Source organism: Aquimarina amphilecti, assembly GCF_900109375.1.
GTDB classification, from domain to species: domain Bacteria; phylum Bacteroidota; class Bacteroidia; order Flavobacteriales; family Flavobacteriaceae; genus Aquimarina; species Aquimarina amphilecti.
On record NZ_FOAB01000008.1, the window covers coordinates 34,520 to 149,862 of the forward strand.

The window sequence follows — 115,343 nt, forward strand, 5'->3', positions numbered from 1 at the left end:
CGACTTCACTTTGTTTACCATCATTATCAGTAGCTACAGCTTTAACCGTATACGTTCCTGTAGATCTTCCATTTACTTCTTGTGGATTAGGAGAACTATTATGACCCCACTCATATGGTGCTACATTCTCTTGACGAACTAAACTGTTATTAATATATAATTTTACATTAGAAACACTTCCATCAGAATCAGAAGCATTTGCAACTACGGTAAGATCATATCCCTCTTGTACCGTAATATTACCGGATGGTGATGCAAATGAAACATTTGGAGCTTGATTACTAGTTGGTGACTTAACAATTACCGTTCTTGAAACTTCTGTAGAAAGCCCTTCTTGTCCTTCTTCAAAAGCTCGTGCTCCTATAGTGTATGTACCTGCTGAAGTCGGTGTCCAAGTTACAGTATAAGGAGACGTTTGATCTTGATCATAATATCCACCATTAACTTTAAAGTTAACTCGATCAACATCCCCATCGGGATCAGAGGCATTAGCTCTTAAGGTAATCGTCTCACCAAGTGTAAACTCTTGATTATTCGATGATGGATTGGTTAATGCAACTTGTGGTGGTTTGTTATCCTCGCCACCGTCTGGTGGGTTACCACATCCTGTCCAAACTTTAAAATCATCAAAAAACGTATATTCTGTTCTTGGAGAATGCCAAACAGGATCTGTTCTACTTCCTCCACGATAGGTATTCATAATTAAAGCATTGATTTTTAAGCTGCTTTTTCCTGAGTTTCGAATTTTCGCATTGTTATCACGATACGTTTCTACTCCATCAATCCACATGATTACTTTACCATTTTTTTGGCCTGGTGTATTCATTTTGATGTACTGACGGATTGTATACCATTTATCATCTTTCAGATTAGAAAAAATTCTTTTTCCGTCTCCACAATCTCCATCTTTTCTAGCACTCCCATCTTGTTTTTCGGCAAAGTAACTGTAAAGAATAAGATAAGGTGCATTGGTTTGCGCCCTATTTCTTCTCCACATCAAACGTGCAGACCATCCATTTGTATTGTATTTACATCCAGATGGAATAGTTCCACGACCAGTACTTTCACTATTAATCCCGCTGGTAGAACCTCCCAACCCTGGCAATTTTCCACCAGTAGCCCAGAAAAAATTATCATCAAATTTTACCTTATATTCTAAATACGCTTCATCTACGGCATCAAAATAAGGATCAAAGAGAAAACCACCTGATCTACCTGAGGCATCATTTTTTAAATACTGCGCTCGTAAAGTTCCATTAACAATCCTTGTTTCTTGCGGAGTGTTTTCTATCAAATTACTTGCAGCGCCGGGACCTTCTACTCCTCTATATGTAGATGCAGTCCAAGGCTTGACTTTATTATTAAAATCACTTTTGATATCTGCAATAGAGTATCGTCTGTTGTTCCAATTATTAAAATCCACATCAATAATAGTATTACATTGAGCGAAAGTGTCTTGATTATTAAAAAGAAGTGCGATCACTATCAAAAATGATAGCATAAAAACATTCTTATTTATATACCGTTTATAAACAATCTTTTCTTTCATGATTATAAAATTTCTAATTAGTTAATAAGTTGAGTTTGTATAATTAATTTTTGATCAGTTTATATCTTTTGATCTCTTTTTTCCAAGATCTCAATTCTATAAAATAAAGTCCCTTCATTAATGATGTTATGTCAATAGAGAATGTACTTTCTTTACCCGGAATTATAGATTTAACTTTCTGACTACTCATATTATAAATTACTATTTCACTAACCGACGTATCAACATTGTTTAGTAAAATTGAATTATTGGCAGGGTTTGGATAATAAGAAAAGGAATCTATCTCTTCTAAATCAGGTTGGGATTTATTACCGCAAGAAGGGGATTGACTTGTATTACTGAAATAAAGTGTGAATCCTCCTGTTTTGGAAACCATCACAAAATTATCTTCATCTATAGTAACCCAATATGATCCATCTAAACCAGGAATTCCAGAATCATTAATTGTTATCCCAGGACTTGATTGTCCTAACGTATGAGTTATTTTGTTTTTTAGATCTACATAGTAACTAGGAACTCCATTATCCGTATTGATTGCAAATTGATATAATCCATTATTAGCAGCATTCCAGTTAATCGTAATCTTTCTAAAATTTTCTAAAACAGGCACATTATCCCCTAAAACGTATACCTCCGAAAAAGATGTTTTATTAATACTAGATATCCCATTACTAACGGGAGTATTAAAAGAACAATTATCACTCTCATCCGTATCCTCCCTTTTTACAATAAGCGTAAAAGTGGTTTCTGAGGTTGCCCCTTCATTATCTGTAGCAACCGCCTTAAAAACATGTGTACCAACAGACAAGTTATTTACTTCATTTGGATTTGGTGATGAAGGATGACCCCATTCATAGGGAGCAACACTTTCTTGTCTTACAAGAGTATCATCTATATAAAGTTTTACATTACTAATACTCCCATCGGTATCAGAGGCATTAACTCTAACATCAAGACTATAACCTTCATCAACGGTAATATTATTAGAAGGTGTTGCGAATGTAACGACTGGTGGTTGATTTGTATCACCTCCATTATCTCCGTCTCCATCATTATCGCTATCATCTCCTATTCTGGTTGTCGAAACAATGAAATCATCAAAGTAAGCTTCTAGGTCTTTGGTAGGTTGAAAAGTTTCATCACTACCTCCAAAAAAGGTTGATAAATAAATAATATTAAGATGAATATCTTCTTCTCCAACTTGCCTGTAATCACCATTATCTGTAATATTTATCGCAAGCTCTCCATTTAACCAACCTCTCATGATTCCATCATTCTGCCCAGGAGTATTTAGCTTATTATACATTTCTACATGATTCCACTGCCCTTTTTTAAACTTCACCTGATCCGCCTGAGGTTCTCCATTAGGTTCTTCATAAGGATCTGTTAGACTCCAATTAATAGATGCATGCCATCCATCCCAAGTAGGTTCTGTATTATAATGCACATAGAACTCAACCAGTCCATCATATCTCCACATTAGACGTAAAGACATATTCCTTTCTGAAGTTTGATATGCTAAACCAGGTAATTTACCCCCTGCTCGAAATTCAAAATCTTCTGGAAAGTATATCCAATAACTAATATATAATTCATCATACTCTCCTTCTACATCAAATGGTACTTTAGTATGCATACCACTTTCTCCGGTTTTAACCTGTCCTTTTGGATACTTAACATCTAGTACTTTTCCTCGATTTTCAAAATCAGAAATATGTACTCTACCTTCATCTGCTCCTTTACAAAAGGAAACATTTAGTGCTTCTTTTATCTGATCTCTATTATATTGCCCAGAAGACAAATGATCAAAATCATATTGATATACATAGTTTTCTTGAGCAAATAAGAACGAAGAAAGGCTCAATAAAATAAATGTAAAACTATTTTTTACGTATTTATAATTCATGATGTATGCGTTTTGAATCATTAGAATCATCATCAGATAACTTAGTAGCTACCTGATGATGATGATTGGCTAATACTATTACTGTTTAGTAAATAGAATGGATTTTCTAAATTTTAATCCTTTAACAATAAGAACATACATACCCGATTTAAGTTTAGAAACATCTAAACCTACTTCTGTATTCTCAATATTCTCTTGAAGTACAATCTTACCTTGCATATCAGCTACTTCTAAAGTAGATTTTTCCTGAGCTATCCCTGTAACGTTAAGTATGTTATCACTAACAGGGTTTGGAAACAATTTAATATTGGTTAATTTATCATCATCTACCGGTGATTTATCATCATCACAGTTAGGAGCTGTATCAGAGTTACTGAAATAAATTGAGAAGTTTCCACTTTTAGAGACCATAACAAAATTAGTTCCGTCTTTTGCTACCCAATAAGAACCATCTAATCCACTAAAACCGGAGTTGCTTATCGTTACTTCAGGATTACTAGTATTAAAGTTAGTGCTACTAAAAGGTCTAAGATCAACATAGTAATTAGGAACACCATTGTTTGTGTTTATTGCAAACTGATATAATCCATTATACTGTGGGTTCCAGTTGATACTAAATTTTCTAAAGTTATCCAACGCAGGACCACCGCTTCCCAACACATGTACTTCTGTAAAAGATACTCCATCAAACGCTGGTAAAGCACCACTAGACGGAGTTCCAAATGAACAATCATTGCCTCCACCAGTATCTTCACCTGTTACTGTTAATGTAAAGGTGGTCTCGGAAGTAGCCCCTTCATTATCTGTTGCAACTGCTTTAAAAACATGACTACCGACTGACAAGTTGTTTACTTCATTAGGGTTTGGTGATGTTGCATGTCCCCACTCGTAAGGATCAAAACTTTCTTGTCTTACAAAATTATTATCGATATATAGTTTGACATTGGCAATACTTCCATCACTATCAGAAGCATTGACTTTTACGTATAAGCTGTATCCTTCATCAACAGTCAAGTTACCATTTGGTGTTTCGAAAGAAACTGCAGGAGGTACATTATCTCCACCAGTATCGCTGGATACTGTAACATTTACATTACCAGAAGTTGTGTTAGCACCATCATTATCAGTTGCTTTTGCAGTTAAATTATAATTACCAACTTGAGCATTATTAATATTATACTGGTATGGAGATGAAGAATCTTCTCCTAATTTTACAGAACCATTATAAAATTCAACTTTTGTTATACTTCCATCCGAATCTGATGCATTAGCTATTATTGTTATATTATCTCCTTCTTGATATGATTGTCCATTACTCGGAGATGTAATACTTACACTTGGAGCTTGATTTTCTCCACCTCCGCCACAAGGAATAATATTCCAACTTGGGCAAGATTGTGTTACAAAATTCGTAGTTCCATCACTTATAGGGAAATCTGGAGAGTTTGGATTACGTGTATTGTTCCACACATGGATTTCTGAAGGATCTCCTTGTTTTTTTCTCGCTGTTTGAATTTCGTTAGCTCTACTACCTAAATTAAAAGTATTATCAAAAATTGCATTTCTAAAACCAGTATTGAATCCAGTTCCTCTATCTAAAAAATCAACTCCAGCATTAATAATCGTAGATCCATCCAAATTAAAGGTGTTGTTATATACAAAACCATAAGCACCTTTAAGGTCAATAAAAGCATCTGCACTATTTTCTCCAGATATCCCTTGCGCAGAGAAAGTACAATTACGGATAATTGTATTTTTAGTTCCTTCTTTTACATCAACACCTTCTGCCGTTACATTAGGTCCTACAATACAACCATCAATAATATTATTATTACATTCTCTTTCGTAATCATCATGCTGTCCTTTATCAGATCCCACATATAAACCTTCTCCAATTCCTGGTTTTTTGATACCCACATTATATACTCGACAATCTTTTACAAGGTTAGAACTCGACCCATCTCTTAAATGAATTCCTTCTTCTCCTAATTCTCTAACTGTTAGATTTTCTAGGATTCCATTATTGGCATTATCCAATACAATTCCTTTAGAACCTTCTTCAAAAATTATATTTTTTATTTCCCAATAATCTCCTAGCATGTGCAATACATATCCATCATACTTTCCATTTTCACCTTTTAATATCGGTGGATTGGAAGGGTTTTGTGCTCTCATAATGATAGGTTGCGAAGCTGTACCATTTTTATCTGAAGCAAATCTAGCTGCTCTTCCTCCTATATTAATTTTATCTGGAGCCTCATAGGTTCCTGAAGCAATTATAATTTCATCTCCTGGTTGTGCATTTTGCATTGCATTTCTAATACAGTCTACTGTATTACAATTGATGGTACCACTAGGCCCATCAGGATCTCCTCCATCATCTTCTGACCAGTTTTTTATAAGGTCTTTTATGTAATTTCCTGTTGGTGTTAGTTGATTATTTTTTAATCCCTCAACCCCTTTTCCTAATTCTACTACAGAAGATCTTTCAGCTCTTGTAGGATCATTGTTACTAGGTTTATCACTAACTGACCAATTTACGTGGCTAATATTATTGTCTTTGAAAAATTGCATCCATCTTTCTGTTTCTGGAATTTCTAAAGCTCCATCACCACTAGCATCAACCGCTCCCCATTCTGTAACAAATAATGCTATACCATTGTTCATAGCTGTTGTAGCTTTTTGTCTTAAACTATTTGTATGTGTCCCTGAATAAAAATGTAAAGTGTATGCCGTATTAGCATCACTTATTGGATTATTTGATGCTACATCCACATCTTGAGACCAAGTAGGAGACCCTACTATAATAAGATTATCTGGATCTTCAGATCTAATAGCTGCAATTACCGTTTCGGAATAACTTTTTACTGTTAACCAAGATTGGTTAATCGGCTCATTATATACTTCATAAATAACATTAGGTTTATCTCCGTATAATTCTGCCATTTCCTTAAAAAAGTCAGCAGCTTCCGAAGTGTATTGTTCAGCTTCATGAGTATGCCAATCTATTATCACATAGATTCCTTCTGTTATCGCTGCATCAATTACTTTTCTAATTTTATTTTTTTGTAAATTAGGACTATCAATGTAACCTGTACCTCCATCCCAGTTTTCTTTTACTCCCATAGCTACGCGGATGATTGAACTATTCCAATCACTGGTAAGATGTGATACGGTTTCGGCATCATAAAAATCCGAAGTATCTCCCGCATTACTCCAGAATAAACTATTTCCAGCCAGACTGACCGGATCATTATTTTTATCAACAATTTGATTTCCTTGGACTCTTAATCTTCCATGTTTCTGTACAACTGTTTGAGCTACTCCTCCTGCCCAAATAAATAATAGTAGTGCTAACCATAAAAAACGGTTTGCTGAAAAATGTTTCTTGTGTGTGTAATACATTTTCATAATTACGCTTGTTTGTGTGTTATATTATTATAAAATGATCTGAAAATATAGGCCTACAGCGTTATTTATATAGGTTCCTATACATCATTATTACTTACCTAAAGAAATCGACAGCTCTATTTAAATGAAAATACAATCGAGATATTCATCGTAGACGTCTAATCTAAATCAGTATTACAACTACTGAAATAGCATATCCGAATGCACTGAAAAATGATTACAGTCATTAGTAACGAGCCAGAAATTCTTCTGGTACGATCCATTATTTAAAATGATATGTCCAAATTCCGGAAGGGTGGGAGATAGAATTTAGATATCGAACTTACTTGCAATTTTATTTAATTCTAATTAATTGGAATTTTTAGTAATTGTTTGTGGGTTCATTAAACTTTACTTAAAATTAATTTGCCAATCTCAAAATCAAACATTTTTATTAATACTCCTTTTCTAAAGGAAAAATTACATGATTTTTATTTACAAGACATCTAAGAAATCAATTTAGACGATCTTTAGTTAACTCTTTTTACTTCTTTTTAGTATTCCATTTTTCTAAAATTTCTACTAGCAAAATGAATACTAATTGCTATAACCTTTTAATTATTCTATTTATACTAAAAAACAATGCTTTTTACTCTTTCTAGCTCTTCTGGGGAAACTATACTATTCGTATTAGCATTATCTCATTTAATAAATTAATTACTTATCAAGATGTGTGTGTATCATAATAAGTCTTAAAATTAATGCATCGTAATATTAGTGTTAAATGCTATTTTAATAATACACTTTTAGGGGTAAATAAATACAAGTATCTGATTATTAGATTTTTAATTTTATAAAATTCAATATAAAAAATGGCATTAACATACCACCTTTACTTAATAAACACATCTATTAATCAATACTAATTCAATAGAATTTCACACCAAAAACCATTCTCTATAATTTACTACAGACAAAAGCTTATCTTAGAAATATAATTTATTACCGTTCAGAAGAATCTAGTATAATATTGAGGTGGTCCAGATTATAAAAGATATAATTTTAATTTATCTCTACCCCAGATCAAAATCCTTCTCCGGATTTGTATGTAAGAATAAATCCATTTGTATTATTAAATGGAGTATTTCTATCAAATGCAGTATAACTATAGGCAAAACGCCAGTTCTCCAGAAAATAAAGTCCAATAAGTCCATTAAATGATGAACTGCTTCGATAACCGCCTCCGACTTCTATTCTATTCTTATAATTAACAGATACATTAAAATCAAACTGAGCAGGCGCGTCAGCCTCAAACTTAACTAACATGCTTGGCTGTAGCCGTATTTCTTGGAATCTACTGAGATACAATCTATAACCACCATATAAATAATATGGCGTTTGAATATTTACATTTTGGTCAGAAGCAATACTATCAGAGAACAAATTTTGCACAGAAAATCCAATATAAAGTTTATTATGATTATAAAGAGCTCCAAAACCAAAAGTTGGAACAGTCACGTTAACATCATTTTCAAAGTTTGGATCTCCTTGTATATTTAATCGTGATAGATCTTCATTAAAGAAAAGTACTCCCGTAGTTAATCCAAATGATAATACATTAGGATTATAATTCCACCAACGTGCTCTATTATAATTCTCATCTAACAATATTTTGTAAGCATAAGATCCAAAAATCGTTGTTGCAGAAGTTACTCCAATTTGATCACTTATAAAACCACCACTTATCCCAACCTTATCATCAAAAACACTTGTATTTAGAATTCCTGAAAACGTTCTTGGGCTTCCTTCGAATTCATTTAAATATCCAAAATTACTTAAACTTACCTCCGTATCTGAACTATACCCTGAATGTGCAGGATTAATTAAAACTGGATTGTAATAATAGTCAGAAAACACAGGTGTTTGCTGAGCTTGTATAGCGTTTTTGCATACTAACAAAATTAATATTGTTAGTATCTTATATATATGTTTTGTCATAAAATTATCGTTTTAAAACTAAAAAGCCTTTTAGTTTTTTAAGAGAATTATTTGCTGGGATATTAATAGTAAAGAAATAAGTTCCTTCAGGCAGTTCACCACCCCCTAGATTTGTTAAACGATTAGCATCTCCCCTGAAAGCTCTAGAAGTGTTATTGTAACCAGAAATCTCATATACCATATCACCCCAACGATTATAAATAGAAACAACATTTTCAGGATAATTTTCTATACCATCAATTTCCCAGAATTCATTAATCCCATCTCCATCCGGAGAAAACCCATATTTCGTATCATCCTCTACAATAATTATCGGATTTTCTGTGATAAAATTCTCTTCAGAACATCCAATTGCATCTCCTAATATGTTGTATGGGGTAATAGTTACAAAAACTGTAGTATTCTCTGGTAAATCAATTGGCAAATCAAAAGTTGTAACATTACCAATATCCTGATTATTTATAATATCTGTAACACCAGAACTCGTCCCAACTGTTAGTCTATATCCAGTAGCATCAGAAACTGCATTCCAACTTATGTCTGTATCTACAGAAACATCTGTATCTCCACTTAAAGGATTAGATAATGTAGTACAACTCGGAATCGTTGCTAAAGTCTCCGTAGTAAAACTCTCTTCTGAACATCCTGTAGCATCTCCAACTGCATTGTACGGAATAATAGCAACAAAAATCTCAGTATTCTCTGGTAAATCAGTTGACAAATCAAAAGTAGTTACATTACCAACATCCTGATTATTTATAATATCACTTCCGCCAGAACTTGTTCCAACTATTAATCGATATCCCGCAGCATCAGAAATTGAATTCCAGCTTAAATCCGTTCCTATAGAAATATCAGTAGCGCCATCAAAAGGAATCGATAAAGTAGTACAACTTGGAATCGTTGCAACAGTTTCTGTAGTAAAACTCTCTTCTGAACATCCCGTAGCATCACCAACGGCATTGTACGGAATAATGGTAACAAAAATCTCAGTATTCTCTAGTAATTCTGCTGGCAAATCAAAAGTCGTTACATTACCTACATCCTGATTATTTATAATATCACTCCCACCAGAACTTGTTCCAACTATTAATCGATATCCTGTAGCATTAGAAACTGCATTCCAACTTAAATCCGTTCCTATAGAAATATCAGTAGCGCCATCCAAAGGAATCGATAAGGTAGTACAACTTGGAATCGTTGCAACAGTTTCGGTAGTAAAACTCTCTTCTGAACATCCAGTAGCATCACCAACCGCATTATACGGAATAATGGTAACAAAAATCTCAGTATTCTCTGGCAAATCTGCTGGCAAATCAAAAGTCGTTACATTACCAACATCCTGATTATTTATAATATCACTTCCGCCAGAACTTGTTCCAACTATTAATCGATATCCTGTAGCATCAGAAATTGAATTCCAACTTAAATCTGTTCCTATCCCAACGTTAGCAGCTCCATCTAAAGGAATTGATAAAGTAGTACAACTTGGAATCGTTGCTATAGTTTCTGTAGTAAAACTCTCTTCTGAACATCCAGTGGCATCACCAACGGCATTATACGGAATAATGGTAACAAAAATCTCAGTATTCTCCGGTAAATCAGTTGGCAAATCAAAAGTTGTTACATTACCAACATCCTGATTATTTATAATATCACTTCCGCCAGAACTTGTTCCAACTATTAATCGATATCCTGTAGCATCAGAAATTGAATTCCAACTTAAATCTGTCCCTATCAAAACGTTAGTAGCTCCATCTAAAGGAATCGATAAAGTTGTACAACTTGGAATCGTCGCTAAAGTCTCTGTTGTAAAACTTTCTTCTGAACATCCTGTAGCATCTCCAAAACTATTATAAGGAACTATTGTAACAAATATTTCTGTCCCTTCTGGCAAATCAGCTAGTAAATCAAAAGTAGTAACATTACCAACATCTTGATTATTTATAATATCCGTGGCTCCAGAACTTGTGCCTACTGTTAATCGATATCCATCCGCATTAAAACTGCTGCCCCAAGTTAAATTACTACCTATTGCAATGTCTATAGCTCCATTTAAGGGAATAGTAAGTGTGGTACATGCTGGAGGATCATTTAGTGTAGATTCTCCTGTTCTAAAACTTTCTTCCATACATCCAACTGCGTCACCAACATCATTATATGGTATAATTGTTACATAAAAAGTTCTGTTTTCAATAAGATCCGTTGGAAAATCATATATAGTTACATTTCCTACGTCAATACTATTTGCTATTTCAATGCCGCCTTGAGTAATTCCTACAGAAACCAAGTAACCTGTGGCTCCATCAACACTATTCCAACTTAAATCTGTATCGATTGCTACGTTAGTAGCTCCATTTAAAGGATCCGAAATCGTAGTACAAGAAGGTACAACGGGAATCAACTCTGTAGTAAAACTTTCTTCTGAGCATCCTGTTGCATTTCCTTCTTCGTTATACGGAGTTATAGTAACGAAGATTTCGGTATCTTCCGGTAAATCATTTGTCAAATCATAAGTGGTAACATTACCAACATCTTCATTATTTAAAATATCATTTCCACCTATAGATGTACCTACTGTTAAAAAATAACCATCAGCATCAGCAATTGCTTGCCAAGAAACATCCGTTGTTATAGTAACATCACTAGTTCCAGCCAAAGGAGTTACCAACGTTGTACAATCTGGCACCGTAGCAGGATTTGTTGAAAGAGAAAATGTTTCGACAACACAACCTGTGGCAATACCTTCGTCATTTCTAGGCTCTATAAGAACTGTTACGCTAGTAGAACCGACAAGTTCATTAGCCATAAATTCATAAGATTCTGTAGTAACAGTTGCATTAATTATGGTTCCACTTGGCTGAAGCGTAATCGTAAGCACATATTCAGTTGCATACAGAACTGGTTCCCAAACAAGGTTTGTATTTATTGGCACATCTACATCGCCGTTTTCAGGTGATGTTAGCTGTGTACATACTGGAATTGGACAATCCCGAATATCATCTGTAAAAATCCATCCATAGGTATCGATCATGGATTGTCTTTCATCTATACTATCACAATAAAGAAGTGATTCTGCACCTAAATTAATTCCTGTAGTCAATGCCTGTTCTGACCAAGCAATTAATGTACTATCATAATTCTCTCTTGTTAATGCAGTATTATCCAACATATCTAACATATTGCTAACACTACTTATATTCCAATCACCGAGAAACTGATCAAAGGCCGTAGCATTTTCTAACATAGATTGCATACTAACACTACCCATATTCCACATATTCATTTCTTGATTATAACTACTGGCATTTCTAAACATATAATCCATATTCTGAACTCCACTAACTCTCCAATTATTTAATAATTGATTGAAAGAAGTAGCTCCATCAAACATATATGCCATCGTATTTACTCCTCTTACATTCCAACTGCTAATAGCTTCATTAAAAGAGGTAGCACCCTGAAACATTCCTTCCATCGTAGTTACCGAAGCTACATTCCAAGAATCCATTGATTGGTTATAAGATGTAGCGTTTCTAAACATTTCTTCCATAGTCGTTACAAAAGAAACGTTCCAAGAATCAATATTTTGATTAAATGCAGTAGCTCCGCTAAACATTTCCTGCATATTCTGAACCTCTCCCGTATCCCAACTATCTAATGATTGATCAAATACAATTGCATCCTTAAACATAGAATCCATATTTGTTACCACGGAAACATCCCAAGGATTCAAATTCTGGTTAAAAGCTGAAGCTCTTTCAAACATAGAAGTCATAAGTGTTACAGAACTCACATTCCAATTATCAATAGGTTGATTGAATGCATTAGCACTTCTAAACATAGAAGTCATATTGGCAACAGCACTTACGTCCCACATATTTAATGGTTGATCGAATGCTTGGGCATTTTGGAAAGTAGAAACCATACTTACCACAGAATTTACATCCCAATTATTAAGTGGTTCATTAAATGCTAAAGCATCCTCAAACATGGACTGCATAGTGATTACATTGGTCACATTCCAAGAATTTATATCTTGATTAAATACAGAAGCTTCATGAAACATTTCTGACATATCTGTAACATTTCCAACATTCCAATTATTTAGAGGTTGATCAAATTGAGGACAATACGCAAACATTTCTCTCATATCGGTAACATTGCCTACATCCCAATCGTTTAAAGATGCATTAAACTCCATATCTAGAAAAAAACCATTAAACATCTCTGCCATATTAGTTACATTACTAACATTCCAAGCATTTAAAGATTGATTAAAGATCAATGCTCTTTTAAACATTCCTGCCATATTCGTTACGCTGCTAACATCCCATGAGTCCATAGGAGAATTATATAGTCTAGCACCCTCAAACATTGATGCCATATTTGTTACCGATGAAACATCCCAACCATTAATATTCTGAGTAAAACTTCTTGCGGATCTAAACATACTTGACATAAACTCTACATTAGATGTATTCCAAGCATCCAAAGGTTGATTAAAACTAGTAGCGGAAGAGAACATTCTCGACATATTCGTAACATTATCAACGACCCAATTGTCCAGAGGTTGATTAAAAGCAGTGGTACGATTAAAAAGACCACTCATATCTGTAACATTACTCACATCCCAATCGTTAATATTTGCATCAAATAAAACAGCTCCATCAAACATCTCGTTCATACTTGTCACCTGTGATAAATTAGGTATGTCGGTAGCGTTATAAATCATATTCTCACAATCATTACAGGCTTTTTCCATAGATAGATATTCGAATGTTCCCCATCGATCAATAGAAAGTACTTTTTCGCCATCTCCAAAAACTCCAAAATAAGGATTAGGGAACTCTCCTATAATGGCTACATTATATATTCCAGGAACATCATACGTATGGATAATATCAGAAGTTACATTATTATCATATTCTCCATCTCCCCAATCTATATTTATATTATAGGTAAAATCATTATTTGTTTCTACTTCAAATTGATTTAAAGGTGTTGTAGCAAAACCATCTATTCGGGTATCAATCTGTATTCTATATGCATTAGGGTTATTTTGCCAAGAGGATACTACTGAAAAACTTATTTCATCACAGTTTTCTGCAGGTCCTTCAGCATTATAAGGAACGACGGTAATGTATACAACATCTCCATCCAGAAATTCATTAGTAAACGTGATACGAGTAACATTTCCCAAATCTTCATTGTCATAAATCACTTGTGTAGCACCACCGTTTTCTCTTCGTAAACTCACTAAATAACCCGTTGCTTGCGGGGCAGCATTCCATACAATATCAGAATTAGCTGGCACTCCTATTGCACCATCTAAAGGAGAGATTATTTCAGTACAAAAAACATTGGTACAATTAACAATATCACCTGTAATAGTCCAGTTAAAATTATCTATTAGTTCTTGCCTAGCAATTCTACCATCACAATAACGAATATTTAAGGCTCCCAAAGAAACATTTGATTGCACTGCTTGTGATGCCCATCCTATCAAGATATTATCATAATTTTCTTGCGACAAACCCGAATTAGACAGCATATTACCCATTTGCGTAACCGAGGTAATATTCCAAGAAGCTAAATTTTGATTAAACATTTGGGCTCCACTGAACATTACATTCATATTAGTTATGTTTTGAGTATCCCAATTTATTATGTCCTGATTAAAACTTGTTGCTCCACTAAACATTGCTTGCGTATTCGTAACAGTAGATATAGCCCAATTGTCCAAAGGTTGGTCATAAACCGTGTTACTTGCAAACATTGTTGACATATTTGTAACGCTAGATACGTCCCAATCATTAATATTTTGATTAAATGCTGACCAACCAAACATACCTGAAACATTAACAACAGCAGATGTATTCCATTGATCTAAGGGTTGATTAAACGGTGTAGTAAAAGAAGTATTCCCACCAAACATTCTAGATAAAGAAGTTACAGAACTCACATCCCAATCATTTAATGGCAGATTAAATAACGCTCTATTAAACATTGAATTCATAGAAGTAACCGCACTTACATCCCATTGATCTAATGGTAAATTAAAAACTGTAAAAAAGAACATCGTATCCATATTGGTAACAGAAGATACATCCCAATTATTAATAGGTTGACTAAAATTACGATTAACAGAAAACATTGATGACATATCTGTTACAGCTGAAACATTCCAATTATCTAAAGGTTGGTTAAAATTAATACATGAGAACATCCCGGACATATCCGTAACATTATCCACTATCCAATTATTAATATTTTGATTAAATGAATTAGCGTCATCAAACATCTGAGACATATTGGTAACATTAGAAACATTCCAATTATTTAGAGGATTATTATATGCACTGGCATCAAGAAACATTCTTGACATGTCGGTAACATTTGACACATCCCAATTATTGATATTTTGATTGAAACGTTCCGCGTCATCAAACATACCTTGCATGTTAGTTACAGTTGCTGTATTCCAGTTATCTAAAGGTTCATTAAACAATTCTGCATCCCGAAAAGTTTCGGACATATTGGTTACATTTATTACATTCCAATTATCTAGAGGTCTATTAAATATTTCTGCGTCATAAAACATTCCCGAGATATCTGTAATTGTACCTACATCCCAATTATTAACAATACCGTTAAACGAAAGACACCCCCTAAACATATTTTTTAACGAGGTTGTTTGAGACAAATTTGGGGAATCTATTGCGTCGAAGTTAAGATTACTACATCCATAGAAAGCATTTTCCATTGTTCGCCACTCGATAATCCCCCATTCAAGAATTTCTATAATCTTTTCTTCATCTCCTGAATTATTAAAATAGATTGCTGGAAAATCACCACTTATTTTCACAGTATAGGTTCCTGGTGTTGTATAGGTATGGGTCATATCTCCTGTTACACCTGTATCCGTTGCCCCATCACCCCAATCTACAGTATAATTGTACGTATACGCTGGATTTGTAGGAATTGTAATTTCATTATTTGCAGAAGTCCCTGGCTGTGTTGTATCCCAAATCGAAGTAAACTCTCCTACAAAACTGGTGAACTCAGATTTTTCAATAGTATTCTCTAAAGAATGTCCGTTAAATACAGGAGCTATGAATAAACTATAACTCAATAAATACAGTATAGTACGTAGGTGTATTTTTTTTATCATATGAAATTTTTAAAATCAATTTTCCCTTGTAAATCAAATTAAAATCAACCGTTACCGGAGATGATCTAATATTTACGCATACAAAATTATGGTCTCTTGGTACCCTAGTCAACCCTGAAAACAGTGGTTCTTCATTTTGCCTTTCTCAAAACTATCGATAAATATTAGTGAAGACGTTTCAAATTATAACTTGAAACCTATAAATAGTGTTTTACATACCTCTTTCCTACATTCGAAGAGTATGATAGTCATTAAAATCAAACGGTATATAAGCAAATAAAATAATAATCTTTAAACACACTTCATTGAAGTTGATGTAATAAAAAAGACCTAACTATTAAATATAAGTTAGGTCTTTTTGTACTCAAGGCGGGAATCGAACCCGCACGTCTTGCGACATTGGATTTTGAATCCAACGTGTCTACCAATTCCACCACTTGAGCAGTTTTAAATGAATTGGACGGCAAAATTAAAAAAATATTTCATCACATCCATTAAATAAGTAATAAAATAAGGTAAAGACTAGAAATAAATTTTTAAATTTGCACCTTGTTTTTAGAAAAAAAGTTTTAACTCATTACAAAACAACATTTTACCCTATGCCTAATTCAATTCCAGAAGCAAAATTTTTTGCTTGTAACCAGAGTACAGAACTAGCAGAGAAAATTGTGTCAGCTTATGGCGCTAAATTGGGTAATGTAATTACATCTACATATAGTGATGGTGAATTTCAACCTTCTTTTGAAGAATCAGTAAGGGGATCTAGAGTTTTCATTATCGGTTCTACACATCCTAGTTCGGATCATTTAATGGAAATGTTATTGATGTTAGATGCTGCAAAAAGAGCTTCTGCCAGACATATTACTGCTGTTATGCCATATTATGGATGGGCTCGTCAGGACAGGAAAGACAAGCCAAGAGTTCCTATAGCAGCCAAGTTAGTTGCTAAAATGTTAGAAACTGCTGGAGCCACAAGAATTATTACAATGGATTTACATGCAGATCAGATTCAAGGTTTCTTTGAAAAGCCTGTAGATCATTTATTTGCATCAACTATATTTTTACCATACTTGCGATCATTAAACTTAAGTGATTTAACAATAGCTTCTCCTGATATGGGAGGTTCTAAAAGAGCTTATGCATATTCTAAAGCTTTACAAAGTGATGTGGTAATTTGTTATAAACAACGTGCTAAAGCTAATGTAATCTCTCATATGGAATTGATTGGAGATGTTACTGGTAAAAACGTAGTATTGGTGGATGATATGGTAGATACTGCTGGTACACTTACTAAAGCAGCTGATCTTATGATGGAGCGAGGAGCAAAAAGCGTTAGAGCAATATGTACACATCCTATTCTTTCTGGAACAGCTTATGAAAGATTAGAAAACTCAAAATTAGAAGAATTAATCATAACTGATTCTATTCCTCTAAAACAACAAAGTGATAAAATTAGAGTAATTACTTGTGCAAATTTATTTGCAGATGTAATGAATAGAGTTCATAACAATGAATCTATCAGTTCTAAATTTATAATGTAAATTAATAACTATTAATATATTTTAAAATGAAGTCATTAACAATCAATGCATCTCAAAGAGAAAGCGTAGGCAAGAAAGCAACAAAAGCCTTACGTAATGCTGGACAGGTACCTTGTGTTATTTACGGTGGAGACACTATAATACACTTTGCAGCGCCAGAAATTGCTTTCAAAAACTTAGTGTATACTCCAGACGTTCATACCGTGGTAATAGCGTTGGACAATGGTACAAAAGTAAATGCCATCTTACAGGATATTCAATTTCACCCTGTAACTGACAGAATTTTACACATCGATTTTATCCAGATTTTTGATGATAAGCCAATCACTGTAGAGCTTCCTTTCAAAACTACAGGAGCTGCAAAAGGAGTTCTTAACGGAGGGGTATTACGTTTTAATTTAAGACGTATTAAAGTAAAAGGTCTTGCTTCTAATTTACCTGATTTAATCGAAGGAGATATTACAAACCTAAAAATAGGTAACAAATTACTAGTAACTAGTATCGTAAGTGAAAATTATACTGTTTTACATCCAGATAATACTGTAATTTGTATGGTTAAAACTTCTCGTACTGCAGTTGAGGACGATGAAGAAGAAGAAGAAGAAGGAGCTGAAGGAGAAGCACCAGCTGCTGAAGCACCAGCTGAAGCTTAATTTTCTTAGTAAAAACAAGCAAAAAAGCATTCTGATTTTATTTTCAGAGTGCTTTTTTTATTTTTACATAAAAAGAAACACAAATGTTCTCTGTATTTAGAAAAATATTCTCTAATCAAACTCGAAATACAAAAGAAGAAACTCAAGAAGATCTTATGAAAAAATTTCTTGTTGTAGGTCTTGGTAACATAGGACCTAAGTATCATAATACCCGTCATAATATAGGTTTTAAAATTCTCGATGCTTTAGTAAAAGAAGAAAGTCTAACTTTTGAAACTGAAAAACTTGGAGACCTAACCACCTATAAGCACAAAGGGCGCACAGTTCTATTACTAAAACCAAACACTTATATGAATCTTAGCGGAAAAGCAGTTAGGTATTGGTTAACTAAAGAAAAAATTCCTGTTGAGAATCTTTTAATAATTACAGATGACATTAACCTTCCTTTTGGTACTATTAGAGTAAAAGCAAAAGGAAGCGCTGGCGGACACAATGGACTAAAAGATATAGAAGCTCAACTCAATACTTCAAAGTATTGTAGATTTAGGTTTGGTGTAGGAGCAGAATTTAACAAAGGAAGACAGGTAGATTATGTATTAGGAGAATGGAATTCTGAAGAAGAAGCTGATATGCCTGAGCGATTAGACAAAGGGATTGCACTTATAAAATCGTTTGTTGGTGCTGGTTTAGCAAACACGATGAATACCTTTAACGGAAAATAAATAGTAGATCTCACAACATTTGCTTAATTTTATAGCTAATAATTCTTAATACTAAAACATTGTATTCAGAATTACATAAATGTTGATGAACCCTTTATGGTTTTAACTAAAATAATCTTCTTGAAACAGAATACACATACCAAATCGAAAACAATTACTGCGTACGATTACGAATTCCGTCTTACTACAATAAACAAATAAAAAACAACGGATGAAACGTTATACAGACGCTAACACATATAATAACCATGTGCCATCGGTTGTTACTATTGGAACTTTTGATGGTGTACATATTGGCCATAAAAAAATTATTGAACGATTAGTAGAAGCTGCTAAACGTAATAATCTAGAATCTGTAATTCTAACCTTTTTCCCTCATCCAAGGATGGTTTTACAAAAGGACACAAGCATAAAGCTAATTAATACAATTGAAGAAAGAATACAGATTTTAGAAAAAACCGGATTAGATAGTTTAGTAATTCATCCATTTACCAAAGAATTTTCTCGTTTATCAGCTAAAGAATATGTAGAAGAAATGTTAGTGGATAAACTAAACGTTCGTCACGTTATTATTGGCTATGATCATCGTTTTGGGCGCAATCGTAATTCTAACATTATCGACCTAGCTTCTTTTGGTATTCAGAATGATTTTACGGTAGAGGAAATCACTAAACAAGATATCGACGATGTAGCGGTTAGTTCAACTAAAATTCGCGAAGCTTTACTCGAAGGAGATATCATGAAAGCAAATAAATACCTAGGGTATAACTTTATGCTAACTGGTAAAATAATAAAAGGTAAAGAATTAGGACGTAAACTAGAATATCCTACAGCTAATCTTTACATAGAAGAGGACTACAAACTAATTCCAAAAAAAGGAGTTTATGTTGTAAAATCTCATATCAACAACAAATTGTATTTTGGGATGATGAATATCGGTAATAACCCCACGGTAAATGGGCAGCATCAAACAATCGAAACTCATTTCTTTGACGCTTCATTTAACCTATATGAAAAGAAAATACAAATCGAAATGCTTATTCGTATTAGAGATGAGAAAAAATTTGAATCCATCGAAGCATTAAAAAATGCCATGCAAGATGATGAAGATTTTTCTAGAGATTATATAAATTCTACGGTATGATCAATCGGTGGTTATTTACGCAAATAGATAATAGTGCTTTAATAATTTTCAGAGTTTTTTTTGGGTTTTTAATCACTGCAGAATCTTTTGGAGCTATCCTTACTGGCTGGGTTAAAAGAACGCTTGTAGAACCTCAATTTACCTTTAATTTTATAGGATTAGATTTTCTGCAGCCACTTCCCGGGAACGGAATGTATTACTATTTTGCCCTTATGGGTATTTTCGGCATCTTCATCATGATTGGTTTTAAATACCGATGGAGTATGATTGCTTATACTATTCTATGGGCTGGTGTTTATTATATGCAAAAAGCTTCCTATAATAATCATTACTATTTACTTTTATTATTGTGCATTCTTATGAGCACATTACCAGCAGGAAATTATTTTTCTTTAGATGTCAAAAAAAATCCCACACTTAAACGAATTTCGATGCCTAGATGGTGCATCTTATTTATTATAATTCAGTTGTGGATTGTTTATACGTATGCATCCGTTGCTAAACTATATCCTGATTGGTTAGACTTTAGTGTAGCTAGAAACTTAATGCTATCTAGAGCAGACTATCCTATTGTTGGAGAAGTATTACAACAAAAATGGGCTCATGTAGCTATTGCATATTTTGGGATTTTGTTTGATTTACTGATAATTCCTTTACTACTATGGCGAAAAACACGTCTAGCTGCCTTTATTATAAGTATCTTTTTTCACCTTTTCAACTCCGTTGTATTTCAAATTGGAATATTTCCATACTTATCATTGGCGTTTACTGTCTTTTTCTTTTCTAAAGAGCGTATTCATAGTCTTTTTATGCCTAAGAAAGAGTTTTATTCTGCAAACGAACTAATTCTTCCATCATACAGAAAATTATTAATTCCAATATTGTCAATTTGGTTTGTAATTCAACTTGCATTACCAATTCGTCATTGGTTTATTCCTGGTGATGTTTTATGGACAGAAGAAGGACATAAATTAAGCTGGAGAATGATGTTACGAGGCAGATCAGGGTACACTAATTTTTATATCGAATTTAATGATAACGCCTGTAAGAGAGTTAAAATAGATAAAAATCAATATTTATCTAAAAAACAACGTCGTATTGTAAACACAAAACCAGACGCTATCTGGCAGTTTGCTCAATTTCTAAAAAAAGAACACCAAAAAGAAGGAAGAGACATAGCAGTGTATGTAAAGAGTAGAGTTTCTGTAAATCGCAAAAAGTCTAGAGTACTTATAGACCCTGATGTTGACTTAACAACTGTAAAATGGAATTATTTTGCAACTAACCCTTGGGTTATTAAATATGATAAAGAATAGATATTCCTAAATCGAAAGAATACATTCAATGTAGTATCATGGATATTTTAATTAAGAAGTTTTTTATAGTAATCATACTAATTTCATTTTCTAGCAACGCCCAGGAAAAGAAAGATTGGTATTCTTCTTTTGGAAAAATCCCAAATACGGTAGACAAACATTATTATAAGGATCTGGAAAACTCAAAAAACCTTCTTGAAAAAGTAAAGTTTATTGACACTATTGCTGCGATTCATATTCAGGCAGGAAATACGGATTCCATATTATACTATGGAGAGCTTCTAATAAATGAACTTCTTATAGAAAAGGAAAACTTTTCTAACTATACTCTTTATTTATCAAAAGCTTACAACATTCTTGGTAAGGGCAAGCTGGAAAAAGGACTATTTGATGATGCTATGAAGCATCATTTAGACGGTATTACTATTTCCTCTATTCCTGAAATGGATAGAATGCATTATACTCATCAATTAGGTTTAGGAACAGTCTACCTGCATCAAAAGGAATATGACACTGCTTTATCTGTATTTGAAAAATGTATAGAAAAAACTAAAGATAATGACCTGCTAGTTTTGGCAAAAAAATTATCCGCCGACGTATTCTTTTTCAAGAAAGATATTCCTAAGGCAAAATCTACATACCTTGAAGTTTTAGATGAATTAAAAGTCTATGAAAACAATAAAATTAGGCTAGAAACTCAATTAAAATTAGGAAGAATTGATTTTTTTGAAAAAAACTTAGCTCATGCACTTGAGTATTTCAGATCCGTTAAAGATATCGCATTAGAAAGTAGATTTTATGATCTCTACATAGATGCGGTTATAAGAATGGGGATAGTGTATTACAATCAAGGTCACGTTAAAGACGCAGAAATGATTCTATCGACTGCCTATGTAAATACTATGCAATGGAATAAACTTGAGCTACAAAGAGATGTTATCATGGTACTTAAGGACATAAAAGTTGCAGATAAGGACTATGAAAATGCATATAATTTAATGACTCAATATTTATCTATTTCCAACCAGATTCTTACAAATCAAAACAAGGCGATTGTAAAGGAGATGGAAGTTAAATATCAAACATTACAGAAAGAAAAAGAGATACTATCTCTTAAAGAAGAGCAATTACTTAAGGAAAGTGAGATTGAACGACAGCGAACAATTAAAAAAGCATTTCTAATTGGTTTCTTGGCAGTATTACTTCCCGTAATAGCATTATTATTTGTTTACTTCCAAAAATTAAAGACGCAAATAGCATTAAATAAGTCTCAAGAACAAGTTAATTCTCAAAAAGTAGAAGGATTGATGAAGGATCAAGAACTGAACTTGATCAACGCTACTATGGATGGACAAAACAAAGAACGAAAACGTCTAGCAAGAGAACTGCACGACAGTATTGGAGGAAATCTAGCAAGTATAAAACTACAACTTTCTGCCGCAAGTGATAACGAAACCTTACAAACAAAAATTATTAAACAGGTTGATGAAACTTATCATCAAGTTCGTGATTTATCTCACAACTTGGCTTCCAAAAAATTTCAAAACAATGGTGTTTCCAAACTAATAAAGGAGTATGTAAATAACATCCAACAAGGGAGTAATCAAAAAATTTCTTTTAACCCCCATCCTGAAGAAAAAATTAATGAAATAGAGAGCCCTTTAAAAGAAGAACTATTTAAGATTGTTCAGGAACTATTAACCAATACGCTTAAACACGCTAAAGCAGATCATATAGATATTTATTTAAATGAGTACCAAACTTCATTACAGCTTCTTTTTGAGGATAACGGAATTGGTTTTGACACTGCCAAAATAAAAGATGGAATTGGTTTTAAGAATATTAGAAATCGATTAAGTCCTTTATCTGGTAAAATGATGATAGATTCCACAAAGAACAGAGGTACTGTAGTTAACATAGAGATTCCTGTATCATAACACCTTGTTTCTTCAAAAAGTATAATTATTCTCTTAACCAACTATCAGGGTCTAAATAAAACATCTTTCGATTTCCTTGTACAGCTTCTGGATCTCTTAACCACCAATACGGAAATGGTGTGGTAATTGCATAATGTAAATGCGGAGGTTTTCCCGCAGCATTTCCTGTATTACCAACTGTTCCTAATTTGGTTCCGGACGCTACTGGTTGAAACGGAAAAGCATCAACCTCATCAAGATGGGCATAATAATGAAACCTCCACTTGGGTCCAAGCATCATAACTGTCTTCCCTCCTTTGCCCCCTTCATAGGTATACAAAACGATACCATATGTCGATGAAATCACATCAGTACCTTTTTCCTTAAAAATATCAATGCCCTTATGTGTTACAGAACTTCCCCATGGATATGCCCAAAAAGAATGATCATCCCAATCCTTTGTCGTGGCACCTTTTACAGGAATCACCATTTGGTGTGGCAGTAAAAATCCTAAACCAATAATCAACAACGGTATCAATGTTAATTTTCGGGTTCTTTTATTTCTATATAAAGATCCCATAAAGATTAAGAGTGAAGCTAGAAAACGACGCGTAGTACTGGTGATCATATATTAAATATACGATATATACTCTTAGCCATTGAGTCAATTAAAACTAGAAAAAAACGAGGCTCCCTTTTCAGACAACCTCGATAATCATTAATTTACAACAAACAATTACCCATAAAACAGCGAACTGGACACCATTGATTAGTGGTATGTGAATTACCTCCTGCACACCAGTAGATATTCCCTTTTCCGTTAATTTGTTGTTATTCCGATTTGCTTAACGCTTTACCGAAATGTAAAATTAATTTTACATTAAACACAGCACATTCCATTTTGCACACTACCTAAACAACGACCTCCTGGAAAAGGATCTCCCCATGCAGTACCATTTGCAGCAAATGAACACTCGCTACCATTTATGTATTCTCCTCCTTCTAAAATATAATCTGAAGAACAACCGCACGCCACAAAACCTCCTCTTCCTCCGTGAATGTCTTTTTGTTCCGATTTGCTAAGTGCTTTCCCTAAGTTTAACAATGATTTTTTCATAAGTAAATAATTTAAAATGATTAAGTCCTTGAACATTTTACGACACTCAAGGTTTGTGTCAATACATTTATAAAACCGATAGTTATTTCTGTATTTTCATTATTTCTAGTCTATAATAGCTGTGGATTCATAAAACTGCTTTAATCAAAGCATGTTTTCATATAAACCTTTGATGAAACACATAAGAAAGATGACTTTGTTTTAAAAAAACCGACGCTTCTTTATTGCAAGAGACCTTACTCTCTTTAAAATATTAACGTGATCATATGTAGTATCGAGTCTTTCAAAATGAACTTCATTTCTCCTAACTCTTCATACTTTTATGATTTGTTACCCATTTTTTTAAAAAAAATAAAAATAAAGAAGATAAAAATTAGAAATCCCATGATATAATAAGGAACGAAGTTCTTTTCAAAAGCTTGATCAGTATCACCAATCAGCACAAAAGAAGCCCAATAATATGGGGACATCTCCGATAATGAATGTTCTTTCAGGTATTTTCGTTTAGCATTACTTAAGGCTTCTACTTTAGATGAAGAAGCATTTAAATCTTCATAAAAATATTTCATAATATTAGAAGTAGAGGTATCATTAACATTCCATAAGGATGAAATAACGGTATTGGCCCCAGCATAAAAGAACCCTCTTGCTAAACTAAAGACACCCTCTCCTTTATTAATTTTCCCAAGGTTAGTTTGGCATGCACTTAACACTACGAGATCTGAATTATTTTTATAGATATATAACTCATGAAGCTTAATAGTATCTTTAAAAAAGTAAATCTCAGGCTTTTCTCCAGAATTTGCATGAGTAGCCAAATGTATAATTTTAGCATCCTCACTCATTTTTAGAAACATTTCTTTACTTGCTTGTTCAAACAAATAGGTCTCTCCATTTAAAATAGTATTAATTGAAAAAACTTCTTCTTGTGTAGTACTTAACTCTGGAAGATTAGCATTTGAAAATTGAATTGGTGCAAATCCAACAAAATCAAGATTTGCTTTTCTTTCGGTTTTACTGTTATGTTCTAAAAAGGATGCAGAATATGTATAACTAATATCATTTTGCTCAATTAGATATTTCAATGATTCCGCACTTACATTAAAAGCTTCAAAAGGGATGTTTTGCATAGCAACATCTGGAATAAACACCAAATGTTTATTCTTAATCATTTTTTTAAAATGCTCTCCAGGAAAAAGTTGTTGATAGATAGCGTAAGAAACATCTTTAAAAGACATCAATTCTTTTTTCTTTTTTAAGGGCCTCGATATTAACCTTCGATATTCATCTAAATTAACCAATAAATCATTGGCATTTTTTACTTTGAAACTGAATGTATTTTTAGAAGTGATTACGAGTCCAAAAACACTTTTCTCTTCAACATTTTGTTCATCGAGGGTGTATGAAATAATTACTGTATCCGAATCTAATTTTTCCTTTATTTGTGAAAGTGCAAACGGCTCTATTCTTAATTTTTTATCAAAGTATTTTGGATTTACCTTATAGAGGGAATCATTAAAAGCTTGATATGACTTTTTTAATTCGAACAAGGAATCTTTTTCTTTACTATAGATATCCTGATTTTGATTTATGTTATCCTCTAGACTTAAAATATTCTCTTTTAGCCGTAATCTTTTGTCCAATAATTCTTTTGGCAAGTCATATTGAATCGTATTTTCTTTAACACCTTGTATTAGCAATAAACCCTTGTTTTTTTCCATAAAACGGAATATCGAAGCATTATCTCCTAAAAGATATGCTGCTCGTACTCCCATGGTATAGGTATCAGAAACCTCTTTACGCCATAATAATTTTGTATTAATCTCGAAACTATTCTCTATAATTACAGTAACAAGTCGATCACTAATTGTTACTGTATTGATTACTTGTTCTAGATACTTAAGATTTTTAGTTTTTTCGTATAAATCAAATAGAATTATTATTTTACTTCTTAACGCTCTAAAAACATTTCTTCTATCATCCGTGTCGAACAATTGTAGTTCAGATAGCGTGCGATTAGTTAGCTCGCCATTTAGTCCAAAACTCCAACTCAATGAATTTTTAATATTTTGAAGAGCTAATTTATAATTCCCTTGTTCTCTAAAATAGTTTGCAATATTTCTATAACTTTCAGCCTTTCTGTTTTCATTATTTTTATTAAATATCAAACTACGTTTCAGATAGAATAGCGCACTATCTTTTTGATAATCAAAATACAATTCCCCTAAATTCACATATGAATTAGAAATTACCGAAGAGTCTTTTTGTTCTATTCCTCTTTCCAAATTCCTAATATAATAATATTTGGATTTGCTAAAATCATTCAGGTACGCATTAGCATATAAATTTGCATAAGTAGCGTTTAATGAATAAAAGTTTTTTTGTGAAAGTAGTCTTTCGTTTAATTGTATTAAACTATCTGCGTTTTTTAATAATTCAACACCTTGTCTAGAGGATGTTTTGGTATCTAACTCATCGCAAATAATCGTAGTATTGATATACAAAGATAAAAGACTTGACTCTAACGAACTTTTCTTACTTGAATCTGTTTCTAATAAGTAAATTCCTTTTTTGGAGTAATTTAAAGCTTTATATAATTCTCCTTTTCGTCTATAATATTTACCTAACTCTCCATATGATCTCGCTACTTTAATTCTTGTAATATTAGCTTCTATCACATTATTAAAACACCAAACTCCCTTAGTAAATTCTCTATTCTTAAAATAAAATCTCCCTAAATTATAAAGTGCATTTTCATAAGAAGTACTTTTTTTTAATTGATCATTAAAATGACTTACCTCAATCTTCGCATACTTTATCGCTAGATCATATTTTTTTTTATTGTACCACTGTACAGAAAAAAAATGAGACATTTCTAGAATATGAGTAGTATCTTTTGTTACGCCCAAAAGATGATCACTCTCTATCTCCTCAATTATCTTTTTACTTTCTTTGAGCTTTACAAATTGTTTATAATAATTTTGGCTACTTATAGGCAGAATATGCCCAATAAGTAGCCAAAAAAAGATTTTATATTTCTTAATCTTAATCTTCAATATTTAATTAATCGCAAACAATATTTGGATCATTAATTGAATATGTTCTATAATCAATTTTAAGAAGTGCAGATTTTTCTACTGGATCTTCTGCTTCAATAGGATCCGTAGCTTTATGATTCAAATCCTGATATGGGGCATCTTCCCAATTATGAATTACCAGATCTCTATAACTCCAGATTTCTCCATTAGGATTTAATGAACAGGAAGTTACGTTAACCTGGCCGTATTCAGTCGAATGCCTCGCTCTAATTTCAGATTTCTGAGATTCTGTAGTTCCTACTTCATAAATAACCACAACTTCTATATCTTCGATGGTATACTGAACAGGAGTTCCATCTACAAAAGTTAAATCATCGAATTTAGCATTTCCTTCGATTTCTATAAGTTCCTCATTTTGCTCACAAGCAAAGAAGAACAAACAACTTAGCGCCCCCAAAATAATGTTTTTCCTCATTTTTTTTACGTTTTTTATTTCCCTATTCTTCATAAAAACTTAAAATGTTACCCACGTAAAAGTATAAAATTTTATTTTTGCCTTTTAACATTTATATATGGATGGTAATTTTTTTTTAAAAGAGCTCGTAAAAGAAGATTCAAAAATAATTGCTCAAATATATAATAAAAACTTCCCTTCAATTAAAAAATTTATCCTTCTAAATAGCGGAAATACCGAAGATGCAGAAGATATATTTCAAAAATCCTTGATTCAGATAATAATTCGATACAAAAGAGAAAAATTTAGTATTTCGGGGGATTTTGATGCCTATTTAATGGCGATTTGTAAAAACTTATGGCGAAGAGAATTAAATCTTCATAAAAAAAGGGTAACAAATGTAGAAAAAGTTGAAGTACATGATGAATATATAGATAGTTCATTTGCCCTTCTAGAGCAAAAGAGACAAGAACTGTTTATTGAAAAATTTGCAGAAATTACCGGAAATTGTAAAGAGATTTTAACACTTTTTTTTGCAAAAACGCCATACGAAGAAATTGTTGCCAACACAGAATATTCCTCTGAATTGGTTGTTCGACAACGCGTGTTTAAATGCAAAAAACGTCTGGCAGAATTAATTAAAAAAGATAGTAGATATAATTCATTAAAAGAATTATGAGTTTAGAAGAAGACATATTAATTGAACGCTTTTTAAGAAATCAACTTTCTGAAAAGGAACGGAATGATTTTTTGTATACCATTGCCAATGATCAAAAGTTTAAAGAAAAATTTCTTTTAGAGAAGCAAATTTTTGAAACTCTAAATGAAGAAGAATGGAGTTATGTTTCGAAAATAGATGTAACAGAAGTAGAAGAATATACCACTTTATATCGAAATAATGCAGATAGATTAAAACAAGTAATACATAAGGCTACAACCAGTAATAAGCGTAAGAATAAAATAAGAAGATTATCCTATTTTTCTGCTATTGCAGCTGTTGCGCTATTTGCACTGCTTATTAATTTTTACTCTCAAAAAAACCAAAAGACTATTGAGGAAATTTATACTAATTACAGCACTTATGAACTACCTTCCTTAGTTACTAGAAATCCTAATGAAGTAGATCCTGATTTAGCTTTGGCGGAGAATAATTTTAAAAACGGAAACTATCAAGAAGCAATAATATATATTGATAAATTACTAAAAAAAGATAAAGACAATAGTACTTTACATTTATATAAGGCAATATCCCATTTGGAATTGGACGAATATTCGCAGGCAGAAATGAATTTAAATAGTTTAATTCGTAGCGACCTTATTGACTCCGAAAAAGGATACTGGTACAAATCACTCCTATACTTAAAAACAAAAGATTTAGATAAATGTAAAAAAATACTCCAGGTTATTATTAAAAACTCATATTCTAAGAATAAAGAAGCTAAGGAATTATTTAAAGAAATAGTTAATTATAAAACTTAATTATAGATATAGGGAAATACCGCATATTAAATAAGACAAATTTTATCTAGTCCTTATTTTTTCAAAATCGCTTTTAGAATGTAGGTAATGAAGCTTTTAATACCGCTGACTCATAATGAGTAAATTTATTTTGATCAGAAAACTCAAATTTCATAATTATAACGGATTTTTCAGCCTGCACGATATATGACTTTTCTCCATTCTTTTTTGAAATTACTCTACAACCCTCTATCATGCCTAATGTCTTATTATCGTTTTCTAAAAATTGATCAATATCATCAATAGTTTTTGTCTGCTGATGTTTTTCATCTAATAAGTCAAAAATCGTTGTGGGAGATAGATAATTATATCCTTTTGTAAAATCAATGAAAACGGCATCGTGATCATCTATATTCTGAGCAGAAATTGTGTGAATAAAAAGTACTGTAAATAAAAAGCAACATAGTTTCATAAATAGTATCTTTAATTCATTCGATACAAATGCAAGAAGAAACTTTCAATAATAAAAATATTATATAAATTAAATGCGTTTTTAGCAGCTAATGAGTATGCTTTTAAAACAAGGTTATCTTAAATAAGACAACCTCGTTTGCAATTAATTTACAAAAAACAATTACCCATAAAACAAGGAACCGGACATCTAGGAGCATTCGGCTCGCTATTGCCACCTGGGCAATAATAACCTCCGCTTTGTCCATTGATTTGTTTTAATTCCTCTCTACTTAAAGTTTTTCCGATGTTTAACAATGATTTTTTCATATGTGAAATATTTAATGATTTGTATGCCCTGAACATTTATCGACACTCAAGGTTTGTGTCGTTTGATCACATCATTTCTTATACTATTTTATGTATCACTTACTTCTTACTACTTCATTAATTAGAAAATCATCTCTAATCAGTTAATATCTTAAATCTAAAAAGTGTTACTCAAGCAAAATTCCTTTTCGTTAATAGTTGATATTAAATCGATAAACAACACAAAAAAATCTAATTTATTTTATAAAAATGGGGAGAATTCCTCAAAAAAAAACAATAACCCAAAACGTCCTCAAGGAAAATGAAACAAATCAACCTCATCACTATAATTTCCATTAGTCGATAGAAAATTAGATTTGGTCTATAGAAACTTTACTCCCACCTAATCTTAAGAAAATATTGAAAAGACCTATAGTATTTTTACATCAGAGAAAATAACAAATTAGTGTTGTTTATATGAAACATAAAATAAGTAACCGAGAGTTGCCTCTAGAAAGAAACATATAATCCGTACATAAAAATATTGCCCCCAAAACCTCACATCGTCATATTGCCCAAAAGCTATGTATTGTTGCATAGCTTTTTTTATTGTTTATCCTAAGTAATCACCAAATAATATCATTTATTTTAAGTCTAGAAATAAGTCTAAAAAATAAAAGGTTCATCTTTTTTAAAAAATTCATTCTTTCTCATTCATACAAAACCAACCTTTTCTTTAAATTTGCTGCTTTAATGCGAAAGGGATAGCAGCGACATCCTTTTGTTTTATCATCACGAACTTGTAGAAGGAAAAAACAAAAGATATAGCGGATAGCCCGACCACGAGAAAGCGAGTGGAATCGCCCAAAACAAAAATCATGTTACTTGCACAACAAATCATAGCACATAAAGAAGAATATATTGCTGCATTAGCCAAAAGGAATTTTGACGCTGCTCCAATTCTAGAAAAGGTAATCAACCTGGATGAAGAAAGACGTGCTACACAGTCCAAATTAGATAATATCAAGGCGGACTCTAATAAACTGAATAAGGAAATTGGAGTTTTGTTTAAAAATGGAGAACAACAAAAAGCAACTATATTAAAAGAAAAAGCTTCTCAAATTAAGCAAAGTATGAATACTTTAGAAGATAGACTTCCTAAAGTTAAAGCAGAGCTTATTGAATTATTATATACAATCCCAAATATTCCTCATCCTTCTGTTCCTAATGGACAAACTGATGAAGATAATGAAGAAGTTTTTAGAGAAGGTGATATACCAACTTTAGAAGAAGGTGCTTTACCCCATTGGGAGCTTGCCAAAAAATATGACATCATTGATTTTGAACTTGGAGTAAAAATCACAGGTGCTGGATTTCCTGTATATAAAGGAAAGGGAGCAAGGTTACAACGCGCATTAATTAGTTATTTTCTAGACAAAAATACAGAAGCTGGATACAAAGAATATCAAGTACCACATTTAGTAAATGAAGCTTCTGGTTATGGTACAGGTCAATTACCAGATAAAGAAGGCCAAATGTATCACGTTACAGCTGATGATTTATATCTAATACCTACGGCAGAAGTTCCAGTAACCAATATGTTTAGAGATGATTTAGTAAATGAGAATGACCTGCCTATTTGTTGCACTGGTTATACTCCATGTTTTAGAAGAGAAGCTGGATCCTATGGTGCTCATGTCCGTGGTTTAAATCGTCTACACCAATTTGATAAAGTTGAAATCGTACGTATCGAAAAACCTGAAAACTCGTATAAAGCCTTAGACGGAATGGTAGATCATGTAAAGGAAATTCTTAAAGAATTAAAATTACCATACCGAATATTACGATTATGTGGAGGAGATATTGGATTTACTGCTGCCCTAACCTATGATTTCGAAGTGTTTTCTACCGCTCAAGATCGTTGGTTAGAAATTAGTTCTGTCTCTAATTTTGAATCCTACCAAGCCAATCGCCTAAAACTAAGATATAAAGATGGTAATGGTAAAAATCAATTAGCACATACATTAAATGGAAGTTCCCTAGCCTTACCAAGAGTATTAGCGGGTATTTTAGAAAATTATCAAACTCCTAAAGGAATTAAAATCCCTGATGTTTTAGTTCCATATTGTGGGTTTGAATATATCGACTAATTCTTTTGGTGCTAGATAAACAGCTAGTTTAACAACATCTATAACATAATATCAAAGCGCATTTTGCTATATTTACAAAAAAACTTGCAGCATGCGCTTTATTTACCTTTGTATCATTTTTCTTTTTGCTACACCTATGTTTGGTCAATCCGAACAGTTAGCAAAGAACTACGTGCAACAAGGTGAATATGAAAAAGCACTTTCTGTATATAAAAAATTACATACTAAAAATCCTAATCGTATTTCTTATTTATTAGGTCTTGTAGAATCTTATCAACAATTAGAGCAGTTCGAAAAAGCTGAAAAAATTCTACAAAAACAAATCGAAAGAAAACCCAAAAATGCCCAATTATTTGTTGAGTTAGGTCATCATTATGAGGTACAAGAAAAATCTGAAAAGGCTACTACATATTACAATAAGGCTTTAAAAATTTTTAATAGTAATAATGTAAATGCTGCATACTCTCTAGCCCAAACTTTTGAAAAATACAATCTTCTGGACCAAGCGGCCTTAATTTATGAAAAAGGAATGGCTTCCAATCCTGGGGCCAATTTTAATGTGCAACTCGCCAAGATCTATGGAGAACAAGGTAAACTAGAAAAAATGTTTGATAGTTATCTTTCTTTACTTCAATTACAGCCTAATTATAAAAACATAGTTCAACGTAATTTTAGTCAATATATCACGGATGACCCTGTAAATGACGCCAATGTTATATTTAGAAAGTTATTGATAAAAAAATTACAGCAAAATCCGGATATCATTTATAATGAGATGTTAAGTTGGCTTTTTGTACAACAAAAAGATTTTAAAAAAGCTTTTGTGCAAGAAAAAGCTATCTATAAAAGAAAAGATCAAGGATTACAGGGTATTATTGGTCTTGCTAGAATTGCAATCGGTGCTAAAGACATAAAATCTGCTACCCAGATTTTAGATTATATTCTAAAAGCGCCTGCTGGTAATGACATGAAACTTACTGCTCATAAAATCATTCTAAAAGCAAAAACTGACCTCGCTGACAAAAAAGATTATAAAGAAATCCAACAGCAGTATGAAGAAGTATTTGAAACCTATGGAAAAGCATCTCAAACCATTGGTTTGCAAATAGATTATGCTCATTTCCTGGCATTTAATCAAGATAACAAACGGGATGCTATTGATTTCCTAAAACGTCTATTAGATAAAGAAAAGCTTTCTAGGTTTCAGTCTTCAAGAGCTAAAATGAAGATTGCAGACATCTTAGTTTTAGATCAAAAATTCAATCAAGCACTTATCTATTACACACAAGTACAAAACGCTTTAAAAAATAATTTTCTAGCACAAGATGCACGTTTTAAAGTTGCTAAAACCAGTTATTATAAAGGTGATTTTGCGTGGGCACAAACTCAGTTAAATGTACTAAAATCATCTACTTCTCAATTAATCGCAAATGACGCTATGGAATTAAGCCTCATCATTAGTGATAATTCTTTAGAAGATTCTACACAAACTGCTTTGAAGATTTTTGCCAGAGGAGACCTATTAGCTTTCCAGAATAAAAATCAAGAAGCAATCTCTAAATATGAAGAAATTCTAGTGAATCATAAAGGAGAAAAAATTGAAGATGAAGCTTTTCTTAGACAAGCAAAATTATTCGAAAAACAAAAAGAATTCGAAAAAGCAAAAGTAAACTATCTAAAAATCATAGAATTCTATCCAGAGGACATCTTGGTAGATGATGCTTATTACTGGTTAGCAGAATTATATGTAAATGTTTTGGGAGAACCCGAAAAAGCAAAAGAATTGTATGAGAAGTTAATCTTTAATCACGCGGATAGTATTTATTTTGTGGATGCAAGAAAGAAGTATCGTACATTACGCGGTGATGCAATTAACTGACTCTTGTTTTCTAAAACTTCTTTCCTTAAGATCTTTTAATCTCAAATAAAAATGTGATCATTATAACAGGTCTGAGCTTCTTCGTAACTTTGTCAGTTAATTACAAAAGCATTGCTTCCCTTTAATCACTAAAGACAATTACGAATATGTATATTTACAACGTTACGATCAATATAGAAGAGACAAAACACGAGGAATGGTTATCATGGATGAAAAATGAGCACATCCCTGATATGTTGGCAACGGGAAAGTTTAGCAAAGCATTGATGAGTAAAGTATTAGTGGAAGAAGAAATGGGAGGCTATACCTATTCTGTCCAATATACAACTGATAGTAAAGGTACATTACAACAATATTACAAAGTGGATGCCGAAAGATTAAGAGCTAAAACAAATCGATTTGCTGGACATTTCGTTGCATTCAGAACAGAATTAGAAATTATTAGTGAACATTAATATGAAACAATATAGACCGACATTACTATATGCTATTAAGATTTTTGGTCTTATCGTTTGTGCTGGTTTTGGTATTTTTATAATTAGCATATTTCTAAATATTGTTTCACTGTTTGTAGCAAGCTCCTTTTTTGAAAAAGTTATAGTTATATTACTAATTATTCTATTTGTTATATCAGCTTTTTTAATCATACGATCTAACAATCCTGCTATTGTTACTTATGAAGATTATATCAGAATTGGTCGTCAAGACGTTCCATATAATACCATTCAGAATTTTTATATCGCTAAGGGAGGTTCTGAACCTTATGTTGTAACAAAAGACGGAGAAAAAATAGATCTCGAAATTTCTTGGCTTTCAAAAAAAGATCGAATAGAAATCGAAAAGGTTATTTTAGAAAACATAGAATCATTAACAAAACAAGTTTAGAATGTCCTCTAAATTTAAAAAAAACAAAAAACAACTATCTAACGACAGAGTTCGAACGGAAAAAACTGCTGTACGTGCTAAAAAACATTTAGGTCAGCATTTTCTAAAAGACGAAAATATCGCTAAAAAAATTGGAGATACACTAACGATAAATGGTTATACGAATGTAATTGAGATAGGCCCAGGAATGGGAGTACTCACTAAATATATACTACAAAAAGATGTAGATCTAATAGCTATGGATTTAGATACAGAATCCATAGAATACCTCAACACCAGTTTTCCGCTAGAACATCCGGAAATTAGAAATGGAAAAGGAACATTTAAGGTCATCGAAGCAGATTTTCTTAAATATGATTTAGACACATTGTTTGATAATGAACCTTTTGCAATTACAGGTAACTTCCCATATAACATTTCCTCACAAATCGTTTTTAAAACTTTAGAAAAACGAAATCGAATTCCTGAATTCACAGGAATGTTTCAGAAAGAAGTAGCGCAACGTATTTGTGAAAAACCTGGAAGTAAAGCTTACGGTATTTTATCCGTTATAACACAAGCATTTTACGATGCCGAGTACCTATTCACAGTTCCTCCTTCAGTTTTTAACCCTCCTCCAAAAGTTGACAGTGGAGTTTTACGATTAATTAGAAAATCAAACCATACACTTCCATGTAACGAGAAACTTTTTTATAAAGTAGTGAAAACTGCTTTTGGACAACGAAGAAAAACGTTACGAAACAGCCTGAAAACGTTTCAATTGACTGATGAAATTAAAGAAATGGAAATACTATCGAAAAGACCCGAACAATTAAGCGTTAATCAATTTATAGAACTCACTTTATTAATTGAAAAATCAGGAATATAATTCATTTAACAACAATCTAAACTGCAATTCAATTCTTTGGTTATCTTTGTGAGCGTTTGTAAAGAAATCCCATAAACAAGTAGACTATGTCATTCGAGATTTCAGATGAGCTTATCGACCAAGTAAAGCATCTCATTAAAGATGTAAATGATACTCGTTTACAAGAAATACTCGATGAAATCCACTTTGCTGATATTGCAGAAATAATTGGTCAACTTAATTTACATCAAGCAACTTATTTAATTAAATTATTAGATAGCGAAAAATCTTCTGAAGCTCTAATGGAGTTAGAAGAAGATTTCCGTGAACGTATTCTGGATAACTTATCTGTAAAAGAAATTGCAGAAGAGTTAGAAGAAATGGATACTGATGATGCTGCGGATATTATTGCTGAACTTCCTGAAGATCGTGCAGAAGAAGTAATTGCGGAGATTGAAGACGAAAAACACGCAGAGGACATAAAAGAACTACTGCTATATAAAGAAGATACTGCGGGAGGATTAATGGCCAAAGAGCTTGTAAAAGTAAAAGAAACATGGACAGTTGCAGGATGTGTTCGAGAAATGCGTCGTCAAGCAGAAAAAGTCACTAGAGTACATTCAATTTATGTTATAGATAAAGAAGGAAAATTAAAAGGAAGATTATCTTTAAAGGATTTACTTACCGCTTCTGCCAAAGCATACATCAGAGATGTTTACATCCCAAAAGTGGACTATGTTAACATAGAAACTGAAGGTGAAGAAGTCGCTAGGATTATGCAAAAATATGATCTTGAAGCCATTCCAGTAGTAGATCATGAAACGGTTCTTGTCGGTCGTATCACAATTGATGATATGGTAGATTTCATTAAAGAAGAAGCTGAAAAAGATTATCAAATGGCGGCCGGTATATCTCAGGACGTAGAAGCAGATGATAATGTATGGGAACTCACTAGAGCGCGTTTACCTTGGCTAATTTTAGGTTTATTTGGAGGTTTAGGAAGTGTTTTCATAATGCAAGACTTTGAAGATGTAATGACTAATCCCAGAATACGAGATCTATTCTTTTACACACCATTGATTGCAGCGATGGCAGGTAATGTTGGAGTTCAATCTTCTGCCATTATTGTTCAGGGTTTAGCCAATGATAATGTAAAAGGTAGTCTTTGGAAGCGGTTACTAAAAGAAATCAGTTTAAGTTTAATAAATGGAGTAGCTTTAGCTCTTCTTGTAATATTATTCGGAATTGTTATGGGATATGAGATCTCATTTAGTTTAACTATCGCTACAGCCCTTATGAGTGTAATTATAGTAGCTGCATTAATAGGTACGTTTGTTCCTATCATTCTCGATAAAAGAGGTATCGATCCGGCTATTGCAACTGGACCATTTATTACTACAAGTAATGATATTTTTGGAATTTTCTTATTTTTTTACATTGCAAAATTAATACTTGGATTCTAGTCTTAGAATACTATTAATCCAATTTATTCTAAAGAATTTAGCACTATTCAAATATATATTATGAACTCTGAAGTATTTCAATCTACTATCACTGTACCAAAATCTGCAATTGATGATATGAATCATGTAAACAATGTGATATACCTTCAATGGATCCAGGATGTTGCTAAAAAACACTGGGAAACAAAAACGTCCGAAACCATAAGAAACACCTACGTTTGGGTAGTTTTAAATCATTATATAGAATACCACAGTCCGGCTGTTGAACATGATGAATTAACAATCCAAACCTGGATTGATCATCATCATGGTGCCAAAAGTGAGCGGCATACGAAAATAATAAAAACTTCGAATCAAAAAGTAATTGCCACAGCCAAAACCATGTGGTGTTTACTCTATAAAGAAACGTTAAGACCTACAAGAATCAATAAAGAAATAAGTACCTTGTTTTGACAAAATTAAGTTGAAAACATGGAAGCAATTAACATTAAAGATAAATTATCAAAATTTAACAAGCAATGGCATCCACACCGAATAGCAATGGTGGATAATAATCAGGTGTATCTTGCAAAATTAAGCGGTGATTTTATTTGGCATAAACATGAAGATGAAGATGAACTTTTTCAAGTAGTGAAAGGTACACTTTACATGAAGTTTAGAGATAATACTGTGAAAGTAGAGGCCGGTGAGATTATTGTTGTACCGAAAGGAGTAGAACACTGTCCATCAACTGAAGAGGGCGAAGAAGTTCATGTTCTATTATTTGAAAAAGCAAGTACTAAACATACGGGAGAAACAGCTAGCGAAAGAACAGTTTCTCAATATATAGATATTTAGATAGTAGTAGTATTCTTTAATACATTTTTCATTTAAAGCATATCATAAAACCACAGTTATGAGTTTAAATAGAAGATCATTTATCAGAAACATTGGGTTAATAGCTGGTTACAGTCTTATACCTTCCTCTCATTTGTTTTCTAATACTCCAAATAAAAAACTAGGAGTATGTTTGGTCGCATTAGGCAACTATAGCACTTCTATATTAGCACCAGCACTACAATTAACAAAACATTGTCGATTAACCGGAATTGTTACTGGAACACCTTCTAAAATACCTGTTTGGCAGAAAAAATATGGCATTCCGGATAAAAACGTATATAACTATGAAAACATGGGTCGCATTGCTAATAATCCTGATATTGATGTGATATATATTGTATTACCTACAGGTTTACACGCCAAATATGCTATTAAAGCAGCTAATACAGGAAAACATGTATGGTGCGAAAAACCCATGGCTAAAACTGAAAAAGAATGTCAATCCATTATTGAAGCTTGTAGAAAAAATAAAGTAAAACTTTCTATAGGATATAGAATGCAGCATGAGCCAAATACTCAACAAGTTATGAAATGGGCTACCACAAAACCTTATGGAGATATTAAAGAAGTCTATGCCGAAATAGGGTATAACGTAAGAACTCCGGAAAAAAGTTGGAGACTAGATACTGAATTAGGTGGAGGAACCATGTATGACCTAGGTGTATACGCGCTAAATGCTGCAAGATATGCAACGAAAGAAGAACCTATATCAGTTATAGCCGAACAAATAACCACTAGACCGAACATATTTACTGAAACTGACGAAACGACTCATTTTACATTAGAATTCCCATCAGGTGCAAAAGCTTATGGAAAAACAAGTGTTGGACATGATATGCATCGATTGCGAGTAAATAGTAATAATGGTTGGTATCAACTACAGCCTTTCTCCATGTATGCTGGAGTACAAGGAGAAACAAGTGATGGAAAACTATTAAATACCTATATAGAAAATCAACAAGCCAAACAAATGGATGATGATGCATTATCAATAATAAATAATACTGATGTTCTTGTTCCTGGTGAAGAAGGAATAAAAGATATTAGGATCGTTGAATCCATTTATAAATCCGCTAAAAACAAAAAGAAAATTAACCTAATTAACTATTAGCGGAAAAACTTCTGACGTTTTTTATTTATTACAATCCTTACTACAACTAGAATTTCTTAGTGAAATTTATAATTCATCTTTGCAAGACCTTATAGCTTCATAAAATAAGCGATAATCTGTAGTTGTAACAACATCTCCTTTTGTACTTAAGGTAATTGTTCCATTTTCTGCTATTTCACTATAAGGGATTTGTTTCTTCACATATCCTTTGTAAACAAATTCAAAATAGCTGTCTGCTTTTAGTTTACTAGGGTTAATTAAAAAATCATATAATCCATCTTTATCGGTGTAAGCTTTCATACAAGTATTTTCATCAACAACCAATTTTACGGCAACATACTCCATTTTTTTCTTCCTTTTGCCTAGCACCTTCCCTGTAAGCAACTCATCTTCAGTAATCGCTTCAATATCTTCATTTCCACTTAGCGCCTCTCCTTTTTGTTGAGATTTGCAGGAAACCAAAAAGGTAGCAACAAATAATAATAGTAGTAGTGATCTCATAATATCTTAATTTTGGGTTTTAATTTATTATTTACAAGCAAAGACAATTAACTCTTCTTCTTGATAATTTTCAGTCAATTTACAAAATAAAACTACTTGTTTAACATAAGTATAGTAGTGTTTTTTTATAACAGCCAATTAGAGGTTTTTTACTTTATATCAAAATCTGAACTAAATATATAAAAAAACTCCCCAAGTATCAGAGCAATTAATAGATTTATAAATCTAAACTATTAGTTTATAAACAAACTTTTTATCTATATAATTAAGATGCAACAGAATTTAATGAATAACAAGAGTTTTTAGAAAAAAAACAGGTATAAATACTATGTTTTTTTCAGCTCAAAATTTTATAGTTTTAAGATACTAAATAACTATCTACAAACTCTTAATACTATGGCAACTGCAACTAACATTAGTAAAACTTCCGATAAAACGGTAAAAACAATTTCCCCAAAACCTGAAATAGTTCCCGGAATTTCTAAAGAAATCATTCATAAGCTAAGTAATGAAATAAATAACATGCTCTCTTATGCTATTTTTAATGGTATAACTATAAATACAGAGATAAACACACTTATTCAAAACAGCACTGTAGATGATCTTATTAATTCTCATAATCTATTATGCAAAAATATTTCACCCGCAACACCAAAATCTATTGAGTACACCAAAAAACTTAGAGAGGAAGAAAAAGGAAAAACATTATTTAGCAAGCTACCTCTAGTAAGAAATCTAATCATACTATCCATAGTTTTTCTAATCGCATTTATCATTACTGGACTTTCTCCAGAAGTAAATAACGATTCATTGGACAAAGGTATTATGGATAACCAAGGTCTTTCATTACTTCTCAATTTAGGTTTTCTAACTGCTATATCAGGTTTAGGAGTACTTTTCTATTTACTAAAAAATGTAAGTACGGCAGTAAAAAATGGCACTTTGGTTCCAGAAGATACGATCTACTACGTCGCATTAATTATCTTGGGAGTTATCGCTGGGCTAATTTCTTCGGAGATTATTTCTTTTTATCAAAAAGATGCTCAGCAAATTAATTTATTCAACAAAGGACTCATGGCACTTATTGGTGGTTTTTCTTCTGATGCAATCTTTAGCATCCTACAGGGGATTATAGACAGAATCAAAACCATTTTTATTCCTTCAAATTCTGCAACTTAATCACCTAATAATTTTAAAAGACGATATCAGATATTATTATACTTTCATTAAAATTATTTTATCTTTTATTAGTTATTTTTGAAATACTAATAATATCGTTCATGAAAATACTGCACATAGATGCTAATCATCCTCTCTTAATAAATCAATTAAATGATTTAGGGTTTGAAAACGAAGAAAATTATACGTCTACAAAGCCTGAAATCGAATCAATAATAAAAGAATATGATGGAATCATAATCAGATCCCGTATTAAAATAGATAAAGATTTTTTAGATAAAGCTACAAACCTAAAGTTTATTGGTCGTGTTGGTGCAGGCCTAGAAAGTATTGACACTGATTATGCAGAAAAAAAAGGCATTAAACTCTTTTCTGCTCCCGAAGGAAATCGAAACGCTGTTGGAGAACACGCTTTAGGAATGATTTTATCACTATTCAACAAATTAAACACAGCAGATCGTCAAGTAAAGAATGGTCAATGGAATCGTGAAGAAAATCGTGGTATCGAACTAGATTTAAAAACAGTTGGAATTATTGGATATGGTAATATGGGGAGGGCTTTTGCCCGTAAACTTAGAGGTTTTGATGTAGAGACAATATGTTATGATATTAAAGAAGATGTAGAGAATAGTGATGCCACTCAGGTTAGCATGGAAGAGCTTTTTGAAAAAACCGATGTGCTAAGTTTACATACACCATGGACTCCGTTAACCAACAAAATGATAGATGCCAAGTTTATAAATAAATTCAAAAAACCTTTTTGGCTTATCAATACCGCTAGAGGAAAAAGTGTAGTTACTAAAGACTTAATAGATGGTTTACAATCAGAAAAAATTTTAGGAGCGGGATTAGACGTACTCGAATACGAAAAATCATCTTTTGAGCAATTATTTTCTTCGGAAACTGAAATGCCAGAGCCTTTAAAAAAGTTAATAAAAATGGACAATGTAATTCTTAGCCCTCATATTGCTGGTTGGACTATAGAATCTAAAGAAAAACTAGCACAAACTATTGTAGATAAAATCAAAGCTGAGTTTTGCTAAAAGAAATTTTTATAGAACTAGTTTCTAAATATTCTAACGATCAGAAAGTTTTATACTCCCTTTGGGATTATATTGCCAAAAACTACGGTAAGAAAAACCGATATTACCATAACCTATCTCACCTAGAAAATTTATATCAAAAATTACTTTTGGTACAAAAAGAAATTTTTGATTGGGATATTGTATTATTCGCATTGTTTTATCACGATTGCATTTACAACGTTTTAAAACAAGATAATGAAGAACGAAGTGCGCAAAAAGCTGAAGAAGTATTATCCTCATTATTTATTAGTTCAGAAAGAGTTGAGCTTTGTAAAGAAATAATTTTAGCAACCAAAGGCCATCAAATTTCTAAAAACAACGATGTTAATTATTTTACGGATGCTGATCTTTCAATTCTTGGAAGTAGATGGATCGATTATGAAATGTACTTTAAACAAGTTAGAAAAGAATATAAATACTACCCAGATTTTATGTACAATAAAGGTCGGATCAAAGTACTACAACACTTCATTGAAATGCCTAAGATTTATAAAACAAGGCATTTTTATAATACACTAGAAAAACAAGCTAAACAAAATCTTCAAAAAGAGATTGACTTGCTTTCTAAATAATTTGTTTAGTAACCAAAAAACAATCAATTACATCTTGTTTTAGTAAATTTATATTGTGCAGAAAACCATATTCATCTTCGGAGCATTAGTTTTAGCCTTACTTGTGCTTTTTCAATTAAGTAAATACAGTCTTGTATCTGGCAACACTTCGATAGAGTTTATTATTGCAGGGATAGCTATTGTATTTTTTGTAATTGGAATCATAATTAATAAAAAAGTGCTTTACAAAGAAAAAAACAACTCCGAGGAAATAGATCACGAAAAAATTAAAACATTAGGTTTAAGTAAACGTGAATATGAGGTGTTATGCGAAATAGCGACAGGATTATCTAATAAAGAAATAGCAGAAAAGCTTTTTGTATCCGAAAGCACCATCAAAACACATGTGTCAAACATTTTGGTCAAGTTAAATGCTAAACGCCGTACACAGGCTATACAGATCGCCAAAGAACTTCGAATTATCCAATTTTAAAGGCTTTTAGCGCAAAAGTGCTATACAATTCATACTTTAGTATGAGTGATTTTTTGATTATCGAAACTACTTTTGGGCTAAATCATAAAATAAAACACAAATGAAAAATACAGTTGTACGTTATGGAATATATGGTGCGATAACTATATGTATACTATTTACTTTAGCATTGACTCTTGGGAAAAGTTTATCCTATTCCCTACAAGAAGTTATTGGATATGCCAGTATGGTAGTATCCCTTATTTTTGTATTCTTTGGTATAAAGCATTATAGGGATACAGAAAATAATGGTGCAGTATCTTTTGGAAAAGCATTAATAATTGGACTATTGATTTCTTTATTTGCTGCGATAGCATTTGGACTATTAGATGTGATTTATATAAAGTATATCAATCCTGATTTTTCTGCAGAATATTATGGTCATATTATAGAAGAAATGCGCACAACCCTTCCTGAAGAAGAATTTAAAATAAAGCTTTCAGAACTGGAGACTCAAAAAGAATTGTTTTCAAGTCCTTTAATGAATTTTTTATTGATGTCTACAACAGTTCTTATCATTGGATTTATTATTTCACTGATTTCAGGGCTCATACTGCAAAGAAGACCTTCTCAATAATTAAAACATAAACAGTATGCAACACAAAGCAAACACACCTGATGAATATATTGAAGCTATTCCTAGAGAGCGCAAAGAAGTAATGCAAAATTTAAGAAAGGTGATTTTGGATAATCTCCCAGAAGGATTCTCTGAAGTAATGAATTACGGGTTAATAGGATATGTAATTCCTCATGAAATATATCCTAATGGATATCATTGTGACCCAAAATTACCACTTCCATTTATGAATATTGCATCTCAGAAAAATTTTATTGCTGTATATCATATGGGAATTTATGCAGATAAAAATTTAATGGATTGGTTTGTAGGAGAGTATCCTAAATATGTAAAAACTAAGTTAGATATGGGTAAAAGTTGTATTCGTTTTAAAAAAATTGATCAAATTCCTTTGCAATTAATTGGAGAATTAACTGCTAAAATGACTCCAAAAGAATGGATTAACATATATGAAACTAATATAAAAAAGAAATAAAGATAGATGAAAAGAGTAACGGGATTAGGAGGGTTCTTTTTTAAAACAAAAGATCCAAAAACAACAAAAGAATGGTACGGTAAACATTTAGGATTACCAGTAGATGATTATGGATGTACTTTCTGGTGGAAAGATAAAGACGGTAATGATTGTTCTACGCAATGGAGCCCATTTAAAGAAGACACTAACTATTTTTCTCCCAGCAAAAAAGAATTCATGATGAATTTTCGAGTGGAAAATCTAGTCGAACTTCTAAAAGTTCTAAAAGAAGAAGGGGTAAAAATAGTTGGCGAAATAGAAGAATATGAATATGGAAAATTCGGATGGATTCTAGACCCCGAAGGCAATAAGATTGAATTATGGGAACCTATAGATAAGGCATTTTTATAAACTTATTATTCAATTAGATATTTTAGAAAATTTTGTCAATTCCTATTTAAATATATTTTTTATAAAAATAAGATTAAAACGTCCTTTATCATCATGTACCTTAATTGATATATCTCTTTCTTCAAAATGGCATTTGTACTCTTAAATTATTAATTCGTTTAGAGAGCGTATATTTTATATTCCTAGCATAATCGCACATTTATAGATTGTATCACTTATTCTCTTAAGTCATATGAAAAATAGCAATCAAAATTTTAATTGTATTACCCTTTTTATAATCATTCTATATAATCATATTTTTTTGTAACTTTCTACGCACTAATCTATTGTATATAAACCATAATTATGAGTGAAGAAAACAACAATTTGGGAGACGATTTAAAAAAAGGAGCTGAAGAAGCGCTAGATGCAGCTAAAGAAACAGCTAATGAGTTTGCTGAAGAAGCCAAAGAAACTTTTAATGAAGTAACCGGAGAAAACAAAAAAGTACTAGCTGGTATTTTAGGGATACTTTTTGGATCATTGGGAATTCATAAGTTTGTTTTAGGGTACAATAAAGAAGGTATTATCCAATTAATTATATCTGTAGTTACCTGTGGAGCAGGTGGAATTGTAGGATTAATTGAAGGTATTATTTACTTGACTAAATCTGATGATGAGTTTTATCAAACCTATCAAGTAGGTAAAAAACCTTGGTTCTAAAAAAAATAAAAAAGCCAGAAAATATTGTTTTGGCTTTTTTATTTAATTTTAATATCGTAATATTGCGATATTAAAATAACATTATGGGTATTACCAAAACTCAAATATTTGATCAACGACAAAATGAGCTAGCTCAAATTTTTAAAATACTTGGGCATCCTGCACGTATCGCTATACTTCAATATATAAGCAAACAAAACGCTTGTATTTGTAATGATTTGGTGGAAGAAATAGGTTTAGCACAAGCTACTATATCACAACATCTAAAAGAATTAAAAAATATAGGCTTGATAAAAGGCGAAGTTGAAGGCAAAAGTATGTGCTATTGCATCAATATTGATAAATGGAATGAATTACAAAAGGATCTTAATTCATTTTTTAATACTACAAAACAAAACTGTTGTTAGAACTAAAAAAACTAAGAAATTATGAATACATCAGAATTTATATCATTGTTAGGAGAACATCAAGATAAACCTTTACTCTTTGAGTATGCACCAGGAATGTTAGTAGGTGCTAATTACCATATCACAGAAGTTAAACACGTTTCTATAGATTCTGTTGATTGTGGAGCAGGAACAGACTCTTGGAAAGAGACAATTATTCAATTATGGGAAAGTCCTAGTGAATTAGGGAAACGCGATTATCTTAGTTCTTATAAGGCGCTAGGTATTCTTAGAAAAGTAGGAACAATGACAGCTTATGAAATGGATGCTCCAGTAAAAATCGAATACGGAAATGCTATGTTTCACACCGCACATTTACATATTACTGGATTTAATATAAATGATGGACAACTAATCGTAAAACTTGCGGTAAATCCGACCGATTGTAAAGCAAAAGAGCTTTGTGGCGTTCCAGAAACTGCTTCTTCTGTTGAAGTTAATTCTTGTGCTCCAGGAAGTGGATGTTGCTAGATGAAATCCAAAATAGAAATACTAACTTTTAGTGAAGAAGATTGGCAAGATATTGCCAAAATCTACAAAGAAGGAATAGATACTGGTATGGCAACCTTCGAAACCAGGATCCCAAAATGGGAACAATGGAATCAAGTTCATATTGGATCCTGCAGATTAAAAGCTGTTCTAAATAATGAAATTATTGGTTGGGCAGCTTTAGCTCCTGTGTCTACAAGAGATGTTTATAGAGGCGTTGCAGAAATTAGTATTTACATAACATCAAATCGTAGGAATTTGGGTATTGGCAAGTTACTTTTGACTAAATTAATTGAAGAAAGCGAAAAAAAAGGATTTTGGACCTTACAGGCAGGAATATTTAGTAATAATAAAGCTAGCATTGATCTACACACATCTCTAGGATTTAGAGTCATTGGATATAGAGAAAAAATAGGCAAGTTATCTAATATATGGTATGACAATACCATTTTAGAACGTAGAAGTAAAACAATAATGTAACCACAAAAAACACCACAATAATGAACATTTTAGTATTATGTACAGGAAATTCCTGTAGAAGTCAAATGGCTGAAGGCTATTTAAAACATTTTGCAAAAGACAACGCTAAAATTTACAGTGCCGGAGTAGAAACTCATGGCGTAAATCCTAGAGCTATTGATATTATGAAAGAAGATGGAATTGATATCTCTAATCATACATCTAATAATCTCGAGGAATATTTGGATATAAAATTCGATTATATTCTTACCGTTTGCGATAACGCAAAAGAAAGATGTCCTTTCTTTCCAGGAAAAGCAGAACGCTTGCACTACAACTTTTTTGATCCTTCAAAAGTAGAAGGAACTGAAGAAGAAATTCACGCAGCTTTTACCAAAACAAGAAATCAAATTAAAGAATATTGCCATGATTTTGTACATAAAAGCGTTTTACAAACTACATAGATTTTAATCAAATTACTTGTCAATCTTAAATCCTGGTTTAGCATAGTTATCAGGAATATTCGAAGGCGGAACTGCCAAATTATTTCCATCTCTTACAGCATGATAGTGTGGGGATAGAATTTCTATTCCCGATTGATGTAATTCATTTTTAATATTCTCATGTAGTATCGAATAAATAGCGGCTGACTTTTCTGGATTTTTAGTATAAACATTTAATTCATAATTCACATAAAAATCATCCAAACTTTTAATCAAAACAAAGGGTACGGGTTCGCTTAAAATCTGATCCGTATTCTTTGCTCCTTGCTTTAATGCTTCTATAACGTCATTACTAGACACATCATATCCAATAGTAACAGAGGTATGTAAAATAACACCTACATCTTCTGAAGCATTCTTAGTAAAATTGATAATATGATTTCCTAAAATCGACGAGTTTGGAATTGTTACATCTAAATTTTTGATTGTACGAATTCGTGTAACTAATAGACTTCTCTCTGTCACATCACCTATAGTATTTCCTATCTCTACCCTATCTCCTACCTTAAAAGGTCTCATATACGTTATAACAACACCTGCAACTATGTTAGAAATCGCAGAAGTAGAACCTAAGGAGAATAAAATACCAAAGAAAATTGATAACCCTTTAAAAGCCGGAGAGTCCGAACCTGGGATATATGGAAATACAATTATAAGCGCAAAAGCTATTATAAAAACCCGTAATAAATTAAATGTAGGTCTTGCCCAATCCGCATGAAAACCATCTAATCGTACTGCTTCTTTTTCCAGTTCTGTGGTGACATATTTTAAAAATCTAATAAGATATTTCGTCACAAAAAAGATAACGATAATAAAAAATAAATTTGGGATGAATCCTACCAAACCTTCATACAAAAAAATCAATGGTTTCTTTATATATCCTAAAACAACATCTGCATATTCTTTTGTTTGAGGAACCAGGCTAAACAAGAAAGGAAGATAGAATATGAAAAAAATGAAGATAAACGTAATCTTTAATAATCGTATTACAAATGAAAGAATATGTTTTTCTCTTCTAGGTGTAATAAATCGAAAGAACTGAGAGAATTTTGTTCTTCCAAAAAAAATATTATTTTCTAATTTGCTTATTTTGCTTTGTAACCACTTAAAAAGCTTTTTATTAAGAAAGAGAAATAATATAACGCCTAATAACGCAATAGCAAAATAAATATATTGTACAACCACTTCAAGATATTTTAATCTTCAAATTAGTAAAATATATCAGTATTAGAAAAAAATAAAATGAGAAAAAACGGGAATTTTACGATTAACTACACAAAAAAACTATCAATTACCGATTATTTGTCAGCATTTTTAAAATACTTCTGTTCTAATTCCGCCTGAAATTCTTCCATTACCGGTTTAACCGTACTATCAGGTAAGTCCGCTATTCTTATATACATTAATCCATCTACAGCATTATTAAATAATGGATCAACATTAAAAGCTACAACCTTAGCATTTTGTTTAATGTATTTTTTAATCAAAACTGGTATACGAAGACTTCCAGGTTCAATTTCATCAATAATTTTATCAAATTTATTAAGGTCACTTCTACTCTCATCAAACACAAAATCCTTATCAGCATCCTTAAGCTTAACTTTAAACTCTTTTTTAGGTCTAACATATTGCGCTACATAAGGATCGTAGTAATGGGATTTCATAAACTCAATCATCAATGACTTAGAGAAATTACTAAACTTATTACTAATACTTACCCCACCAATTAAATATTTATGATCTGGAAAACGAAGTGTACAATGCACAATTCCTTTCCAAAGTAAAAATAATGGCATTGGACGTTGTTGATATTCTTTTATGATAAATGCTCTACCCATTTCAATAGATTCACTCATCATTTTATGTAATTCTGGTTCGAACCTAAATAGATCTTGTAGATAAAAACCATCAATTCCAAAATTCGAATAAATTTCATTCCCCATCCCCATTCTATACGCTCCAGCTAGTTTTTTAGCCTTCGTATCCCATAAAAACATATGATGATAGTAATCATCAAAAGGATCTAAATCGATAGATTGATTTGTTCCTTCTCCAATCTCTCTAAATGTGATTTCGCGTAATCGACCAATTTCGTGTACAACATTAGGAATACACTCTTTTTTAGCAAGAAAAACTTCATAATTTTTACTCGCTAATAAACGCATATCATTATCACGACAAAATGTAAGTTCTGATTCTATAGAATTGATACTACCCTCTAATGCTATTTCTTTTGGAGACTTAGGAATTTTTAAATTCTGAGGAATAGACTCCATCAGTGTTTTCTTCTCATAAGGATTAGCCAACATATAGGTTTTTTTACGCAAAAAATTTGTAAAATCTTCTATATTATCATATTCTTCCTGATCCTTTACAGATACAGGATTACCTATTCTTACTTTAATAATCTTATTTTCTTGTGAAAAAACCTCGCTTGGTAATTTAGCAGTTCTTAGTGTATCACTAATAGAGGCCAACTTATAAAAAAGTCTACTATTTCTTGCATGAAAATATATTGGAATTACAGGAACTTTAGCTTTCTTCACTAATCTCATTGCCCCTGACTCCCATGGTTTATCTACATAATGCTTGCCTTCTTTAAAAGTCGACACTTCTCCAGCAGGAAATATCCCTATTGGCATCCCTTCCTTAAGGTGCGAAATTGCTTCTCTAATTCCTTTAAGACTGGATTTAACTTCTTTCCTATTTTCGAAAGGATTAACAGGCATAATATATGGTTTCAAAGGAGTGAAATTGTGCAAGAGAAAATTAGCTATTATCTTATAATCAGAGCGGTGTTCAAACATTAACTTAAGCAACAATATTCCATCAAGTCCGCCAAGCGGATGATTAGATAATGTAATAAATGCACCATCTTTAGGGAGTCTTTTTAGATCTTCAGGTGGGATCTCGAAGGTAACACCATACATATCTAATACACTCTTAACAAACTCCTTTCCTTCTAAATGACTAATACTATCGTATTGACGATTTATTTTTGATAACCGTGTGATTTTAAGAATCATCCAGCCAACAAAAGTGCCAATAAAACCAAGTTTATCCAATTTAAGCCCTTTGGCTACTTCTTTAGAGGTGACTACCGCCATTAAATACGTTTTGTGCTAACTACAAATATAGCAAAATCATTGAATAGGGCATCTTATTGTTTTGCAACCATTTGATACGTTTCTTTTGTGCTTTGTTTAAGCAATATATCCTTGTTTTCTTCTAAAAACAGAACAGCTTCTTTATTAAAATGTCTAATTGTGAATAAAGACACATTCTTTTCATATATAACACTAAATTTTGCTTTTAAGTGTATCAACAATTCATCAAAATTATCGAATTTATCATCTAAGCAAACAGAAAAACTAATAGCAGAATTCTGTATGAGATCTACTTTTAGTTGAAATTTATGGAAAAGTCTAAATATCTCACTAACATTATCCTCTACAATAAAGGAAAAATCTAAAGAAGAAAGTGATAAAAGTATTTGATCTTTTTTTACAATATAACAAGGTAGATGTGGAATTAACCTCTGTCCTTTTTTAACCGAAGTTCCATCATTTTCAGGATAAAGAAATGATTTTACATATAAAGGAATCTCCTTTCGCTGTAATGGTTGTAATGTTTTAGGATGAATTACAGAAGCCCCATAAAATGCTAATTCTATAGCTTCTTCATATGAGATTTGAGATAACAGTTTCGTATTTTCAAAAACTCTTGGATCTCCATTCAATACACCTGGAACATCTTTCCATATAGTTACACTTATGGCGTTTGTACAATACGCAAAAATTCCTGCTGTATAATCACTTCCTTCTCTACCAAGTGTCGTTGTAAAATTATTAGAATCAGAAGCTATAAAACCTTGTGTTATCGTTAAACCTTTTTTACTAATTATACGATCGATACTTTTTTGGGTAACTTCCCAATTAACAATAGCATCACGATAAACATCATTTGTTTTTATAACATCTCTAGCATCCAATAGTTTATTTTCATAACCATTTTCGGACAAGTATTCGCTAACAATCGCAGTTGATATTAATTCTCCATAGCAAACGGTTTGATCATACACATAATCATATTGATCAGATTTATTTCGCTTCAGCATCGTTTCCATATCCAAAATAAGAGAATTTATCCTGCTGAAAATCGGATGTTTCCTATTTTCAAAAAGATCTATAAGTATGTCATAATGAAATTTTCTTACAAAATCTATGGAATCCTTAAATTTGGAACTCTTTTTCAGGTAATAATCTACCACTTTTTCTAACGCATTGGTAGTTTTTCCCATTGCAGAGACAATAATTACAATATCAGAATAGCCAACCGTTTGTAATACGTGGACTACATTTTTTACTGCCTTTGCATCTTTTACAGATGCTCCTCCAAATTTAAATACCCTCATCAACTAAAATAATTTAATGCATACAATACATTATACATCTCTGAATTACATCTTTGAAACAAATGCATTTAATCCATGTTCATCCATCTGTACTACCTGCCAACCTTCTAGAATTTTAGCACCACTTTTAAGATAAAAATTAACCGCAGGTTTATTCCAATCCAACACATTCCATTCTACCCTCTTCACTCCTTTTTCCATTCCATACTTCATGACTCTTTTATATAGCGCCATCCCAATACCAGAACCTCTCATAGATTCCCTAACAATAAGATCTTCTAAATGTACCGTTCTTCCTTTCCAAGTAGAAAACCTAAAGTAAACCAATGCTAAACCTACTAACTCATTATTAATCTCTGCTACAAAACAATGAAAGAGTGGTTTTTCTCCAAAACCTTCTTTAATCAAATCTTCTACAGTTACATCCACTGCATCAGGTTCTTTTTCAAAAAGAGCTAGCTCCTCTATTAATGTAAGTACTTGAGGCATATCCCCAACAACTGCATCTCTTATAATATAGTCCATACGTCAAAAGTTTATCAAAACTATAAAATATGTATTAGAAACCAGACAATTTTATAATCTTATGCGAATCTAATTTTGGTTTTAGTAATTCTTTAAAAAGTTTGACAAATTACAGTTACGAAAACGTTTTAGTTATTTAAAAAATAATATTTTTGCAGAAATTCAACACAACCAAAAATGGCTAGAAAAAACCAAACCTTAGGAGAATTTATTATCGAAAACCAAAAAGACTTTCCATATGCTAGTGGAGAGCTTTCTCGATTGATCAATTCAATTCGACTAGCTGCAAAAATGGTAAATCACGAAGTAAACAAAGCAGGCTTAGTTGATATTACCGGAGCTATAGGTGAAACTAATGTGCAAGGAGAAGATCAACAAAAACTTGATGTACTAGCTAATGAAACCTTTATCAATACTCTTACCAACAGAGAAATTGTTTGTGGTATTGCTTCTGAAGAAAATGATGATTTCATTACAATTAAAGGTCAAAAAAGCGATCACAGAAACAACTATGTAGTGCTTATGGACCCCTTAGATGGTAGTTCTAATATAGATGTTAATGTTTCTGTAGGAACAATTTTTTCAATTTATAGAAGAGTTACTCCAACTGGAACACCTGTTACCATGGAAGACTTCTTACAACCAGGTAATTTACAAGTTGCTGCCGGATATATTATTTATGGAACCTCTACTATGTTAGTGTATACTACAGGTCATGGTGTTAATGGATTTACATTAAATCCTGCTTTAGGCACCTATTATTTATCACATCCTAATATGACATTTCCAGATGATGGAAATATTTATTCTGTAAATGAAGGTAACTATATACATTTTCCTCAAGGAATTAAAGATTATATAAAATACTGTCAAGAAGAGAAAGAAGATCGCCCTTATACTTCTAGATACATCGGTTCCTTAGTTAGTGATATACATCGTAATATGATAAAAGGTGGGATTTATATGTACCCAAGTACATCCAAGTCTCCTAATGGAAAACTTCGTTTATTATATGAATGTAATCCTATGGCTTTTATTGCTGAGCAGGCTGGTGGTTCTGCCAGTGATGGATTTAGGAGAATTTTAGAAATAAAGCCTACTGAACTGCATGAGCGTACTCCTTTCATATGTGGTAGTAAAAATATGGTTCAGAAAGTAGAATCATTTATGAAAAATTCTGAATCTTAAAAAAACAATCGTTTTTCTTAAGGTATAATTATTTATTACTATCAGGTGAATAGCCTAACAATGTTGTATTTGTAAAAAAAGACTTATGAATAGATCGATTACAGTTAATTTTCACTATTCTTGCAATTAAATAATAAAGAGTTTCCCCTCCAACCAACCGTTATAAACTCTATAACTAAACGTATTACATTTATTGTAAAAGCAAGTAACTTTAACATTATTGTTCTGTGAACTCATTTTTTTAATGTTTTTATGTTAAATTTACCTGAAGCTCATAGAACAACAATATAAATTACCAAAAATGGCCAAAGAAAATAAAGCTGCGCAAGAACAGGTAGTAAATGATCCTTCTTCAAAAATAGAAGCAATAAAGAATCTAATATTTGGAGAAAACATTGCTGCTTATAATTCTGAATTTGACTCAGTTAAAAAAGATATTTCTTCTAAAAAAAAGGAGCTTGAAGATTTTATTGATGATACTCGAAAAGAATTAAACCAGGCAATTGACAACCTTAGTACTGATATAAATATAAGAATCACTGAATTAGAAGATAATCTCGCTGATAAAATAGAGATGTTAGATGATAAAAAGGTAGATAGAAAAACATTAGGTGATCTTTTAATCGCTATGGGAGAAAAAATCAATAAGTAGTAATCTGTTTATCCAACAATATGGAAGAACAGGATAAATTAAAAATTCTAAAAGAACTACTTCTTACAGAAGAGAAGGAGTATGCGGAATCGATTGCCAAAAAAGTTGATGAATTAAGTAAAATTGTTCATCAAAAACAGCAGTTATCGCATAAAGTAGACCCTATTATTGATGATAGATTAAAACAATTTGTTGAGGATATACCAAAAACTTTAGGACCCACAATTACTGAAACTTTAAAGGAAGAGATTAAAAACTCTCAGGATGCAGTGGTAGAAGCATTATTTCCAATAATCGGTAAAATGATTAAGAAATATATAGCTCATGAGATGAAACTGTTAAGTGAAAACATTAATCGAAAAACCAGGCAAGCATTCTCATTCAAAAACTTATTTAGAAGAACTAAGGCCAGAGCACAAGGAATTAGTGATGGCGATCTGGCTATAACAGATTATGCCAAACCTAGATTAATACAGATGTTTGTTATTGAAAAAGATTCTGGTTTACTAATAACAGATTATAGCCCGTTATCAGACAATACTGTCGATAAAGATATGATCGCAGGTATGTTAACTGCTATCAAAAGTTTTGTCGAAGATGCTTTTCAGGGAGGAAACCAAAATCTAGAAACCATAGAATACGAATTATACACTATACACGTGCAAAATTTTTATTCTTACTATATTGCCGCTGTAATTTCTGGCGCATATAATATGATGTTTAAAGAAGTATTAGAAGATCAAATTATTAACTTTGCGCAACATCACATTTCTAAAAGAGACTTAGAAAACAGTGAACTTTTTACTAAAAAATTAAAAAAACATTTTGAAGATGAAATTGTCTAAAAAAGTAGTGCTTTTAGGACACTTTGGTGTAGGAAAAACGTCTTTATTCAGACGTTTTATTGATAACGAATTTTCTGAAGATTATAAAGTTACCTTAGGTGTTCAAATTAAAAAGAAGGTAATCGAAATGCCTGATGGTCGAGAACTTTCTATGATCATTTGGGATACCGAAGGACATACAGATATAGAAGATACTAGAAAATCATACCTTTTAGGATCTAATGCCTTTATTTATGTATTTGATCTTACTCGTATCGACACCTATAAAGATCTCAACCAGGATTTAGAATATCTTTCTAAAAATCACCCGAAAGTAAAGGTCAAGGTTATAGGTAATAAATTAGATCTGGTAAATGAAAAGGAAGTAACAAAAAAATTCGAAGAACTAAATATAACTGTTGATTGTTTGACCAGTGCAAAAACCAATAAAAATGTGCAAGATTTCTTTGTAAATCTTGCAGAGGAAATAACTGCATAGTACTATGACGTATCAAGAAGAAAAGTTACTATTTAATCAAAAAACGCAATGTACAATCGTTCAATATGATGGGACGATTAAAGAAACCGATAGTAACATATTTAAATGGAAAGTAGGAGCATCTATATATGATGTTCATCCATTTTTTGAAATTATAAAAGGGTTCATTGAAGTTTTCGAAAAAGAAGAAACTTTCTATAATTTTCCTTGTATTCATTTAGAAGAAAAAAAACTTGACAAAATATGTGATGTCACGATTAAAATAAACACAGAGGAAGTTGTTATTTTACTATTTGATTACTCTACTAAGTACTATGAACTTAATAAAATAGCGCAACAAAAGAATGAATCCATTCTTAAAGCAAAAGAACTAGAACTTAAGAACCAATATTTAATTGATAAAGAAAAGTTTAAAAATAGTTTTATTGCCAATATCAACCATGAAATAAGAACACCTTTAACAGGTATTTTAGGTTTTATCGAAGTTTTAGAAAAAACAAACTTAAACTTTGAACAAGAAGAATTAGCTAGAATTATAAAAAGACAAAGTATCCACCTCAATTCCTTGATTGAAGACATGGTAGATATTTCTAAAATAGAATCTGGTAAAATAAAAATAGTAGATGAAAGATTTCTATTTATTAATCTGGTAGAAGGTTTCGAAGAAACATATGCTAAACTTGCTAAAGAAAGAGGAATAGAATTCGAAACACACATAGATCCTAATATTCAGGAATATCTAATTGGAGATAGAACACGCGTATTTCAAATTTTGAATAACATTCTTAATAATGCTTTTAAATTCACTGAAGAAGGCAAAGTAAGTTTATCAGTTACCAAGAATTATCAACGTACCAACAAGCTTAGTGTTAGCTTTAAGATAGAAGATACTGGATTAGGGATACAAGAAGAAAATCTCAACAATATTTTCGACAGATTTACCCGTTTCAATGAAGACAAACAAGTTTCAGGAACAGGACTTGGATTAGCTATAGTAAAAGATCTAGTAGATCTACTAAACGGAGAGATAAAGGTTACAAGTGAGCCAGATAAAGGGACTACCTTTGATATCAAATTACCGTTTAAGTTTGATGTAACGAAATCTACTCCAGAAAAGAAAAAGAAAAAATACACCCTTCCAGAAACTAAAAAGAAATTTAGAGTATTAGTAGTCGAAGATGAAGAAGCTACACAGTTCCTTTTAATGAAAATATTAATTAGTCATGGAAGTTTCTTTGTAGATGTAGCTATTAATGGTCAAGAAGCTATTAACTATCTCGAAAGAAGAAACTATGACCTTGTTTTAATGGATTTAAAACTATCAAAAGTAGATGGTTACCAGGCAACTCATATGATAAGGAACAATTATGGAGATAAGGTAATCTCTGAAGTACCTATTATTGGATTTACCGCAAAAGCAACCGAAGCAGAAAGAGATAAATGTTTACGTTCTGGAATGGATGATTTTATCGCAAAGCCTTTTGAACAAGAAGATTTACTTTACAAAATAGTAAAGCAAATAGCTAAAAAAGCCGCTTCATAGAAGCGGCTTTTTTTATAAACTATTAATCGAATATAATTTATCGACTCATATTTTTAATTTCATCTGCAAATGTATCTCCATCCACATTTTGATCAACTAAAGAAAGTGCTTTATCAACTACATATTTAGCGTTGTCTGATCTAAAACCTAATCCAATACAAAGTCTTTCTAATAATACAACTTGATCATCTCCTTTTATATTATCCGCATATACCATTCTAGCTAAATCAAATAATCTTCCCAATCTCACATCATAGCTTGTTGGAGGATTAATATTATGAGAAGCATAATCTTTTAATATTTCTTTATAATCATTTTCAGAAATATCAAGTTTTCGAGCTAATCGATCTAAGAAAGCTCTCTCTTCATCAGTTATAACCCCATCACTCATTGCTACCCTAACAATTGCAGCAAAATGATCTTGATTTCTCTTCTGAAACCCACTATCAAATAAATCAGATATTGACATGTATTCTTTTGTTTTATTTTGCCGCAAATATAAGTAAACTATATACCTTTTAAAATTTAATAAGCGAGATTTTTTATTCACATTTCATAACTCTTAAACAAGGATAAAAACTAACCTTTGTTATATTTATCGGTCTATTGGTTACAAATTAACTTTATATTTTAGGATAACCAAAGAAGATTAAGTTTAGTTCACAAATAAACTATAACACCTCTTTAAAATGGGCAAAAGCTATTGATGCTAGCCTACACCTTTTTCAATATACAAAAGACGTAATTATATAGAAATAGTACTACTTATTGACCCATCGTATTGTATAGAGCATAACCCCTTTTAATGAACTTTATTCATAAATTCTTTTATTATTGTCTTCCAAATGAAAATATGACAGCATTTAGGGTTTAAAATTAACAAATTCTCAATATGAGAAAACAAATCACTACGTTAAAACCACGAATAATAAAAGGTATAATGCTTTAATAATATAGACATTTGTTTTAATTAGTTTTATCGTCTTTAAGAGATTTTTATTTACAATACATTAACTTTTAAAATATCAAAAAATGATCGAAAATATATTTATTGCATTTTTTAAATAACCTAATTTTTTCAAAGAATACAAATTATAATTCGCTAACTATGAGAAATCCCAACAATTTCAATTAGTCATCGGATTAAAAACTTTTACAAAAATCTGTTTTACTAATAAACATATCTCTATCTCTCTTTGAAAAAAAAACAATTATTATCTCAAATCAAACAAAAACAAAATGAAACAACAAACTAGAACAAAACGATCCTTTTACTATTTTCTATGGTGCATGTTTTTTATGACCCAATTATCAATAGCTCAAAATATTTATGTCTCAAAATCCGGAAACAACAGTAACGATGGTTCTTCCCCCAACTCAGCATTACGCACCATACAAAATGCAGTAGATAAAGCTAACACCGGAAATACAATTCTAGTCGAAGACGGAATATATAATGAAAAAATATCTTTTTCAAACAAAACAAACTCTAATAACACAAGCAACTACTTAACACTAAAAACATCTGGAAGCAATGTTATTATATCTGGACAAGGGCTTTCACCAAATGGTAGAGAAGGACTTATTACCATAGAAAACTCCAATAATATTAAAATTATTGGTTTCGAAATTAGAGATTTTCAAACTAATGATAGTGGTCAAACACCGGTTGGTATCCTTGTCCGTGGAACATGTTCTAATATTTCAATTATCGATAACAAAGTACATGACATAAAACATTTAAGTACTTGTCATCAATCAAGTTACTGTGGAGTCGGAGCACATGGTATCGCAGTGTATGGAAATACACAAACAGGAATCAAAAACATAACCCTTGAGAATAATGAGGTCTATAACAATATACTACAAGCCAGCGAAGCCTTTGTACTAAATGCTAATGTTACTAACTTTCTAGTAAAAGGCAATTATGTGCACGATAATAATAATATAGGATTTGACTTCATAGGGTATGAGGGAGAATGCGACGAATGTGTAGAGAATGATAATGATACAGATAGAGTACGTAATGGACTGGTTACTCAAAATATCGCAGAAAACAATAGCTGTGATAGCAATCCTTGGTATAACTTACCGAATGTACCATACGATAAGCGAGAGCGAAGTGCTGGTGGTTTTTACGTAGATGGTGGAACAAATATTGTTTTTGAACGTAATATCTCTAGAGGTAATGATCTAGGGTTTGAATTTGCCAGCGAACATAATGGAAAGAAGACAGAAAATATAATTATGTCCAACAATGTTGTGTATCAAAACACAGAGGCAGGTGTAGCTATGGGAGGGTATTCTTCAAATGGAACAGGTAGTGCTGATAATATATATATTATAAATAACACTTTTTACAAGAACAAAAATGATGCCGGTTGGGGTTCAGAAATTACCTTTCAAAATAGAGTAACAAATACTAGAATAGCCAATAATATTATTTTTGGATCTTCTAGTGTTGGAGAAAACTATGAAGGAATCAACAACAATGGCAATACTAATATTACATTTAAGAAAAACCTATGGTGGGGTACTTCCACAAGTGGTCAAAATAATTTACCAGGTAACCGTGTCGTTGTTAACCCCCAATTTAATAATATTTCAGAATTTGATTTTAGCTTAAGTTCAGATTCACAATCTATAAATAATGGGTTGTCGGAAGGATTTATAACAAACTGGGTAGATCCATTTTGGGATGATATATATCCAAACGGTATCCCTTTAATTGGATTAACCGATTTTAATGGCGAAAACAGAACTGTAGGTTCAGTCGATATAGGAGCTTTTGAATTTATGGCAACTACTGTTAGTGCGCCTTTAGCACCATCAAATCTAGTAGGAGTTTCGAATACGACGAATAGTATTTCAATAAATTGGGTAGATAACGCCGATAATGAATCTGGATATAGTATAGAAAGATCGCTAAACGAAAATTCTAATTTTCAAGAAATTAGTACTGTAAACACAGATATCACTTCTTATCAGGATGAGAACCTAAACCCTAATACTACGTATTATTATAGAGTTAGAGCATATAACGATGTTGGTTTTTCTGAATATAGTAACGTACTAGAATTGACAACCGAAGCAGTTGTGGTTTCTCTGCCAGCACCTTGGGAGAATACTGATGTAGGAAATCCTCTTATCTCTGGAAATGCCTCTTATGATAATGGAACATTTACTGTAAACGGAACAGGAGCTGACATATGGGGCCAATCAGATCAATTTCATTATGTATATCAACCTTTAAATGGAAATGGAGAAATTATTGCTAAGATTGAGAGTGTTGACAATACCAATAATTGGGCTAAAGCTGGTGTAATGATTAGAGAAACATTGAACCCAGGGTCTAAACATGGTATGTTAGTAGCAAGTTATTCTGAAGGCATCGCTTTTCAAAGAAGAACAGCCACTGGTGGTGTCACTACACATACCGGAGCTGCTGGAAGTCCTTCTTTATGGCTTAAATTAGTTAGGTTAGACGCAACATTAACAGCACATCAATCAATTAATGGAAATAATTGGACAAAAGTAGGTGAAGACACTATTGATATGGCAAATGATATCTATATAGGCTTAGCAACAACCAGTCATAATGAACAAGCTATTTGTTCTGCCGTATTTAATGATGTACAAGTAAAAGGTACTATCGAAACCAACGTAGAAATTACTATTGATGGAAATGATACCGATTGGAGTAGCGTAGAACCTATTTCTACAAATGGTGCTGGTGGTTTAACCTCATTGAAAGCATACGATGATAAAGATTACATTTACCTCTTGGCTCAAGGGACAATGAACACCAACTATATTTTCTTTATTAACACTGACAATAGTACAACAACCGGGTACAAAAACGGTCTTTGGTCTCCAGAAGGAAGTGATTATAGTATAGAAAATGGAAGCCTATTCCAATACTCTGGATCTGGAACTAATTGGAGCTGGACACTAAAAGGTTCTTCTTCTGTTTCGGTAGTAAAAAATGCGAATACGATAGAACTTAGAGTTGCCAAGAGTGTATTCCCTAATCTTCAAAACGCTATAGGAATTGGATTAGATATTGAGAATAGCTCATGGAATACCGTTGCAACTTTACCTTCATCTGGCACTCCACTTGCTTATTACACATTACAAGGTAATATTAACAGAGCGGGAATAGAAAGGGATAACGTTTCTATTCTAAAAGGGTCATATCCAAATCCATTCTCTGGCAATGGTATTAATATAGATATAACAACGGATTCTCCTAAGGAAAATACAGTTACGATCTTCAGTATACAAGGTAAAAGACTGAAGCAATTAGAACCTACTCAGATATCTCAAAATGTTTATAATTACCACTGGAATGGAAAAAACGGAAATGACACGCCAGTTTCGCCAGGGATTTATCTAGCTAAAATTAAATTAAACACTACCTATAAAACGATAAAAATCATCAAAAACAAATAAATTTTTATAGGTAATAGAATTTAACAATCTTCGGAAACCCCTTAATATATTATTAAGGGGTTTTTATATCACCTTATGCTACAAATAGCATTAACTTAAAAATGCTGTCTATAATAATCTATATAATCAGAATATATTAAGCATACTTAGAAAAATTAAAGAAACCTCTTTCAACTAAGAGTTATTTAAGAGGTTGAACAACTCCTAATATTTCTATAAACACTTTCTCGTCCACATAGTATTCCGTACTTTCAATCAAGTAAATAAAATGAAGTTGTAACCATCATTTATGTCATATCGACCACTTTTAGAATTTACAGAAAAAGGAATCTATTGTGATGTTGCCAAAGTATATCTTGATCCTTGGAAACCGGTAGATAAAGCAATTATTACACACGGACACGCCGATCATAGTAGATGGGGACATAAACAATATATTACGCATCACACGAACATCCCTATTATCAAACATCGACTAGGAGATATTAACGTTAACGGAAAAGAATACGGAGAAACTTTTATAATAAACAATGTAAAATTTAGTCTACATCCCGCAGGTCATATCATCGGAAGTTCTCAAATCAGAGTAGAACATAAAGGAAAAGTTTGGGTTTTCACAGGAGATTATAAAATTGAAAATGACGGTATTTCTGTTCCTTATGAGCCTGTAAAATGTCATACATTTATTACGGAATGCACTTTTGGGTTACCCGCATTTAAATGGACACCTCAAAACGAAGTTTTTAGAGATATTAACCAATGGTGGGCAGAAAATAAATCAGAAGGCAAAACTTCTATACTCTTGGGATATTCTCTTGGAAAAGCACAACGTCTTTTGAAATATTTAAATCCTGAAATTGGAAGGATTTATACACATGGAGCCATAGAAAACATGACCAATGTTATTAGATCAATGATCGACTTCCCTAAGACTACTTTGGTAACGAGAGAAACTAAAAAAGAAGATTTTATCGGGAATATTGTAGTAGCACCGCCTAGTGCTCATGGTAGTACTTGGATACGGAAAATGGTGCCGTATGTAACAGCCTCGGCTAGTGGATGGATGACATTTAGAGGAGCTCGAAGACGAAGAGCAATTGACAAAGGGTTTGTACTCTCTGATCATTGTGATTGGGATGGTTTATTAACGGCCGTTAAAGAAACTGGAGCTACTAAAGTTATAAGTACCCACGGATATACGGAAATATTCTCGCGATATCTTAGGGAACTTGGGTATGATGCTCGTACAGAAAAAACACAATATGAAGGTGAACTTGCAGAAATAGAAACTAAAAAAGAAAGTGAGGTTATAGAATGAAACAGTTTGCAAACCTCATCAAAACTTTAGATAGCACCAATAAAACCAATGTAAAAGTAAGCGCATTGGCTTCTTATTTTAAAAATGCCCCAGAAAATGATAAAGTATGGACTATTGCTATACTCTCTCATCGAAGACCACCAAGACCTGTAAACACGACGTTACTTAGATCTTGGGCTTCAGAATTAGCGAACATTCCGCTTTGGTTATTTGAAGAATCATATCATATTGTTGGAGATTTAGCAGAAACCATAGCGCTTGTAGTCCCTACTTCAAAAGAAAGTTCCACAAAAACCCTAACGGAATATCTACAAGAAATGATCGCTCTTAAAAAGCAATCCGAAGAACATAAACGTGCATATCTTCAAAAAAATTGGGGAGTATTAAACTACTACGAACGTTTTGTGTTTACAAAACTGATCACTGGAGGTTTCCGAATTGGAGTAAGTCAAAAATTAATGACACGCTCTTTATCCAAAGCTACTGAAATAGATGAAGATATATTAGCATATAAATTGATGGGGAACTGGGATCCCAATACTATTTCATTCCAAGATTTAGTATTAGAGGAAAAAGAATCTGATTTTCTTTCAAAACCCTATCCTTTCTACCTAGCATATGCAGTAGAAAATGAAGTTTCGGATCTAGGAAATATAACAAATTGGTATGCCGAGCATAAATGGGACGGAATCAGAGCTCAAGTTATTATTAGAAACAACGAAATTTTTGTCTGGAGTCGTGGAGAAGAATTGGTAACGGATAAATATCCAGAATTTCAAGAACTCTTAAAAATCATACCCAACGGAACCGTTTTAGACGGTGAAATTCTACCATTCCCAAATGGAAAAATAGGAACTTTTAATGATCTACAAACCAGAATAGGGAGAAAAACAGTTTCTAAAAACTTATTACAAAAAACTCCTGTTATTCTAAGAGCATATGATATGCTAGAGTGGAAAGGAAATGACATCAGAAACTATCCATTTTCTGAACGTCGTGAATTATTGGAAAAACTATTTCTTAACGTCCGTCATTCTGAACTCAACCCAGAATCTGGAACACCTTTGCATCTATCAGAAAAAATGACTTTTAACTCTTGGGAAGAAGTAGCCAATGAACGCGAACGATCTCGAGATGTTAAGTCAGAAGGTTTGATGTTAAAAAAGAAAGATTCACCTTATTTAGTCGGTCGCAAAAAAGGAGATTGGTGGAAATGGAAAGTAGATCCACTAACTATCGATGCGGTTTTAACATATGCTATGCGAGGACATGGGCGTAGGTCTAATTTATTTACAGATTATACTTTTGGACTTTGGAACGAGGATAAAACTGAATTAGTCACTTTTGCAAAGGCATATTCTGGTCTTACCGACGCAGAGTTTAAGGAAGTTGATAAATTTATAAAGGCAAATACCTTAGAACGTTTTGGCCCAGTAAGAAGTGTAACTCCTCAGCTGGTTTTTGAAATAGCTTTTGAGGGAATTGCTTTATCCAAAAGACACAAAAGTGGTGTGGCAACTCGATTTCCTCGCATCTTAAGATGGCGACAGGATAAAAAAATTCAAGAAGCAAATACATTAGAGGATTTAAAAACATTGATCCCCAGTCTAACGAAGGAATCATGACCCAGAAAGAACTTTTTACCATAGCAGAATCTTGGTTCCAACAACAACAATGGAAATCTTTCCCTTTTCAAAAACAAAGTTGGAAAGCATTCTTACAGGGTAAAAATGGATTACTAAATGCCCCAACAGGAAGTGGAAAAACGTATTCTTTATGGGTTCCGATTGTTCTGAACTATATAAAAGATAATCCTGACTATCAAACCAAACATAAAAAAGGATTGAAAGCAATATGGATCACACCGCTACGAGCACTTTCGCAAGAAATTAAACAAGCGACAGAAAGATTTGCTGAGGACTTAAACACACAATTAACCATCGGTATAAGAACTGGTGACACTTCTCAAAAGGAAAGAGCTGCTCAAAAAAGATCCATGCCGGATTTACTAATTACCACACCCGAAAGTTTACAATTACTACTTGCTTCTAAAAGGTACGATAAAACTTTTAAAGACTGCACTGCGATTATTATTGATGAATGGCATGAATTGTTAGGAACAAAGAGAGGAGTTCAAATTGAATTAGCACTATCTCGATTAAAAACAGTTTCTTCTAAACTTAGAATTTGGGGAATATCAGCTACCATCGGAAACTTGGAGCAGGCACGTGAAGTTTTATTAGGACATCAATCAGATGCTTTACAAAACTCGGTATTAATCAAAGCTAACATTAAAAAGAAGATTAAGGTAAAAAGTATTATTCCCAAAGAAATGGAAACCTTTCCTTGGCGGGGTCACTTGGGAATTCATTTATTAGATGAGGTTGTACCTATTATCAAAAGAAGTAAAACAACATTGCTTTTCACTAATACTCGTAGCCAATGTGAAATCTGGTTTCAGAAAATACTACAAAAATATCCTGAATTCGCAGGAGAAATGGCTATGCATCACGGTAGTATTAATAAAGAAACAAGGCTTTGGGTAGAACAAGCAATACGGAATGAATCTTTAAAAGCAGTAGTCTGTACTTCTAGTCTTGATCTAGGTGTTGATTTTGCTCCAGTAGAAACTATTATTCAGATTGGAGGGCCAAAAGGAGTGGCACGATTCTTACAGCGAGCAGGTCGTAGCGGACATCAACCTGGAAAAACAAGTGTAATCTATTTTTTACCAACACATGCTATAGAATTAATTGAAGCATCTGCTTTACAGCAAGCTGTAAAACATAATACAGTAGAAGATCGAATTCCGTACCTAAACAGTTATGATGTCCTGATTCAATATCTTACCACACTAGCGGTTTCTGATGGATTCTATCCAAAAGAGATTTATCACGAAATTAAAAGCACTTTTTGTTACCAAGCTATTTCTGAAGATGATTGGAGATGGATCCTAAATTTTATAACTATTGGTAGTCAAAGTTTACAAAGTTATGATGAATATAAAAAAGTAGAAATTCTACAAGATGGATTATTCAAAGTAAATAATCGAGGTATTGCTATGCGTCACCGCCTACAGATAGGCACCATTGTTAGTGATGCTGTGTTAACGGTCAAATACCTTAAAGGTGGATATATTGGAAGCATTGAAGAATGGTTTATTTCAAAATTGAAACCTGGAGATGTTTTTACTTTTGCAGGACGAAACCTGGAACTTGTTAGGATAAAAGAAATGAAAGTTTTGGTAAGAAAATCTTCAAAAAAAACATCCAAGGTTCCTAGTTGGATGGGCGGTCGATTGACACTTACATCCCAAATGTCTGAATTACTTCGGAAGGAATTATATAAAGCTTCATCCAAAACTGACGAAAAAAAATCTTTGGAATTAAAAGCACTATCACACATATTTCAGAAACAACAAGAAGAAAGTATCGTTCCAGGGTCCGATGAATTCTTAATAGAAACCTTTAAAACTAGAGAAGGATATCACGCGATTTTTTATCCTTTTGAAGGTAGATTTGTCCACGAAGCTTTAGGAAGCTTGTTGGCCTATAGAATTAGTCTTTTATTTCCTATCTCTTTTTCCTTAGCATTTAATGATTATGGTTTTGAACTGTTATCAGACCAAGAAATTGATATGCAACAGGTAATTGACAACAATCTTTTTGCTACAGATCATATGCACAATGATCTTCAAAAAAGTCTGAACGCTACAGAAATGGCTAGACGAAAATTTAGAGATATAGCTGTAATATCAGGAATGGTGTTTACCGGATACCCCGATAAAATGCTAAAAAGCAAACATTTACAATCCAGCTCACAATTATTATTCAATGTGTTTAGAGATTTTGAGTCTAAAAACCTCTTATATCAACAATCTTTTATTGAAACATTTGAACATCAATTAGAAGAAGGAAGATTACAAAAGGCCTTGGAAAGAATAGAAAATCAATCTATTGTTTGGAAATCCTGTAAAAAAGCGACTCCTTTTTCATTTCCTATTATAACAGATCGATTACGAGAAAAATTATCCAGCGAAAAACTTGAAGATCGTATTAAAAAGATGGTAGCTTTGTTGTCTAAAAAATAATGAATCTTTGAAATTCCAAACCATACAAATACAAAATCAAACTTTTCTTCTGCATCCTACAGGCGCAATGTTTTGGAAAGAAAAAAACATCCTTTTGATAGCGGATTTACATCTAGGAAAAATATCCCATTTTAGAAAACACGGTAGCGCGGTACCTCAAGAAGCAATTCTCAAAAATTTTGAACGATTAGACGCAGTTCTCGAAACCTTTACCCCATCTAAAGTTTGTTTTTTGGGAGATCTTTTTCATAGTTTCATTAATAATGAATGGATATTGTTTTCAGAATGGGTATCTAGAACTAAAGTAGAGCTTCTTTTAATCGTAGGAAATCATGATATCATCTCTCCTCTTAAATATGAAGAAATAGGCATAAAACTAGGTTTAGAATTAATTTTAGATAATTTTTTACTTAGTCATCATCCTGAAGAAAGAGAAGGTCTATTTAATTTTTGTGGACATATTCATCCAGGCGTACTTTTAGAAGGTTTAGGCAAACAACGTTTACGCTTGCCTTGTTTTTACCAAAAAGAAAATCAACTTATCCTCCCCGCTTTTGGAGAGTTTACTGGTAATCATATCCTGGAATCTACAAAAAAAGTTAAAATATATGCTATCACAAAAAAGGAAGTTATTTTAATAAATTAATTACTTAAATAACAAGAATCAAAGCCCATCGATCCTAAATCTTTTCTCTAAAAAATTGAGCCTCATTAGTTATTTGATCTTAAAACTTATATTAAATTTAATTGCTAAATTATCTTCAAAATCTTCATTTGAATAAAAACCATATCTATAAAACCCGCCTAAACCAAATCCTAAATAACCTAAATTGAGGTAATTCACTTTAAATAAACTCTTTAACTCTAAACCACTTTCTAAAAACACCTCATCCATTGTGTTAAAAGGAACAAGAGCGTTATTGTTATTAATAAGATTACCCCAACCTATATTTTGATGCATTACGATATCAGGTTGAAATTTTCCAATTTTAAACAACAATCCCTCGAAATTGTGAGCAATAAAAAGGTTAGCGTATCTATCAGACACGAATTCGTATGGAGTCATTGTCTGAAAAAGATTTTTACTAAAAAAAGGGTAGTCAGTATCGTAATTACCTTTTCCTGTAAACGACAATCCATAAGGAACTGCATTATCTATATAGCCACCCTCCATCCTATAACTAGTCTTTCCAAAGCTTTTAGTGTAAAAAGAATGATCTAGAGATACTTCTATTTTATTATAATCTATATCTCCATCAAGAATATCATCAAATCCTTTAGAAAACGAAAAACCAATAACCGGGTAATCTGTTCCCGATGTGAATCTTTGATTAAACGAATTAATCATTTTTTCCTTGTATGCATATCTAAGATTAAGAGATAAACTGCTATTGATATATTCTCTAAAGTTTGTTGTTTCACGAATGAATTCATATTCGTACTTAGGATTAACTGAAGTATGATTAAAGGATAAATCAGCTGTTAAATATTTTAAACTTCTGAAATGAACATTTACCGAATGCTCTCTTATCTTATCAAAGTTAAATCCTAAATAACTTCTGAAATTTAAAAACTCTAAATCTTGTTGTTGTCTATTGTAATTACCAACTTCTCTTAAGTTTACCTGATACTGATATCCTATGGATACTTCATTCTTTTTTGACACTAAGTAATTTACTTCTCCACCATATTTCCAATCGTTATCATCAAATCCATATCCCACAAAACCACCTAAACTTAATCGATCATCAAACTTATCATTTGTATACAAGCCTGTTCCTAATCGAAAACCTTCAAATTGATTCATGATTATGGTTTTATTTATATCAATATCTACCATACCAACTGGAATTTTACCTCTAAAAAGACTCTCTGATAAGGTTAAAAATTTATCTAAATCCACCTTTTCTCCAATACTATCTAAAACTCTATACGTAATCTTTTCTTTTGGATTTAAACCTGTATTTCGATTTAGGTTCCAGAATACACTATCCTTTTTAGTAGCACCTTCTGCAATACTAACAACTTCTATTGGAAAATCTCTTTTTTGTAACAAGGTATCTAAAGAAATATTGGTAATATAACTTTTACCATTCATCACTAAATTATTTTCTTTACTTGGATACTCTGGCATTGACAATTTATAATTCAATTGTTCAGGAAACCATATAGAATCTCTTAACAACGTGTACTTTTGTTGAATTTTTAAATCAATTTTTCCTTTTTGATATGGAGAAGCTGTAACATTCTGTATTGCAAATTTATTAGTGTTTATATGGATTATTCCCTTTAACCCTTCAAAGTTTTTATTTGCCTTTGGCTGAAAAGAAATCACATGTATTGTATCTTTTTTTACTGGTATACTCTCTTCAAGAAAAAATTTATACTTTTTTAAGCTTCCTTTAGATATCGGGTTTAAGTAATTAACCTCGAACAAATTTATCATATCAGTATAAAAAGAAAAAGGTTGAATATCTGTAGCTAGTGATGCAAATTGAGGATTTCTAAAACCTGAAACTTTAGTTCCGATAACTATTTCATTACTTAAATCCGGTTCTAAAAATTTTCTTTTAGTAATACTCTCCATGATCATCATATGCCCACCTTTAAGTCTTTTTACCAACGACACCGAATCTTTATTTTTTTTTGAGCGGACATCAAAAATGATTTTATTATAAGAGTTATATGTAAAAGACTGCAACTTCTCTGGATCATTTATTTCCCTATTTTTAATCGCGTTTCTTATAATTCTATTTGCTGGATTCTCGGCTGATGAAATAACAACTTGATCTAGTTGATTTTCTTTCGGTATTAATTCAATAACTATATAAGTAGTATCTATTACATCTATATTTTTTTTATCGTACCCCAAATAACTACATACCAAACTATTAACATCTATCTCAGAATTAAAAACAAAATTTCCGTCAATATCGGTAATAGTGCCTAATGTTTTGTTGTTATTAAAAACGATAGTAGAAAACGCTAGTGGCTCTTTTGTATTAAAATCAAGCACTTTTCCTTTTAAAGATTTTTGAGAAAAAATAGAACTCCCAACTAATAAAAAGCACCAAATTACTATTCTATACATATATTATGTTTTTAGTATTTGACTCTACATATTAAATTTTGTTACAAACATTTATTTCTTATAAAAGTTAAAGAATTCTTAGTAGCTGAGTATGACTCAATTTAATATTCTAATTTGCCTAAACCTAACGCGAACCAAAAGTATAAATCACTTAATCATGCAAAACCAAAAACACCTTTTTGATCTATCTCCAGAGATAACATATTTAAACGGAGCTTATATGGCTCCACAATTAAAATCAGTTACCAAAATAGGTGTACAATCTTTACAAAAGAAATCACATCCCAATGAAATCTTACCTGAAGATTTTTTTAATGATAAAGAAATTTTAAAACAGCGTTTTGCAACATTAATTGATGCTCCAGATTATAGAAATACTGCTATTATCCCTTCCGTTTCATATGGTATTGCCAATGCTGCAAATAATATTCCTTTACAAAGTGGTGATGAAATCATCTTAGTTGATGAACAATTTCCCAGTAACGTATATATCTGGCAAGAAGTAGCTAAAATAAATAATGCCATTATCAAAGTTGTATACCCCCCAAAAGATTTTAAAGATCGTGGTAAGTTGTGGAACCAACATATTTTAGATGCTATATCACCAAATACTGCGGTTATTGCTTTGCCGCATATACATTGGGCAGATGGAACTTTGTTTGATCTAAAAGCTATCCGTGAAAAAACTAATGTGGTAAAAGCTATGTTAGTCATAGATGGTACACAAAGTGTTGGCGCATTGCCATTTTCTGTTCAGAATATTAAACCCGATGCTTTAGTTTGTGGAGGTTATAAATGGTTATTAGGTCCCTACTCTATCGGAATGGCTTATTACAGTGATGCTTTTAACAATGGAAAACCTATTGAACATAATTGGATGAATAGACACAATAGTGAGGATTTTTCTGGACTTACTAATTATGAAGATCGTTACAAAGAAAAAGCAGCTAGATATTCTGTAGGAGAATCTAGCAATTTCATATTGACGCCCATGTTGATAAACGCTATAGAGCAATTGATTGCATGGCAACCAAAAAACATTCAGGAATATGGAAAAAATATTTCTAAAGACACCGTACAAAAGCTTAGAGAATTAGGTTGTTTTATTGAAGATGACTCTTTCAGAGCACACCACCTCTTTGGCATCTACCTTCCTAATCAGATCAATTTAGAAGAACTAAAGCTTCGACTAAAAAAAGAACAAATTTTTGTTTCATTTAGAGGGAATGCTATTAGAGTTTCTTGTAATGTCTATAACTCTGAAAAAGATTTTGAAAAATTACTACTTCAATTCTCTTAATAAATCAGACGTTCTTTTTTTGGATACATTTAGATAGCTGTTATATTTGCTATAAAATCTTCGTTACGTGAGTCAAACCTTAATCACGCAAACTTTTGCACAGTCTCAGCAATTGCAGAAACTGAGAAACGCTATTGCCCAGTCCGAAAGTAAAATCCATTTGCACGGTCTTATTGGATCTTCATTATCATTTGTTATCGAAAATGCTTTTCGACAAGCGGAAAAACCTTTTTTATGTGTTTTTAACGATAAGGAAGAAGCAGCCTATTACCTAAATGATTTAGAACAATTATTGGGTGATAAAAATGTACTTTTTTATCCTGGTAGTTACCGAAGACCCTATCAAATTGAAGAAACTGACAATGCCAATGTTCTTTTAAGAGCAGAAGTATTGAATAGAATTAACTCTCGTAAAAAACCAGCACTGATCGTTACGTATCCTGATGCGTTATTCGAAAAAGTAGTGACTCGAAAAGAATTAGAAAAAAACACCTTAAAGATATCTATTGGTGACACTTTATCTTTAGATTTTGTAAATGAAGTACTATTTGAGTATCAGTTTCAGAGAGTAGATTTTGTGACTGAACCTGGTGAGTTTTCAGTACGTGGTGGAATAGTAGATGTATTCTCTTTCAGTAATGACGAGCCTTATCGTATAGAGTTTTTTGGTGATGAAGTAGATAGTATTCGGACCTTTGATGTAGAAACTCAATTATCCACGGATCAGATAAAAAAGATTACTATCATTCCTAATGTAGAGAATAAAGCTATGCAGGAAACTCGAGAAAGTTTCCTAAAATATATCGCTTCTAAAACGGTGGTTTTTGCAAAAGATATTGATCTATTGTCAACAAGAATTGATAAAAATTTTGAAAAAGCTAAAGAAGCCTTCAAAACACTTTCTGAAGACATTAAACATGGTACACCTGATGAACTATTTGCTTCTTCGGAATTAATCAAAAAACAATTATTAAATTTTACATTGGTAGAAATAGGCAATAGACCTCTTACTAAAGCTGATTATGCCATAAAATTTAACACAAAACCTCAACCCTCATTTAACAAACAGTTTGATTTACTGATTAAAAACCTTAATGAAAACCACGAAAAAGAATATAAAAACTACATCTTCTGTGTAAGCGAACAGCAAGCTAAACGATTCCACGATATTTTTGATGATGCGGACCTTGATGTTAAGCAATATGAAACAATTGTATTCTCTGTTTTTCAAGGATTTATAGACCACGATCGTAAAATAGCTTGTTACACAGACCATCAGATTTTCGAACGTTACCACAAGTTTAGTCTAAAAAGTGGATACGCCAAAAAACAAGCTATTACATTAAAAGAGCTTACTAATTTAGAAGTTGGTGATTATGTAACTCATATTGATCATGGAATAGGAAAATTCGGCGGACTCCAAAAAATAGATGTAGAAGGCAAAAAGCAGGAAGCTATCAAATTGATTTATGGAGAACGTGATGTATTATATCTAAGCATCCATTCTCTTCATAAAATTTCTAAATTCAATGGTAAAGATGGTAAACCGCCACAAATATATAAACTAGGTTCTAAGGCTTGGAAAACGTTAAAACAAAAAACAAAGGCAAGAGTAAAACATATTGCTTTCAATTTAATTCAGTTATACGCAAAAAGAAAACTTCAAAAGGGATTTCAGTACAATCCTGACAGTTATTTACAACATGAATTAGAAGCATCTTTTATATATGAAGATACACCTGATCAAAGTACTGCAACAGAAGCTGTAAAAGCTGATATGGAAAGTGAAAGACCAATGGACCGCTTAATTTGTGGTGATGTTGGTTTTGGTAAAACTGAAGTTGCCATAAGAGCTGCATTTAAAGCCGTAGATAATGGTAAACAAGTAGCCATATTAGTTCCAACTACTATTCTTGCTTTTCAGCATGCTAAAACATTTAGAGAACGACTAAAAGATTTTCCGGTAGTAGTAGATTATGTAAATCGTTTCCGTACTGCCAAACAGAAAAGAGAAACACTAGAAGATTTAGCTTCTGGAAAAGTTGATATTATTATAGGAACTCATCAATTAGTAAATAAGAATGTAAAATTTAAAGATCTTGGATTATTAGTAATCGATGAAGAACAAAAATTTGGCGTATCTGTAAAAGACAAATTGAAAACAATCAAAGAAAACGTTGATACGCTTACATTGACCGCTACACCTATCCCAAGAACATTACAATTTAGTTTAATGGCTGCAAGGGATTTATCTACGATCACTACACCTCCACCAAATCGATATCCGATTGAAACTAATGTGATTAGATTTACTGAAGAAACGATTAGAGATGCCGTGAGTTATGAAATTCAACGTGGTGGACAGGTATATTTTATTCACAACAGAATAGAAAATATTAAAGAAGTAGCTGGGATGATACAACGTCTAGTTCCTGATGCTAAAGTAGGTATTGGGCATGGACAAATGGATGGTAAAAAGCTAGAAAACTTGATGCTATCTTTTATGAATGGAGAATTTGATGTACTTGTTTCTACTACTATCGTAGAAAGTGGGTTAGATGTACCAAATGCTAATACGATTTTTATCAATAATGCTAACAATTTTGGACTTTCGGATCTACATCAGATGCGTGGCCGTGTTGGTAGAAGTAATAAAAAAGCATTTTGTTATTTTATTACTCCTCCATATTCTGCAATGACCGATGATGCAAGAAAAAGAATCACAGCATTAGAACTTAATTCGGAATTGGGTAGCGGATTTAATATCGCTATGAAAGACCTAGAAATTAGAGGTGCTGGAGATTTATTAGGAGGCGAACAAAGTGGATTTATTAATGAAATAGGTTTCGATACATACCAAAAAATACTGAATGAAGCTATAGAAGAGCTAAAGGAAAACGAGTTTGCGGAATTATACGAAGATGATAAAAAAGAAAAAGTATATCTAAAAGATACGCAGATCGATACCGATTTTGAGTTATTATTCCCTGATCATTATATCAATAATATTACAGAACGACTTAATCTCTATACTGAGCTAAATGCTATTAAAGATGAAAATGAATTACAAGCATATGAAAAACGTTTAATTGATCGATTTGGGGAATTACCTGAACAAGCAATTGATCTTTTAAACTCTGTTCGGATCAAATGGATTGCTACATCCATTGGTATCGAAAAAATCATCTTGAAACAAAACAAACTAATTGGATATTTCATAAGTGATCAGCAATCTAGTTTTTATCAAAGTCCCTCATTTACCAAAGTATTACAATTTGTGCAGAAAAATCCTGGTAAGGTTAAAATGAAGGAAAAAAATACAAGGAACGGATTAAGATTGTTACTTACTTTTGAAAATATTGATTCGGTCAATACTGGACTTAAGATTTTGCAACCTTTAAATTTTAAAACAGATGAATCAAAGGATTCTTAATTACTTCTAAAATGTAATTGTTGAAATCTGAGCTAATTCATCACAAAAGCAAAATTACCATTCATCGATATAAAAGAGTATTTCGTCGATGTTTTATTTGTGTTTGACTGTCAAAACTAATAAAAAGCCTTTTTTATTTTTAATTTCATTTCAAATTATAAGTACAAAACCAACTTAAATTATGAGACGAAAAGAGGAATTTAGTTTTTTGAAAAAGTCTTTATCAAAAGAAATAAGCATAAAAGATAAGCCGTGTATTCATAGTAGCAATGATTATAAGCTTTATGCAATTAACTATTCCAATGTAGAAATGAGGTTCGCTGAGGAATTAGAAAATTATAAAAATTATCCAGAACTCATAGACATAGACGAATTTTCTATGAATTATTCCTTTGGTTATCATTCTTATAATAACATTGATGATTTACAAAGCAAAGAAGCAATGTTTATAGAAGTTAAAAGTTATTTAAAAAACCTAAGAATGTGTGCGTAAAAAAGATTAAACCTTAAAATCTAAACGTTCTACTGATTACAAAAAGATAATTGTTTCATTGGAACAATTATTCACACCGAGAATATATCTTATTCCCAAAAAAATAGGTTTTAGCATTAGAATAATTCCTATATTTCCTATCTAAAGGAGTTTACTAAAATCCTTCGAAATCCCTATTACACTTGAAATGTCAGGTTAATGACGGGTCAAAGTCAAGTCTAAAAATTTGAGATTTTATCTCTTACAACTAATATTGCTGTATCAAATGAAAACAAGTTCTAGTAATTCTACTGCAGAGAATACTACTTCAAAAGAAACTAAAAACTTAAAAATCATGGAACAGCCAGCACTAGGTATTAAAATATCTGAATTAAGAAAATCTAAAGGACTTACCCAGGAGGAACTCGTTGAACAATGCAATATTAGTGTTAGAACTATACAACGTATTGAAGCCGGTGAAGTAACCCCAAGAAGCTATACAATAAAAACAATTCTATCTGCTCTTGACTATGACTTAGAAAAAATACAGACAGAAAATTCTAAAGTAGCCAAAGAATTTAAAAAATTATTTCTTCTTGATATCGACGATAGTAAAGAAGCTAGTTTTTTAACTCGACAATTGACTATATCTTGGATAAGTGGTATTATATATTTCATACTTGGATTTGGAGAATTTGCATTAGATTATGCAAGGTATTTTAACGATGAGATGATAGTCTCAACCACACTTTACAGTATTTTAAAATTGGTAATTCTTGCTGCAATTATTCTTTTTATGAGAGGTTTTATTCTTTCTGGTAAAATCTTTAAAAACTACTTATTAAGAATTACCGCCTTTATATTTATTTGTATGACAATTATTTTCTATACCTATGATATAATTTCTTTATATATCGGAGAACTTGATTTCACATATATTCTTGGTACCCAAGGTGTCACTTTTGGAGTTATCGGTATTCTATTAGGAATATCTATAATTAGACTTCAAAATGCTTTAGGAATGTTAGCAAAAACCACGGGTATTTTTGAAATAATCGCATATGGATGCATGGCTACGATCGTATTAGGTTTTCTTGGATATTTCTTACTCACACCTACTATCATTTTAGAAATAATTCTAGTATATAGAATTTCTGAAATGTTAAAAGCAAAACAACAAGAAACCGACCTGGAATAATATCTTTTTTATTTTAAATAGCCATTAACATCATTGAAATGATTTTCAATGACAAGATATTCTACATCTAATTCTAATCAAAAAACATGAAAAAACGTATAACAATTTGCTCAATTACTTTACTCGGGTTCGTTTTAGCATTTTATCTTTTTGAACCCATTTTTACATATATGATAGGTTGGAATAAAAGGCCCAATACTTCCAATATTATACCTATACAAACTCATAATGATCTTATACTAAACAAGGCCGATAGTCTTCTTAAAACAATCTACATAAAACTAGATGCCCCAGCCGTATCAATTGCGGTTGGTCACAATAATAAGGTCATTTGGTCTAATGCTATGGGATATCAAGATATTGAAAATAAAACCTTAGCGGATCTAACTACTAAATTTAGAATAGGAAGTACCTCAAAAGCAATTACTTCATTAGGAATAGGTGTTTTACTTCAAAAAAACAAGCTTCATTTAGATGATAAAATAAGACAATTTGTACCGTATGCAAGTGATATTCTTAAAGAATTAACTCTAAAACAATTAGCCTCCCACACGTCTGGGATTAGAAATTACGGTACTTGTTTTTGTTTTCCGATTTGGGAATATTACAACAATGATCCATACGCTAGTGTAGAAGAAAGTGTTGCTATATTTAATAATGATGAGTTATTATTTCTTCCTGGCGACAATTTTAGCTATAGCAGTTATAATTATACACTTCTTAGCGCAGTGATAGAAGAAGCTTCAGGAAAACCTTTTCCTAAATTCATGAGGGAGTCTGTTTTCGAACCATTAAATGCTACATTTATTGTAGAAGAAACTTCGGAAACTTTACAAAGTGCTGCAAAATTTTACGAAATAAATGATAATGAATACAAAAAGGTATACCCAGTAAACAACAGCAACAAATGGGCCGGAGGAGGATTTTTGGCATCTCCAACTGATCTTATTAAACTTGGGAACGCTTTTCTAAATAATAAATTATTCGATAAAAATACTACCGATCTACTAACTACACCTGTATTGGTTAACAATTCTGAAATTAACGAACAGAATTATGCTATTGGTTGGAGAAATAATACTATAGATATATTTGAAAACGGAACTGAAATAAGGGTTTGGCATCATGCAGGTATTGCTAATGGATCTATCTCCTTATTAGCATTATTTCCTGAGCATAACTTATCTATATCCATGCTAGCAAATAAAAATGGTTCATCTTCGGATTTGTTCGAAAATGTATATGCAATTGCAAAAATATTTATACCAAAAAAAATAACGAAATGAAAAACATAAAATTATAATTTTCTAAAACGACACCTTTCCTACTATTATTTTTTAATTCCTATTTCTATTCTGCCTGATACAATTGTTAATCTTATATATATTAAAAGGTCAGAATCTTAAGATTCTGACCTTTTAATATTTGAATTAGCCTTAATTTAATACCTACTGCGGACTAAAATGGTCCTCCAACAGGTCTACATAAGCATCCAGCGCAGATTAACGGATAATCACACTCGCTATCAGAATGACATTCAGAGTTTAATCCTCCTCCTCCGTTGATTGTTTGTTGTTGTTCTTTGTTTAATTGTTTTACTCCTTGCTGAGTCAAAATCGATTTTAACATGATGAATTTATTTTAAGATTAATTTGTATTGTGGGTATAAGTTACAAAATAAAAAAGAGAAAATTTCCCTGTTTCTATTTAATAATTCTAAATTAATGTTCAATACCACTTTCGATAATTCTCAAATTTTTGGTTCCAGCATCAGAAATATATAATATTTTCTGATTCTTACTAGCTAATATTCCGTTAGGGAAATTAAATGTAGCTTCAGAAACATCTCCATCCTCATTACCCAATACACTTCCTGCAAACACTTCAAAATCATTTTCTTTGTTAGGATTGATCTTATATATCTTATGTTCTCCTAATTGAGTAGCAAAAAGAAAACCTCTGGCATACGTCAAAAACCCTAAAAAATTAGCATTGGGTGCTTCTGCAGGTAACTCGGCAATAAAAGAGAGTGTACCATCTTTAAATTTGTAAATTTTTCTATCATTGAAGTTTCCAATATATGTCTCACCTCTGTTATCGAATGCAATTCCGGCTGGCCCGTTAATTGGTGATCCTTCATATAACTTAGTGATCGTATTATCTTCTGATAACAAATTGATTGTATTGGTATTATACTCTACGAACAACATATCATTGGTTCCTGGTATTCTTTTTATACCTGCCGGAGAGATTGCTGGAATACTATCTAATTGTACACCTTCTTCTGAGTATTTATAAATAGTATTCCCAAAATGATCGCAAACATAAACTTCATCATTTTTATTAATATCAATCCCATTTGGAGAAACCAAACCATCTACAAAAACGGTTACTTCTCTAGAAGGTGTCATTTTATAAACCGTATTTCCAACAAAATCGGATCCATATAAATTTCCCTTACGATCTATAGCCAATCCATCATGGAAAGAACCATCTGTCACTGTTTCTACCGTGGTTACTATATTAGGAACTTCGCCTGGCCTACAAGAAATAACCAATAGCGATAAAACAAAAAAAGAAAGAGTTACAGATGAGCATATCGCTTTCTTTACTACTGAAAAAAAATTAACTGTTCGTTTCATTTGATATAATTTTAAAGTTATACTCAAAACTGAGTCAAAAAACTTTAAAAATCGACCGAATGTATACGCTAAAACTTCTTTAAGAAGTTTGTAATGTTTTTATATAATTACTAGGCGTGTCATTCTTAATCATTTTAAAAGCCTTATTAAAAGTTGATTTCGAATTAAAACCTGAATCTAAAGACAATGCTAAAATAGTATGATTAAAATGCTCTCCTTTTTGGATTTTGGAGATAAATTCTTGAACTCTATATGTATTTACATAATCATAAAAACTACATTGATGTATATTATTAAGTAACCAAGATATATTGTTAGTAGAAGTATTAAGTTCTTTAGAAAGATCCTTTAAAGTAAGTTCATTATTTAGATATATCTTTTTATTAACCATAAGATCCTCTAAATTCTTTTTTAGTATTTCTAATTCTTCTCCATTCAACCTTTCTTTTGAAACAGTTTTTTTCTTACTAAGTGGAACCCTAAATATTTCAGGTTGCTTTAAACTAAAAAATCCAACAATATAAATAAATACGGGAATTGACATCCAAATTAGATGATAACTTATAAAATGCAACTCCTTAAATCTCATAAAATAATTAGCATAACTTATGATCCATAAAATCATAAAAACTGAAATTCCAAATAAAAAAAAACTTAGGAAGATTTGTACTTTCTGCGAATAAGAAAGGTTCGCTTTTTCTGCAGTTTTATAGATACTGAGCAAATGATATGATTTAGCAAGATATACTACATTACTTATTAAACCTACAGTCTCTACAATAAAATAAACAAAATTGAAGCCACCTTCACTTATTATAATTTGTAATTCTTCTCTAGTATAAAATAACGTCCAACTAAAAAATACTACATGAAGAAAAGCAGGAATAAAATGATACCAAGGAGTTTTATAACTCGGAGATTCATTAAAAGTCAATCTTCTTATGTATGTATATAGCAAAGGTCCAAAAATAAAAATCAATGTATCCACAAACCCTGCTATTCGGAAAAATAAAACTCCAGAAAATCTCGGATAAAATACTCTGCCTACAAGCATCAAACAGGCTATTAATAGTATAAAGGATAGGATCCTATTGGCTGGTTTATTTTTATTATGAAGTAATGAAAGAGTAATCGCAAGAAAAACTCCTTGACTAATTCCTAAGAATAATAATAAATCAACAATTCCGAATGAATCCATATAGAAGTCTAAATATTCCTTTTTTCAAATCTAATCAAATTTAAAAATTAGAAAGACCGTTTGGGTACACTCGTACTTTTTATATCAATCTATCTATGATTTTTATAAAATAATGGCTCAATAATGTTTTGAAGATAGTTAAGTTCTTCATCTGACAACTGCTCTATTTCTATAGCTTTTATACATTCTTGTAACTGATCTTTAGTTCTAAAACCAACAACAGAAGAAGTAATAGATTTATGATTTAAAACGAACTGAATTGCTATCTGTCCTATAGTCCTATCTTCTTTGGGTATTTTTCTTAATTTTTCAATAACTATTTCTAGATCAGAAGAAGTATAGCTTAAATAATTCTTTAATTGTTTCCCAGCTAATAATCCTTTTGCTAATGTACCTCTAGTCACAACACTAATCTTATTCTCTTGTAATAATTGTAAACAGGATTCTTCTGGTCTTCTATCCAAAAGACTGTACTGCATCATTACACTAGAAATTTTAGAACGCTTTACATATTCTCTTATCACGTTGGGTCTAATAGATGAAATACCATAATACCTTATTTTACCTGCTGCTTTTAACGTTTCAAAAGCATCTATCGTTTCATCAATAGGATCATCAATAGTTCCTCCGTGCAATTGATAAAGATCTATATAATCAGTTTTTAGACGAGTTAAACTCTTTTCTACAGAATTTACAATATATTTTTTACTTGGATTCCAATCCCAACCTTCTCCATTTTCTCTAGGTTGATTCCCTACTTTTGTACCGATAACAATCTTATCTCTAAAACTTTTAATTGCCTCGCCTAACATTTTTTCGTTATTACCATTTTGATATAAATCAGCAGTATCAAAATAATTGATCCCTTTATCGAAAGCCAAATGAATTAGTTCTTTTGTTTTTTCAAAATCTTCTTCAAGAGACATACAACCAAAAGATACTTCACTAATCTCTATATCTGAATTACCTAATTTTCGATACTTCATTTATTATTTATCTTATACCTGATTTTATTAAAAGTGATAAAAAGCATCTTCTAGGTGCTCAATTTTAATCCCTAATTTATTTTTTATTATTGCTACAATATCAAAACGCACCTCTTCGTTTAAATCATTTTCCTCGACGTAGTGATTAATCGCTTTTACCAATAATTGTATTTGTTTTGGTTTTACAAAATCCTGCGGATTGCCAAACTCTAGTGTGCTTCTGGTTTTCACTTCGATAACTACTATTGTATCATTTTTCTTCGCTATGATGTCAATTTCAGCCTTTAAATATCTATAATTTTGTTCTAGAATTTTATATCCATTTTTTTCTAAAAACTCAACAGCTAATTTTTCTCCTTCCTTACCAAGTAAATTATGTTCTGCCATCCTACCTACATATACTTTAAGGTTACAGATTCCTTTTTTACTTCCAAAGAAATTTCTGCTCCCATAATTAATGCTCTATTATCTTCAATGTGCCCCATAGGAAAATCAAATACTACCGGAAAACTATATTCTTGAACAATATCTAAAATAATTTCTTTAGCATTTTTCCCAAAAGAAATATTATTATCATGCATTTTTGTCATCCCTCCAACTATCAAACCAGATAACTCATCAAAATATCCATTCCGTTTTAAATTCTGCAACATTCGATCTATATGATACAAATACTCATCTAAATCCTCTATGCAAAGTATCTTCCCATTACAATCAATAGAAGATTTAGAACCACACATAGAATATAAAATTGATAAATTACCCCCGATAACCTTTCCTTTACAATTTCCTCTCTTGTTTTTTTCAAAAGAAGGAATCTTATACTCAATATCTTTACCAAATAAAGAATCATGTAAAGATTGTCTTGATTCATCAGTCCCTTTATGAATATCAACTGGCATTGCCGCATGAATTGTAGAAATTCCTAAATTATGAATATGAGCATGTAGTACCGTGATATCAGAATATCCAATAATCCACTTAGGCTTCTTTTTAAAATTAGAAAGATCCAACAAATCTATAATTCTTATAGTTCCGTAACCACCACGAGCACACCATATTGCCTTTATTTCATTATCATCTAGCATTTTCTGAAGATCCTTCCTCCTGTCTTCATCCGTTCCAGCAAACTGGTTATGTTCCAAACCAACAGTTGAGCCTATAACGGGAATCAAATTCCAGTTTTTAATAATATCTATAGCCTCTTTAATCTCTTTTTTGCTAATCTTTCTAGCGGTAGAAACGATAGCTATTTTATCTCCTTTTTTAACAAAATCAGGCTTCAACATTTCTTAAATTTTTCATTTTACGATACTAATTAACAAATGTTTTCGTTCTAAACTATTATATTACACTGAAAATCGTCCCTTAACACTAATTAAACCTATTGCCTATGATCTCTGATACTTCTTGTAACTTAGCATCGTTAGACCCCTATGTACCATCGGCGGAAAATCCTTGGAACGTAAGTAAAATAAATCACTTATACCGTAGAGTCGCTTTCGGAGCTACCAAAACACAGGTTATTGATGCCTTAAATCAAAACAATCCTTCAGCATTAGTAGATTTCTTAATTGACGAAGCAATTGCTTTAGTTCCAGGTGCCGCCCCAGAATGGGCTTTTTGGAATAGAGATCAGTTCGAAGCTGCTGAAATGGCTAATGAGGATAACGATATTAATTTTTATCAAGATGAAGGTAAAAGACAAATGATCTATGATTTCCTGCAAAATGGATTAAGAGATCGTTTAACACTATTTTGGAGCAATCATTTTGTTACAGAAGATCAATCATATAGAAGTCCCGCCTACCAATATCAATATTATAACCTTCTTCAATTTCACGCTTTAGGTGATTTCCGACAGTTTGTATATGATATAGGTATTTCTTCCGCTATGCTAGTATATCTAAATGGAGATGAAAATACCAGAGATAGACCCAATGAAAACTACGCTCGAGAATTATATGAATTATTTACTTTAGGTGTAGATAATGGATATAATGAAAATGATATTATCGAAACTGCAAAAGCCATTACTGGTTGGGTAGAAACTAATGATATCCCTTGGGGTCCTATTACATTTAATCCTGGCCAGTTTAGTAATGACACAAAAGATATTTTTGGTCAAACTGCTAATTTTGGGTATTATGGACTTGGTAGTCCTGACGATGTAATTGCACATTTATTTACTCAACGAGAAACATTGGTTGCTAATTATATTTGTGGCAAACTTTATACTTATTTCGTAAGTCCAACCTGTAATGAAGGGATTGTAGCCGAAATGGCTCAAACATTCATTACTAATAATTTTCAAATTGCCCCTGTATTAAGACAACTTTTTAAAAGTGAGCACTTTTTTGATCAAGAGGCCATTGGTGCGATTATCAAAAGTCCCATAGATTTATTTGCTACTCATTTTAAACAATTAAACTTTGAATCACCTCCTACACTTGCTTCTTTAAATTCTTTATTAGGAAGAACAACAACAATTGGCCAAGAAGTATTAAATCCAATTGATGTAGAAGGCTGGCAAGGTGATGAAGATTGGATAAGCCCTGATTATTTAATTGGTAGATGGGAAGGTGTTCAAAATATTATAAATACTTTTTATGCTCAGAATCAGACACAATTCGGGGATTTCTTAAACGGACTTCCTATTGGAACTTTAGCAGATGGGTTTGTTAATAACACATTGCAAGGAGAACAGGTTAACATCGTTGTAAAAGCGATTCTAGATTATTTTCTTCCAAGAGGATTAGAAGACCAAACTTTGTTTGATGAAGCATTAGCTATTTTCAAGGAATTCTATCCAGAGAATTATTATGAACCAGATGCAGTAGCCCCTATTCTTTGGACCTTAGATTTATCAGGAGTTCCTGATCAATTTTATGCGCTACTTAGTCATATTGATGAATTGCCTGAATTCCAACTTAAATAATAAACCTATGTGTGATACGCATCAGCCCAAAAATATAAAATCAACCTCCAAGGAAGGAGCTTGTAATCCAGACGAACATAAAAAATGGAATCGTAGATCTTTCTTACAAGCCCTTGGGCTAGTAGGTGGAGGATCTATGATGCTTGCCAATACTAATCTTACAGTTTCTAGACCTTCTCCATTATCAATGGCATTAAGTCAAGCGGAAACTGACAACATATTAATCATATGCAGATTAGGTGGAGGAAATGATGGTTATAATACCATTATCCCAGTAAACCAATATGATATTTATGCAAATGCTCGACCATTAATAAAAATTCCTCCAAGTGAATTTATTAATCTGGAAGAAAACGAATATGCAATGCCTAAACCCATGAATAAATTGGAAAATTTATGGGGTGATGGACAAATGAAGGTAGCGCATGGAGTTGGTTACGAAGATCAAACATTATCTCATTTTAGAGGAACAGATATTTGGGCAAATACCAATTTAACTGAAGAAGAACGATCAGGGTTTATGGGTAGATATTTTCAAAGATTACATCCTAGTTATATTACAGATCCACCACCAAGTCCTCCTTCTATCCAAATAGGTAGTATCGGAAATCTAATTTTTAGAGGTCCGGAAAATGATTTCTCTTTTGCTATTTCAGACCCAAGAAGATTAGAAGCTTATATTGAAAATCAAGGTTATAGTTTGGACCCTGCTCCTGATTGTACATATGGTGATCGATTAAATTTTATCAGAGAAAGTACTAACGTTACTTATACATATGCCGAGGCAATTTCTGAAGCTTTTAACAGATCTACAGATTTTGGTGGATATTTAGAAGATGATAGTTTCGCTAGACAAATGCGTATTGTTGCTCGTCTAATAAAAGGGAATCTAGGTACTAAAGTATATATGGTTACACTTGGTGGGTTTGATACTCATAACAATCAAATACAAAGACACCAGCAGTTACTAAATTCTTTTTCTGAAGGTATCAGTAATTTTTATGCAGATTTACAAGCCTCTGGATGGGATGATAAGGTATTAACCATGACTATCTCAGAGTTTGGAAGAAGATTGGTTGAGAATGGTTCTTTAGGAACTGATCACGGCACTGTTGCTCCAATGATGTTTTTTGGGACAGGACTTAACGGAAACGGTTTTATTGGAGAACATCCAGACTTACCGGATAGCCCTACAGTTGGGTTCAATGCAGAAAGCACTAATGATTTCAGGCAAATCTATTCTACTGTAATGAAAGAATGGTTATGCATAGATCCAAGTACAGTGAGTGATGCATTACTTGGAGAAGAGTTTGAATCACTAGATTTAGGCTTTACTTGTGGTGGAGTTAGTCCTAATATTCCAGGTGATGGAGAAACACTTTCTCACATTGTAACCTATGATGGAGGACAAACTTTTATAAACATAAATAATCCGGAGACCACGCATGTAGATATTACATTGTTTAATATTATTGGACAAAAAGTAGCTACTCTAAGAAATGAAATGCTTCTAGAAGGCGAACACGTGATTGATGTAAAAGAATCTTCAGGAACAAGATTAAGTACGGGTCAATATGTATACAGAATTGAAACTGGTGCAGGTGAGTTTAGTAAATCACTATTGATTTCTTAATATAGTAAAGTTATCACTTAAATATAATAAAACTCCTAAGAGGTTATATAACCTCTTAGGAGTTTTATTTTGTTCTACTATCAACTTTATATACGAAGCACTTAGCGATACAGACAAATACTAGTTAGTTAGAGACGAATACTAAAAGAGCGGGGGCAAATCTGTTTTAAATATTTAGTTTAAAATCATTTTTGTTGAAAAAAGTAATATTAATAAACAATATCAAAAATTATCATAATAATGACTAAATATTTCTTAACAAGAAACTAACTATCAGATAATTACGTTTCGATAAAAATAAATTAACGTAAATTCTTAACTAACTCAATCTATTTATGCTAACAACAAATACTTCGTGTAATGTTGCTTCATTAAACATCTATTCCCCAACTAACTCAAATCCCTGGAATAGACAAAAAGTTAATCATTTGTACAGAAGACTTGGTTTTGGTGCTACTCCAGCAATGGTAAATAGTGCACTTAATCAAAATCCTTCTGACCTAATTGATAGTCTTATTGATGAAGCTTTGAACCTAAACCCAACACCCGCGCCTGCTTGGGGTTATTGGATAAAAGATGACTTTGACGCTAGACCAGAAAACCCTTTTGAATACAGAAGAGATTGGAAAAATCAAATGGTAGCGGATATGTTTCAAAATAATCTTAGAGATCGTCTTACCCTATTTTGGAGTAATCACTTTGTAACAGAAGATAACACATATCAAAGCCCAGCATATATGTTTCAGTATTACAACTTACTACAACTCCATTCTTTAGGAAATTTTAAAGATTTCACAAGTGATATGGGGCTCTCTTCCGCTATGCTAATTTATCTAAATGGATATGAGAATACAAAAAACAGACCCAATGAAAATTACGGAAGAGAATTGTATGAACTCTTTGCACTAGGCGTAGATAATGGATATACCCAAAATGATATTGTTGAAACAGCTAGAGCATTGACTGGTTGGAACGAAAGAGAAGAGCGTTGGGGTCCAATTACCTTTGATAACAACAAATTTGACAATGATGATAAAACCATTTTTGGTCAAACGGGAAATTGGGATTATTATGATGTAATCAGAATCTTATTTGAACAAAGACCTCAACAGATAGCAGAATTTATATGTGGTAAATTCTATCGTTATTTTATTAGTCCTGCTACTAATGAAAATATTGTTAGTCAACTTGCTCAAACTCTTTTGGACAATAATTTTGAAATGGCTCCAGTATTAAGACAATTATTCAAAAGTGAACACTTTTTTGATCAAAAAAGCTTAGGTGTTCATATTAAAAGTCCAGTAGATGTACAAATCAACTTTTTTAAAGATTTAGACTTTGAATTACCTGCAGATTTTGAATTTAACAACAAAATACGCGGAGGATGTCAAGAATTAGGACAAGAATTATTAAAACCAGTTGATGTTGCTGGTTGGCAAGGAGATAAAGACTGGATAGACTCCAGCACAATCACCACACGATGGGATAGAATTGGTTGGTATGTATGGAGAGCTTGGAGACATAATGAAGAGCAATTCAGAGTAATCGGTAAGGCTATAACTGATGAAAACTCTAATGATGTTGAGTTAGTATCTCGACAGATTATGGATAATTTTTTATCCAAAGAGCTCATTAGTGCTACAGAATATAGTCAAGGTTTAGAAATTTTTAAAGATCAAGTTCCTGAAAATTATTTTGAAGATGGCACTTGGAATCTTGATTGGGAAACCGCTCCCAAACAAGTTTATAGCCTTTTACAATTTCTAATAACAATCCCTGAATTCCAACTTAAATAATAACATCATGTGCGATACTCATTATAAAAATTTCACACCAAAACCTGGTAGCTGCAATAATAAAGAACATAAAAAATGGAATCGACGTTCATTTCTACAAGCTTTAGGAATCGTTGGTGGAGGTACAATGGCATTTGCTAATACAGCTCTATCAGTATCAAAACCTTCACCCCTATCTGCTGCTTTAAACGAATCAGAAAGTGACAGAGTTCTGGTAATCGTAAGACTTAAAGGTGGAAATGACGGATTGAATACTGTAATCCCAATAAATCAATATGATACATATGCCAATGCGCGTCCTAACATAAAAATTCCTGAAAACCAGTTATTTAATCTTAATGACGATTTCGGGATGCCAAATTACGCTAATAAATTCGAGAAATTATGGGGAGATGGCCAGATGAAAATAGTTCATGGAGTTGGATATGAACAAAGTGCATTATCTCACTTTACAGGTTCCGATATTTGGGCGACTTCAGATGTAACTGATCAAGAAAGCACTGGTTGGATGGGAAGATACTTTGAAAAATTATATCCAGATTATTTATTAAGTCCGCCAGAACGTCCTGCAGCAATACAAATAGGTAGTAGTGGTAACCTTATTTTTAATGGAGACCAAAACAATTTTGCTTTTTCTGTTGCTGATCCTAGAAAACTTTATGAAATAGCTCAAAATGGATCTCTTTATGACCTAAGCAATCTTCCTGACTGCACCCACGGAGAAAAAGTAGGATACTTAAAAGGAGTAGCAAACACAACATTTACCTATGCTGGTGTAATTAACGATGCATATGAAAGTACTTCTGATTTCGGAAACTATCCTGACAATAGATTATCACAACAATTAAGTGTTGTTTCTCGCTTAATCAAAGGAAATTTAGGAACCAAAGTCTATTTTGTAACTCTTGGTGGTTTTGACACACATAATGACCAATTAAATAGACAGGAAGAATTAATGACCCAACTGTCTGAAACCATGTCATATTTCTATGACGATCTTAAAGATGCAGGATGGGATGACAAAGTAGTTTCTATGACAATCTCAGAGTTCGGAAGAAGAGTTAAAGAGAATGGATCTCGTGGAACTGATCACGGTACTGCAGCCCCTATGATGCTTTTTGGAACTGGATTGGATGGAAACGGTTTCATTGGAGATCATCCAGATTTATCAAATCTGAATAACAATGGAAACCTCTACAATACAAATGATTTTAGACAAGTTTATGCGTCAATTATGAAGCAATGGCTTTGTGTAGATAGTGATATTGTTGACCAAACTCTTCTAGGTCAACAATACAATTCACTAGATCTTGGTTTTAGTTGTGATACTTTAGGAACAGATGAAGATATTCCTCCTACTTTCGAAAATTTCAATCATACAGTTACGTACACTGACAACCAATCATTTCTTCATATTACTAATGCCCAAGCTGGGCATGTAAATGTAGATTTATATAGTATGAGTGGTCAAAAAATAGCGAACTTAAAAAATGAAATGCTATTAGAAGGAGAACATATCATTAATGTAAAAGAAGCAGCTCAAACCACATTATCCGAAGGATTTTATGCCTATAGAATAACTAAAGGTAAAAAACGATATAGTAAACCTGTTATGATTTTATAATAGTGTTCATACAATATATTACGTTAAACAGTATCAGGGAATAAACCTGATACTGTTTTTATTTTAAAAAGAATAGTATTAGTTCATTTACGAATTAAACATTTTCAAAGACTTAGATAAAAAATGCATAAAATAAGATTCGTATTAATTAGATAAAGCCTTCTTATTTTATATAAGTGTTTATTACCTTTGTGCCTCATTTTTACAAGCATTATGAGCGCACCGAAGAGATATACAATTACATCAGCTTTACCATATACAAATGGACCAATTCATATAGGACACCTAGCTGGGGTTTATGTTCCTGCAGATATATATTCTAGATATCTAAGAATTACAGGGAATGACGTAGCCTTTATTTGTGGTAGTGATGAACACGGTGCCGCCATACCAATGCGTGCTAAAAAAGAAGGGGTTTCTCCTCAAGTAATTATTGATAAATACCACACAATCATTAAAAAATCTTTTGAAGATTTCGGAATCACCTTTGATAATTACTCTAGAACATCTGCTCCTATTCATCACGAAACCGCTTCTGAATTTTTCAGAAAGTTATATGAAGACGGAAAATTTATTGAGGAAACTTCAGAGCAATTATATGACGCGGAAGCAGATCAATTTCTCGCCGATAGATTTGTAACTGGTACTTGTCCAAAATGTGGTCACGAAGAGGCATATGGCGATCAGTGTGAAAACTGCGGCAGTTCACTGAATGCTACAGACCTTATCAACCCAAAATCTACAATTTCTGGAGCAAAACCCACATTAAAACAAACGAAACATTGGTTTTTGCCATTAGATCAGTATGAAGATTTCTTAAGAGAATGGGTGTTAGTCGGTCATAAAAAAGATTGGAAAACTAACGTTTATGGTCAAATTAAATCTTGGGTAGATGATGGGCTAAGACCTAGAGCTGTTACCCGTGATTTAGATTGGGGAATCCCTGTTCCTGTAGAAGGTGCAGAAGGAAAAGTACTTTACGTGTGGTTTGATGCTCCAATTGGATATATATCATCTACTAAAGAATGGGCTGCTAGAGAAGGAAAAGATTGGGAACCATATTGGAAAGATAAAGATACAAAACTAGTACATTTCATAGGTAAAGATAATATTGTATTTCATTGTATTATCTTCCCGAGTATGCTAAAGGCAGAAGGAAGTTATATCCTACCAGAAAATGTACCTGCCAATGAGTTTTTGAACCTAGAAGGGAACAAACTTTCTACTTCTAAGAATTGGGCTGTTTGGTTACACGAATATTTAGAAGATTTCCCTGGCAAACAAGATGTGTTGAGATATGCACTAACGGCAAATGCCCCGGAAACAAAAGATAATGACTTTACTTGGAAAGATTTTCAAGATAGAAATAACAACGAACTAGTAGGTAATTTTGGAAACTTCATCAATCGTATTGTTGTATTAACCAATAAATATTATGATGGTATCGTTCCAGCTCCAAATGAATTTTCTGAGGTAGACCTGCAAACATTAACTGAATTAAGAGCATATCCAAATGTTATTAGCAGTTCTATCGAACGTTACCGCTTTAGAGAAGGTTCTCAAGAATTATTAAACGTCTCTAGGCTAGGGAATAAATATCTTGCCGACGAAGAACCATGGAAACTTATTAAAACAGATCCAGAGCGTGTTAAAACAATTATGTATGTTGGTTTACAAATTGCCGCTGCTCTAGCTGCATTATCAGAACCGTTTTTACCATTTACCTCTGAGAAATTAAAGAACATTCTTGCTATTAATTCTGATGAATTAAAAACAAACTGGAATGATATTTCTACAAAAGAAGTACTTCTTCCTGCAAATCATAAAATTGAAAAAGGAGAACTATTATTCTCTAAAATCGAAGACGCTGATATCCAAAAACAACTAGATAAATTAGAAGCTACTAAAAAAGCGAACGAAGCAGAAAACAAAACAATAGAACCGCAAAAAGATACAGCTACCTTCGAAGATTTTACTAAAATGGATTTGCGTGTCGGAACCATTATGTCAGCTGAAAAAATGCCAAAAGCCAAAAAGTTATTAGTATTGAAAGTAGATACTGGGATTAATACTAGAACGATCGTTTCAGGAATTGCAGAACATTTTAAACCTGAGGACTTAATTGGCAAAAAAGTGACTGTATTGGTAAATCTAGCTCCAAGAAAACTAAGAGGGGTAGAAAGCGAAGGAATGATTCTTATGACAGAAACTCCTACTGGGAAACTTGTATTTTTAAATCCAGATGAAGATGATGTGAATCCTGGTGCTATGATTAATTAATATTCAAATAACACATGAGCTACTTCAATTTTCTTCTATATCTTTTCTAAGATCTAATTTCCTAAAGGCTGGAGAAATAATAGATGTAAAAACAACTGTAAGTAATGTCATACTTCCGCCAAATACAACGGCAGTTACAGTGCCCATGTATTTGGCGGTAATACCACTTTCGAAAGCTCCTAATTCGTTTGATGACCCCACAAACATTGAATTTACAGAAGAAACCCTTCCTCGCATATGATCAGGGGTTTTAAGTTGTAATATAGTTTGTCTTATCACCATTGAAATTCCATCAGTAATTCCACTAAAAAATAATGCAATTACAGAAATCCAAAAAATAGAAGAAACACCAAAAATTATAATACTAACTCCAAACCCAAAAACAGCTAATAACAACTTTATACCTGCTTTTTTGTTAATAGGAAAATAAGCAGTGGTAAACATAATTATAAAAGCTCCTACTGCTGGAGCAGCTCTTAAAATACCAAAACCTTGTGGACCAACTTTAAGGATATCTTGAGCAAAAACTGGTAATAATGCAATAGCACCTCCAAAAAGAACAGCCACCATATCTAAGGTAAGAGCTCCTAAAACTGCTTTCGTCTTAAAAACAAACCTTAATCCTTCTTTTAAACTTTCAAATATAGGCTCACCAATATTAGGATTCATTATTGGTTTTCTAGGAATCTTAAATAAACAAATAAAAGCTAGTAAAGCCCAACCAACGATTATTAACATAGACCAATGCACATCAATCAAACCAATCATAAACCCTGCAAGTGCTGGTCCAGCAACTGCGCCTATTTGCCAAGTAGAACTACTCCACGTTGCAGCGTTCGGATAGATCTTTTTGGGAACTAACAATGCTAAAAGAGAAAATATAGTAGGACCTAAAAAAGCTCTAACAATACCTCCTAAAAAAACCAGGGAATAAATTCCATACAAAATAGTAGATTCAGCCAAAGAATGGGTAATGCTAGGCCAAGTTAATAACAACAACCCTAGACTAATTCCTAAAAAACCTAAAATGCATATAAATAATAAATTCCTTTTCTCTTTTTGATCAACAATATGACCTGCAAACAAAGCCAAAGAAACGGCTGGAACTACTTCCATTAACCCAATAATACCCAAAGAAAGAGGATCTTTTGTAATACTATAAACTTGCCATTCGATAACTATAAACTGCATAGTCCATGCCATAACAAGTGACACCCGTATTAATAAAAAAATAGTAAACTCTTTATATCGTAACGCTGAGTAAGGATCATTTTTCATTAAAAAGGTAATTAGTTGTTTAGCAAAGATAGTATCTTCGTGTTCATAATATAAATGATTCTTGGCTTATCTAAATGCTAAAAATAGCATATCACTCTATATATAAACATCCATTACCAGAAGGACATCGTTTTCCGATGATCAAGTATGAATTATTACCCCAACAATTGTTACATGAAGGCACCTGTAACCAAGAACACTTCTTTACACCAGAAATACTTAATTCTACCCCTATTTTAGCTGTTCACACCAAAGAATACTATAAAGAGCTTACAGAACTCACATTAGATCGAAAAGCAGTACGTAAAATTGGTTTCCCTTTATCGCAAGAACTCGTCGATCGAGAAGTAATCATTGCAGATGGTACTAGGAAAGCTTCAGAATATGCAATAAAAAATGGTATCGCAATGAACATAGCTGGAGGTACTCATCACGCCTATAGTAATCGCGGTGAAGCCTTTTGTTTATTAAATGATCAAGCTATTGGTGCTAGATATCTACTACAAAAACAATTCGCACAAAAGATATTAATTGTAGATCTGGATGTACATCAAGGAAATGGCACAGCGGAAATATTTGAGAATGATACGGATGTATTTACATTCTCGATGCACGGAGCAAGTAATTATCCTTTTAAAAAAGAAAAATCTGATCTCGACATACCGCTTATCAATGGAACAAAAGATCAAGATTATCTAAAAATCCTAAAAGAAACACTCCCAAAACTTATTGAAACACAAAAACCTGATTTCATATATTATTTATGCGGAGTAGATATTTTGGCCTCCGATAAATTAGGCAAACTGGGATGTACAATTGAAGGCTGTAAAGAAAGAGATCGATTTGTATTACAAACTTGTAAAGATTATTCAATTCCTATAATGTGTTCCATGGGTGGTGGATATTCTCCTGATATCAAAACTATTATTGAAGCACACGCTAATACCTTTCGATTAGCTCAGGAAATTTATTTCTAATACAACTAAAACTTTTTAAATTATAGTTTTATACTGCATACCTCCTATTGTATTTACAAATAAAAAATCTCATTTAACAAATCTCCCAAAAAAATCTATATACAGCCATTTACAAACGATTAAATCAGATTATTGTATATTGCTAATAAATACACCTTTATGCAAAAAGATTGTCCTGAATGTGGTGAAAAGATTATTGGTCGTGCAGACAAAAAGTTCTGTAGTGATTATTGTCGCAACGCCTTTAATAACAAACTAAATAAGGATAGCAAAAACTTAGTAAGAAATATCAACAACCGTCTTAGAAAAAATTATAGAATTCTAGAAGAACTCAATCCAAATGAAAAGACAAAAACTACTAAATCAAAATTAATCGCAAAGGGATTTGATTTTCAGTTTTTCACAAGTATTTACACTACAAAAGTTGGGACGGTATATTATTTCATTTACGATCAAGGATACCTCCCTTTAGAAAATGAATACTACGCTTTAGTAAAAAGAAATAGTTGATATGCACTTTTTAAAACTTCAGCTAGTAGCTATAGGAGATAGTGGATTCTTTTTTATTTTTCTATTTGGAATTATCATTTTTCTTATTCTTTCTCAAGTTTATAATAAGAAAAACAAGATGTTGCGAAAATTAAAAGAACATTCTTTTAAAAAAATTCCACTTTGTAAAGAAAATGAATATATCAAAATTAAAGGTAAAGCTTTGTCTATTGCTAAGCCCTTAATCTCTCCAATTGGGAAAAGAGAATGTTTGTATTATAAAATCCAAATAGAGGAAAAGAGAAGTAATGGAAAAAGTAGTTCTTGGAGAACAATTATTAACGAAGAAAAGTTTCAAGATTTCATTCTTGAAAGTGAAGGAAACAAAGCAATTATCAATACAGAAATTTCAAAAAAAAATAAAATTACGTATCTTAACCAAGACATTGAGTATACTTCTGGAACTTGGAAGGATGCACCGGTTTTTTTAGAAAAACTTCTACAATCGCACGGAAGAGAAAGTACAGGGTTTTTAGGTTTTAACAAAAGTATTCGATATAAGGAGGGCGCAATAGAAATTGGAGAGAAGATAACAATATTAGGCATAGGAAAATGGAAAGAATCCGATCATAATTTTGATCGATATTCTTCCAAAACTTTATATGTGTCAGGAGATAGTGAGCGTAAACTTATCATAACTGATCTTTCTAAAATAACTGAATCAAAAAGATAACTTAAACATCTCTCCAGTTTTGACCTTTCATCTCTAACGCAGCTTTCATGACATCTTTTTGACTTATTTGCCCTACCAATTTACCATTTTCTAAAATTGGAAAACGCCTTCTTTTACTTTCTAAGAATTTATTAGCAGCATCAAAAATACTAACATTACCGTCTATGGTATCTACATCTTTCGCCATAAACCTTTCCACATTAGCATCATCAATTGGCATATTATAATAACGACTTTCATTTAGTTGCTTAATACAATCTCCTTCAGAAATAACACCTAATAATTCATTTCGTTCATTAACTACTGGACCTCCAGAAATCTTATTTTTAATTAAGGTTTCCATCACCTCCATTACGGATTGTTTTGGAGAAAAAGTGATTAAGTTTCTAGTCATGTAATCCGAAACTTTAATTGGAGTATTATCCTGCTTTTTTACCTTGGTTCTAGCGCCTTGAAAACTTATAATTCCCATAATAATAGTGATTTAGTGAATCTTAAATATAGTAATTTTGAATTACTTATTCAATAGCATTTTAACATTTATGATGATAAAATCTGATTTTATTACCTTTATCAAAATTACTTAATCCACCAAAATTTAGATATTTCCTAAAAAAATATCATTCACGTAGACTATCTTAAAAGATATTAAACAAATGAGGAAAATAAGAATCAATTTGACAAAAGTGAGTTCACTCCTATTACTTTTTCAAAATACCTCTTCCTCCATTGACATCATAGACTATATATTTTCGATTAGACTAACAAAACAAACTAAACACTGATGAAAAAAATTCTTTCAGTACTCACATTTATATGTATTCTTTTCTCTGTATGGTATACCTTTTACAGTAGTATGCCTCAACAAATATCTGGTCTTGATACACCGGAGCAAGAGTTCTCTACATTAAGAGCATTAGAGCACGTTAAAAAAATCTCTGAAAAACCTCATTATTTAGGAAGTTCGGCACACGAAGAATCTAAAAATTACATTTTAGAAGAACTTAAAAAACTAGGCTTATCCGCAGAAGTTCAGGAAGGATTCTCTATTGGAGATAAAGGAACAATGAGTAAACCTCAAAATATAGTAGCTAAAATAAAAGGTACTAAATCAGGAAAAGCGTTACTCTTATTATCACATTATGACAGCAGTCAACATTCTTCTTATGGTGCTAGTGATGCTGCTAGTGGTGTTGCAACGATTTTAGAAAGCGTAAGAGCTTATTTAAGTCAAAATAAAACCCCAACTAATGATATTATCATTTGTATTACAGATGGAGAAGAATTAGGGTTAAATGGAGCAGATTTATTTGTATCTGAACATCAATGGGCAAAAGATGTAGGGCTTGTTCTTAATTTTGAAGCCAGAGGAAGTGGTGGGAATTCTTTTATGTTGATGGAGACTAATGGTAAAAATGGTAAATTGATAGAAGAATTCATTAAAGCTGATCCCGAATTTCCGGTCACAAATTCTCTAGCTTATAGTATTTACAAACTTCTCCCCAATGATACAGATTTAACCGTTTTTAGAAAACACGGAGATATTGAAGGGTATAATTTTGCTTTTATAGATGACCATTTCGACTATCATACAGAAAATGATATCTGGCAAAATCTTGACTTAAACACCTTACAACACCAAGGTAGCTACTTAATGCCACTACTAACCTATTTTTCTGATGCTGATATTACTAACCTAAAATCTGAACAAGACTTTTTATACTTTAATATTCCCATATTTAAAATCATAAAATATCCATTCCAATGGATTTATCCTTTACTAGGGATAGCAATATTTCTTTTTATTGGACTTATTATATATGGAAAAGCGAGATATAGAATTAATTTTAGTGAAGTTGGAAGTGGGTTTTTAGCATTTATTATTTCTACAGGATTAGCAGGAGTACTTGGTTTTGGACTTTGGAAGCTAGTACTGATAATATATCCTGAATATCACGATATACTACACGGTTTTCCTTACAATGGATATTATTATATAGCTGGAGCTGTATTGCTTTCGGTTGCAACATTCTTTAAAGTATATAGTATTTTTAATAATGTAGAAGAACTTCCAAGTATATTAGTAGCGCCATTGTTTTTTTGGATACTAATCTGTGGAGCTGCTGCCGTATATCTAAAAGGTGCAAGTTATTTTATCATTCCTGTACTACTCTGTCTTTTATGTCAATTTATATTGATTAATCAGAAAAGACCTTTCCCTTTTTTGATGCTTATTTTATGTTTACCATCCATTTTTATGATGGCTCCTTTTATTGCAACTTTTCCAGTCGCTTTAGGGTTAAAAATAACTTTTGCTTCCTCTGTTCTTACGGTTCTATTATGTACCCTATTATTACCAATATTTGGTTTTTATACTAAAAAAAGTATGATAGGTACTGTCGCCTTTATAATTGCTGTAGTATCTATTGGCGCTTCTCATTATAAATCAAGTTTTACCGAAGAAAGACAAAAACCAAACAGTTTGGTTTATATATTAAACGAAGACAAGAACAAAGCATACTGGGCGTCTTATGATCATACTTTAGATTCCTGGACTAAAAACTATATCGACCGTCTTAAAAATATTGCAAAAGATTGGAATCAAAATACCATCGAAAGTAAGTATAGCAACGCTTTTAACTATGTAAATGAAGCTCCTTTAAAAGACATTAAATCTTCTAGAATAGAAACTTCTTTTGATAGTATTAATGGAAATATGAGAATATTAGATCTATGTATCCGTCCTCAAAGAGATATTAATAGAATGGATTTATTTATCCGTAAATCTTTTAAATTTGAAAGCTTATCAGCTAATGGCGTTTCCACAAAAGATATTACTGGTAAAGATGGCTTTGTCAAAAATTCTTTTACCGAACGCACTGGTAATCGATTATTAACATATCACGTAAGAAATAACGAATCTCTAGAATTAAGAATGGAGTTCCATAAAGATTCTCTTCCTGAAATCGTTCTATATGAATCTTCTTATGATTTATTAGAAAGTGACTTATTTTCTATTCCAAAACGTTCTGAAACGATGATTCCAAAACCCTTTATTCTTAATGATGCCATAACTATTAAGAAAACATTGACATTGGAATATGTAGAAAAAACTATAGATTCTGCATCTTTGCAAACAAACCAATCTTCAAACTTATCAGAAGATAATGAGCAAACAAATTAGTGTATTAGGAACGGGATGGTTAGGATTACCTCTAGCAAAAGCTCTTTTAAAAGAAGAGTACATAGTAAAAGGGGCTTCTACAACAGAAAGTAAATTAGACAATCTGAAAACTGAAGGAATTGACCCATACCTCCTAGAAATTAAAGAAGATGGCCCTAAAGGAGATATTCGTTCATTCTTAGAAAAAAGTCAAATATTAATAATTAATATTCCACCTGGATTGCGCAGAAATCCGGAAAGCAATTTTGTTGCAAAAATAAATAGTTTAATTCCATCTATTGAGAATTCGACAATTGAGAAAGTCATTTTCATTAGCTCTACTTCTATTTTTGCCGATGAAGAACAATTTCCCTTAATTACTTCAGAAACCACCCCTAACGCTTCTACAAATGCTGGCAAACAATTAATAGAGGCAGAACAACTATTGCAAGAAAATCAAAAGCTTAATACTATTATTCTCCGTTTTGCAGGTTTGTTCGATAGCAGAAGACATCCTGCCACCATGCTGTCCAAAAGAAAAAATATTAAAAATCCATTAGCTCCGGTAAATCTTGTTCATCGAGAAGATTGTATTGGAATTATCAAAAAAATTATCAAAGCTAACAAGTGGAACAAAACCTTTAACGCATCTTATCCAGACCATCCTTCAAAATCAGAATATTATAGTATGATCTGCAAACAAATGGAATTACCAACTCCTGATTATAATTTTGAGACAACTTCTAAAGGAAAAATTATTGATTCCAAAAAGTTACAAAACGACTTGAAATATAGCTTTAAAAGAAATCTGTATTTATTCAGTTAACTCCGACAAGTCTAATCGTTTGATCAAGGAATCAATTAATTGTTCTTGTCTGTATGGATTGGGGAGCGTAAATCGATTACCATATTTAAGTTTATGAAACCTCTCCAAATAGAACGAAAAACTACCAGGCTTAAGGTCTTCATTTATATAAGCCTTATACAAATAGGCAAAGTTTCTTTGCCTAGACTCAATGCTTCCTGAATGATGAATAACAATCCAAGGAGTTCCAGCTGCTAGTTCTCCTAATGTATCTTTAGATGGGTGTCCATATTCTTGCAAATACAGTTCAATTTTTTGAAGATTAGCTCGATCATTTTTAATCATCTGCTGTATCGCTTTCTCTTTTTCATTACTATCATACCCGAACTCTAACTCTACTTCGTTAAGAGCCTTTCGCACTTTTTGATCTTGTCTATGTATTTTTTCTAAAAAAGCTATCTTTTGGTCATTCGTAACCAAAGATTTAACCTCAAGAATAATTTCTTCACTTATTTTGTCCTCCTTATTACAAGCAACTATCAATACAAAAAGTAAATAACATATAATCTTATTCATGATTTTTTAATCCTAAATATTATAGCCCTGTAAAGAGTTAAGGCAAATTATACTGATTATCAAATTTCGAATTATAGTATTTATTTAAAAAAATAGAAAAATTACTTGGACCTAAATCCCCGTGTTTATATGCTTTGTAAAGGTGTTCAAAATTTCGTTCTTTAGATGCTAAGTTTCCTGAATGATGAATTACTATATAAGGAGTTTTTGCTGCCAAATCTCCATGCACTGCAGCAGATGGATGGCCATACTTTCTTAAATATAATTCAATTTTTTGTAGATTAATTTTATTGGTTTGTAGCATCAATTGAAAAGCTTCTTTTCTTTCTTTACTATCATAACCATATACCATTTCAATATCATTAATCTGTTTACGCATCTTCCAATTCACTTGCTGTATTTCTTCTAAGAAAAATCTTCTTTCATCATTGGTAACCAGACCTTCTATTTCTCGCATAATATCCTGACTTACTGCATCCTTTTCCGTACAACTAGCTGATAGGATAAATAAGACAATTAAGTAAAATATAATTTTATACATTGCATTCGGGGATTATCTAAAAACTCCAAATATTAAGCTATTTGGAGTTTTAGCGTTTAACAAAATAATTTACCTATAGAGTATCATAATATGCTACCAATCTAACCAAATCCACTTCCTTCTTAAAGCTTAATTTTTCCTTATTTATATAACTTTTTAACTCACTTTGTTTACCAGGAAAAGACTTTACGATTTTTCTTTTATTCATTTTAAGATATACCATCTTTCCATCAATCTCCATATAATATTTTTCATGATCCATAAACTTAGCTGGCTCATTTTTATGATAAGAAGTTTGTGCAACTTTTGGATGTACAAATGTCTTCGTAAGTTCTTTGTACACATTGATTTTTGAATTACACCTAAGTTTTATTAGATACCCTTTTTTAGGTTTATTATTAGCATCATTATATTCCTTATAATGATACTCTTGGCTTCCAATTCGGGCAAAAACCTTATCAGCCTTTATCATAGCACTAACATTCTTACTCTCAGGATGTTTTACTAGTTCTACTTCATTAGTATAAACATTATACCTAACGAACATTCCTATTACTTTTTTCTCAAAACTTAGGTCTACTAATTCTCCTTGTCTAAATACTTTGTCTTCATAAGGTGATCCTATCGCTCCTTCAAGACTTACATTTTCAATTTCTCCAGGAGAATCTCTTTCTTTATAATCCAATGGCCTAAAAAGCTGATCAACCGGTGTTAGTCTGCTTCTATCGATTCGATTCTGCGCTTGAATATTTGAACATAGTACTGCTACTACAATAAATAAAATAGTTCTTTTCATTTTTTACGATTTTGATATTCCTTAATAAAAATAGCCAATAAAAAGTTTCTGTAATAGTCTTTTAACTTAATCAGACAAAATGCAAACTTCCTATCTTCTATTAATTAATGTCTTTCATTCGAAAAATGTTACCACAAAAAATATTCCTTTTCAAAAAAAAACTCCAAATCAATTGATTTGGAGTTTTACTAATGCTTATTATGTTTAATAAATAAACTATCCTTTCATACTTGCTTTAAGGTACTCACGATTCATACGTGCTATATTTTCTAAGGAAATCCCTTTAGGACATTCTATTTCACATGCACCTGTGTTTGTACAATTACCAAACCCTTCTTCATCCATTTGATTTACCATTGCCATTACACGATCAGTAGCTTCTACTTGACCTTGAGGTAACAATGCATATTGAGATACTTTTGCCGATGTAAACAACATCGCAGAAGCATTTTTACAAGCAGCTACACAAGCTCCACAACCAATACAAGTTGCCGCGGCAAAAGCATCATCTGCATTTTCTTTATTTACCGGAATTGCATTCGCATCTATTGTGTTTCCAGAAGTATTTACAGAAATATATCCTCCAGCATGCTGGATTCTATCAAATGCACTTCTATCTACCATTAAATCTTTTACTACAGGAAAAGCTTTTGCTCTAAAAGGTTCTATAAAAATTGTATCCCCATCATTGAACTTTCGCATATGTAATTGACAGGTAGTAACTAATCTATCTGGTCCATGAGGTTCTCCATTAATCTGTAAAGAACAAGCTCCACAAATACCTTCTCTACAATCGTGATCAAAAACCACTGGCTCTTCACCTTTAGTAATCAATTCTTCATTTAACACATCTAGCATTTCTAAAAAAGACATGTCTCCTTCAATTCCAGATATTGGATACTCTACTATCTTTCCTTTAGATTGAGCGTCTTTTTGACGCCATATTTTTAATGTAAGATTCATAGCTTTTATTTATAAGAACGTGTTTTTAATTCAATGTTTTTAAATACTAAATCTTCTTTATGAAGTACAGCATCTTTAGGTTCTCCTTTGTATTCCCAAGCAGAAACATACTTAAAGTTTTCATCATCTCTCAATGCTTCACCCTTTTGTTCTCCTGATTGTTCTACAGATTCTTCTCTAAAATGTCCTCCACAAGATTCATTTCGATCCAAAGCATCTTTTGCAAATAATTCTCCTAATTCTAAGAAATCTGCAACTCTTCCTGCTTTTTCTAGCTCAGGATTCATACTATTAGCATTTCCAGGAACTTTTACGTTTTTCCAAAAATCCTCTCGTAAAGCTGCGATTTCATCAATCGCTTCTTTTAACCCTTGCTCATTACGTGACATCCCACATTTATTCCACATAATCTTACCCAGTTTCTTATGGTAATAATCTACAGAATGTTCTCCGGATCCAGCCATTAACTTCTCAATGCGATCTTTTACATCTTTCTCTGCCTTATCAAACTCCGGAGTATCAGTAGGAATTTTTCCAGTTCTAATATCGTGTGATAAATAATCACCTATTGTATATGGTAACACGAAATATCCATCAGCCAACCCTTGCATTAAAGCAGAAGCTCCTAACCTATTTGCTCCGTGATCAGAGAAATTAGCTTCCCCAGCTGCATAACATCCAGGAACAGTAGTTTGTAAATTATAATCTACCCAAAGACCTCCCATTGTGTAATGCACTGCAGGATAAATCATCATTGGTGTTTTATATGGGTTCTCATCTACAATCTTTTCATACATCTGGAATAAGTTACCATACTTATCTTCAATAACTTTTTCACCTAATTCTAGAATTTGGTCAGAAGTTGGATTATGAATTCCAGAGGTAAGCGCTTTTTCTTTTCCATATCGTTGAATTGCCGATGCAAAATCAAGATATACAGCCTCACCTGTTTTATTTACTCCAAAACCTTCATCACAACGTTCCTTAGCAGCTCTTGATGCTACATCACGAGGAACTAAATTACCAAACGCTGGATATCTTCTTTCCAAATAATAATCTCTTTCTTCCTCCGCTAATTGAGTTGGTTTTAATTTACCCGTACGAATTGCTTCTGCATCTTCTTTTCTTTTCGGAACCCAAATTCTTCCATCATTACGCAAGGATTCTGACATAAGTGTCAGTTTTGATTGGTGATCTCCAGATACCGGAATACAGGTTGGATGAATTTGTGTATAACAAGGGTTTGCAAAAAAAGCTCCTCTTCTATGAGCTCTCCAAGCTGCCATCACATTACTTCCCATAGCATTAGTACTTAAGAAAAATACATTTCCGTATCCTCCAGTTGCAAGTACTACCGCATGTGCAGAATGACGTTCAATCTCCCCAGTAACTAAGTTTCTTGCTACTATACCTCGAGCTTTACCATCTATTTTTACAAGATCTAACATCTCATGACGGTTGAAAGCTTGAATCTTTCCTCTATTAATCTGGCGGTTCATCGCAGAATATGCTCCAAGTAATAACTGTTGTCCAGTTTGTCCTTTAGCATAAAAAGTACGTGATACCAATACTCCACCAAACGATCTATTATCTAATAATCCACCATACTCACGTGCAAAAGGCACACCTTGCGCCACACATTGATCTATTATATTTCCAGAAACCTCAGCTAATCTATAAACGTTTGCTTCTCTAGATCTATAATCTCCTCCCTTTACAGTATCATAAAAAAGACGATAATTAGAATCCCCATCTCCTTGATAGTTTTTTGCAGCATTGATTCCTCCTTGTGCCGCAATAGAGTGCGCACGTCTAGGAGAATCTTGATAACAAAATGTTTTAACGTTATAACCAAGTTCTGCTAAAGTAGCAGCAGCACTTCCACCTGCTAATCCAGTACCAACAACGATAACATCAATATTACGCTTGTTAGCTGGATTTACCAGGTTAATTGTATTTTTATGTTTTGTCCACTTATCAGCCAGTGGACCTTCTGGTATTTTAGAGTCTAAAATTGACATAATAGTGGTTTTAGTGATTATTATTAAAATGAAGTACCAAGGATACAACGATAAATCCAAGAGGAATTACAATTGCAAATACTTTAGCAAATTTAGTTGCTCCAACAGAAAATTTATTATTAAAACCAACTGATTGAAAAGAAGATGCAAAACCATGCCATAAGTGCAATGCTAAGAACACAAATGAAAGCACATATATTCCTGTTCGAACCGGACTTACAAATTTCTCTAATAGTTCGTGGTAATAACGAGTAGGGTCTTCTGGTGCGAATTCCACATATTTATGTACCATTTCAGGAATCCAGAAATCGTAAAAATGTAATCCCAAAAATGCTAAAATCACTAAACCTGAAAGAATCATGTTTCGTGACATCCACGAAGCATTAGCTCCTCCGCTATACTTTGCATATTTAACCGCTCTTGCATTTCTATTTTTTACTTCCAAAACGAATCCCATTATAAAATGAAAAACTACTCCAAAAATTAACACGGGTTGCAATGCAAACTGAACCAAAGGATTTGTCCCCATAAAATGAGACAACTCGTTAAAAGTATCCGGGCTAAAAATAGAAGTAAAATTGATGGTAAAGTGCTGTAATAAGAAAAACACTAAGAAAAGTCCCGAAAGTGCCATCGCAACCTTTCTAGCTATTGAAGATTTTATCAATCCACTCATTATTAAGAATGTTTAAAAATTTGATTAGCAAAAATAAGCTTCAAACTTGTTTTTAACAAGATTTTGATACAGTAATACAGTATTTATAATGAATTAAAATAGAATTAAAATTTTGTTGAGGATTCATTACGAAATCGTTTGAAATATAGTACCAACTTTGAACAAAAGACAATTATCATTATACCAAAATGTTAATTTATACCTTAAACTTTAATAGAAATCTCACGTACCACTATTACATCAATAAGATTAAATTGATATTTCAACTCTAATGCCGTAAAAAGAAGCCCTAAATCAGTTCATTATCGACTTCTATAAATATAAAAAAAGCAAAAACATTACTTTTGAATAATACTCAAACTTTAATACATTATTTTTTGATTAAAAAAAACCTATTAATAACTGTTCTTCTAACATCTCTATGGTGCTTCGGGAAATCAACAACAAAAACATTCACAAATCAGTTAAATGTACCTGATAGTTTACAAAGCAAATCAGCACAGGAAATAATCAAATACATAGAAGCTTCTAATACTGAGCAAAGTATTATATTAGAAGCTACTCTATCTAATCTTATTACGGATCTATCAATTTTGGCAGAGTATTACTATGATATTTCGGATACTTTTTATGAAAAAGAAAAAACAGGTCGTAGTAGGTATTATTTAAAAAAAGCCATCAATAATGCCAAAACTGCAGGAAATGATTCAATTTTAAGCAAATACTTTATCGGATTAGGTCACTCTTATCTAAAAGATTGGAAAAATCAAAAATCATTAGACCACTATAACAAAGCATTAGACATTGCCAGCAAATATAAAAACATTCGGCATCAATATTCCGCTCATTCTGGAATGGCAATAATCCTAAAGAGAATGAAAAAGCTAGATGATGCATTAGAAGTTTGTAAAGGTATACTAAAGCAAATCGAAAAATCTAAGGATAGAAATACAATAAATCATGTGAGATTTCTCACCATTCTAAGTGAAGTATACTTGGATCAAAACAATTATGATTCTGTAATATATTATGCAGATCAAGGCTTAGCCATTAGTGAACCCTTAGATTATTCGATAGGATCTATTGATTTATATACCAAAAAGGGAATTGTTGCCCTAAATAGAAAAGAACTAGCTAAGGCGCAGCAATATTTTCGCAAAGCCGAAGAAATCATTCTTACCAAAAACATCTCACAAAAAAAATCAATATTAAATATCAATTATTTCTTTGCTCATACTTTTATTGAGGAAAAAAAATACAATCAGGCTATTTCTTCTTTAAACAATAGTATATCTATTATTGAAGAAAAAGATACCAGAAACATTAGAGTTCTTGAAACTTACATTCTTCTAGCAGAGTGTTACACTAAAATTCAAAACACAAACGAAGCGACATACTGGTATCAAAAATCAAATAAATTACGAGACCAATTTCAAGAAGCAAAACATCAAACTATATCAAAGATTAATAATCAAAAAATAAATAAATTAGAAAGTCAAATTGAACAACTTAAAAATGAAGAAATAAAACAAGCATATCACAAAAAACTGATATTTTTCATTTTGATCACAGTTTGTTTGATTTTACTATTTTTTGTTTTCAAGTATTTTCAAAAACAAAAAAAGAATAACCAACAATTTAATCAATTAATAGAAAAGATAAACTCCTTAGAGTCTATAGATGTTGCTAAAAAAAAAGGTTTTGTAATTGATGATAAAAAAGTAAAGGATGTTTTAAATGGTTTAGAGAAACTAGAACAACAAAAATATTTTCTGCAAAAGGATTGCGATCTGCGATCTATAGCAAAAAAAGTAAAAACCAATACTACATATCTATCAAAGATTATTAAAACTCATAAAGCGGCTAGTTTCAATGATTACATCAATGAATTACGAATAGATTATGCTTTAAAAAGATTAAAAAATGATAAAAAATTCAGATCCTTTTCAGTTAAATCCATTGCTTTAGAGATTGGTTATAAAACGGATAATTCCTTTACCAAACATTTTAAATCCAAAACCGGATTGAACCCTTCTTATTATATAAAGAAAATAGATCATCAGAGGGAAAATTCCTAAGTATTAAAAAAATAACTTCAATTTTTCTCTTTTTCATATACACCATGAAAAGAGCATTAAACTTTACCTTAATTACTTTAAAATACGGCACGAATCTTATGAATTGATCACGAATAAAAGTACCTTGATACAAGATTCAAATTGGAATATACTTAAAACAATTAATTTTAAAAATTAAGATTATGAAAACAAAACAAGAAAACAAGATTTCGTTCAAAAAGCTTACTATTGCTAAAATTAACTTACATTCTATGACAAAAATAAAGGGCGGTGATTGTGATCCTATAAAACCAGATACTGATTCACATCATACGATGTGCGGATGTGATAATATACTTTAAATAGATAAAAAATTAATCTTTTTATTTATAACTCTTTTTTACATCCGTATTTTTCGAAAAATACGGATGTTTTGTTTTTTTGAAGATTTATTTCGGTATACCTTGAGTACAGAATCGTATTAGCTAATATCTGATTTTAAAGGGGTAAACCGAAAACCCTTAACAGAGTAGGTGACAAATAGTATAACTCAAAAAAATACCAAATTATGTTATCCAAAATTTTAGAACTAAAAGAAGTTAAGAAACTAAATAAAGCTGCAAAGCAATCTATCAATGGAGGTTATTATTGCAGAACCAATATTCCTTGTCAAACATCACAAGATTGTTGGGATTTTTCAGGTGATTTTTCCGATAAATGTAACCAAGGGTATTGCCACATATTTTAGACACTAAACTTCACATTGCAATATTATAACCCTGAAAATTTCAGGGTTTTTTTATACCTTGACTTCTTTGTTTTATCTATGAAAAATATCAACACAAAATTACCTAATGTAGCTACTACCATATTTACTGTAATGAGTAATATGGCAAATGAATACAAAGCAATTAATCTGTCTCAAGGGTTTCCAAATTTTGAAACGGATAGTAAATTGATGAATTTGGTTACTTCAGCTATGCAAAAAGGATATAATCAATATGCACCTATGCCTGGCTTGGCATCTCTTAGAGAAATCATCGCTGAAAAAACAAATGCTTTATATAATAGTAATTATCACCCCGATACTGAAGTAACCGTTACTTCAGGTGCAACCCAAGCGATCTTTACTATTATTTCTGCTTTTATAAACAAAGGAGATGAAGTTATTGTTTTTAAACCTGCATACGATTCATATGAACCTTCTATAGAACTTTTTGGAGGTAACGTTATTCCTGTACAATTATCCACTCCTAACTTTACTGTTGATTGGGAAGAAGTAGCTAATAAAATTACTTCTAAAACCAAGATGATGATTATCAACACACCTCATAATCCTACAGGAACAATTTTATCCAAAGAGGATATGCTAAAACTAGAAAACTTATTAAAAGGTACGGATATTATTTTACTTAGTGACGAGGTATATGAACATATAATTTTTGACAGTCAACCGCATCAGAGTGTTGCAAGGTTTCCGGGATTATCCGAAAGAGCATTTATCACTGCTTCTTTTGGAAAAACGTTTCATACTACCGGTTGGAAAATGGGATACTGTATAGCTCCTAAAGAGTTGATGGAAGAATTCAGAAAAGTACATCAATTTAATGTATTCTGTAGTAATCACCCTATGCAATACGCCTTAGCCGAATATTTAAAAACTCCTGATAATTATCTGTCCTTACCTAATTTTTATCAGAAAAAAAGAGACTTATTTCTTTCATTGATTAAAGATTCAAAGTTTTCCTATACTCCAGCTTCAGGAACCTATTTTCAATTGTTAGACTACACCTCAATTACTAATGAAAGTGATGTGGCTTTCGCCGAAAGATTAACAAAAGAATACAAAATCGCTTCTATTCCAGTGTCTGTCTTTAATCTTAATAGTCAAGATGACAAAGTACTAAGGTTTTGCTTTGCAAAAACAGATGAGACTTTAAAAAAAGCGGCAGAAATACTGTGTGAAATTTAGAAAACAGTTGTTTGATTTATAATCTTAAAAATCAAACCTCAATTGTATAATTTCGACTTCTTGTTTATCTGTTTTTTTTTGATCTTTCTTACCAGTATTTAGGTTGGATAATGAAATTCCTAAAAGGCGCACAGAGTTTTTCATTTCTGCCTGATATAAAAGTTCTTTCGCTGTTTCTAATAAAATATCGGCGTCATTAATAAAATACGGTAATGTCTTACTTCTTGTTTGTAATGTAAAATCGCTGTATTTAATTTTTAGAGTAACGGTTCTTCCTGCCACCTTACTACTTTTTAAACGTTTTTGTAATTCTTCAGCAATATTTTCTAAACGTTCTAGCATATATATCTCAGAAGAAATATTCTCATTGAAAGTTCTTTCGGCAGCTAGAGATTTTCTTTCTCTATTGGGTTTTACTTCACTTAAATGAATTCCTCTAACTATGTTATAATAATGTCCCCCAGACTTACCAAAATGTTCAGTAAGAAATTCTTCCGTTTTTGTTTTTAAATCCTTTCCTGTATAAATACCCATTTTATACATTTTAGCTTGGGTTACTTTTCCCACCCCATAGAATTTTTTAACATCTAGATCTTCCAAAAACTCTAAAACTTCTTCGGGATTTACAGTTTTCTGACCATTTGGCTTATTATAATCACTAGCTACTTTTGCAATAAATTTATTAATAGATATTCCGGCCGATGCTGTTAACCCAACTTCATCTAAAATACGTTGTCTTATTTCCTGAGCAATTAAAGATGCACTGGGGTTTCCTTTTTTATTCTCCGTAACATCTAAATATGCTTCATCTAAAGAAAGTGGTTCTACTAAATCCGTATAGTCAAAAAATATCTTACGAATCTGCTTAGAAATTTCTTGGTATCTATCGAACCTTGGCCTAACAAACAATAAATCAGGGCACAGCTTTCTTGCGGTAAACCCAGGCATTGCAGAACGTACACCAAATTTTCTTGCCTCATAGCTCGCTGCACTTACCACACCTCTTTTACCTCCACCACCAACAGCCAATGGTTTTCCTTTAAGTTCTGGATCGTCCATTTGCTCAACAGATGCATAAAACGCATCCATGTCGACATGTATGATTTTTCTATTACTATTCATTTTTTAAGTATCACAAAAATAGTAGTTATTAATCATTTAAATCAATCACAACATACTGGATATCAATATAAATTACACAGTTTAACAAGTAAATATTTGACTCTTAAATACTTCTAAAAAATGATATTACTATATTTGTATAGATTTTATGAGATAAAAATAATATCTTGCTTTATTGATCCCAATCAATTTGAACTAAATTATATTTAAAAAAGATGAAAAATTATATCCTACTTCTACTCTTTGCATTTATTTGTTGTAAATCCGAAAGCAAACCCGCTAATGAATTAAAGGACACTGAAATTAATGCCACACAAATGGCTGAAGATTTAAGTCCTGAAACCGAAAGTACTAATACTATTATTGCAACTAAAACGTATGTTATTGAGCAAAACAATGCTAACGGCAACTACTCTCAAAATTTGTCGATTTCATGGATTTCTGATAACACAGTAGAATATACACTTACTTGGAATAATAGTTCATGTAAAAAAACCATAAAAGGAAGAGCTAATAGTATTAAACCAGAAAAAGAACCTTTTATGAGTAGCTATAAAGGAGTTTCTTTTGAAGTTACTAAATACAAAGACAGTAAATCTGATTATAGTATCTTGCTACAGTTAGATTCTACTAGCAAAGACAAAGCGGTCGTAGAATTAACTTCAACTGCTGATGGAGATAACGAAGATTGTAGACCAGAAAGTGTAGTTATGGTCGAACAAAAATAATTTTCTGTCAAATAAATACCGATACAGCGAATAAGTTAGTACAATGTTACTACTATTACCTATGAAATATTTATTCCTTAAGGGATATTAAGCGATAACTGTAAAAGGTTCCTATTTCCGAAAAGCTAAATCAATATGCCCAAAACAGCGATCATACTTGGCGCAACAGGATTAACCGGAAGGATTCTTTTAGCATCATTGCTTAACGATAATCGCTATACTAAAATCAAACTGTTTTCCAGAAAGACAATAGGAATTACGCATTCTAAAATTGAAGAACACTTGATTAATGTACTACAACTAAAATCTATCGCCAACGATTTTAGAGGCGATGAAGTATTTTGTTGTATAGGAACCACAAATTCAAAAACTCCAGATAAAGGTCTTTATCGTTCAATTGATTACGGAATTCCTGTTACTGCAGCAGAACTTTGCCTGCAAAATAATATTGATACTTTTATAGTAATATCAGCTTTGGGTGCGGATTCAGAAAGTAAAATCTTCTATAACCGAACTAAGGGTGAAATGGAAGAGGCTGTCTTAGCATTAGAGATATCAAAAACACACATCTTACAGCCTTCATTAATTAGTGGAAAAAGAAATGAAAAAAGATCAGGAGAATATTTCTTTAAACAATTCATGAAAATTTTAAATCCTTTGCTCCTAGGACCTCTAAAAAAATACCGTTCTATACGCCCCGCAACTATCGTATCAGCAATGATTTGGTTAGCAAATAACACCTTTGAAAAGAAAAGAATAGTTTCCGATGAAATACAAACAATTCACACCAAAAACGGATATAATTAGTTCATATACCGTATACGTATCTTTCTAAGCCCCTATTATTACTGAATATCTATTTCAGCTTCTACATTTGTTTTAAAATTATAAATCATTAAAAAACAAACAATGAAGTTATTAAAAAATCTTGCTTTAGTCTTTTTAACTTGTGTAATGACGACAAGTCTTTTTGCTCAATCGGATATTAAATCTTACACCTTTAAAAAAGGTGAAATTTTAGATATTCTTTTATTAACTACAAAATCTGGAACTGAAAAAGACTTTAATAAATACAAAAAAACAATCTTTCCTTTTGGTATTAAAAAAACATACAAGCCATTACCCGGATTTGGCATTAAAAAAACTACACAAGGTAATATTCAACCTGCTAGTTTTATTTTAGGTAAATGGGATGATTTAAAGAATCGCGAAGAATTTTTAGCACAAATTGAAGGCGTTGTACCAGATTTTCATTTGCAACGTAGAAATATTTGGTCATTATTTAACCTAACATATTATGAAATGCCAAAAAACACTTCTTTCGAAATAGATAGAAACAAATACAACGTTGTCACTTCCTACTGGAAAAAGGAAACTACCTCTTTCAAAAAATTCAAAGAGCTTTGGTTACAAAAGGCTAAAGAAAATGGAGGAAAAAAAATACTTCAACTAACCAACGGAAAATCACCTCTAGGGTACTACCACAATCCTGATATACTGGTTATTACTCAATGGGATAGTAAAGAAGAATTTGACGTTTTTTATAAAGAAAACCTTAAAATGAATCACAAAGGTGTCTTGCACATAAATCAGTTTGTTTTAAACTAGTATATTAAACCCGCAAAAAACCTTGTTTGTATGCAAACATTCCTAAATCAACTTGTCTATTTCGGATATTTCCAAAGCTTGTTTTTGCTATTTATTTATGTTTTTTCTTCGGATAAAAGAAAAAATATAAATAAATATATAGCATTCTTAGTTTTAGTACTTTCCATAGGATTAACAGGTCGTGTTCTATATATTTCAGGTTTTTTCGGAGATAATTATCGATGGGTCATTTTTTCGGAATTCTCTACTTTACTATTTGGTGCCACTATTTATCTATTTACACGATCTAGTCTATTAAAAAAGCCCTTTTCGTATAGAGAATTACTTCATTATTTGCCCGCGGTGTTATACAATATTGCTGTTACCATAGCATTTATAGCTCCATCGGATCACATACTAGAATCTAGAAAAACTAGTGGAGAGCAATTTAAAATTACATTGGTTTTTATTGCGATAGGCTTACTATTTAATATCACTTATTGGATTATGAGTTTCAAAATCTTTTTGAAATTTAAAAAAGATATTCAAAATGAATTGAGTTATCATATCCAATCTCAGTTTTTCTTCAATTTTCTTATTGCTATTGGAGTTTGTCTGTTTTGTTGGTCTATGATGTTTCTCAATTGGCTTCTAGACTACGAATTATTTGATAGAATTAGTTGGCAAGTTATTTGGATTAGTATTGCGTTAATTATATTATTCATAACTTTTTATGGAATGAAAGAACCTGATTTATTTAAGATACCTTCATTACTAACTTCTAAGAAGTATGCACAATCTAAATTATCAAACGTAGAATTGGATAGCTTAAAATTTCAACTAGAGAATTTAATGGTAGAAAAAAAGCCTTATTTAAATAGAAAATTACTAAAATCACAATTAGCAGAAATGCTTGGAGTTAGCAATCCAGAGATCGCTCGTTTATTAAATGAACGAATAGGGATGAATTTTTTTGAATACATAAACTACTATCGTATTAAAGAATTTATTGCATTGGCAAAAACTGATCAGGCTAAAAACATGACTTTTTATGGTCTTGCGCAAGAAGCAGGCTTTAACTCTAAAACGACATTCAATAAATCCTTTAAAGATTTAATGGGCACTACTCCAAAAGAGTATTTCTCAAATCTATAATCTTATTAAAAACAGAATCATGTTTAAAATATTTTTTATCAGTATTATTACTGTAGCAACCGTACATGCACAACTGAAAGTTCCTGCATTGAGTCCATATTCAACAACAACTCAAACCGTAGGCTTGACAGATATCACACTTGAATACTCTAGGCCTAGTAAAAGAAATAGAATAATTTTCGGAGAAAAAGGTATTATTCCATTTGGTGAACTATGGAGAACCGGTGCCAATGCAGCTACCAAAATTTCTTTTTCTAATGATCTTACAATTTTTAATACCACTATTAAAAAAGGTTCCTATGCTATCCTCACTAAACCAGGACAGTCCACTTGGGAAATACATTTCTACCCATACGAATCCGGAACTTGGAACTCTTATGTAAACAAAAAACCTATTGCAAGTTTTAATACTAAAAGTATTCAAAAAAATGACGTTTCAGAATCATTTTTAATTTACATAGACACCATCACCTTAGATAGTGCCAAGCTATTATTTACTTGGGATACAACTAAGATTATATTACCATTAAAGCTTAAAACACACGAAAAAACAATGGCTAATATTAAGAAAATACTTTCTGGTCCATCGAATTTTGATTATTTTCAAGCGGCATTGTATTTACATGAAGCCCAACAAGATCTAGATACAGCATTAGCCTATATCCAAAAAGTTACTAATGTAGAAAACCCTCTATTTTTTCAAGTATATAGAGAGTCACTAATTCTTGCGGATCTTAATAGAAAAACTGAAGCAATTTCAGTCGCAAAAAGATCTTTAGAATTATCAAAAAAAGCAGGAAATAAAGATCTAATTAGATTAAATGAAAAAAACATTAAAAAATGGTCTAGATAAAAATCATTTTTAAACTTCTAGGTGCTAGATTTGAAAACTGTAAACTTTATAGGTTTTCAAATCTACACCCTTAAAAAGATATAATATCTATGATTGAAATCGAACGAAAATTCTTAGTGAAATCTATATCTTTTAAAGATGTAGCTCAAACAAGTACTAAAATCTCACAAGGATATCTAAATTCTGATCCGGAACGTGCAGTAAGAGTTCGTATAAAAAAAGAAAAAGGTTTTTTAACTATCAAAGGGAAAAGTAATGAATCAGGTACTTCTCGTTTTGAATGGGAAAAAGAAATAGATATTAAAGAAGCAGAAGCTCTATTGCAACTATGTGAAAAAGGTGTTATCGAAAAAACTCGATATGAGATCCCAATAGGAAATCACATTTACGAAGTAGATGAATTTTTTGGGGAAAATTTAGGATTGACCATTGCAGAAATTGAACTAAACAATGAACAAGAAGCATTTCTTAAACCTGATTGGCTAGGAAAAGAAGTGACAGGTGATCCTAAATTTTATAATTCGCAATTAAGTAAGCATCCGTTCAAAAATTGGTAAAAAAAACGTCAAAAACTGACTATTTTTCAATTAACAAATTTGTAACATTTTGTATTGTAATTAAAGGTGAATAATCCCCGTCTAAGGAGACTTATTAACCATTTAAAATATTATGTTACACAAATCTAAAAAGTCTCTTTTAGGAGCACTAGTGGTATTATGTCTTTCTACTCCTACCACAGCACAAACAGAAGTAAGTGGATTCTATCCGCAAAAAAATGAACTTACAATAGCTCCTAGTTATTCCTATAAACAATATGATAGGTTTTATCGAGGAAATGAACTTACCGATGGAAATCCAGCAGGATTGGGCGGAATTTCATCATATATTGTCAACTTATATGGTGAATATGGAATCAATAATTGGTTATCTGCTTCTCTTAATATACCTTATATTTTTATTGAAAGTGAAAATGGACAGCCAGATCCTGTTCAGGGCACGTCTAGTGTAGAAGGTATACAGGACTTAAGCTTATTTGTAAAAGGGAAAATATTAGAAAAAAATCTAAAATCTATAGGAACATTGGGATTAGGAGCAGCAATCGGAGCCAGTATTCCTCTTAGTAATTATGAAGCAGAAGGTGTATTATCTTTAGGAAATAGTGCAAACAGTCTTCAGGTAAATGGATTGGTACAATTAACTACCAAAATTAATTTATTCACAGAACTCCAGTATGGATATAGTTTAAAAGATAATAGTAATTTTGACGTACCTAATGCGCAAGTATATGGTATTAAGGTTGGATACTTTAACAACTATTTCTACACACATGTACAATTAGCTGTTCAGGATTCTATGGATGGAATTGATATTGGAACCCCAGAATTTGTAGAAGCTGGTGGTCCAAGAGCACTTCCGCAAACTGAAGTTGATTACACTAATCTAAATGTAAACCTATATATACCTGTTTACAAAAATGAGGTAGGTGTTTCTACTGCATACAATCATAATATAGATGG

Annotated in this window: 98 protein-coding genes and 1 tRNA gene (1 of these 99 cut by a window edge); 65 read left to right on the forward strand and 34 right to left on the reverse strand. The window is 31.9% G+C overall.

All coding sequences use genetic code 11. The features are described 5' to 3' along the window. The 6 genes from BMY33_RS23595 to BMY33_RS19510 all read right to left on the reverse strand — a co-directional run. Positions 1-1,549: polysaccharide lyase (locus tag BMY33_RS23595; RefSeq protein ID WP_091411652.1), on the reverse strand; the 1,549-nt coding region annotated here is incomplete at its 3' end. 43 nt (positions 1,550-1,592) lie between these two features. Continuing rightward, positions 1,593-3,455 carry a polysaccharide lyase gene (locus BMY33_RS19490; protein WP_170837133.1) on the reverse strand — a complete coding sequence of 621 codons (1,863 nt, stop codon included), beginning with the start codon at positions 3,453-3,455 and terminating at the stop codon, positions 1,593-1,595. A 78-nt stretch (positions 3,456-3,533) separates the two neighbouring features. Then, complete coding sequence (locus BMY33_RS19495; RefSeq protein WP_091411656.1) at positions 3,534-6,866, reverse strand: cellulase family glycosylhydrolase; 3,333 nt, start codon at positions 6,864-6,866, stop codon at positions 3,534-3,536. A 1,062-nt stretch (positions 6,867-7,928) separates the two neighbouring features. Further along, entirely contained in the window at positions 7,929-8,843 is a 915-nt protein-coding gene (locus BMY33_RS19500; RefSeq protein ID WP_091411658.1) for a PorP/SprF family type IX secretion system membrane protein, read from the reverse strand. A 4-nt stretch (positions 8,844-8,847) separates the two neighbouring features. Next, positions 8,848-16,017: a BspA family leucine-rich repeat surface protein gene (locus BMY33_RS19505; protein WP_091411660.1), complete on the reverse strand. Its 7,170-nt coding sequence runs from the start codon at positions 16,015-16,017 to the stop codon at positions 8,848-8,850. A gap of 361 nt (positions 16,018-16,378) precedes the next feature. Beyond that, positions 16,379-16,460 (reverse strand) — tRNA-Leu (locus BMY33_RS19510). Between the two features lie 156 nt (positions 16,461-16,616). Here BMY33_RS19510 and BMY33_RS19515 point away from each other — a divergent pair. The 6 genes from BMY33_RS19515 to BMY33_RS19540 all read left to right on the forward strand — a co-directional run bounded on the left by BMY33_RS19515 (position 16,617) and on the right by BMY33_RS19540 (position 23,330). Continuing rightward, positions 16,617-17,558: a ribose-phosphate pyrophosphokinase gene (locus BMY33_RS19515; RefSeq protein ID WP_091411662.1), complete on the forward strand. Its 942-nt coding sequence runs from the start codon at positions 16,617-16,619 to the stop codon at positions 17,556-17,558. Between the two features lie 26 nt (positions 17,559-17,584). Continuing rightward, a complete protein-coding gene (locus tag BMY33_RS19520; protein WP_091411664.1) occupies positions 17,585-18,211 on the forward strand; it encodes a 50S ribosomal protein L25/general stress protein Ctc in 627 nt (208 codons plus the stop codon). Between the two features lie 83 nt (positions 18,212-18,294). Then, entirely contained in the window at positions 18,295-18,933 is a 639-nt protein-coding gene (gene pth / locus BMY33_RS19525; RefSeq protein WP_091411666.1) for an aminoacyl-tRNA hydrolase, read from the forward strand. Between the two features lie 211 nt (positions 18,934-19,144). Continuing rightward, positions 19,145-20,077: a bifunctional riboflavin kinase/FAD synthetase gene (locus tag BMY33_RS19530; protein WP_091411668.1), complete on the forward strand. Its 933-nt coding sequence runs from the start codon at positions 19,145-19,147 to the stop codon at positions 20,075-20,077. After that, the gene (locus BMY33_RS19535) at positions 20,074-21,393 is read left to right on the forward strand and encodes an HTTM domain-containing protein (protein ID WP_091411671.1); all 1,320 of its coding nucleotides are present in this window, start codon (positions 20,074-20,076) and stop codon (positions 21,391-21,393) included. Before BMY33_RS19530 ends, BMY33_RS19535 begins: the two co-directional genes overlap by 4 nt. Positions 21,394-21,431: 38 nt before the next feature. Continuing rightward, the gene (locus tag BMY33_RS19540) at positions 21,432-23,330 is read left to right on the forward strand and encodes a tetratricopeptide repeat-containing sensor histidine kinase (protein WP_091411673.1); all 1,899 of its coding nucleotides are present in this window, start codon (positions 21,432-21,434) and stop codon (positions 23,328-23,330) included. A 25-nt stretch (positions 23,331-23,355) separates the two neighbouring features. Here BMY33_RS19540 and BMY33_RS19545 read toward each other — a convergent pair whose 3' ends face one another. The 4 genes from BMY33_RS19545 to BMY33_RS19560 all read right to left on the reverse strand — a co-directional run bounded on the left by BMY33_RS19545 (position 23,356) and on the right by BMY33_RS19560 (position 27,939). After that, the gene (locus BMY33_RS19545) at positions 23,356-23,937 is read right to left on the reverse strand and encodes a M23 family metallopeptidase (protein ID WP_091411675.1); all 582 of its coding nucleotides are present in this window, start codon (positions 23,935-23,937) and stop codon (positions 23,356-23,358) included. 252 nt (positions 23,938-24,189) lie between these two features. Next, complete coding sequence (locus BMY33_RS19550) at positions 24,190-24,426, reverse strand: hypothetical protein (protein ID WP_091411678.1); 237 nt, start codon at positions 24,424-24,426, stop codon at positions 24,190-24,192. 320 nt (positions 24,427-24,746) lie between these two features. Next, positions 24,747-27,482, reverse strand: a complete 2,736-nt coding sequence (locus tag BMY33_RS19555) for a CHAT domain-containing protein (RefSeq protein ID WP_091411680.1) — start codon at positions 27,480-27,482, stop codon at positions 24,747-24,749. Positions 27,483-27,489: 7 nt separating this feature from the next. Beyond that, on the reverse strand, positions 27,490-27,939 hold the full coding sequence (locus BMY33_RS19560; protein ID WP_091411682.1) for a hypothetical protein: 450 nt from the start codon (positions 27,937-27,939) through the stop codon (positions 27,490-27,492). A gap of 97 nt (positions 27,940-28,036) precedes the next feature. Here BMY33_RS19560 and BMY33_RS19565 point away from each other — a divergent pair, with 97 nt between their 5' ends. Together BMY33_RS19565 and BMY33_RS19570 are read left to right on the forward strand one after the other, a co-directional pair. Continuing rightward, on the forward strand, positions 28,037-28,597 hold the full coding sequence (locus tag BMY33_RS19565; protein WP_027393337.1) for an RNA polymerase sigma factor: 561 nt from the start codon (positions 28,037-28,039) through the stop codon (positions 28,595-28,597). Then, positions 28,594-29,397: a tetratricopeptide repeat protein gene (locus BMY33_RS19570; RefSeq protein WP_091411684.1), complete on the forward strand. Its 804-nt coding sequence runs from the start codon at positions 28,594-28,596 to the stop codon at positions 29,395-29,397. The genes BMY33_RS19565 and BMY33_RS19570 overlap by 4 nt, the downstream gene beginning before the upstream one ends. Positions 29,398-29,470: 73 nt before the next feature. Here BMY33_RS19570 and BMY33_RS19575 read toward each other — a convergent pair whose 3' ends face one another. After that, positions 29,471-29,848, reverse strand: coding sequence for a hypothetical protein (locus BMY33_RS19575; RefSeq protein WP_091411687.1), 378 nt, complete (start codon positions 29,846-29,848; stop codon positions 29,471-29,473). A gap of 149 nt (positions 29,849-29,997) precedes the next feature. Continuing rightward, the gene (locus BMY33_RS23600; protein ID WP_170837134.1) at positions 29,998-30,156 is read right to left on the reverse strand and encodes a hypothetical protein; all 159 of its coding nucleotides are present in this window, start codon (positions 30,154-30,156) and stop codon (positions 29,998-30,000) included. An 857-nt stretch (positions 30,157-31,013) separates the two neighbouring features. Between BMY33_RS23600 and serS the strand changes: the two genes are divergently transcribed. The 9 genes from serS (at position 31,014) to BMY33_RS19620 (ending at position 39,349) form a co-directional block, all read left to right on the forward strand. Further along, positions 31,014-32,285, forward strand: a complete 1,272-nt coding sequence (gene serS, locus BMY33_RS19580; RefSeq protein WP_091411689.1) for a serine--tRNA ligase — start codon at positions 31,014-31,016, stop codon at positions 32,283-32,285. A 91-nt stretch (positions 32,286-32,376) separates the two neighbouring features. Beyond that, entirely contained in the window at positions 32,377-34,164 is a 1,788-nt protein-coding gene (locus BMY33_RS19585) for a tetratricopeptide repeat protein (RefSeq protein ID WP_091411691.1), read from the forward strand. A gap of 146 nt (positions 34,165-34,310) precedes the next feature. Then, complete coding sequence (locus BMY33_RS19590) at positions 34,311-34,619, forward strand: DUF4286 family protein (RefSeq protein ID WP_091411692.1); 309 nt, start codon at positions 34,311-34,313, stop codon at positions 34,617-34,619. A 1-nt stretch (position 34,620) separates the two neighbouring features. Further along, positions 34,621-35,049, forward strand: a complete 429-nt coding sequence (locus BMY33_RS19595; protein ID WP_091411694.1) for a hypothetical protein — start codon at positions 34,621-34,623, stop codon at positions 35,047-35,049. Position 35,050: 1 nt separating this feature from the next. Beyond that, positions 35,051-35,917, forward strand: a complete 867-nt coding sequence (gene rsmA / locus BMY33_RS19600) for a 16S rRNA (adenine(1518)-N(6)/adenine(1519)-N(6))-dimethyltransferase RsmA (protein ID WP_091411696.1) — start codon at positions 35,051-35,053, stop codon at positions 35,915-35,917. A gap of 86 nt (positions 35,918-36,003) precedes the next feature. Further along, positions 36,004-37,359: a magnesium transporter gene (gene mgtE / locus BMY33_RS19605; protein WP_091411698.1), complete on the forward strand. Its 1,356-nt coding sequence runs from the start codon at positions 36,004-36,006 to the stop codon at positions 37,357-37,359. A gap of 60 nt (positions 37,360-37,419) precedes the next feature. Further along, on the forward strand, positions 37,420-37,812 hold the full coding sequence (locus BMY33_RS19610) for an acyl-CoA thioesterase (protein ID WP_091411700.1): 393 nt from the start codon (positions 37,420-37,422) through the stop codon (positions 37,810-37,812). Positions 37,813-37,830: 18 nt separating this feature from the next. Beyond that, complete coding sequence (locus BMY33_RS19615; RefSeq protein ID WP_091411702.1) at positions 37,831-38,196, forward strand: cupin domain-containing protein; 366 nt, start codon at positions 37,831-37,833, stop codon at positions 38,194-38,196. A gap of 58 nt (positions 38,197-38,254) precedes the next feature. Then, positions 38,255-39,349 (forward strand): Gfo/Idh/MocA family protein, encoded by a 1,095-nt coding sequence (locus tag BMY33_RS19620; RefSeq protein ID WP_091411704.1) that lies wholly within the window; start codon positions 38,255-38,257, stop codon positions 39,347-39,349. A 66-nt stretch (positions 39,350-39,415) separates the two neighbouring features. Here the strand turns inward: BMY33_RS19620 and BMY33_RS19625 are convergent, their stop codons facing one another. Beyond that, complete coding sequence (locus BMY33_RS19625; RefSeq protein ID WP_091411706.1) at positions 39,416-39,850, reverse strand: hypothetical protein; 435 nt, start codon at positions 39,848-39,850, stop codon at positions 39,416-39,418. A 396-nt stretch (positions 39,851-40,246) separates the two neighbouring features. On the opposite strand from BMY33_RS19625, the gene BMY33_RS19630 reads away from it, so the two are divergent. The 12 genes from BMY33_RS19630 to BMY33_RS19685 all read left to right on the forward strand — a co-directional run bounded on the left by BMY33_RS19630 (position 40,247) and on the right by BMY33_RS19685 (position 47,199). Continuing rightward, positions 40,247-41,029 carry a hypothetical protein gene (locus BMY33_RS19630; protein ID WP_091411708.1) on the forward strand — a complete coding sequence of 261 codons (783 nt, stop codon included), beginning with the start codon at positions 40,247-40,249 and terminating at the stop codon, positions 41,027-41,029. 101 nt (positions 41,030-41,130) lie between these two features. Beyond that, complete coding sequence (locus BMY33_RS19635) at positions 41,131-42,072, forward strand: 2-hydroxyacid dehydrogenase (RefSeq protein WP_091411709.1); 942 nt, start codon at positions 41,131-41,133, stop codon at positions 42,070-42,072. Continuing rightward, complete coding sequence (locus tag BMY33_RS19640) at positions 42,066-42,686, forward strand: HD domain-containing protein (protein ID WP_091411711.1); 621 nt, start codon at positions 42,066-42,068, stop codon at positions 42,684-42,686. Before BMY33_RS19635 ends, BMY33_RS19640 begins: the two co-directional genes overlap by 7 nt. Positions 42,687-42,741: 55 nt before the next feature. Next, positions 42,742-43,158, forward strand: coding sequence for a response regulator transcription factor (locus tag BMY33_RS23930; RefSeq protein WP_091411713.1), 417 nt, complete (start codon positions 42,742-42,744; stop codon positions 43,156-43,158). A 100-nt stretch (positions 43,159-43,258) separates the two neighbouring features. Continuing rightward, complete coding sequence (locus tag BMY33_RS19650; protein ID WP_091411714.1) at positions 43,259-43,774, forward strand: DUF4199 domain-containing protein; 516 nt, start codon at positions 43,259-43,261, stop codon at positions 43,772-43,774. A gap of 16 nt (positions 43,775-43,790) precedes the next feature. Beyond that, positions 43,791-44,249 (forward strand): DUF1801 domain-containing protein, encoded by a 459-nt coding sequence (locus BMY33_RS19655; RefSeq protein WP_091411716.1) that lies wholly within the window; start codon positions 43,791-43,793, stop codon positions 44,247-44,249. Positions 44,250-44,255: 6 nt separating this feature from the next. Beyond that, complete coding sequence (locus BMY33_RS19660) at positions 44,256-44,639, forward strand: VOC family protein (protein WP_091411717.1); 384 nt, start codon at positions 44,256-44,258, stop codon at positions 44,637-44,639. 345 nt (positions 44,640-44,984) lie between these two features. Continuing rightward, on the forward strand, positions 44,985-45,341 hold the full coding sequence (locus BMY33_RS19665; RefSeq protein ID WP_091411719.1) for a TM2 domain-containing protein: 357 nt from the start codon (positions 44,985-44,987) through the stop codon (positions 45,339-45,341). Between the two features lie 83 nt (positions 45,342-45,424). Beyond that, entirely contained in the window at positions 45,425-45,748 is a 324-nt protein-coding gene (locus BMY33_RS19670) for an ArsR/SmtB family transcription factor (RefSeq protein ID WP_091411721.1), read from the forward strand. 21 nt (positions 45,749-45,769) lie between these two features. After that, positions 45,770-46,258, forward strand: coding sequence for a DUF6428 family protein (locus BMY33_RS19675; RefSeq protein ID WP_091411723.1), 489 nt, complete (start codon positions 45,770-45,772; stop codon positions 46,256-46,258). Further along, the gene (locus tag BMY33_RS19680) at positions 46,259-46,756 is read left to right on the forward strand and encodes a GNAT family N-acetyltransferase (protein WP_091411725.1); all 498 of its coding nucleotides are present in this window, start codon (positions 46,259-46,261) and stop codon (positions 46,754-46,756) included. 20 nt (positions 46,757-46,776) lie between these two features. Then, entirely contained in the window at positions 46,777-47,199 is a 423-nt protein-coding gene (locus BMY33_RS19685; protein ID WP_425284236.1) for an arsenate reductase ArsC, read from the forward strand. Positions 47,200-47,211: 12 nt separating this feature from the next. Here BMY33_RS19685 and BMY33_RS19690 read toward each other — a convergent pair whose 3' ends face one another. The 4 genes from BMY33_RS19690 to BMY33_RS19705 form a co-directional block, all read right to left on the reverse strand. After that, positions 47,212-48,168: a mechanosensitive ion channel family protein gene (locus BMY33_RS19690; RefSeq protein WP_170837135.1), complete on the reverse strand. Its 957-nt coding sequence runs from the start codon at positions 48,166-48,168 to the stop codon at positions 47,212-47,214. 368 nt (positions 48,169-48,536) lie between these two features. Next, positions 48,537-50,345, reverse strand: a complete 1,809-nt coding sequence (locus BMY33_RS19695) for a GNAT family N-acyltransferase (RefSeq protein ID WP_091411731.1) — start codon at positions 50,343-50,345, stop codon at positions 48,537-48,539. 53 nt (positions 50,346-50,398) lie between these two features. Further along, positions 50,399-51,652 carry an aspartate kinase gene (locus BMY33_RS19700; protein ID WP_091411733.1) on the reverse strand — a complete coding sequence of 418 codons (1,254 nt, stop codon included), beginning with the start codon at positions 51,650-51,652 and terminating at the stop codon, positions 50,399-50,401. A 45-nt stretch (positions 51,653-51,697) separates the two neighbouring features. Then, positions 51,698-52,177, reverse strand: a complete 480-nt coding sequence (locus BMY33_RS19705) for a GNAT family N-acetyltransferase (RefSeq protein WP_091411734.1) — start codon at positions 52,175-52,177, stop codon at positions 51,698-51,700. 177 nt (positions 52,178-52,354) lie between these two features. On the opposite strand from BMY33_RS19705, the gene fbp reads away from it, so the two are divergent. From fbp to BMY33_RS19730, 5 genes are all read left to right on the forward strand, one after another. After that, positions 52,355-53,365, forward strand: a complete 1,011-nt coding sequence (gene fbp / locus BMY33_RS19710) for a class 1 fructose-bisphosphatase (RefSeq protein WP_091411736.1) — start codon at positions 52,355-52,357, stop codon at positions 53,363-53,365. Positions 53,366-53,666: 301 nt separating this feature from the next. Further along, a complete protein-coding gene (locus tag BMY33_RS19715; protein WP_091411738.1) occupies positions 53,667-54,017 on the forward strand; it encodes a fructose 1,6-bisphosphatase in 351 nt (116 codons plus the stop codon). Positions 54,018-54,037: 20 nt separating this feature from the next. Further along, positions 54,038-54,862, forward strand: coding sequence for a cell envelope biogenesis protein OmpA (locus BMY33_RS19720; protein ID WP_091411740.1), 825 nt, complete (start codon positions 54,038-54,040; stop codon positions 54,860-54,862). Then, the gene (locus BMY33_RS19725) at positions 54,849-55,340 is read left to right on the forward strand and encodes a Rab family GTPase (protein ID WP_091411742.1); all 492 of its coding nucleotides are present in this window, start codon (positions 54,849-54,851) and stop codon (positions 55,338-55,340) included. The genes BMY33_RS19720 and BMY33_RS19725 overlap by 14 nt, the downstream gene beginning before the upstream one ends. A 4-nt stretch (positions 55,341-55,344) precedes the next feature. Continuing rightward, a complete protein-coding gene (locus BMY33_RS19730; protein ID WP_091411743.1) occupies positions 55,345-56,883 on the forward strand; it encodes an ATP-binding response regulator in 1,539 nt (512 codons plus the stop codon). A 37-nt stretch (positions 56,884-56,920) separates the two neighbouring features. On the opposite strand, the gene BMY33_RS19735 is transcribed toward BMY33_RS19730, so the two are convergent. Then, on the reverse strand, positions 56,921-57,352 hold the full coding sequence (locus tag BMY33_RS19735) for a tellurite resistance TerB family protein (protein ID WP_091411745.1): 432 nt from the start codon (positions 57,350-57,352) through the stop codon (positions 56,921-56,923). A 770-nt stretch (positions 57,353-58,122) separates the two neighbouring features. Between BMY33_RS19735 and BMY33_RS19740 the strand changes: the two genes are divergently transcribed. The 5 genes from BMY33_RS19740 (at position 58,123) to pdeM (ending at position 67,389) form a co-directional block, all read left to right on the forward strand. After that, positions 58,123-61,335: a fibronectin type III domain-containing protein gene (locus BMY33_RS19740; protein WP_091411747.1), complete on the forward strand. Its 3,213-nt coding sequence runs from the start codon at positions 58,123-58,125 to the stop codon at positions 61,333-61,335. A gap of 289 nt (positions 61,336-61,624) precedes the next feature. Next, a complete protein-coding gene (locus tag BMY33_RS19745) occupies positions 61,625-62,653 on the forward strand; it encodes a ligase-associated DNA damage response exonuclease (RefSeq protein WP_091411749.1) in 1,029 nt (342 codons plus the stop codon). Continuing rightward, positions 62,650-64,278 carry an ATP-dependent DNA ligase gene (locus BMY33_RS19750; RefSeq protein WP_091411750.1) on the forward strand — a complete coding sequence of 543 codons (1,629 nt, stop codon included), beginning with the start codon at positions 62,650-62,652 and terminating at the stop codon, positions 64,276-64,278. The genes BMY33_RS19745 and BMY33_RS19750 overlap by 4 nt, the downstream gene beginning before the upstream one ends. Continuing rightward, entirely contained in the window at positions 64,275-66,743 is a 2,469-nt protein-coding gene (locus BMY33_RS19755; RefSeq protein WP_091411752.1) for a ligase-associated DNA damage response DEXH box helicase, read from the forward strand. The genes BMY33_RS19750 and BMY33_RS19755 overlap by 4 nt, the downstream gene beginning before the upstream one ends. Before the next feature lie 7 nt (positions 66,744-66,750). Further along, a complete protein-coding gene (pdeM, locus tag BMY33_RS19760; protein ID WP_280139544.1) occupies positions 66,751-67,389 on the forward strand; it encodes a ligase-associated DNA damage response endonuclease PdeM in 639 nt (212 codons plus the stop codon). A 69-nt stretch (positions 67,390-67,458) separates the two neighbouring features. Here pdeM and BMY33_RS19765 read toward each other — a convergent pair whose 3' ends face one another. Next, positions 67,459-69,834: a DUF5686 and carboxypeptidase-like regulatory domain-containing protein gene (locus BMY33_RS19765; RefSeq protein ID WP_091411753.1), complete on the reverse strand. Its 2,376-nt coding sequence runs from the start codon at positions 69,832-69,834 to the stop codon at positions 67,459-67,461. A gap of 157 nt (positions 69,835-69,991) precedes the next feature. Between BMY33_RS19765 and BMY33_RS19770 the strand changes: the two genes are divergently transcribed. The 5 genes from BMY33_RS19770 to BMY33_RS19790 all read left to right on the forward strand — a co-directional run bounded on the left by BMY33_RS19770 (position 69,992) and on the right by BMY33_RS19790 (position 77,523). Further along, complete coding sequence (locus BMY33_RS19770) at positions 69,992-71,134, forward strand: aminotransferase class V-fold PLP-dependent enzyme (protein ID WP_091411755.1); 1,143 nt, start codon at positions 69,992-69,994, stop codon at positions 71,132-71,134. 67 nt (positions 71,135-71,201) lie between these two features. Further along, the gene (mfd, locus tag BMY33_RS19775) at positions 71,202-74,567 is read left to right on the forward strand and encodes a transcription-repair coupling factor (protein ID WP_091411757.1); all 3,366 of its coding nucleotides are present in this window, start codon (positions 71,202-71,204) and stop codon (positions 74,565-74,567) included. Positions 74,568-74,748: 181 nt separating this feature from the next. Continuing rightward, a complete protein-coding gene (locus BMY33_RS19780) occupies positions 74,749-75,060 on the forward strand; it encodes a hypothetical protein (RefSeq protein ID WP_091411758.1) in 312 nt (103 codons plus the stop codon). 265 nt (positions 75,061-75,325) lie between these two features. Further along, positions 75,326-76,237 carry a helix-turn-helix domain-containing protein gene (locus BMY33_RS19785; protein WP_211482415.1) on the forward strand — a complete coding sequence of 304 codons (912 nt, stop codon included), beginning with the start codon at positions 75,326-75,328 and terminating at the stop codon, positions 76,235-76,237. An 86-nt stretch (positions 76,238-76,323) separates the two neighbouring features. Continuing rightward, positions 76,324-77,523, forward strand: coding sequence for a serine hydrolase domain-containing protein (locus BMY33_RS19790; protein WP_091411760.1), 1,200 nt, complete (start codon positions 76,324-76,326; stop codon positions 77,521-77,523). A gap of 172 nt (positions 77,524-77,695) precedes the next feature. Here the strand turns inward: BMY33_RS19790 and BMY33_RS23605 are convergent, their stop codons facing one another. The 6 genes from BMY33_RS23605 to BMY33_RS19815 form a co-directional block, all read right to left on the reverse strand. Further along, the gene (locus tag BMY33_RS23605; protein ID WP_155839683.1) at positions 77,696-77,866 is read right to left on the reverse strand and encodes a hypothetical protein; all 171 of its coding nucleotides are present in this window, start codon (positions 77,864-77,866) and stop codon (positions 77,696-77,698) included. Positions 77,867-77,958: 92 nt separating this feature from the next. Further along, positions 77,959-78,879 (reverse strand): NHL repeat-containing protein, encoded by a 921-nt coding sequence (locus tag BMY33_RS19795; protein ID WP_091411762.1) that lies wholly within the window; start codon positions 78,877-78,879, stop codon positions 77,959-77,961. 79 nt (positions 78,880-78,958) lie between these two features. Next, positions 78,959-80,077, reverse strand: coding sequence for a helix-turn-helix domain-containing protein (locus BMY33_RS19800; RefSeq protein ID WP_091411764.1), 1,119 nt, complete (start codon positions 80,075-80,077; stop codon positions 78,959-78,961). Positions 80,078-80,166: 89 nt separating this feature from the next. Continuing rightward, the gene (locus BMY33_RS19805; protein WP_091411766.1) at positions 80,167-81,063 is read right to left on the reverse strand and encodes an aldo/keto reductase; all 897 of its coding nucleotides are present in this window, start codon (positions 81,061-81,063) and stop codon (positions 80,167-80,169) included. 27 nt (positions 81,064-81,090) lie between these two features. Beyond that, entirely contained in the window at positions 81,091-81,450 is a 360-nt protein-coding gene (locus BMY33_RS19810; protein WP_091411768.1) for a YraN family protein, read from the reverse strand. A 5-nt stretch (positions 81,451-81,455) separates the two neighbouring features. Next, on the reverse strand, positions 81,456-82,352 hold the full coding sequence (locus BMY33_RS19815) for a S66 peptidase family protein (protein WP_091411770.1): 897 nt from the start codon (positions 82,350-82,352) through the stop codon (positions 81,456-81,458). Between the two features lie 104 nt (positions 82,353-82,456). Here BMY33_RS19815 and BMY33_RS19820 point away from each other — a divergent pair, with 104 nt between their 5' ends. The 5 genes from BMY33_RS19820 (at position 82,457) to metG (ending at position 91,334) form a co-directional block, all read left to right on the forward strand. Next, a complete protein-coding gene (locus BMY33_RS19820; RefSeq protein WP_091411772.1) occupies positions 82,457-84,001 on the forward strand; it encodes a DUF1800 domain-containing protein in 1,545 nt (514 codons plus the stop codon). Between the two features lie 7 nt (positions 84,002-84,008). Further along, entirely contained in the window at positions 84,009-85,634 is a 1,626-nt protein-coding gene (locus BMY33_RS19825; RefSeq protein WP_091411774.1) for a DUF1501 domain-containing protein, read from the forward strand. 335 nt (positions 85,635-85,969) lie between these two features. Then, complete coding sequence (locus tag BMY33_RS19830; RefSeq protein ID WP_091411776.1) at positions 85,970-87,430, forward strand: DUF1800 domain-containing protein; 1,461 nt, start codon at positions 85,970-85,972, stop codon at positions 87,428-87,430. Positions 87,431-87,437: 7 nt separating this feature from the next. Beyond that, on the forward strand, positions 87,438-89,054 hold the full coding sequence (locus BMY33_RS19835) for a DUF1501 domain-containing protein (RefSeq protein ID WP_091411777.1): 1,617 nt from the start codon (positions 87,438-87,440) through the stop codon (positions 89,052-89,054). A gap of 213 nt (positions 89,055-89,267) precedes the next feature. After that, positions 89,268-91,334: a methionine--tRNA ligase gene (metG, locus tag BMY33_RS19840; RefSeq protein ID WP_091411779.1), complete on the forward strand. Its 2,067-nt coding sequence runs from the start codon at positions 89,268-89,270 to the stop codon at positions 91,332-91,334. A 24-nt stretch (positions 91,335-91,358) separates the two neighbouring features. Here the strand turns inward: metG and BMY33_RS19845 are convergent, their stop codons facing one another. Further along, positions 91,359-92,612: an MFS transporter gene (locus BMY33_RS19845; RefSeq protein ID WP_091411780.1), complete on the reverse strand. Its 1,254-nt coding sequence runs from the start codon at positions 92,610-92,612 to the stop codon at positions 91,359-91,361. Between the two features lie 74 nt (positions 92,613-92,686). Here BMY33_RS19845 and BMY33_RS19850 point away from each other — a divergent pair, with 74 nt between their 5' ends. From BMY33_RS19850 to BMY33_RS19860, 3 genes are all read left to right on the forward strand, one after another. After that, the gene (locus tag BMY33_RS19850; RefSeq protein ID WP_091411782.1) at positions 92,687-93,589 is read left to right on the forward strand and encodes a histone deacetylase family protein; all 903 of its coding nucleotides are present in this window, start codon (positions 92,687-92,689) and stop codon (positions 93,587-93,589) included. 159 nt (positions 93,590-93,748) lie between these two features. After that, positions 93,749-94,099: a hypothetical protein gene (locus BMY33_RS19855; protein ID WP_091411784.1), complete on the forward strand. Its 351-nt coding sequence runs from the start codon at positions 93,749-93,751 to the stop codon at positions 94,097-94,099. Between the two features lies 1 nt (position 94,100). Continuing rightward, positions 94,101-94,811 (forward strand): hypothetical protein, encoded by a 711-nt coding sequence (locus BMY33_RS19860; protein WP_091411786.1) that lies wholly within the window; start codon positions 94,101-94,103, stop codon positions 94,809-94,811. Between the two features lies 1 nt (position 94,812). Here the strand turns inward: BMY33_RS19860 and BMY33_RS19865 are convergent, their stop codons facing one another. Continuing rightward, entirely contained in the window at positions 94,813-95,283 is a 471-nt protein-coding gene (locus BMY33_RS19865; RefSeq protein ID WP_091411788.1) for a CBS domain-containing protein, read from the reverse strand. Positions 95,284-95,595: 312 nt separating this feature from the next. On the opposite strand from BMY33_RS19865, the gene BMY33_RS19870 reads away from it, so the two are divergent. After that, complete coding sequence (locus BMY33_RS19870; protein ID WP_091411790.1) at positions 95,596-97,995, forward strand: M28 family peptidase; 2,400 nt, start codon at positions 95,596-95,598, stop codon at positions 97,993-97,995. Continuing rightward, on the forward strand, positions 97,979-98,800 hold the full coding sequence (locus BMY33_RS19875) for a Rossmann-fold NAD(P)-binding domain-containing protein (RefSeq protein WP_091411792.1): 822 nt from the start codon (positions 97,979-97,981) through the stop codon (positions 98,798-98,800). The genes BMY33_RS19870 and BMY33_RS19875 overlap by 17 nt, the downstream gene beginning before the upstream one ends. On the opposite strand, the gene BMY33_RS19880 is transcribed toward BMY33_RS19875, so the two are convergent. The 6 genes from BMY33_RS19880 to BMY33_RS19905 form a co-directional block, all read right to left on the reverse strand. Next, on the reverse strand, positions 98,789-99,355 hold the full coding sequence (locus BMY33_RS19880; protein WP_091411794.1) for a hypothetical protein: 567 nt from the start codon (positions 99,353-99,355) through the stop codon (positions 98,789-98,791). The two genes, BMY33_RS19875 and BMY33_RS19880, sit on opposite strands and share 12 nt — an antisense overlap. A 37-nt stretch (positions 99,356-99,392) precedes the next feature. Beyond that, positions 99,393-99,896, reverse strand: coding sequence for a hypothetical protein (locus tag BMY33_RS19885; RefSeq protein ID WP_091411796.1), 504 nt, complete (start codon positions 99,894-99,896; stop codon positions 99,393-99,395). Between the two features lie 73 nt (positions 99,897-99,969). Continuing rightward, positions 99,970-100,692 carry a hypothetical protein gene (locus BMY33_RS19890; RefSeq protein ID WP_091411798.1) on the reverse strand — a complete coding sequence of 241 codons (723 nt, stop codon included), beginning with the start codon at positions 100,690-100,692 and terminating at the stop codon, positions 99,970-99,972. Positions 100,693-100,908: 216 nt separating this feature from the next. Continuing rightward, positions 100,909-101,655, reverse strand: coding sequence for a succinate dehydrogenase/fumarate reductase iron-sulfur subunit (locus BMY33_RS19895; RefSeq protein ID WP_091411800.1), 747 nt, complete (start codon positions 101,653-101,655; stop codon positions 100,909-100,911). 5 nt (positions 101,656-101,660) lie between these two features. Next, positions 101,661-103,676, reverse strand: coding sequence for a fumarate reductase/succinate dehydrogenase flavoprotein subunit (locus BMY33_RS19900; protein ID WP_091411802.1), 2,016 nt, complete (start codon positions 103,674-103,676; stop codon positions 101,661-101,663). 10 nt (positions 103,677-103,686) lie between these two features. After that, a complete protein-coding gene (locus BMY33_RS19905; RefSeq protein WP_091411804.1) occupies positions 103,687-104,352 on the reverse strand; it encodes a succinate dehydrogenase cytochrome b subunit in 666 nt (221 codons plus the stop codon). Between the two features lie 377 nt (positions 104,353-104,729). On the opposite strand from BMY33_RS19905, the gene BMY33_RS19910 reads away from it, so the two are divergent. The 4 genes from BMY33_RS19910 (at position 104,730) to BMY33_RS19920 (ending at position 108,381) form a co-directional block, all read left to right on the forward strand. Next, complete coding sequence (locus tag BMY33_RS19910) at positions 104,730-106,430, forward strand: helix-turn-helix domain-containing protein (RefSeq protein WP_170837136.1); 1,701 nt, start codon at positions 104,730-104,732, stop codon at positions 106,428-106,430. Positions 106,431-106,612: 182 nt separating this feature from the next. Continuing rightward, the gene (locus BMY33_RS23305) at positions 106,613-106,771 is read left to right on the forward strand and encodes a TIGR04149 family rSAM-modified RiPP (RefSeq protein ID WP_139195706.1); all 159 of its coding nucleotides are present in this window, start codon (positions 106,613-106,615) and stop codon (positions 106,769-106,771) included. A 206-nt stretch (positions 106,772-106,977) separates the two neighbouring features. Continuing rightward, entirely contained in the window at positions 106,978-107,157 is a 180-nt protein-coding gene (locus BMY33_RS19915; RefSeq protein WP_091411808.1) for a hypothetical protein, read from the forward strand. Positions 107,158-107,235: 78 nt separating this feature from the next. Further along, positions 107,236-108,381 carry a methionine aminotransferase gene (locus BMY33_RS19920; protein WP_091411810.1) on the forward strand — a complete coding sequence of 382 codons (1,146 nt, stop codon included), beginning with the start codon at positions 107,236-107,238 and terminating at the stop codon, positions 108,379-108,381. 24 nt (positions 108,382-108,405) lie between these two features. On the opposite strand, the gene dinB is transcribed toward BMY33_RS19920, so the two are convergent. Then, entirely contained in the window at positions 108,406-109,503 is a 1,098-nt protein-coding gene (gene dinB, locus BMY33_RS19925; protein ID WP_091411812.1) for a DNA polymerase IV, read from the reverse strand. Between the two features lie 215 nt (positions 109,504-109,718). On the opposite strand from dinB, the gene BMY33_RS19930 reads away from it, so the two are divergent. The 7 genes from BMY33_RS19930 to BMY33_RS19960 form a co-directional block, all read left to right on the forward strand. After that, positions 109,719-110,231: a hypothetical protein gene (locus BMY33_RS19930; protein ID WP_091411815.1), complete on the forward strand. Its 513-nt coding sequence runs from the start codon at positions 109,719-109,721 to the stop codon at positions 110,229-110,231. A 135-nt stretch (positions 110,232-110,366) separates the two neighbouring features. Further along, positions 110,367-111,038: an NAD(P)H-binding protein gene (locus BMY33_RS19935; RefSeq protein WP_091411816.1), complete on the forward strand. Its 672-nt coding sequence runs from the start codon at positions 110,367-110,369 to the stop codon at positions 111,036-111,038. Between the two features lie 102 nt (positions 111,039-111,140). Beyond that, a complete protein-coding gene (locus BMY33_RS19940) occupies positions 111,141-111,839 on the forward strand; it encodes a hypothetical protein (protein ID WP_091411818.1) in 699 nt (232 codons plus the stop codon). A gap of 30 nt (positions 111,840-111,869) precedes the next feature. Next, the gene (locus BMY33_RS19945) at positions 111,870-112,973 is read left to right on the forward strand and encodes an AraC family transcriptional regulator (RefSeq protein ID WP_091411820.1); all 1,104 of its coding nucleotides are present in this window, start codon (positions 111,870-111,872) and stop codon (positions 112,971-112,973) included. Positions 112,974-112,992: 19 nt separating this feature from the next. Further along, on the forward strand, positions 112,993-113,826 hold the full coding sequence (locus BMY33_RS19950; RefSeq protein ID WP_091411822.1) for a DUF2911 domain-containing protein: 834 nt from the start codon (positions 112,993-112,995) through the stop codon (positions 113,824-113,826). 89 nt (positions 113,827-113,915) lie between these two features. Beyond that, positions 113,916-114,383 carry a CYTH domain-containing protein gene (locus BMY33_RS19955; RefSeq protein WP_091411824.1) on the forward strand — a complete coding sequence of 156 codons (468 nt, stop codon included), beginning with the start codon at positions 113,916-113,918 and terminating at the stop codon, positions 114,381-114,383. A 112-nt stretch (positions 114,384-114,495) separates the two neighbouring features. Continuing rightward, positions 114,496-115,343, forward strand: partial view of a hypothetical protein gene (locus tag BMY33_RS19960; protein WP_091411826.1) — the 5' portion only. The gene runs 58 nt beyond the window's last position; 848 of the gene's 906 nt are visible here — the first part of the coding sequence; its start codon is at positions 114,496-114,498; the stop codon falls past the right edge of the window.

Coding starts and splice junctions, on each gene's coding strand:
- BMY33_RS19490 (WP_170837133.1), bottom strand. CDS start 3,455: ATGAATTATAAATACGTAAAAAATAGTTTTACATTTATTTTATTGAGC.
- BMY33_RS19495 (WP_091411656.1), bottom strand. CDS start 6,866: ATGAAAATGTATTACACACACAAGAAACATTTTTCAGCAAACCGTTTT.
- BMY33_RS19500 (WP_091411658.1), bottom strand. CDS start 8,843: ATGACAAAACATATATATAAGATACTAACAATATTAATTTTGTTAGTA.
- BMY33_RS19505 (WP_091411660.1), bottom strand. CDS start 16,017: ATGATAAAAAAAATACACCTACGTACTATACTGTATTTATTGAGTTAT.
- BMY33_RS19515 (WP_091411662.1), top strand. CDS start 16,617: ATGCCTAATTCAATTCCAGAAGCAAAATTTTTTGCTTGTAACCAGAGT.
- BMY33_RS19520 (WP_091411664.1), top strand. CDS start 17,585: ATGAAGTCATTAACAATCAATGCATCTCAAAGAGAAAGCGTAGGCAAG.
- pth (WP_091411666.1), top strand. CDS start 18,295: ATGTTCTCTGTATTTAGAAAAATATTCTCTAATCAAACTCGAAATACA.
- BMY33_RS19530 (WP_091411668.1), top strand. CDS start 19,145: ATGAAACGTTATACAGACGCTAACACATATAATAACCATGTGCCATCG.
- BMY33_RS19535 (WP_091411671.1), top strand. CDS start 20,074: ATGATCAATCGGTGGTTATTTACGCAAATAGATAATAGTGCTTTAATA.
- BMY33_RS19540 (WP_091411673.1), top strand. CDS start 21,432: ATGGATATTTTAATTAAGAAGTTTTTTATAGTAATCATACTAATTTCA.
- BMY33_RS19545 (WP_091411675.1), bottom strand. CDS start 23,937: ATGATCACCAGTACTACGCGTCGTTTTCTAGCTTCACTCTTAATCTTT.
- BMY33_RS19550 (WP_091411678.1), bottom strand. CDS start 24,426: ATGAAAAAATCATTGTTAAACTTAGGGAAAGCACTTAGCAAATCGGAA.
- BMY33_RS19560 (WP_091411682.1), bottom strand. CDS start 27,939: ATGAGGAAAAACATTATTTTGGGGGCGCTAAGTTGTTTGTTCTTCTTT.
- BMY33_RS19565 (WP_027393337.1), top strand. CDS start 28,037: ATGGATGGTAATTTTTTTTTAAAAGAGCTCGTAAAAGAAGATTCAAAA.
- BMY33_RS19570 (WP_091411684.1), top strand. CDS start 28,594: ATGAGTTTAGAAGAAGACATATTAATTGAACGCTTTTTAAGAAATCAA.
- BMY33_RS19575 (WP_091411687.1), bottom strand. CDS start 29,848: ATGAAACTATGTTGCTTTTTATTTACAGTACTTTTTATTCACACAATT.
- BMY33_RS23600 (WP_170837134.1), bottom strand. CDS start 30,156: ATGAAAAAATCATTGTTAAACATCGGAAAAACTTTAAGTAGAGAGGAA.
- serS (WP_091411689.1), top strand. CDS start 31,014: ATGTTACTTGCACAACAAATCATAGCACATAAAGAAGAATATATTGCT.
- BMY33_RS19585 (WP_091411691.1), top strand. CDS start 32,377: ATGCGCTTTATTTACCTTTGTATCATTTTTCTTTTTGCTACACCTATG.
- BMY33_RS19590 (WP_091411692.1), top strand. CDS start 34,311: ATGTATATTTACAACGTTACGATCAATATAGAAGAGACAAAACACGAG.
- BMY33_RS19595 (WP_091411694.1), top strand. CDS start 34,621: ATGAAACAATATAGACCGACATTACTATATGCTATTAAGATTTTTGGT.
- rsmA (WP_091411696.1), top strand. CDS start 35,051: ATGTCCTCTAAATTTAAAAAAAACAAAAAACAACTATCTAACGACAGA.
- mgtE (WP_091411698.1), top strand. CDS start 36,004: ATGTCATTCGAGATTTCAGATGAGCTTATCGACCAAGTAAAGCATCTC.
- BMY33_RS19610 (WP_091411700.1), top strand. CDS start 37,420: ATGAACTCTGAAGTATTTCAATCTACTATCACTGTACCAAAATCTGCA.
- BMY33_RS19615 (WP_091411702.1), top strand. CDS start 37,831: ATGGAAGCAATTAACATTAAAGATAAATTATCAAAATTTAACAAGCAA.
- BMY33_RS19620 (WP_091411704.1), top strand. CDS start 38,255: ATGAGTTTAAATAGAAGATCATTTATCAGAAACATTGGGTTAATAGCT.
- BMY33_RS19625 (WP_091411706.1), bottom strand. CDS start 39,850: ATGAGATCACTACTACTATTATTATTTGTTGCTACCTTTTTGGTTTCC.
- BMY33_RS19630 (WP_091411708.1), top strand. CDS start 40,247: ATGGCAACTGCAACTAACATTAGTAAAACTTCCGATAAAACGGTAAAA.
- BMY33_RS19635 (WP_091411709.1), top strand. CDS start 41,131: ATGAAAATACTGCACATAGATGCTAATCATCCTCTCTTAATAAATCAA.
- BMY33_RS19650 (WP_091411714.1), top strand. CDS start 43,259: ATGAAAAATACAGTTGTACGTTATGGAATATATGGTGCGATAACTATA.
- BMY33_RS19655 (WP_091411716.1), top strand. CDS start 43,791: ATGCAACACAAAGCAAACACACCTGATGAATATATTGAAGCTATTCCT.
- BMY33_RS19660 (WP_091411717.1), top strand. CDS start 44,256: ATGAAAAGAGTAACGGGATTAGGAGGGTTCTTTTTTAAAACAAAAGAT.
- BMY33_RS19665 (WP_091411719.1), top strand. CDS start 44,985: ATGAGTGAAGAAAACAACAATTTGGGAGACGATTTAAAAAAAGGAGCT.
- BMY33_RS19670 (WP_091411721.1), top strand. CDS start 45,425: ATGGGTATTACCAAAACTCAAATATTTGATCAACGACAAAATGAGCTA.
- BMY33_RS19675 (WP_091411723.1), top strand. CDS start 45,770: ATGAATACATCAGAATTTATATCATTGTTAGGAGAACATCAAGATAAA.
- BMY33_RS19680 (WP_091411725.1), top strand. CDS start 46,259: ATGAAATCCAAAATAGAAATACTAACTTTTAGTGAAGAAGATTGGCAA.
- BMY33_RS19685 (WP_425284236.1), top strand. CDS start 46,777: ATGAACATTTTAGTATTATGTACAGGAAATTCCTGTAGAAGTCAAATG.
- BMY33_RS19695 (WP_091411731.1), bottom strand. CDS start 50,345: ATGGCGGTAGTCACCTCTAAAGAAGTAGCCAAAGGGCTTAAATTGGAT.
- BMY33_RS19700 (WP_091411733.1), bottom strand. CDS start 51,652: ATGAGGGTATTTAAATTTGGAGGAGCATCTGTAAAAGATGCAAAGGCA.
- BMY33_RS19705 (WP_091411734.1), bottom strand. CDS start 52,177: ATGGACTATATTATAAGAGATGCAGTTGTTGGGGATATGCCTCAAGTA.
- fbp (WP_091411736.1), top strand. CDS start 52,355: ATGGCTAGAAAAAACCAAACCTTAGGAGAATTTATTATCGAAAACCAA.
- BMY33_RS19715 (WP_091411738.1), top strand. CDS start 53,667: ATGGCCAAAGAAAATAAAGCTGCGCAAGAACAGGTAGTAAATGATCCT.
- BMY33_RS19720 (WP_091411740.1), top strand. CDS start 54,038: ATGGAAGAACAGGATAAATTAAAAATTCTAAAAGAACTACTTCTTACA.
- BMY33_RS19725 (WP_091411742.1), top strand. CDS start 54,849: ATGAAATTGTCTAAAAAAGTAGTGCTTTTAGGACACTTTGGTGTAGGA.
- BMY33_RS19730 (WP_091411743.1), top strand. CDS start 55,345: ATGACGTATCAAGAAGAAAAGTTACTATTTAATCAAAAAACGCAATGT.
- BMY33_RS19735 (WP_091411745.1), bottom strand. CDS start 57,352: ATGTCAATATCTGATTTATTTGATAGTGGGTTTCAGAAGAGAAATCAA.
- BMY33_RS19740 (WP_091411747.1), top strand. CDS start 58,123: ATGAAACAACAAACTAGAACAAAACGATCCTTTTACTATTTTCTATGG.
- BMY33_RS19745 (WP_091411749.1), top strand. CDS start 61,625: ATGTCATATCGACCACTTTTAGAATTTACAGAAAAAGGAATCTATTGT.
- BMY33_RS19750 (WP_091411750.1), top strand. CDS start 62,650: ATGAAACAGTTTGCAAACCTCATCAAAACTTTAGATAGCACCAATAAA.
- BMY33_RS19755 (WP_091411752.1), top strand. CDS start 64,275: ATGACCCAGAAAGAACTTTTTACCATAGCAGAATCTTGGTTCCAACAA.
- BMY33_RS19765 (WP_091411753.1), bottom strand. CDS start 69,834: ATGTATAGAATAGTAATTTGGTGCTTTTTATTAGTTGGGAGTTCTATT.
- BMY33_RS19770 (WP_091411755.1), top strand. CDS start 69,992: ATGCAAAACCAAAAACACCTTTTTGATCTATCTCCAGAGATAACATAT.
- BMY33_RS19780 (WP_091411758.1), top strand. CDS start 74,749: ATGAGACGAAAAGAGGAATTTAGTTTTTTGAAAAAGTCTTTATCAAAA.
- BMY33_RS19785 (WP_211482415.1), top strand. CDS start 75,326: ATGAAAACAAGTTCTAGTAATTCTACTGCAGAGAATACTACTTCAAAA.
- BMY33_RS19790 (WP_091411760.1), top strand. CDS start 76,324: ATGAAAAAACGTATAACAATTTGCTCAATTACTTTACTCGGGTTCGTT.
- BMY33_RS23605 (WP_155839683.1), bottom strand. CDS start 77,866: ATGTTAAAATCGATTTTGACTCAGCAAGGAGTAAAACAATTAAACAAA.
- BMY33_RS19795 (WP_091411762.1), bottom strand. CDS start 78,879: ATGAAACGAACAGTTAATTTTTTTTCAGTAGTAAAGAAAGCGATATGC.
- BMY33_RS19800 (WP_091411764.1), bottom strand. CDS start 80,077: ATGGATTCATTCGGAATTGTTGATTTATTATTATTCTTAGGAATTAGT.
- BMY33_RS19805 (WP_091411766.1), bottom strand. CDS start 81,063: ATGAAGTATCGAAAATTAGGTAATTCAGATATAGAGATTAGTGAAGTA.
- BMY33_RS19810 (WP_091411768.1), bottom strand. CDS start 81,450: ATGGCAGAACATAATTTACTTGGTAAGGAAGGAGAAAAATTAGCTGTT.
- BMY33_RS19815 (WP_091411770.1), bottom strand. CDS start 82,352: ATGTTGAAGCCTGATTTTGTTAAAAAAGGAGATAAAATAGCTATCGTT.
- BMY33_RS19820 (WP_091411772.1), top strand. CDS start 82,457: ATGATCTCTGATACTTCTTGTAACTTAGCATCGTTAGACCCCTATGTA.
- BMY33_RS19825 (WP_091411774.1), top strand. CDS start 84,009: ATGTGTGATACGCATCAGCCCAAAAATATAAAATCAACCTCCAAGGAA.
- BMY33_RS19830 (WP_091411776.1), top strand. CDS start 85,970: ATGCTAACAACAAATACTTCGTGTAATGTTGCTTCATTAAACATCTAT.
- BMY33_RS19835 (WP_091411777.1), top strand. CDS start 87,438: ATGTGCGATACTCATTATAAAAATTTCACACCAAAACCTGGTAGCTGC.
- metG (WP_091411779.1), top strand. CDS start 89,268: ATGAGCGCACCGAAGAGATATACAATTACATCAGCTTTACCATATACA.
- BMY33_RS19845 (WP_091411780.1), bottom strand. CDS start 92,612: ATGAAAAATGATCCTTACTCAGCGTTACGATATAAAGAGTTTACTATT.
- BMY33_RS19850 (WP_091411782.1), top strand. CDS start 92,687: ATGCTAAAAATAGCATATCACTCTATATATAAACATCCATTACCAGAA.
- BMY33_RS19855 (WP_091411784.1), top strand. CDS start 93,749: ATGCAAAAAGATTGTCCTGAATGTGGTGAAAAGATTATTGGTCGTGCA.
- BMY33_RS19860 (WP_091411786.1), top strand. CDS start 94,101: ATGCACTTTTTAAAACTTCAGCTAGTAGCTATAGGAGATAGTGGATTC.
- BMY33_RS19865 (WP_091411788.1), bottom strand. CDS start 95,283: ATGGGAATTATAAGTTTTCAAGGCGCTAGAACCAAGGTAAAAAAGCAG.
- BMY33_RS19870 (WP_091411790.1), top strand. CDS start 95,596: ATGAAAAAAATTCTTTCAGTACTCACATTTATATGTATTCTTTTCTCT.
- BMY33_RS19875 (WP_091411792.1), top strand. CDS start 97,979: ATGAGCAAACAAATTAGTGTATTAGGAACGGGATGGTTAGGATTACCT.
- BMY33_RS19880 (WP_091411794.1), bottom strand. CDS start 99,355: ATGAATAAGATTATATGTTATTTACTTTTTGTATTGATAGTTGCTTGT.
- BMY33_RS19885 (WP_091411796.1), bottom strand. CDS start 99,896: ATGTATAAAATTATATTTTACTTAATTGTCTTATTTATCCTATCAGCT.
- BMY33_RS19890 (WP_091411798.1), bottom strand. CDS start 100,692: ATGAAAAGAACTATTTTATTTATTGTAGTAGCAGTACTATGTTCAAAT.
- BMY33_RS19895 (WP_091411800.1), bottom strand. CDS start 101,655: ATGAATCTTACATTAAAAATATGGCGTCAAAAAGACGCTCAATCTAAA.
- BMY33_RS19900 (WP_091411802.1), bottom strand. CDS start 103,676: ATGTCAATTTTAGACTCTAAAATACCAGAAGGTCCACTGGCTGATAAG.
- BMY33_RS19905 (WP_091411804.1), bottom strand. CDS start 104,352: ATGAGTGGATTGATAAAATCTTCAATAGCTAGAAAGGTTGCGATGGCA.
- BMY33_RS23305 (WP_139195706.1), top strand. CDS start 106,613: ATGAAAACAAAACAAGAAAACAAGATTTCGTTCAAAAAGCTTACTATT.
- BMY33_RS19915 (WP_091411808.1), top strand. CDS start 106,978: ATGTTATCCAAAATTTTAGAACTAAAAGAAGTTAAGAAACTAAATAAA.
- BMY33_RS19920 (WP_091411810.1), top strand. CDS start 107,236: ATGAAAAATATCAACACAAAATTACCTAATGTAGCTACTACCATATTT.
- dinB (WP_091411812.1), bottom strand. CDS start 109,503: ATGAATAGTAATAGAAAAATCATACATGTCGACATGGATGCGTTTTAT.
- BMY33_RS19930 (WP_091411815.1), top strand. CDS start 109,719: ATGAAAAATTATATCCTACTTCTACTCTTTGCATTTATTTGTTGTAAA.
- BMY33_RS19935 (WP_091411816.1), top strand. CDS start 110,367: ATGCCCAAAACAGCGATCATACTTGGCGCAACAGGATTAACCGGAAGG.
- BMY33_RS19940 (WP_091411818.1), top strand. CDS start 111,141: ATGAAGTTATTAAAAAATCTTGCTTTAGTCTTTTTAACTTGTGTAATG.
- BMY33_RS19945 (WP_091411820.1), top strand. CDS start 111,870: ATGCAAACATTCCTAAATCAACTTGTCTATTTCGGATATTTCCAAAGC.
- BMY33_RS19950 (WP_091411822.1), top strand. CDS start 112,993: ATGTTTAAAATATTTTTTATCAGTATTATTACTGTAGCAACCGTACAT.
- BMY33_RS19955 (WP_091411824.1), top strand. CDS start 113,916: ATGATTGAAATCGAACGAAAATTCTTAGTGAAATCTATATCTTTTAAA.